At 66.7% G+C, this 113,586-nt stretch carries 101 protein-coding genes and 1 pseudogene; 59 read left to right on the forward strand and 43 right to left on the reverse strand.

The features are described 5' to 3' along the window. Both V3B46_RS16570 and V3B46_RS16575 read left to right on the forward strand, forming a co-directional pair. Positions 1–260 (forward strand): permuted SH3 domain-containing protein (locus V3B46_RS16570; protein ID WP_329892375.1); only part of this gene is annotated, 260 nt, incomplete at its 5' end. Between the two features lie 12 nt (positions 261–272). Continuing rightward, complete coding sequence (locus V3B46_RS16575) at positions 273–3,386, forward strand: efflux RND transporter permease subunit (protein ID WP_329892376.1); 3,114 nt, start codon at positions 273–275, stop codon at positions 3,384–3,386. A 39-nt stretch (positions 3,387–3,425) separates the two neighbouring features. Here V3B46_RS16575 and V3B46_RS16580 read toward each other — a convergent pair whose 3' ends face one another. The 4 genes from V3B46_RS16580 to V3B46_RS16595 all read right to left on the reverse strand — a co-directional run bounded on the left by V3B46_RS16580 (position 3,426) and on the right by V3B46_RS16595 (position 5,224). After that, entirely contained in the window at positions 3,426–3,848 is a 423-nt protein-coding gene (locus tag V3B46_RS16580) for a low affinity iron permease family protein (protein ID WP_154264455.1), read from the reverse strand. A gap of 62 nt (positions 3,849–3,910) precedes the next feature. Then, the gene (locus tag V3B46_RS16585) at positions 3,911–4,237 is read right to left on the reverse strand and encodes a hypothetical protein (protein ID WP_014038526.1); all 327 of its coding nucleotides are present in this window, start codon (positions 4,235–4,237) and stop codon (positions 3,911–3,913) included. A gap of 75 nt (positions 4,238–4,312) precedes the next feature. Further along, the gene (locus V3B46_RS16590; RefSeq protein ID WP_154264454.1) at positions 4,313–4,573 is read right to left on the reverse strand and encodes a hypothetical protein; all 261 of its coding nucleotides are present in this window, start codon (positions 4,571–4,573) and stop codon (positions 4,313–4,315) included. Between the two features lie 198 nt (positions 4,574–4,771). Next, positions 4,772–5,224, reverse strand: a complete 453-nt coding sequence (locus V3B46_RS16595; RefSeq protein ID WP_094002387.1) for a nucleoside deaminase — start codon at positions 5,222–5,224, stop codon at positions 4,772–4,774. Positions 5,225–5,303: 79 nt separating this feature from the next. Here V3B46_RS16595 and ubiE point away from each other — a divergent pair, with 79 nt between their 5' ends. The 4 genes from ubiE (at position 5,304) to V3B46_RS16615 (ending at position 9,793) form a co-directional block, all read left to right on the forward strand. Then, complete coding sequence (gene ubiE / locus V3B46_RS16600) at positions 5,304–6,065, forward strand: bifunctional demethylmenaquinone methyltransferase/2-methoxy-6-polyprenyl-1,4-benzoquinol methylase UbiE (RefSeq protein WP_005411082.1); 762 nt, start codon at positions 5,304–5,306, stop codon at positions 6,063–6,065. 322 nt (positions 6,066–6,387) lie between these two features. Then, positions 6,388–8,316, forward strand: coding sequence for a M1 family metallopeptidase (locus tag V3B46_RS16605; RefSeq protein ID WP_329892377.1), 1,929 nt, complete (start codon positions 6,388–6,390; stop codon positions 8,314–8,316). A gap of 122 nt (positions 8,317–8,438) precedes the next feature. Further along, the gene (locus V3B46_RS16610) at positions 8,439–9,170 is read left to right on the forward strand and encodes a hypothetical protein (RefSeq protein WP_329892378.1); all 732 of its coding nucleotides are present in this window, start codon (positions 8,439–8,441) and stop codon (positions 9,168–9,170) included. Then, positions 9,170–9,793, forward strand: coding sequence for an HAD family hydrolase (locus V3B46_RS16615; RefSeq protein WP_329892379.1), 624 nt, complete (start codon positions 9,170–9,172; stop codon positions 9,791–9,793). The genes V3B46_RS16610 and V3B46_RS16615 overlap by 1 nt, the downstream gene beginning before the upstream one ends. A gap of 103 nt (positions 9,794–9,896) precedes the next feature. On the opposite strand, the gene V3B46_RS16620 is transcribed toward V3B46_RS16615, so the two are convergent. Beyond that, positions 9,897–10,835 (reverse strand): carbohydrate kinase family protein, encoded by a 939-nt coding sequence (locus tag V3B46_RS16620; RefSeq protein ID WP_329892380.1) that lies wholly within the window; start codon positions 10,833–10,835, stop codon positions 9,897–9,899. Between the two features lie 283 nt (positions 10,836–11,118). Between V3B46_RS16620 and V3B46_RS16625 the strand changes: the two genes are divergently transcribed. The 9 genes from V3B46_RS16625 to V3B46_RS16665 all read left to right on the forward strand — a co-directional run bounded on the left by V3B46_RS16625 (position 11,119) and on the right by V3B46_RS16665 (position 23,291). Continuing rightward, positions 11,119–12,165 (forward strand): rod shape-determining protein, encoded by a 1,047-nt coding sequence (locus V3B46_RS16625; protein WP_005419402.1) that lies wholly within the window; start codon positions 11,119–11,121, stop codon positions 12,163–12,165. Positions 12,166–12,286: 121 nt separating this feature from the next. After that, positions 12,287–13,450, forward strand: a complete 1,164-nt coding sequence (mreC, locus tag V3B46_RS16630) for a rod shape-determining protein MreC (protein WP_329892381.1) — start codon at positions 12,287–12,289, stop codon at positions 13,448–13,450. After that, positions 13,447–13,932 carry a rod shape-determining protein MreD gene (mreD, locus tag V3B46_RS16635; protein ID WP_005419400.1) on the forward strand — a complete coding sequence of 162 codons (486 nt, stop codon included), beginning with the start codon at positions 13,447–13,449 and terminating at the stop codon, positions 13,930–13,932. Before mreC ends, mreD begins: the two co-directional genes overlap by 4 nt. Before the next feature lie 3 nt (positions 13,933–13,935). Continuing rightward, complete coding sequence (mrdA, locus tag V3B46_RS16640) at positions 13,936–16,011, forward strand: penicillin-binding protein 2 (protein ID WP_329892382.1); 2,076 nt, start codon at positions 13,936–13,938, stop codon at positions 16,009–16,011. Continuing rightward, positions 16,008–17,120 (forward strand): rod shape-determining protein RodA, encoded by a 1,113-nt coding sequence (gene rodA, locus V3B46_RS16645; protein ID WP_106469147.1) that lies wholly within the window; start codon positions 16,008–16,010, stop codon positions 17,118–17,120. Before mrdA ends, rodA (V3B46_RS16645) begins: the two co-directional genes overlap by 4 nt. Positions 17,121–17,359: 239 nt before the next feature. Further along, positions 17,360–18,454, forward strand: coding sequence for a rod shape-determining protein RodA (gene rodA / locus V3B46_RS16650; protein ID WP_154264447.1), 1,095 nt, complete (start codon positions 17,360–17,362; stop codon positions 18,452–18,454). Positions 18,455–19,553: 1,099 nt separating this feature from the next. After that, on the forward strand, positions 19,554–20,699 hold the full coding sequence (gene mltB, locus V3B46_RS16655) for a lytic murein transglycosylase B (RefSeq protein ID WP_329892383.1): 1,146 nt from the start codon (positions 19,554–19,556) through the stop codon (positions 20,697–20,699). Further along, positions 20,696–21,970 (forward strand): septal ring lytic transglycosylase RlpA family protein, encoded by a 1,275-nt coding sequence (locus V3B46_RS16660; RefSeq protein WP_329892384.1) that lies wholly within the window; start codon positions 20,696–20,698, stop codon positions 21,968–21,970. The genes mltB and V3B46_RS16660 overlap by 4 nt, the downstream gene beginning before the upstream one ends. 100 nt (positions 21,971–22,070) lie before the next feature. Beyond that, the gene (locus tag V3B46_RS16665; RefSeq protein WP_154264444.1) at positions 22,071–23,291 is read left to right on the forward strand and encodes a D-alanyl-D-alanine carboxypeptidase family protein; all 1,221 of its coding nucleotides are present in this window, start codon (positions 22,071–22,073) and stop codon (positions 23,289–23,291) included. A 180-nt stretch (positions 23,292–23,471) separates the two neighbouring features. Here V3B46_RS16665 and V3B46_RS16670 read toward each other — a convergent pair whose 3' ends face one another. Beyond that, positions 23,472–24,545: a lipid A deacylase LpxR family protein gene (locus tag V3B46_RS16670; RefSeq protein ID WP_032130312.1), complete on the reverse strand. Its 1,074-nt coding sequence runs from the start codon at positions 24,543–24,545 to the stop codon at positions 23,472–23,474. A 261-nt stretch (positions 24,546–24,806) separates the two neighbouring features. Here V3B46_RS16670 and V3B46_RS16675 point away from each other — a divergent pair, with 261 nt between their 5' ends. The 7 genes from V3B46_RS16675 to gnd all read left to right on the forward strand — a co-directional run bounded on the left by V3B46_RS16675 (position 24,807) and on the right by gnd (position 32,277). Then, a complete protein-coding gene (locus V3B46_RS16675; protein WP_005411067.1) occupies positions 24,807–25,085 on the forward strand; it encodes a YbeD family protein in 279 nt (92 codons plus the stop codon). Then, complete coding sequence (gene lipB / locus V3B46_RS16680; protein WP_154264443.1) at positions 25,073–25,783, forward strand: lipoyl(octanoyl) transferase LipB; 711 nt, start codon at positions 25,073–25,075, stop codon at positions 25,781–25,783. The genes V3B46_RS16675 and lipB overlap by 13 nt, the downstream gene beginning before the upstream one ends. A gap of 18 nt (positions 25,784–25,801) precedes the next feature. After that, positions 25,802–26,812 (forward strand): lipoyl synthase, encoded by a 1,011-nt coding sequence (gene lipA / locus V3B46_RS16685; RefSeq protein WP_154264442.1) that lies wholly within the window; start codon positions 25,802–25,804, stop codon positions 26,810–26,812. A gap of 282 nt (positions 26,813–27,094) precedes the next feature. Next, the gene (locus V3B46_RS16690; protein ID WP_154264441.1) at positions 27,095–29,272 is read left to right on the forward strand and encodes a carboxy terminal-processing peptidase; all 2,178 of its coding nucleotides are present in this window, start codon (positions 27,095–27,097) and stop codon (positions 29,270–29,272) included. Positions 29,273–29,496: 224 nt separating this feature from the next. Next, positions 29,497–30,105, forward strand: a complete 609-nt coding sequence (locus V3B46_RS16695) for a DUF2242 domain-containing protein (RefSeq protein WP_154264440.1) — start codon at positions 29,497–29,499, stop codon at positions 30,103–30,105. A 17-nt stretch (positions 30,106–30,122) separates the two neighbouring features. Next, complete coding sequence (locus V3B46_RS16700; protein WP_329892385.1) at positions 30,123–31,361, forward strand: hypothetical protein; 1,239 nt, start codon at positions 30,123–30,125, stop codon at positions 31,359–31,361. 10 nt (positions 31,362–31,371) lie between these two features. Next, on the forward strand, positions 31,372–32,277 hold the full coding sequence (gnd, locus tag V3B46_RS16705; protein WP_329892386.1) for a phosphogluconate dehydrogenase (NAD(+)-dependent, decarboxylating): 906 nt from the start codon (positions 31,372–31,374) through the stop codon (positions 32,275–32,277). Positions 32,278–32,608: 331 nt separating this feature from the next. Here gnd and V3B46_RS16710 read toward each other — a convergent pair whose 3' ends face one another. Further along, entirely contained in the window at positions 32,609–33,652 is a 1,044-nt protein-coding gene (locus V3B46_RS16710; protein ID WP_329892387.1) for an oxidoreductase, read from the reverse strand. A 170-nt stretch (positions 33,653–33,822) separates the two neighbouring features. Here V3B46_RS16710 and V3B46_RS16715 point away from each other — a divergent pair, with 170 nt between their 5' ends. From V3B46_RS16715 to V3B46_RS16730, 4 genes are all read left to right on the forward strand, one after another. Next, a complete protein-coding gene (locus tag V3B46_RS16715) occupies positions 33,823–34,206 on the forward strand; it encodes a BON domain-containing protein (protein WP_107433314.1) in 384 nt (127 codons plus the stop codon). A 230-nt stretch (positions 34,207–34,436) separates the two neighbouring features. After that, entirely contained in the window at positions 34,437–36,254 is a 1,818-nt protein-coding gene (locus V3B46_RS16720; protein WP_329892388.1) for a sensor histidine kinase, read from the forward strand. Continuing rightward, the gene (locus V3B46_RS16725) at positions 36,251–36,691 is read left to right on the forward strand and encodes a response regulator (protein WP_005411057.1); all 441 of its coding nucleotides are present in this window, start codon (positions 36,251–36,253) and stop codon (positions 36,689–36,691) included. Before V3B46_RS16720 ends, V3B46_RS16725 begins: the two co-directional genes overlap by 4 nt. A 4-nt stretch (positions 36,692–36,695) precedes the next feature. Beyond that, on the forward strand, positions 36,696–38,207 hold the full coding sequence (locus tag V3B46_RS16730) for a hybrid sensor histidine kinase/response regulator (protein WP_154264436.1): 1,512 nt from the start codon (positions 36,696–36,698) through the stop codon (positions 38,205–38,207). Between the two features lie 5 nt (positions 38,208–38,212). Here the strand turns inward: V3B46_RS16730 and V3B46_RS16735 are convergent. Beyond that, positions 38,213–38,926 (reverse strand): annotated as a pseudogene (locus V3B46_RS16735) (proteasome-type protease); the annotation flags it as partial. 91 nt (positions 38,927–39,017) lie between these two features. On the opposite strand from V3B46_RS16735, the gene folK reads away from it, so the two are divergent. Then, a complete protein-coding gene (gene folK, locus V3B46_RS16740; protein ID WP_329892426.1) occupies positions 39,018–39,503 on the forward strand; it encodes a 2-amino-4-hydroxy-6-hydroxymethyldihydropteridine diphosphokinase in 486 nt (161 codons plus the stop codon). Between the two features lie 31 nt (positions 39,504–39,534). On the opposite strand, the gene V3B46_RS16745 is transcribed toward folK, so the two are convergent. After that, a complete protein-coding gene (locus V3B46_RS16745) occupies positions 39,535–40,272 on the reverse strand; it encodes a pteridine reductase (protein ID WP_024957037.1) in 738 nt (245 codons plus the stop codon). A 59-nt stretch (positions 40,273–40,331) separates the two neighbouring features. Between V3B46_RS16745 and V3B46_RS16750 the strand changes: the two genes are divergently transcribed. Further along, positions 40,332–41,516 (forward strand): class I SAM-dependent methyltransferase, encoded by a 1,185-nt coding sequence (locus V3B46_RS16750; protein ID WP_154264433.1) that lies wholly within the window; start codon positions 40,332–40,334, stop codon positions 41,514–41,516. Beyond that, positions 41,513–41,905, forward strand: a complete 393-nt coding sequence (locus V3B46_RS16755) for a VanZ family protein (protein ID WP_329892389.1) — start codon at positions 41,513–41,515, stop codon at positions 41,903–41,905. Before V3B46_RS16750 ends, V3B46_RS16755 begins: the two co-directional genes overlap by 4 nt. A gap of 124 nt (positions 41,906–42,029) precedes the next feature. On the opposite strand, the gene V3B46_RS16760 is transcribed toward V3B46_RS16755, so the two are convergent. The 3 genes from V3B46_RS16760 to V3B46_RS16770 all read right to left on the reverse strand — a co-directional run bounded on the left by V3B46_RS16760 (position 42,030) and on the right by V3B46_RS16770 (position 48,319). Continuing rightward, positions 42,030–44,384, reverse strand: coding sequence for a beta-N-acetylhexosaminidase (locus V3B46_RS16760; RefSeq protein ID WP_329892390.1), 2,355 nt, complete (start codon positions 44,382–44,384; stop codon positions 42,030–42,032). Between the two features lie 111 nt (positions 44,385–44,495). Beyond that, complete coding sequence (locus tag V3B46_RS16765; protein WP_154264430.1) at positions 44,496–47,156, reverse strand: TonB-dependent receptor; 2,661 nt, start codon at positions 47,154–47,156, stop codon at positions 44,496–44,498. A 143-nt stretch (positions 47,157–47,299) separates the two neighbouring features. Next, positions 47,300–48,319 (reverse strand): glucokinase family protein, encoded by a 1,020-nt coding sequence (locus tag V3B46_RS16770; protein WP_049400483.1) that lies wholly within the window; start codon positions 48,317–48,319, stop codon positions 47,300–47,302. A 376-nt stretch (positions 48,320–48,695) separates the two neighbouring features. On the opposite strand from V3B46_RS16770, the gene V3B46_RS16775 reads away from it, so the two are divergent. From V3B46_RS16775 to V3B46_RS16820, 10 genes are all read left to right on the forward strand, one after another. Beyond that, the gene (locus V3B46_RS16775; RefSeq protein WP_106469126.1) at positions 48,696–49,985 is read left to right on the forward strand and encodes a sugar MFS transporter; all 1,290 of its coding nucleotides are present in this window, start codon (positions 48,696–48,698) and stop codon (positions 49,983–49,985) included. A 39-nt stretch (positions 49,986–50,024) separates the two neighbouring features. Next, on the forward strand, positions 50,025–51,092 hold the full coding sequence (locus V3B46_RS16780; RefSeq protein ID WP_006391719.1) for a LacI family DNA-binding transcriptional regulator: 1,068 nt from the start codon (positions 50,025–50,027) through the stop codon (positions 51,090–51,092). Positions 51,093–51,099: 7 nt separating this feature from the next. Further along, positions 51,100–52,128, forward strand: coding sequence for an SIS domain-containing protein (locus V3B46_RS16785; RefSeq protein WP_012512110.1), 1,029 nt, complete (start codon positions 51,100–51,102; stop codon positions 52,126–52,128). Next, a complete protein-coding gene (gene nagA, locus V3B46_RS16790; protein ID WP_329892391.1) occupies positions 52,128–53,276 on the forward strand; it encodes an N-acetylglucosamine-6-phosphate deacetylase in 1,149 nt (382 codons plus the stop codon). Before V3B46_RS16785 ends, nagA begins: the two co-directional genes overlap by 1 nt. Next, positions 53,276–54,343, forward strand: a complete 1,068-nt coding sequence (locus V3B46_RS16795) for an acyltransferase family protein (protein ID WP_329892392.1) — start codon at positions 53,276–53,278, stop codon at positions 54,341–54,343. Before nagA ends, V3B46_RS16795 begins: the two co-directional genes overlap by 1 nt. A gap of 299 nt (positions 54,344–54,642) precedes the next feature. Next, on the forward strand, positions 54,643–57,669 hold the full coding sequence (locus tag V3B46_RS16800; RefSeq protein WP_329892393.1) for an autotransporter family protein: 3,027 nt from the start codon (positions 54,643–54,645) through the stop codon (positions 57,667–57,669). A 318-nt stretch (positions 57,670–57,987) separates the two neighbouring features. Then, positions 57,988–59,025, forward strand: a complete 1,038-nt coding sequence (locus V3B46_RS16805) for a S41 family peptidase (protein ID WP_329892394.1) — start codon at positions 57,988–57,990, stop codon at positions 59,023–59,025. A 3-nt stretch (positions 59,026–59,028) separates the two neighbouring features. Then, positions 59,029–59,364 carry a hypothetical protein gene (locus tag V3B46_RS16810; RefSeq protein WP_154264423.1) on the forward strand — a complete coding sequence of 112 codons (336 nt, stop codon included), beginning with the start codon at positions 59,029–59,031 and terminating at the stop codon, positions 59,362–59,364. Between the two features lie 49 nt (positions 59,365–59,413). Continuing rightward, positions 59,414–59,848 (forward strand): SseB family protein, encoded by a 435-nt coding sequence (locus V3B46_RS16815; protein WP_329892395.1) that lies wholly within the window; start codon positions 59,414–59,416, stop codon positions 59,846–59,848. Between the two features lie 115 nt (positions 59,849–59,963). Then, the gene (locus V3B46_RS16820; RefSeq protein ID WP_329892396.1) at positions 59,964–60,968 is read left to right on the forward strand and encodes an RHS repeat-associated core domain-containing protein; all 1,005 of its coding nucleotides are present in this window, start codon (positions 59,964–59,966) and stop codon (positions 60,966–60,968) included. A gap of 241 nt (positions 60,969–61,209) precedes the next feature. Here the strand turns inward: V3B46_RS16820 and V3B46_RS16825 are convergent, their stop codons facing one another. The 3 genes from V3B46_RS16825 to V3B46_RS16835 form a co-directional block, all read right to left on the reverse strand. Further along, the gene (locus tag V3B46_RS16825; RefSeq protein ID WP_154264421.1) at positions 61,210–62,430 is read right to left on the reverse strand and encodes a multifunctional CCA addition/repair protein; all 1,221 of its coding nucleotides are present in this window, start codon (positions 62,428–62,430) and stop codon (positions 61,210–61,212) included. A gap of 177 nt (positions 62,431–62,607) precedes the next feature. Then, positions 62,608–62,844, reverse strand: a complete 237-nt coding sequence (locus tag V3B46_RS16830; protein ID WP_154264420.1) for a hypothetical protein — start codon at positions 62,842–62,844, stop codon at positions 62,608–62,610. A gap of 68 nt (positions 62,845–62,912) precedes the next feature. Next, positions 62,913–64,898, reverse strand: a complete 1,986-nt coding sequence (locus V3B46_RS16835; RefSeq protein WP_329892427.1) for a transglycosylase SLT domain-containing protein — start codon at positions 64,896–64,898, stop codon at positions 62,913–62,915. Between the two features lie 151 nt (positions 64,899–65,049). On the opposite strand from V3B46_RS16835, the gene V3B46_RS16840 reads away from it, so the two are divergent. After that, positions 65,050–65,457 (forward strand): ExbD/TolR family protein, encoded by a 408-nt coding sequence (locus V3B46_RS16840; protein WP_329892397.1) that lies wholly within the window; start codon positions 65,050–65,052, stop codon positions 65,455–65,457. A gap of 9 nt (positions 65,458–65,466) precedes the next feature. On the opposite strand, the gene V3B46_RS16845 is transcribed toward V3B46_RS16840, so the two are convergent. After that, positions 65,467–66,072 carry a hypothetical protein gene (locus tag V3B46_RS16845; RefSeq protein WP_329892398.1) on the reverse strand — a complete coding sequence of 202 codons (606 nt, stop codon included), beginning with the start codon at positions 66,070–66,072 and terminating at the stop codon, positions 65,467–65,469. Between the two features lie 99 nt (positions 66,073–66,171). Here V3B46_RS16845 and V3B46_RS16850 point away from each other — a divergent pair, with 99 nt between their 5' ends. Then, positions 66,172–69,033 carry a TonB-dependent receptor gene (locus V3B46_RS16850; protein WP_049421358.1) on the forward strand — a complete coding sequence of 954 codons (2,862 nt, stop codon included), beginning with the start codon at positions 66,172–66,174 and terminating at the stop codon, positions 69,031–69,033. A 78-nt stretch (positions 69,034–69,111) separates the two neighbouring features. On the opposite strand, the gene V3B46_RS16855 is transcribed toward V3B46_RS16850, so the two are convergent. The 4 genes from V3B46_RS16855 to V3B46_RS16870 all read right to left on the reverse strand — a co-directional run bounded on the left by V3B46_RS16855 (position 69,112) and on the right by V3B46_RS16870 (position 73,059). Further along, positions 69,112–69,471 carry a hypothetical protein gene (locus V3B46_RS16855; RefSeq protein WP_329892399.1) on the reverse strand — a complete coding sequence of 120 codons (360 nt, stop codon included), beginning with the start codon at positions 69,469–69,471 and terminating at the stop codon, positions 69,112–69,114. A gap of 159 nt (positions 69,472–69,630) precedes the next feature. Beyond that, entirely contained in the window at positions 69,631–71,763 is a 2,133-nt protein-coding gene (gene fhuE, locus V3B46_RS16860; protein WP_329892400.1) for a ferric-rhodotorulic acid/ferric-coprogen receptor FhuE, read from the reverse strand. 171 nt (positions 71,764–71,934) lie between these two features. Then, a complete protein-coding gene (locus V3B46_RS16865; RefSeq protein ID WP_329892401.1) occupies positions 71,935–72,486 on the reverse strand; it encodes a M23 family metallopeptidase in 552 nt (183 codons plus the stop codon). Between the two features lie 90 nt (positions 72,487–72,576). Further along, on the reverse strand, positions 72,577–73,059 hold the full coding sequence (locus V3B46_RS16870; RefSeq protein WP_154264413.1) for an Lrp/AsnC family transcriptional regulator: 483 nt from the start codon (positions 73,057–73,059) through the stop codon (positions 72,577–72,579). Between the two features lie 72 nt (positions 73,060–73,131). On the opposite strand from V3B46_RS16870, the gene V3B46_RS16875 reads away from it, so the two are divergent. Continuing rightward, entirely contained in the window at positions 73,132–74,007 is an 876-nt protein-coding gene (locus V3B46_RS16875) for an EamA family transporter (RefSeq protein ID WP_329892402.1), read from the forward strand. A 58-nt stretch (positions 74,008–74,065) separates the two neighbouring features. On the opposite strand, the gene V3B46_RS16880 is transcribed toward V3B46_RS16875, so the two are convergent. The 4 genes from V3B46_RS16880 to V3B46_RS16895 form a co-directional block, all read right to left on the reverse strand. Next, on the reverse strand, positions 74,066–74,803 hold the full coding sequence (locus V3B46_RS16880) for an endonuclease/exonuclease/phosphatase family protein (RefSeq protein WP_005419292.1): 738 nt from the start codon (positions 74,801–74,803) through the stop codon (positions 74,066–74,068). Between the two features lie 53 nt (positions 74,804–74,856). Further along, entirely contained in the window at positions 74,857–75,687 is an 831-nt protein-coding gene (locus V3B46_RS16885; RefSeq protein WP_164171416.1) for a thiol:disulfide interchange protein DsbA/DsbL, read from the reverse strand. A 106-nt stretch (positions 75,688–75,793) separates the two neighbouring features. Then, positions 75,794–76,444: a thiol:disulfide interchange protein DsbA/DsbL gene (locus V3B46_RS16890; protein WP_154264410.1), complete on the reverse strand. Its 651-nt coding sequence runs from the start codon at positions 76,442–76,444 to the stop codon at positions 75,794–75,796. Positions 76,445–76,550: 106 nt separating this feature from the next. Continuing rightward, positions 76,551–77,351: a c-type cytochrome gene (locus tag V3B46_RS16895; protein ID WP_329892403.1), complete on the reverse strand. Its 801-nt coding sequence runs from the start codon at positions 77,349–77,351 to the stop codon at positions 76,551–76,553. Between the two features lie 156 nt (positions 77,352–77,507). On the opposite strand from V3B46_RS16895, the gene yihA reads away from it, so the two are divergent. Continuing rightward, a complete protein-coding gene (gene yihA / locus V3B46_RS16900; RefSeq protein ID WP_014038472.1) occupies positions 77,508–78,110 on the forward strand; it encodes a ribosome biogenesis GTP-binding protein YihA/YsxC in 603 nt (200 codons plus the stop codon). 48 nt (positions 78,111–78,158) lie between these two features. Here yihA and V3B46_RS16905 read toward each other — a convergent pair whose 3' ends face one another. Then, positions 78,159–78,863 (reverse strand): VIT1/CCC1 transporter family protein, encoded by a 705-nt coding sequence (locus V3B46_RS16905; RefSeq protein ID WP_154264408.1) that lies wholly within the window; start codon positions 78,861–78,863, stop codon positions 78,159–78,161. Between the two features lie 152 nt (positions 78,864–79,015). Here V3B46_RS16905 and V3B46_RS16910 point away from each other — a divergent pair, with 152 nt between their 5' ends. Beyond that, positions 79,016–80,380 (forward strand): glutamate--cysteine ligase, encoded by a 1,365-nt coding sequence (locus tag V3B46_RS16910; protein WP_014038468.1) that lies wholly within the window; start codon positions 79,016–79,018, stop codon positions 80,378–80,380. A gap of 33 nt (positions 80,381–80,413) precedes the next feature. Here the strand turns inward: V3B46_RS16910 and V3B46_RS16915 are convergent, their stop codons facing one another. From V3B46_RS16915 to V3B46_RS16925, 3 genes are all read right to left on the reverse strand, one after another. Beyond that, complete coding sequence (locus V3B46_RS16915; protein WP_329892404.1) at positions 80,414–81,010, reverse strand: GrpB family protein; 597 nt, start codon at positions 81,008–81,010, stop codon at positions 80,414–80,416. A 31-nt stretch (positions 81,011–81,041) separates the two neighbouring features. After that, a complete protein-coding gene (locus V3B46_RS16920) occupies positions 81,042–82,298 on the reverse strand; it encodes an NnrS family protein (protein WP_329892405.1) in 1,257 nt (418 codons plus the stop codon). 123 nt (positions 82,299–82,421) lie between these two features. Continuing rightward, positions 82,422–83,480 carry an NAD(P)-dependent alcohol dehydrogenase gene (locus V3B46_RS16925; protein ID WP_329892406.1) on the reverse strand — a complete coding sequence of 353 codons (1,059 nt, stop codon included), beginning with the start codon at positions 83,478–83,480 and terminating at the stop codon, positions 82,422–82,424. Positions 83,481–83,587: 107 nt separating this feature from the next. On the opposite strand from V3B46_RS16925, the gene V3B46_RS16930 reads away from it, so the two are divergent. Next, complete coding sequence (locus tag V3B46_RS16930; RefSeq protein WP_154264405.1) at positions 83,588–84,472, forward strand: LysR family transcriptional regulator; 885 nt, start codon at positions 83,588–83,590, stop codon at positions 84,470–84,472. A 51-nt stretch (positions 84,473–84,523) separates the two neighbouring features. Here the strand turns inward: V3B46_RS16930 and V3B46_RS16935 are convergent, their stop codons facing one another. Beyond that, complete coding sequence (locus V3B46_RS16935; RefSeq protein WP_154264404.1) at positions 84,524–84,940, reverse strand: VOC family protein; 417 nt, start codon at positions 84,938–84,940, stop codon at positions 84,524–84,526. Positions 84,941–85,054: 114 nt separating this feature from the next. Between V3B46_RS16935 and V3B46_RS16940 the strand changes: the two genes are divergently transcribed. Next, the gene (locus V3B46_RS16940) at positions 85,055–85,732 is read left to right on the forward strand and encodes an SMI1/KNR4 family protein (RefSeq protein ID WP_329892407.1); all 678 of its coding nucleotides are present in this window, start codon (positions 85,055–85,057) and stop codon (positions 85,730–85,732) included. A gap of 49 nt (positions 85,733–85,781) precedes the next feature. Here V3B46_RS16940 and V3B46_RS16945 read toward each other — a convergent pair whose 3' ends face one another. Next, positions 85,782–86,885, reverse strand: a complete 1,104-nt coding sequence (locus tag V3B46_RS16945) for an alkene reductase (protein WP_154264992.1) — start codon at positions 86,883–86,885, stop codon at positions 85,782–85,784. A 128-nt stretch (positions 86,886–87,013) separates the two neighbouring features. Between V3B46_RS16945 and V3B46_RS16950 the strand changes: the two genes are divergently transcribed. After that, positions 87,014–87,919: a LysR family transcriptional regulator gene (locus tag V3B46_RS16950; RefSeq protein WP_154264402.1), complete on the forward strand. Its 906-nt coding sequence runs from the start codon at positions 87,014–87,016 to the stop codon at positions 87,917–87,919. Between the two features lie 47 nt (positions 87,920–87,966). On the opposite strand, the gene V3B46_RS16955 is transcribed toward V3B46_RS16950, so the two are convergent. Next, positions 87,967–91,056 carry a TonB-dependent receptor domain-containing protein gene (locus tag V3B46_RS16955; protein WP_329892408.1) on the reverse strand — a complete coding sequence of 1,030 codons (3,090 nt, stop codon included), beginning with the start codon at positions 91,054–91,056 and terminating at the stop codon, positions 87,967–87,969. Between the two features lie 211 nt (positions 91,057–91,267). On the opposite strand from V3B46_RS16955, the gene frmR reads away from it, so the two are divergent. The 5 genes from frmR to V3B46_RS16980 all read left to right on the forward strand — a co-directional run bounded on the left by frmR (position 91,268) and on the right by V3B46_RS16980 (position 95,613). Next, a complete protein-coding gene (gene frmR, locus V3B46_RS16960; protein ID WP_005411009.1) occupies positions 91,268–91,543 on the forward strand; it encodes a formaldehyde-responsive transcriptional repressor FrmR in 276 nt (91 codons plus the stop codon). A gap of 66 nt (positions 91,544–91,609) precedes the next feature. After that, positions 91,610–92,719: an S-(hydroxymethyl)glutathione dehydrogenase/class III alcohol dehydrogenase gene (locus V3B46_RS16965; protein WP_154264400.1), complete on the forward strand. Its 1,110-nt coding sequence runs from the start codon at positions 91,610–91,612 to the stop codon at positions 92,717–92,719. 8 nt (positions 92,720–92,727) lie between these two features. Next, on the forward strand, positions 92,728–93,087 hold the full coding sequence (locus V3B46_RS16970; RefSeq protein WP_329892409.1) for a YqcC family protein: 360 nt from the start codon (positions 92,728–92,730) through the stop codon (positions 93,085–93,087). A 63-nt stretch (positions 93,088–93,150) separates the two neighbouring features. Beyond that, positions 93,151–93,981 carry an S-formylglutathione hydrolase gene (gene fghA / locus V3B46_RS16975; RefSeq protein WP_154264398.1) on the forward strand — a complete coding sequence of 277 codons (831 nt, stop codon included), beginning with the start codon at positions 93,151–93,153 and terminating at the stop codon, positions 93,979–93,981. Between the two features lie 186 nt (positions 93,982–94,167). Beyond that, positions 94,168–95,613 carry a GGDEF domain-containing protein gene (locus V3B46_RS16980; RefSeq protein ID WP_154264397.1) on the forward strand — a complete coding sequence of 482 codons (1,446 nt, stop codon included), beginning with the start codon at positions 94,168–94,170 and terminating at the stop codon, positions 95,611–95,613. A gap of 54 nt (positions 95,614–95,667) precedes the next feature. On the opposite strand, the gene V3B46_RS16985 is transcribed toward V3B46_RS16980, so the two are convergent. Then, positions 95,668–96,138, reverse strand: a complete 471-nt coding sequence (locus V3B46_RS16985; protein ID WP_329892410.1) for a hypothetical protein — start codon at positions 96,136–96,138, stop codon at positions 95,668–95,670. A gap of 5 nt (positions 96,139–96,143) precedes the next feature. Beyond that, positions 96,144–96,590 carry a universal stress protein gene (locus V3B46_RS16990; RefSeq protein ID WP_329892411.1) on the reverse strand — a complete coding sequence of 149 codons (447 nt, stop codon included), beginning with the start codon at positions 96,588–96,590 and terminating at the stop codon, positions 96,144–96,146. 141 nt (positions 96,591–96,731) lie between these two features. Between V3B46_RS16990 and V3B46_RS16995 the strand changes: the two genes are divergently transcribed. The 4 genes from V3B46_RS16995 to V3B46_RS17010 all read left to right on the forward strand — a co-directional run bounded on the left by V3B46_RS16995 (position 96,732) and on the right by V3B46_RS17010 (position 101,845). Continuing rightward, complete coding sequence (locus V3B46_RS16995) at positions 96,732–97,649, forward strand: LysR family transcriptional regulator (RefSeq protein WP_032129879.1); 918 nt, start codon at positions 96,732–96,734, stop codon at positions 97,647–97,649. 153 nt (positions 97,650–97,802) lie between these two features. Further along, positions 97,803–99,332, forward strand: coding sequence for an MFS transporter (locus tag V3B46_RS17000; protein WP_329892412.1), 1,530 nt, complete (start codon positions 97,803–97,805; stop codon positions 99,330–99,332). A 21-nt stretch (positions 99,333–99,353) separates the two neighbouring features. After that, positions 99,354–100,436 (forward strand): HlyD family secretion protein, encoded by a 1,083-nt coding sequence (locus V3B46_RS17005; protein ID WP_329892413.1) that lies wholly within the window; start codon positions 99,354–99,356, stop codon positions 100,434–100,436. Beyond that, positions 100,433–101,845 carry an efflux transporter outer membrane subunit gene (locus tag V3B46_RS17010; protein ID WP_329892414.1) on the forward strand — a complete coding sequence of 471 codons (1,413 nt, stop codon included), beginning with the start codon at positions 100,433–100,435 and terminating at the stop codon, positions 101,843–101,845. Before V3B46_RS17005 ends, V3B46_RS17010 begins: the two co-directional genes overlap by 4 nt. A gap of 157 nt (positions 101,846–102,002) precedes the next feature. Here V3B46_RS17010 and V3B46_RS17015 read toward each other — a convergent pair whose 3' ends face one another. The 6 genes from V3B46_RS17015 to V3B46_RS17040 all read right to left on the reverse strand — a co-directional run bounded on the left by V3B46_RS17015 (position 102,003) and on the right by V3B46_RS17040 (position 107,476). Then, positions 102,003–102,566, reverse strand: a complete 564-nt coding sequence (locus tag V3B46_RS17015; protein ID WP_329892415.1) for a DUF3916 domain-containing protein — start codon at positions 102,564–102,566, stop codon at positions 102,003–102,005. Positions 102,567–102,677: 111 nt separating this feature from the next. Next, on the reverse strand, positions 102,678–103,016 hold the full coding sequence (locus V3B46_RS17020) for a hypothetical protein (RefSeq protein ID WP_006469105.1): 339 nt from the start codon (positions 103,014–103,016) through the stop codon (positions 102,678–102,680). Between the two features lie 77 nt (positions 103,017–103,093). After that, the gene (locus tag V3B46_RS17025) at positions 103,094–104,035 is read right to left on the reverse strand and encodes a DegV family protein (protein WP_154264391.1); all 942 of its coding nucleotides are present in this window, start codon (positions 104,033–104,035) and stop codon (positions 103,094–103,096) included. A 95-nt stretch (positions 104,036–104,130) separates the two neighbouring features. Continuing rightward, positions 104,131–104,763, reverse strand: a complete 633-nt coding sequence (locus V3B46_RS17030; protein ID WP_329892416.1) for a 2-hydroxychromene-2-carboxylate isomerase — start codon at positions 104,761–104,763, stop codon at positions 104,131–104,133. 20 nt (positions 104,764–104,783) lie between these two features. Continuing rightward, on the reverse strand, positions 104,784–106,067 hold the full coding sequence (locus V3B46_RS17035; RefSeq protein WP_329892417.1) for an amidohydrolase family protein: 1,284 nt from the start codon (positions 106,065–106,067) through the stop codon (positions 104,784–104,786). Then, the gene (locus V3B46_RS17040; RefSeq protein ID WP_329892418.1) at positions 106,067–107,476 is read right to left on the reverse strand and encodes an amidohydrolase; all 1,410 of its coding nucleotides are present in this window, start codon (positions 107,474–107,476) and stop codon (positions 106,067–106,069) included. The genes V3B46_RS17035 and V3B46_RS17040 overlap by 1 nt, the downstream gene beginning before the upstream one ends. Before the next feature lie 151 nt (positions 107,477–107,627). Between V3B46_RS17040 and V3B46_RS17045 the strand changes: the two genes are divergently transcribed. After that, positions 107,628–108,404, forward strand: coding sequence for an AMP nucleosidase (locus V3B46_RS17045; protein WP_005414446.1), 777 nt, complete (start codon positions 107,628–107,630; stop codon positions 108,402–108,404). 43 nt (positions 108,405–108,447) lie between these two features. Beyond that, on the forward strand, positions 108,448–108,987 hold the full coding sequence (locus V3B46_RS17050; protein ID WP_049421811.1) for a DUF924 family protein: 540 nt from the start codon (positions 108,448–108,450) through the stop codon (positions 108,985–108,987). A gap of 77 nt (positions 108,988–109,064) precedes the next feature. Here the strand turns inward: V3B46_RS17050 and grxD are convergent, their stop codons facing one another. Continuing rightward, on the reverse strand, positions 109,065–109,991 hold the full coding sequence (gene grxD / locus V3B46_RS17055; RefSeq protein WP_126929566.1) for a Grx4 family monothiol glutaredoxin: 927 nt from the start codon (positions 109,989–109,991) through the stop codon (positions 109,065–109,067). Positions 109,992–110,050: 59 nt separating this feature from the next. On the opposite strand from grxD, the gene V3B46_RS17060 reads away from it, so the two are divergent. Then, positions 110,051–110,830, forward strand: a complete 780-nt coding sequence (locus V3B46_RS17060) for a polysaccharide deacetylase family protein (protein ID WP_329892419.1) — start codon at positions 110,051–110,053, stop codon at positions 110,828–110,830. Positions 110,831–110,898: 68 nt separating this feature from the next. Here V3B46_RS17060 and V3B46_RS17065 read toward each other — a convergent pair whose 3' ends face one another. Genes V3B46_RS17065 through V3B46_RS17075 form a run of 3 tightly spaced genes read right to left on the reverse strand, consistent with a single transcriptional unit; the run spans position 110,899 to position 113,515 of the window. Beyond that, a complete protein-coding gene (locus tag V3B46_RS17065; RefSeq protein ID WP_329892420.1) occupies positions 110,899–111,615 on the reverse strand; it encodes a class I SAM-dependent methyltransferase in 717 nt (238 codons plus the stop codon). A gap of 4 nt (positions 111,616–111,619) precedes the next feature. Continuing rightward, on the reverse strand, positions 111,620–112,237 hold the full coding sequence (locus V3B46_RS17070) for an SGNH/GDSL hydrolase family protein (RefSeq protein WP_071229632.1): 618 nt from the start codon (positions 112,235–112,237) through the stop codon (positions 111,620–111,622). A 3-nt stretch (positions 112,238–112,240) separates the two neighbouring features. After that, positions 112,241–113,515: a pyridoxal phosphate-dependent aminotransferase gene (locus V3B46_RS17075; protein WP_005414441.1), complete on the reverse strand. Its 1,275-nt coding sequence runs from the start codon at positions 113,513–113,515 to the stop codon at positions 112,241–112,243. Between the last annotated feature and the right edge of the window lie 71 nt (positions 113,516–113,586).

A 113,586-nucleotide genomic window follows, 5' to 3' on the forward strand; every position in this document is an offset into this window, starting at 1 on the left:
CCCGCGATCCGAAGGGCGACACCACCGCGATGGTGGTCGGCAAGGACAACAAGGTTGAGGTGCGCCCGGTCAAGGTCAGCCGCACGGTCGGTGACAAGTGGCTGGTCGAGGACGGTCTGAAGGCCGGCGACAAGGTCATTGTCGAAGGCCTGCAGAAGATCGGCCCCGGCATGCCGGTCAAGGCCACCGAGAAGGGCGCTGCTCCGGCCAAGCCGGCAGCGGCCGCCCAGCCTGCCGCTCCGGCCGGCGACGCGAAGTAAGCGGAGAACCCCATGGCACGCTTTTTCATCGATCGACCCATCTTTGCATGGGTGATCGCCATCATCATCATGCTCGCCGGCGGCTTGGCCCTGTTCAAGCTGCCGGTGGAGATGTACCCCGACGTTGCGCCTCCCACGATTACGCTGACCGCCATCCATCCCGGGGCTTCCGCGCGCACCATCGAGGAAACGGTGACCCAGATCATCGAGACGCAGCTGGTTGGCATTGATGGCCTGCAGTACTTCACCTCGCAGAGCTACTCCTATGCGGGCTACTCCAACGTCACTCTCGTGTTCCACACAGGCACGGACTTGGATGCGGCCCTGGTGCAGGTCCAGAACCGCGTACAGCAGGCCATGCCGGCATTGCCCGAACAGGTCCGCATGCGCGGGGTGAGCGCCGCCAAGGCCAGCAGTGGCTTCCTGCAGATCGTGGCATTCGTATCAACCGATGGTGCCCTGGATGCCGCCGATGTCGCCGATTTCGTCGGATCATCGGTGGTGGACACGCTGAGCCGCGTACCTGGGGTGGGACATGTGCGCGAATTCGCCGGCAAGTACGCTCTGCGCATCTGGTTGGATCCAGCGAAACTGCAGGCGTATGCCGTCAGTGCCGAAGATATCGCCCAGGCCGTGCGTGGCCGGACCCTCCAGCCTGCGTTTGGCGAGCTTGGAGGGGGGCCGGCTGTGAATGGACAACCGATCTCGGCCTATATCGAAGGTGAGCCTTCGGCACGCACGGCAGAGGACGTGGGCGGCATTGTCATCCGTGCGAGCACCGATGGCAGCGAACTGCGTCTGCGCGATGTGGCACGGGTGGAACTGGGAGCTGAAAGCTATGAGTTCAGCAATCGCCTGAATGGTCGGCCTGCCGCTGGCGTCGGCATCACGCTCGCGCCGGGCGCCAATGCGCTGCAGACCCGTGCAGCGGTGGATCAAGTGCTGGAAGGCCTGTCTGCGTCCTTGCCTGCAGGCGTGGAGGTGGTAGTACCGTATGACGCCACACCGTTCGTACGCATGTCGATCAAGGGCGTGGTGCAGACCCTGATCGAAGCGATCGTGCTGGTGTTCGTGGTGATGTACCTGTTCCTGCAGAACTTCCGCGCCACCCTGATCCCGACCATCGCCGTGCCGGTGGTGCTGCTGGGTACCTTCGGCGTGCTGGCCATGCTGGGCTTCTCGGTGAACATGCTGACCATGTTCGCGACGGTGCTGGCGATCGGCCTGCTGGTGGACGATGCCATCGTGGTGGTGGAGAACGTCGAACGCATCATGTCAGAAGAGGGCCTGTCGCCGCTGGAAGCCACCCGCAAGTCGATGGGCCAGATCACCGGTGCTCTGGTGGGTATCGGCCTGGTGCTGTCGGCGGTGTTCGTGCCGATGGCCTTCATGAGCGGCTCAACTGGCGTGATCTACCGCCAGTTCTCGGCCACGATCGTCTCGGCGATGGCTTTGTCGGTGCTGGTCGCGATCGTGCTGACCCCGGCGCTGTGCGCGACCATGCTCAAGCCGCTGAAGAAGGGCGAGCACCATGTTGCCCATCGCGGCCTGGCCGGTCGCTTCTTCAACGGCTTCAACCGAGGTTTCGACCGCACCAGCGAAAGCTACCAGCGTGGCGTGCGCGGCATCATCCACCGTCCGTGGCGCTTCATGGGCATGGTTGCGGCGCTGTTCGTGCTGATGGGCGTGCTGTTCGTGCGCCTGCCCAGTGCATTCCTGCCCAATGAAGATCAAGGAACGCTGGTAGTGCTGGTGAACGGAGTGGCGGGATCGACACTGCAACAGACCACGCATGCATTGCAGGCGGTCGAGCACTACTTCCTGGAGAGCGATCCCATGGCCGAGGCGATGTTCACGGTCGCCGGCTACAGCTACTCGGGGATGGGCCAGAATGCGGGCCTTGCCTTCATCCGGCTGAAGGACTGGGCGCGACGCGGCTCAGCCGACAATGCTGAAGCCATCGCACTGCGCGCAACCCGGGCCCTGGCAACGCAGGGAATGGCCGATTTCCACGTGCTGGCGCCGCCCCCGATTCCCGCGCTGGGCAATGCATCCGGGTTCGGCTTCTTCCTCAAGGATGATGCCGGGCAGGGACATTCGCACCTGGCCCAGGCGCGCGATACGCTTCTTGCCGCTGCGTCACAGAGCCCATTGCTTCAGCAGATGCGCGCCAACGGCATGGAGGATGTGGCTGCTCTGCAGGTGCGCATCGATGATGCGAAGGCCAGGGCGCATGGACTCACCGCCGAGCGGATCGGGAACGAACTGGGGGCTGGTTGGGGCGGCCGCTATGTCGCCGACTTCCTGGACAGGGGGCGGGTCAAGCGGATCATCATGCAGGCCGATGCGTCCAGCCGCGGGCTTCCGCAGGATTTCAGCCAGTGGGCGGTCCGCAATGACCAGGCCCGCATGGTGCCCTTCGATACGCTGGGCAGTACCCACTGGATCCAGTCGTCACCGCGCTTGGAGCGCTTCAACGGCACGGCGGCCATGGAAATCCATGGCCAGCCTGCGCCCGGTACGTCGTCAGGCGAAGCGATGAGGGAAATCGAGCGTCTCGTCGCACTGCTTCCCCCGGGTTTCAGCATTGAATGGACGGGTGCGGCCAGCCAAGAGCGGGATTCCCGCTCCCAGTTGCCGCTGCTCTACGTTCTTTCATTGTTGATGGTGTTTCTCTGCCTGGCGGCCATGTATGAGAGCTGGATCGTACCGGTTGCAGTGCTGCTGGCGGCTCCGTTGGGCATCCTTGGTGCGGTGCTGGCCAATACCATCAATGGCCTGGAACGCGACATCTACTTCCAGGTGGCGATGCTGACCACGGTGGGCCTGACCAGCAAGAACGCGATCCTGATCATCGAGTTTGCCAAGGAGCACATGGAGCACGGGGCAGGCCTGATCAACGCGATCATGCACGCCGTGCGCGACCGCTTGCGCCCGATCGTCATGACCTCGCTGGCTTTTGGCATGGGAGTGATTCCGCTGGCCGTGTCCTCGGGGGCGGGTTCAGGCGCCAAGCAGGCCATTGGTATCGGGGTGCTCGGCGGAATGGTCGCGGGCACCAGCCTGGGCCTGCTCTTCGTACCGCTGTTCTTCGTGGTAGTGCAGCGCGCGTTCAAGCGTGGATAGATGGCCTGATCGGGAATTACCATGCCATGCAGCGTCGCGCTACACCGCTTCATCATCGCGCGGAGCCGCGCGGCAGGCACGCACGCGCAGCAGCGCGTCACCGGCCTCGCGGGCCATGCGCTCGTATTCGGCGCGGATCTCCTCCAGCCGCTCCTCGTCCAGTTCTTCCAGATCCAACAGTTCGTTGTTGGCTTCGGCCGTCGCCCGGATCAGCTCGTCCAGCTTGATCTGCATCGCGGCCGTGTCTGCGTTCTGCGTGTGCTGGATCAGGAACACCATCAGGAAGGTGATGATGGTGGTACCGGTGTTGATCACCAGCTGCCAGGTGTCGTTGAAACCGAATACCGGGCCACTGATGCCCCAGAGCACCACGATCGCTACCGCGGCCAGGAAGGTCCACGGCGAGCCGGTGGCGGCCGCGGCCTTCTTGGCGATCGTATTGAACAGGTTGCGTGCTTTCATCGTCGTCGTCCCACTCAGGTGACGAGGATGATCGGCAGCGGCTCGTGCAGGGGCTGTGCAGCTCAGGCGCGCAGGCGCGGGGCGTCCTGCAGGCGCACCGGGCTGGTCTGGTAGACGTGCTGCCAGCAACGGTCGACGAATTCGCGGGCCTGGGCTTCGCTCAGGCGCGGCATGATCTGCAGGGCGTACTGGGTCTGGAACATCTCGTCGCGCTGTGCATTGCTGGCGCGCGGCTGGGTGATCAGCGAATCACAGGCGAACTTGATCCAGGGCACGTACGAGCCGAACGAGTTATGCGGCAGTGCGCCGTCGGCATGCTGGCGGCGCCAGTGGTCAAGTTCGGCGTCAACGTTGATGACCGGGGGAATGGTGGGGACTTCGGCGTGCATGACAATCCAGTTCGGTTGAGTGGAAAGGGAGTGGGGGTTCATCCGAGTGTGGCCGATGAGGCAGTGGATGCCGCGTCAGCGCGATGTGGAGCCGGCGTTGCGATTGCCTATCAATTGCGCATGCTCGACCGCGCCGAGGTCCTCGGCGATGTCGGCCATTGCATTGCACAGGCGCTCATGGTCGAGCGGACGGCCACGCACCAGTTCCAGCTGCAGGCCCTGGTAGGCAGTCCAGAACAGGGCGCCACGCTGGTGCAGCGTGTATTGCTGCTGCAGGCGGTCGCGGATGGCGTCAAGGATCGGGTCGGGCGTGGGGCGTACGGCGTGCGCGCACATGGCTGGCTCCGCCGGGGAAGGAAGTCCCGGTAACCCCACCCTAGGCGCGGCAGCCGGGTGGGGTGTTACCGCAGCGTGTGCACGCAGCGCAGCTGACTGTGCACAGGTTCACGGCATTGGCCGCAAACGCTGCCGGCACTAGGGCGTGCCGGCACTGAAGCGTTCATTAAGCGGGTTCAACAGCACACTGCGTGGTGATCATTCACCGATGTCTTCGTTCCAGATCTCCGGGTACTGCGCAATGAAGCCGCCCAGCAGGTCCACGCATTCCTGGCTGTCCAGGTCGATCACGTTGACGCCGTTTTCCCGCAGCCAGTCGATGCCGCCCTGGAAGGTGCGCGATTCGCCCACCACTACGGTGCCGATGTTGAACTGGCGCACCAGGCCCGAGCAGTACCAGCACGGCGCCAGGGTGGTGACCATGATGGTGTCCTGGTAGCGGCGCTGGCGGCCGGCCTTGCGGAACGCATCGGTCTCGCCGTGCACCGACGGGTCGCCTTCCTGCACGCGGCGGTTGTGGCCGCAGCCGAGCAGGCGGCCGTCGTTGTGGTACAGCGCCGCGCCGATCGGCACGCCGCCCTCGGCCAGGCCCTGGCGGGCTTCGGCAATGGCGGTCTGCAGCAGGGCCTGGTAGTCGGGCGTGGTGATCATGCGGGGCTCCGGTAAGTCGTGGCCCGCCATGATACGGGAGGGGGTGCCGCTGGCCCCCGGCGGTGCGATAATCGGGGCCATGAGCGAATCCCCCTACAAAGCCGGTACCACCCATTTCGGGTTCCGCGACGTCGCCGCCAAGGACAAGCAGAAGCTGGTCGGCCAGGTGTTCACCTCGGTCGCGCGCAACTACGACCTGATGAACGACCTGATGAGCCTGGGCGTGCACCGGGCGTGGAAGCGCTACTACGTGGCGACCGCGCAGGTGAAGCCGGGCGACCGTGTGCTCGACCTGGCCGGCGGCACCGGCGATATCGCCGCCCTGCTGAAGGAACGCGTTGGCGCCGAGGGCTCGGTGGTGCTGGGCGACATCAACGCCGGCATGCTGTCCGTCGGCCGTGACCGCCTGACCAACCGCGGCCTGGTGCTCGGCCTGGACTACGTGCAGTGCAACGCCGAGGCCCTGCCGTTCCCGGACAACAGCTTCGACCTGGTGACCATCGCCTTCGGCCTGCGCAACGTGACCGACAAGGACGCTGGCCTGCGCGAGATGTACCGCGTGCTGAAGGTGGGCGGCCAGGCCCGCGTGCTGGAATTCTCCGAAGTCACCGCCGACTGGTTCAAGCCGATCTACGACTTCCACTCGTTCAAGATCCTGCCGAAGCTGGGCAAGCTGTTCGCCAACGATTCGGACAGCTACCAGTACCTGGCCGAAAGCATCCGCAAGCACCCGCCGCAGGATGAGCTGAAGGCGATGATGGGGCAGGCCGGCTTCGAGCGCTGCCACTACAAGAACCTGACCGGCGGCATCGTCTCGATCCACTCCGGCTACAAGCTGTAGTTCCTGCTCTGGTAGGTGCCAACCTTGGTTGGCACACGCTTGCACCGGGCGCTGACACATCCGTGCCAACCAAGGTTGGCACCTACCTGTAGAAGCCAACCTTGGTTGGCATGCGCCCGAGGCGCGGCGCAGCCCCGGCCGCCCGTACCGCATCCGCCGCCATTCCGGTAGAGGCCAACCTTGGTTGGCCTGCGCCCGAGGCGCAGCGCCGGCCCCGGCCGCCCGTACCGCGCTCCCGCCGCCATTACCCCGCACCGCGCAACGCCTGCGGGGCCGGAGGGAGGTACCATTGGCGGTCTGATCCCCGTAACGGTCCCGATTCATGCGTAATCCGCTGATGCTCCTTCCGCTGGCCGTGGCCCTGGCCGCCGGCTGCTCCCAGGAGGCGGCCGCGCCCGCCGCCGCCCCGACTGCCGCCAAAACCCCCGCCGCCCCCGTGAACGCCGAGAACCGCAGCCACGACGAAAGCTCGTACGCCGAGCCGGACAAGGTCGTCATCAAGGACATCGCGCTGGACCTGAAGCTGGACTTCGACCAGAAGCAGATCGGCGGCACCGCCACCTACACCCTGGAATGGAAGCAGAAGGATGCCAGGCAGCTGGTGCTCGACACCCGCGAGCTGACCGTGTCCAAGGTCGAGGCCGTCGCTGCCGATGGCGCGCGCAGCCCATTGAAGTTCGAGCTGGCCGCCGCTGACAAGGTGTTCGGCAGCAAGCTGACCATCGAAGCCCCGGAACAGCCGGCCAAGGTGGAAGTGACCTACCACACCGCGCCGACCGCCTCGGGCCTGCAGTGGCTGGCACCGTCGATGACCGAGGGCAAGAAGCTGCCCTTCATGTTCAGCCAGTCGCAGGCCATCCACGCCCGTTCCTGGGTGCCGCTGCAGGACACCCCGAGCGTGCGCTTCACCTACAGCGCGCACGTGGTCTCGCGCCCGGACGTGATGGTGCTGATGAGCGCCGACAACGACCCGAAGGCCGCGCGTGACGGTGACTACACCTTCAAGATGCCGCAGCCGATTCCGTCGTACCTGCTGGCCATCGCCGCCGGTGACCTGGTGTTCGAGCCGATCTCCGGCCGCTCCGGCGTCTGGGCCGAACCGACCATGGTCAACAAGGCCGCCAAGGAATTCGAAGACACCGAGAAGATGATCGGTGCCGCCGAGAAGCTGTACGGCGAATACCGCTGGGGCCGCTACGACATGCTGGTGCTGCCGCCGTCGTTCCCGTTCGGCGGCATGGAGAACCCGCGCCTGACCTTCGCCACCCCGACCGTGATCGTCGGTGACAAGTCGCTGGTCTCGCTGGTCGCCCACGAACTGGCGCACAGCTGGTCGGGCAACCTGGTGACCAACGCCAGCTGGAAGGACATCTGGCTCAATGAAGGCTTCACCACCTACGTCCAGGGCCGCATCACCGAAGCTCTGTACGGCAAGGAAATGGCCGAGATGGAGAAGCAGATCGACCAGACCGACCTGCTGGCCGAAGTGAAGGACATGAGCCCGGCCGACCAGGCGCTGGCGCTGCCGCCGCTGAACGAGCGTGACCCCGACGAAGCCCTGAGCCAGGTCGCCTACGTCAAGGGTTCGTGGTTCCTGGAATTCCTGGAGCAGCGCTTCGGTCGCGAAACCTTCGATCCGTTCCTGCGAGGCTGGTTCGATGACCACGCCTTCCAGAGCGCGAACACCGACCAGTTCGTCGAGTACCTGAAGAAGAACCTGCTGCCGAAGAATCCCTCGGCAGTGACCGAGGCCGAGCTGAAGGCATGGCTGGATGAGCCGGGCATCCCGGCGTTCGCGGCCAAGGCGCAGTCGCGCAACTTCAGCAGCGTCGATACCGCGCGCATCGCGTTTGCCAGCGCCGGCACCGTGCCGAGCAGCCAGGTCATCGCCGACTGGAGCACGCAGGAATGGGTGCGCTTCATCGACGGCCTGGGCGCGACCCAGCCGCTGGACAAGCTGGCCACGCTGGACAAGGCCTTCCACTTCACCGGCACCCCGAATGGCGAGATCGCCATGCGCTGGTACCCGCTGGCGATCCGCAGCGGCTACGAGCAGGCCAATGAAGGCGCTGCCGCGTTCATCGAGCGCGTCGGCCGTCGCAAGCTGATCATGCCGATCTACGCCGAACTGGTGAAGACCCCGAAGGGTCTGGAGCTGGCCAAGCAGGCCTTCGAAAAGGCCAAGCCGGGCTACCACCCGATCACCACCGCCTCGGTCCAGGACATGCTGGCCAAGGCTGAAGCCAAGTAAGAAAACGCGCCGGGCACCCCCCGGCGCTTTTTTGTAGAGTCGAGCTTGCTCGACTGCTGCTGAAGAGCGAGTCGAGCATGGCTCGACTCTACAGAAATGCGAAAACACGAAGGACCTCCGCCATGAAACGACTGATCCTGCTCACCGCCTGCACCCTGGCCCTGGCTGCCTGCAGCAACCCCGAGGAAGAGCGCAAGGCGCAGGAAGCCGCCGCGGCCGCCGTGCAGGCACAGAGGGAAGCCAAGGCCGAAGACGTGGCCAAGCAGTACGACATGGCCGTGGCCGCACAGGACTGGGAGCGTGCGCGCCTGCATGGCGCCTCGCTGCTGGACCAGTACAAGGACACCGCCGCCGCCGAGCGCATCGCCGCCGGCTTCGACGAGGTCAAGGCCAAGGGCGATGCTGCGCGCGACCTGCGCCGCATGCAGGCACTGTGGCAGTACAACCAGATCCCGGTGGGCAACAAGGGCAACCAGGTTTCGGCGCAGATCTACAGCAAGGAACGGGTGGACGTGGATGGCAGCGGCGCCAAGCCGGTGCAGCTGGTGTTCCGCGATCATCCGGAGTGGAAGCGGCATGCCTACCTGGTGCTGCAGGCCGGCGATTTCCGTTGCCCGCAGTGCACGGTGAAAGTAACCGTGGACGACGGCAAGCCGATTTCCATGGCGGCCTGGCGTCCGAAGACCGATGAAGCCATCGCCCTGTTCATCACCGACCAGAAGGCGCTGTGGAAGCTGGCGCGCAAGGGCAAGTCGATCAGCATCGAGTTCCCGGTCAAGGCCGGTGGCACACGTACCGCGGTGTTCGAGACCGGTGGCGTCGACGCCAGCAGCATGCCGCAGTGGTGGCAGTGATGATCGCGACGGGCAGCGCAGTGCACGCGCTGTCCGCGATCCGGCACTGGGTGTTCGACATGGACGGCACGCTGACGGTGGCCGTGCATGATTTCGCCGCGATCCGCCGCGCGCTGGAGATCGCCGCGGAGGAGGACATCCTCGACCATATCTCGGCGCTGCCGGATGCACCGGCGCAGGCCAAGCGTGAGTGGTTGCTGGATCACGAACGTGCGCTGGCCGAGGACGCGCTCCCGGCGCCGGGCGCGGTGACGCTGCTGCGCGCGCTGGCGGAGGCTGGTTGCCGGCTCGGCATCCTGACCCGCAACGATCATGCATTGGCGAAGCTGACGCTGGACGCGATCGGGGTCGGGGAGTTGTTCGACGATGCCGACATCATCGGCCGCGACGAAGCGGTGCCCAAGCCGTCGCCGGATGGCCTACAGCAGCACCTGCGGCGTTGGGGCATCGCGGCGGCAGAGGCGGTGATGGTGGGAGACCACGCTTACGACCTGGAGTGTGGCCGCGCCGCGGGCACCCACACCGTGCTGGTCAACCTGCCGGAGAACCCGTGGCCGGGCAGTGCCGACTGGCATTTCGCCGATTGCCGTGCACTGTTGGCGGCCTGGCAGCAGAAGGGGTAGTGCCGGCCGCTGGCCGGCAGTGTCGACCAAGGTCGACACCTACCAGAGCACAGCGTGTCGACCAAGGTCGACACCCACCGAACAGATGCGCGGGCAGTTCGGTTTACGCGCCCAGCGCGTAACCGAACTGCTGCTTGAACTGCTCGTTGAACTCGTCAAAGGTGAAGCGCTGGTTCTGCGTGCCCGGGTGCTCGACCTTCAGCGCGCCCATCAGGTTGCCCATGCGGCCGATGGTCAGCCAGTCGTAGCCCTTCTGGATGCCGTAGATCAGGCCGGCGCGGAAGGCGTCGCCACAGCCGGTCGGGTCGACCACGCGGCGCTCGTGCGCCGGCGGGATGTCGTAGCTCTTTTCCGGAGTGTGGATGACCGCGCCCTTCGGGCCACGGGTGGTGATGTAGGCCTTGACCCGGCTGACGATCTCTTTCTCGTCCCAGCCGGTGCGTTCCTGCAGCAGGTTCGACTCGTAGTCGTTGACCACCACGTAGTCGGCCTGCTCGATGAACGCGCGCAGTTCCGGGCCGTTGAACAGCGGCATGGCCTGGCCGGGGTCGAAGATGAACGGGATGCCGTCTTCGTGGAATTCCTGTGCGTTCTGGATCATGCCTTCGCGGCCGTCCGGGCCGACCAGGCCCAGGGTCACGCCCGGCACGCCGCGCACGTGGTTTTCGTACGAACGCATCATCGCGCCCGGGTGGAAGGCGGTGATCTGGTTGTTGTCGTGGTCGGTGGTGATGAACGCCTGCGGGGTGAACAGCTCATCGATCACGCGCACGCGCGACAGGTCGATGCCCAGGCCTTCGAAGTATTCGCGGTAGGGGCCGAAATCCGAACCCACGGTGCCCATCGGGATCGGCTCGCCGCCCAGCAGGTGCAGGTTGTAGGCGATGTTGCCGGCGCAGCCACCGAACTCGCGGCGCATGCGCGGCACCAGGAAGGACACGTTCAGGATGTGCACCTTGTCCGGCAGGATGTGATTCTTGAACTGGTCCGGGAACACCATGATGGTGTCGAAGGCAAGAGAACCACAGATCAGAGCGGACATCGATGTAAGCCTATGCGGTGAATTTTGGGGTGGGCCGGCCCGGTTCGGCGGGCAAGCAAACGGCGCCCTTGGGCGCCCGACGGCGCAAAGGTTACCCGCTGGTGCCGCTCAGGGCCAGAACCGGCTCAGACCCGATCAGGCCGAAAGCCTGTGAAGACGCGGGTTCAGCTAGTTTTTTCCTTGCTCGGCGGCAGGCGGGTTGCTAGGCTTGTCGGCCTCGATTTCTGCCCATTTTTTCGCCATCCCGCGGCGGGCACGACACCCCTCAGGACTCCTTCCTCAGATGTTCAAGAAACTCCGTGGCATGTTCTCCAACGACCTGTCCATCGACCTGGGCACGGCCAATACCCTCATCTACGTGCGCGGGCAGGGGATCGTGCTGAACGAGCCATCGGTCGTGGCCGTGCGTCAGGACCGTGCCATTGGTGGCACCCGCTCGGTGGCAGCCGTAGGCGCCGAGGCCAAGCAGATGCTGGGCCGTACCCCGGGCCATATCACCACCATCCGCCCGATGAAGGACGGCGTCATCGCCGACTTCACCTATACCGAGGCGATGCTCAAGCACTTCATCAAGAAGGTGCACAAGTCGCGCGTGCTGCGCCCGAGCCCGCGCGTGCTGGTCTGCGTGCCGGCCGGCTCGACCCAGGTCGAGCGCCGCGCGATCAAGGAATCGGCCGAGGAAGCCGGTGCCCGTGACGTGTTCCTGATCGAAGAGCCGATGGCTGCCGCGATCGGCGCCGGCATGCCGGTTACCGAAGCCCGTGGCTCGATGGTCATCGATATCGGCGGCGGCACCACCGAGGTGGCGGTGATCTCGCTCAACGGCATCGTCTATTCGGCCTCGGTCCGCATCGGCGGCGACCGCTTCGACGAGTCCATCACCAATTACGTGCGCCGCAACCACGGCATGCTGATCGGTGAAGCCACTGCCGAGCGCATCAAGGTCGAGCTGGGCTGCGCCTACCCGCAGGCGGAAGTGATCGAGATGGAAATCTCCGGCCGCAACCTCGCCGAGGGCGTCCCGAAGATGATCAAGATCAGCTCCAACGAAGTGCTTGAAGCCCTGCACGAGCCGCTGTCGGGCATCGTCAGCGCGGTCAAGCTGGCGCTGGAGCAGACCCCGCCGGAACTGTGCGCCGACGTCGCCGAGCGCGGCATCGTGCTGACCGGTGGTGGCGCCCTGCTGCGTGACCTGGACCGCCTGATTTCCGAGGAAACCGGCCTGCACGTGCAGGTGGCGGACGATCCGCTGACCTGCGTGGCCCGCGGCGGTGGCCGTGCGCTGGAGCTGGTCGACATGCACGGCAACGAGTTCTTTGCGCCGGAATAAGCCGTCCCGGCTGCCCGCGCCCGCAGCGCCCCTCCGGGGTGCGGCCCACCATGAGGGTAGGCCGGCACCGGCGGGGCGCCCGCGTGTTTCCCTTCCGCCTTCTGCCAGTTGAATCGTTGCCGTGCCGCCCTACGCCGGACCTCCCGTTGCTTCCCGATCCGGTGATGCCGCCAGCCCGCTGCGTCTGCTGGCTTATCTCGCACTGGCCATCACCCTGATCGTGCTTGACGACCAGGCCGGCTGGCTTGCGCAGCTGCGCGGGCAGGCCAACAGCCTGGTGCAGCCGGTATGGGCACTGGCGGGACTGCCCGGCAAGCTCGGCAACCAGGTCAAGGACTCGGCGGCCAGTCACGGCCAGCTGGTCAACGAGAACCGTGAACTGCGCAACCAGCTGCTGCTGGCCAACGCCCGCCTGACCCGCCTGCAGACCGCCGCGTTGGACAACGCCCAGCTGCGCGAACTGCTGAACGTGGCCGAGCGCAGTGGCCTGGACGTGCAGCTGGCGCCGATCCTGGACATCGACCTGGATCCGGTGAAGCAGCGCCTGGTGCTCGACGCCGGCAGCCGCGAAGGCGTGCACGTCGGCCAGGCGGTGATCGATGCCGGCGGTCTGATGGGCCAGGTGATCAGCGTCACTGGCGGTACCTCCACCGTGCTGCTGCTGACCGACCCCGACCATGCCGTGCCGGTGACGGTGGCCCGCAACGGCGTTCGCCTGATCGTCTACGGCCGCGGCGACAAGCTGGAACTGCGCGACATCCCGCTCAGCGCCGGCGTGGAAGTGGGCGATGAGATCGTCACCTCCGGCCTCGGTGGCCGCTTCCCGGCCGGGTTCCCGGTCGGCACCATCACCGGCCTGCGCCCGGACGACACGCACGCCTTCCTGGTCGGCGAACTGAAGCCGGCGGCGCAGCTGGACCGCGGCCGCGACGTGCTGCTGCTGCGCCCGGGGGCGGCAATTCGCTTGCCTGCGGCCAGCGAATTGCCTCAGCCAAGTTTGCCTTCGGCAAACCAGGCTGCCGGGGGGGCATCCCACCTTACCCCCGCGCCGTCGGCGCGCCCCCCTCAACAAGAGGGGGGCTCTCCCCCAGCCGGGTCCACGGTAGTGCCGGCCGCTGGCCGGCAACCGGCTCTGTCTTCGACGAAGCCGGTTGCCCCCGCATCCTCCCTTAGCCCCGCGCCTTCGGCGCGTCCCCCTCAACAAGAGGGGGGCTCTCCCCCAGCCGACGCTCCGGTAGTGCCGGCCGCTGGCCGGCAACCGACCACGCCGGAGGCCCAGCGATGAGCCGCCTGCGCGACAACCCGTGGGTGCTGCCGGCCAGCCTGGTGGTGGCGCTGCTGCTGGGCCTGCTGCCGTTGCCGGCGCTGCTGCAGCCGTTGCGCCCGTACTGGCTGGCGCTGGTGCTGGCGTACTGGGTGATCGAAGCCCCCGAGCGCGTCGGCCTGGGCATCGCCTTCGCCAGCGGCGTGGTTGCCGACCTGCTGTACGGCGGCGTGCTCGGCGAACAGGCGCTGCGGCTGGTGATGCTGGCCTTCATCCTGCAGCGCTTCCGCGCCCGCATCCGCTTCTTCCCGATGTCCCAGCAGATGCTGGCCATCGGCGGCCTGCTGTTCAACGACCGCATCGTCAGCGCGCTGGTCCACATCGTGGTGGATGAGCCGACCCTGCCGTGGTCGTACTGGTGGGCACCGCTGCTGGGCATGGGCCTGTGGCCGCTGGTATTCGTGCTGCTTGACGCGGTGCGTTTCGGCAAGCGCGGGCGCTGAGCCATGATCCCGCGCCGCCAGGTCAAGAATCCGCACGCCGAAGCCGAACAGTTCCGCCGACGCGCGGCGCTGGGCTTCCTGGGCGTGCTGGTCTGCCTGCTGGGCCTGGGCGGCTGGTACTTCAAGCTGCAGGTGCTGGACCACGACGTCTACGCCACGCGCTCGGAAGCCAACCGCATCAAGCCGCGGCCGGTGGTGCCGGGGCGCGGCATGATCTACGACCGCAATGGCCGCCTGCTGGCCGAGAACGTGCCGGCCTTCCGCCTGGACGTGACCCCGGACAAGGTCAAGGACATGGACGCCACCCTGGAAGGGCTGGCCAAGATCATCAGCATCAGCCCGGAGGAGCTGGAAGCGTTCAACAAGTCGCGCAAGGCGCGCCGCAAATTCCTGCCGGTCACGCTGAAGCTGCGCATGAGCGACGAGGAGATGGCGCGCTTCGCCGTCGACCGCTGGCGTTTCCCCGGCGTCGAGCTGGAACCCTACCTGACCCGTCGCTACCCCTATGGCGATCTGTTCGCGCACATCATCGGCTACGTCGGCCGCGTCGATGACAAGGACCTGGAAATCCTCGGCGAGGGCAATGCCGCGCTGACCCACATCGGCAAGTCCGGCCTGGAGCGTTATTACGAGCAGCAGCTGCGTGGCAAGGTCGGCTACGAGCAGGTCGAGACCAACGTGCAGGGCCGTGCGATCCGTACCATCGGCCGCGTTGCCGCGCAGTCCGGCGCCGATCTGCGGCTGTCGATCGACGCCGACCTGCAGCGCGCCATGGTGGCCGCCTTCGGCGACCAGGAAGGCTCGGCGGTGGCGATGGACCCGCGTACCGGCGAGGTGCTGGCGATGGTCAGCCTGCCCTCCTACGACCCCAACCTGTTCGTCAACGGCATTTCCCATGCCGACTTCAAGGCGCTGAACGACAACCCGTCGCGGCCGCAGTTCAACCGCCTGGTGCTGGGTGGCGTCGCGCCCGGTTCCACGCTGAAGCCGCTGATCGGCCTGGCCGGCCTTGATTCCGGCGTGCGCCGCCCGGAAGACAAGGTGCTGTCCACCGGCATGTTCTACCTGCCCGGCACCTCGCGTGGCTGGGGTGACTCGCACCGCGGCGGCCACGGCTGGACCGACCTGCGCAAGTCCATCGCGCAATCGGTCAACACGTATTACTACAAGCTGGCGCTGGACCTGGGCATCGAGCGCTTCGACCATTACATGGAGTACTACGGCTTCGGCCAGCCGACCGGCATCGACCTGACCGGCGAGATCGGGGGCATCCTGCCGTCGCCGGCCTACAAGCGGAAGAGCCGCAAGGAAGCCTGGTATCCGGGCGATACAGTCAACATCAGCATCGGCCAGGGTGACTGGAAGGTCACCCCGCTGCAGCTGGCGCGGGGTGTCAGTGGGCTGGCCAACGGGCAGCTGCGAACGCCCCATCTGGTGATCCAGCAGCGTGCGGGGTTCGACCATGACTGGATGGCGACCGACCCGGGCGAGAGCAAGCAGATCAGCCCGAACCCGAACAACCTGCAGGCGGTGCGCGAAGGCATGATGGCCACCATGCTGCCTGGCGGCAGTGCGGCACGCATGGCGGCCGGCGCGCCGTACACGATGGCCGGCAAGACCGGTACCGCGCAGGTCATCAGCCGCAAGGGTACCGCCGCGGTGAATCCGAAGAGCCTGCCGATGCACCTGCGCCACCGCGCGTTGTTCGTCGGCTTTGCGCCGGTCGAACAGCCGGTGATCGCGCTGGCGATCGCAGTGGAGGGCGGTGGTTACGGCGGCGCGGCGGCCGCGCCGATCGCACGCAAGGTGTTCGACGCCTACCTGCTGGGCAAGATGCCCGAAGGCATGCAGCCGCTGGACAGCGAGCGCGGCACCACCGCCATCGGTGCAACCGCATTCGACAACGAAGATGTGGGCGCGCGCCAGGCCGGTGACCTTGCTGCGGCACAACTGGGGGAACACCCCGTGCTGGTTGGCGTGCCTGCGCCGGAACCGGCACCCGCACCGCAGCCGGGGGCGCCGGCCGCCGCCCCGCTGCCGGCCACGCCACGCCCGACCACCGCGGAGCCCGCACGATGAGAGTGTTCCTGCGTTGGGCCGGCGACATGCTGCGCCGCTTCTTCAGCACGCTGGACTGGGTACTGTGCCTGGCCCTGGGCGCGCTGATGGTGATCGGTCTGGCGACGCTCAAAAGCGCGGGCGGCGACAGCCTGGTGATGGCCCAGGGCGTGCGTTTCGCAGTGGGCATGGCCGCGCTGTGGGGCATCTCACGGGTACCGATCCTGCGCATCCGATCGGCTACGCCGATGATCTATGCGATCTCGATGATCCCGTTGCTGGCGGTGTTCGTGCTGGGCACCGGCAAATACGGCCGGCAGTGGCTGGACCTGAAATTCTTCTACCTGCAGCCGGCCGAGCTGCTCAAGGTCAGCCTGCCGATGATGGTGGCCTGGTACCTGCACAAGATGCCGTTGCCACCGCGCTTCAATACCGTGCTCGTGTCCCTGGTCATCATCGGCGTACCGACCGGCCTGGTGATGCTGCAACCGGACTTCGGTACCGGCGTGCTGATCGCCGCCAGCGGCGTGTTCGTGCTGCTGCTGGCCGGCTTGCCGTGGTGGTGGGTCGGGCTGGGCGTAGGTGGCGTGGCTGCGGTCGCGCCGGTGGCCTGGTTCTGGCTGCTGCGGCCGTACCAGAAGGACCGCATCATGATGTTCCTGGACCCGGAGATGGATGCGCTGGGTGCTGGCTGGAACATCATCCAGTCGAAGATCGCGATCGGTTCCGGCGGCTTCGATGGCAAGGGCTGGGGCGAGGGCTCGCAGTCACATCTGAACTTCATTCCCGAGCAGACCACCGACTTCGCGTTCTCGGTGCTGAGCGAGGAGTTCGGCTGGATCGGCGTGGCCACCGTGCTGGCGCTGTACCTGGTGGTGATCGGGCGTTGCCTGTGGATCGCCAGCCAGTCGCGCGATTCCTATTCGCGCCTGCTGGCCGGCGCCACCGGCCTGGCGTTCTTCGTCTACGTGCTGGTGAACGGCGGGATGATCTCCGGCCTGCTGCCGGTGGTGGGCGTGCCGATGCCGCTGATCAGCTACGGCGGTACGTCGGCGGTATCGCTGCTGGCCGGCTTCGGGTTGGTGATGGCGGTGCGCAGCCACAACCCGGTGCACGGCGGCTACGGCTGACCACGGCTCCGCCGCCTTCGTAGAGTCGAGGGGGGGGGGGGGGGGGGGGGCGGCAGCGCGCCCCCCCCCCGGCCCGCGACAGAAAACGCCCGGCCCCCCCCCCCTCGTTCTCAGTCCCGTTCGCCGCGCCCCCCCCCCCCCCACCCCCCCCCCCCCCCCCTCGACTCTACAGAAAGCGCCGCGCCATCCCCTGCGGCATCGGAAAGCTTCACGCAAGCGCCGCTCGCTACTCTGCCTGGGTGGAATGGAAACGTGTATTCGGCATCTGCCGCGAGGCGGTACGTACGATCGATCTGCCGCTGCTGCTTGCGTTGCTGCTGCTGATGGCAGCCGGCCTGGCGGTGCTGCACAGCGTGTCCGGCCCGGTGGCCGGGCAGGCGGCGCGCTTCGCCGGTGGCCTGCTGGCGATGTGGCTGCTGTCACGTGTTTCGCTGCTGCGCCTGCGCGCGTGGACACCGGCGCTGTATGCGCTGTCACTGCTGCCGCTGATGGCGGTGTATGTGATCGGCACCGGCAAGTACGGGCAGCGCTGGCTCAACCTCGGCGTCTTCTACCTGCAGCCCTCCGAGCTGCTCAAGCTCAGCCTGCCGTTGATGATGGCCTGGTACCTGCATCGGCAGCCGTTGCCGCCCTCGCCACGCACGGTGCTGACGGCCGCAGTGCTGATCGGCGTTCCCGCCGTGCTGATTCTGATGCAGCCCAACCTAGGCACTGCCACCTTGGTCACTGCCAGTGGCGTGTTCGCGTTGTTGCTGGCAGGCCTGCACTGGGGCTGGGTGGCCACCGGCGCAACAGGATTGGCAGTGGCTGCGCCACTGGCGTGGTTCGGCCTGTTGCGGCAGTACCAGAAGGATCGTGTGCTGACCTTTCTCGACCCGGCGGCAGACCCGCTCGGCACAGGCTGGAACATCCTGCAGTCGCGCATCGCGATCGGTTCCGGTGGCTGGCAGGGACGTGGCTGGGGGCAGGGCACCCAGGCCACGCTGGATTTCCTGCCCGAGTACACCACCGACTTCGCGTTTTCGGTGCTGGCCGAGGAGTTCGGCTGGATCGGTGTGGCGACGCTGTTCGCGCTGTACCTGTTCGTGGTCGGGCGTTGCCTGTGGATCGCAGTGCACGCGCGCGACACGCATGCGCGCCTGCTGGCCGGCAGCCTGGGGCTGGCGTTCTTCGTCTACGTGCTGGTGAACGGCGGAATGATTTCCGGCCTGCTGCCGGTGGTGGGCATTCCGATGCCATTGATCAGTTATGGCGGGACATCAGCGGTCTCGCTGCTGGCCGGCATCGGACTGGTGATGGCCGTACGTGGGCACCGGCCCGTACACGGGGGATAGGGTTTCCTGCGAACGGCGCAGCCCCTCGTGGGTGCTGTCTGGGTGGTCGCGGAAAGCAGAAGCCGCGGGTTGGCCGGTCGGGTTGGGTACGCGGGGGACGCCGTGAATCCGTCCCTGGAGGCTTGGCAGCCGCTTGCTCTTGCGCGCAGTCCTGCACGCGCGGCAAGGCCAGGGTTGGGCGTCCTGCCCAACCCGCCCGAGGTATGCCTCGGGCCCATGCGGCTGACACCCCCGCGTACCCAACCCGACCGGCCTCTGACAGATTTTGGCGGTCTGCCACCCACGGAGAAGAAAGAGAAGATCAAAAGCGGGTCGCGGCGCTGCGCTTGCTCGTGAACCGAGCATGGCTATGCCGGTCGTCCTGACCTGCACCCTTCGGCTCTACACAAGGCAATGAAGCGACCCGCCAGGCCGCTTTTGCTTTTGATCTTCTTTTTCTTCTCCGTGGGGGGACGCGCACGGAAACTGTCAGGGGGCGGGCGCGGTGGGTTCGCGGGACCGTTGGCGCCATGGATGGCGCCATCGAGCCCCCAGGGACGGGTTTACGGCGTGTCCCGCGAACCCACCGCGCCCGCCCCAATTACATGAGCCGCTTTTCGCGACCAACCACGAGGGGCTGCGCCGTTGGCTGGAAACTTCCTGACTCTGCGCAACGCCCGTTGTGGAAGCGTTCTCACAACGATGCACGGCAGCACACGCACTGACCAAAGTCCGGAAAAAACGTTAGCTGGTTCACACTTTTACAGCGCGTTGATCTTGATCAATGGACTTGTCGTAATCGGCCTGCACAATGGCGGCCCGTTCGGCACGGCGCGCCGTCAATCGTTGCAGCGCGAGGGGGGCGTCGGGCGGGAAGCAGTACTGATCCAACGGGTACAGGGAGCGCGGAGCACTGCCACTGGGGAGCGGCAGCCGCGCGGGTACCGACCGGATCCGGTCGCCGGTTGCGTCTGCGGGGATGGGGACGCAACCGGCAACCTCTATCTGAATGGGGAAGTGTGATCACGACGTCTTCACATTTCCCGCTGCTCGCAGGCAAATCGTTGTGATTCATGGTGTTAGGGGTTTTAATTCATCCATGACCTGCTAACCTGCGACGATGATTCGACGCACTCTGGCCTGCATGCTCACCCTCGGCCTGGTCGCCTGCGCGACCCAGCCGAAGTCCCCACCGTCTTCGCCCCAGGCCAGCAGTACGCCGCGCCAACCCGCCGCCAAGGCCCATGGCCCGGCCGAGGCTGCGCCCGAAGCCGCTGCTGCCACCGCGCCGCCGGTCGATCTCACCCCGGTGCCGTTCGAGGTCGCACGGGCCCGCTTCATTGCCGATACCGCCAAGCGCTATGGCCTGAAGCCGGAGCAGATCAGCAGCGTGCTCGACCAGGCGCAGGTGCGCCAGCCGATCATCGCCGCGATGTCGCGCCCGGCCGAACGGGTCAAGCCGTGGAACGAGTACCGGCCGATGTTCATCAGCAAGGCACGCATCGATGGCGGCCGCGCGTTCCTGGCCCAGCATCGCGCCGAACTGGATCGCGTCCAGCAGCGCACCGGTGTGCCGGCCGAAGTGATCGTGGCGATCATCGGCGTGGAAACCAGCTACGGGAAGAATGCCGGCAGCCATCGCGTGCTCGATGCGCTGTACACGCTGGCGTTCTACTACCCGCGCAGCGGCGACCCGGCCAAGCTGGAACGCGAAGTGCGCCGCGAGCTGTTCTTCCGCGATGAACTGGCCAAGCTGTTCGACCTGGGCCGCGAAGAGAACCTCGACATCACCACGCTCAAGGGCAGCTATGCCGGCGCGATGGGCATGGGCCAGTTCATGCCGTCCAGCTACCTCGATTACGCGGTGGACGGTAATGGCGACGGCCGTCGCGACCTGTTCACCAGCTACGACGACGTGTTCTCGTCCATCGCCAACTACTTCGTGAAGAAGGGTGGCTGGGTGCGTGGCGGGCAGGTTGCCGTGCCGGCCACGTTGGCGCCGGGCCGCGAGGAATTCAATCCGACCGAATGGATGCCGACCTGGTCGCTGGCCGACCTGGCGAAGCGTGGCTACCAGCCCAGCGCAGCGGTGCAGCCGGGCGCCACCGCCACGCCGATCACGCTTGAAGGCAGCACCGGCAAGCAGTACTGGCTGGGCTTCCAGAACTACTACGCGATCACCCGCTACAACCTCTCGAAGATGTACGCGATGGCCGTGTTCCAGTTGTCCCAGGCCATCGCCGGACAGGAGCTGCCCCCGGCATGAGCATCAGATGGCTGGTCCCAGGCTTGATTGTCCTCGCGCTGGCTGCCTGCAGCAGCGCGCCGAAGAAGCCGGCCACGGCCGGCCATGGTGGCAAGTCCAGTGGCACGCTGGTGCAGGGCCGTGGTTCGCGCCCGGCACACTGCCCGGAAGGTTCGCCGTATGCGGCGGCCAAGGAAGACCTGAGCACCCGCGGCAACTACACCGCCGGTGGCCTGTACAAGCCGGGCGTGCGTGACAGCACGCCGGACTACATTCCCAACGTGGCCTGCATCCCCGAGCCGGAAGTGACCGCGGAAGAACGCTCGGCGATCGGCAATAAGACGCCGTACGTGGTGCTGGGCAAGTCGTACAAAGTGCTCGACGACACCCGCAACTATGTCGAGCGTGGCACTGCGTCGTACTACGGTGCCAAGTTCCATGGCCGCCTGACCTCCAACCGCGAGGTCTACGACATGTACCAGTTCACCGCTGCGCACAAGACGCTACCGCTGCCCAGTTTCGCCCGCGTGACCAACCTCGACAACGGTGAGTCGGTGATCGTGCGCGTCAACGACCGCGGCCCGTTCCACGATGGTCGTGTGGTCGATCTCAGTTATGCCGCCGCCGTGCGCCTGGGCATCACCCAGCGCGGCACCGGCAATGTCGAAGTGCGCGCGCTGCAGCCGGGTGAGGGCAACCTGCTGGCGCAGAAGCCGTCGCGCCGTGAACGTCGTGCTGCGGAAGCGGCCGCCGCCAGCGCTGTAGCCAGTGCGCGCCCGGCACCGACCGAGCGTGCTGCCGCCGACAGCGACATCGATCGCCTGGTCAAGGGGCTGCCGGCCGATGGCATGCCGGCGCGTGGCCAGCCGGCCACCACCCAGGGCGTGGCCAGCACCGTGCCGGATGTGGCGGTCAGCAGCCTGCCGCCGAGTGCTCCGCCGGTGCGCAGCACCGCACACGCGCCGGCTCCGGCGGTCGTTGCCAGCACCACGCCGCGCGCCGCTGCGCATGCACCGGTCCGCACCGCAGCCGCTACCCCCAGCCTGTCGCAGCAGGTGGTGGGCGCAGTCATGGTGCAGGTCGCCAGCTTCTCCAACCGTGACAACGCCAACCGCGCGATGGGCCAGCTCAACGCCGCCGGCATCGTCGGTGCCACCATCAGTGACATCGCCGCCGGTGGCCGTACGCTGTTCCGCCTGCGCGTTCCCGCCAGCGACCATGCCAGTGCCGCGGAACTTGTCGGCCGCATCGCCGGTCTGGGGCTGGGTTCGCCGCAGATCGTCAAGGATTGATCCACCCGGGCCGGTGCTGCCGGCCCACGCTGCCCCGGCCTTACAATGGCCGCTACGTTCCACCCTCCATTCCCGGCCGTCCCCTGGAGCCTGCTGTCCAATGAATTTCCGTTCCGCCGCCACCGCCCTGGCCGCCACCCTGGTGGTGGGCCTGGCTTCCGCCCAGACGCCGCTGCCGACTCCGGCCACGCCGGCGCCTGCCGCCGCCGCTGCCGCCCCGGCCACCGTCGCCACTCCGCCGGCGCCGGCACCGAGCGTGTCCAAGGCCTGGGTGCTGATGGATTACGCCACCGGCCAGGTGCTGGCCGGTGAGAACATCAACGAACAGCTGGCTCCGGCCAGCATCACCAAGGTGATGACGTCCTACGTGATCGCCGCCGAGGTCAAGAACGGCAAGGTCCGCGCGGATGACCAGGTGATGATGAGCGAACGCGCCTGGCGCGAAGGTGGCGCCGGTACCGATGGCAGCTACAGCGGCTTCCCGGTCAACCAGACCGCGCGCCTGGAAGACATGGAAAAGGGCATGGCGATCCAGTCCGGCAACGACGCCGCGATCGCCCTGGCCGAACATGTGGCTGGCAGTGAAGAAGCCTTTGCGTCGCTGATGAACAGCTACGCCGCCAAGATCGGCATGAAGAATTCGCACTTCGTGAATGCCCATGGCCTGACCGCGCAGGGCCATCACAGTACCGCCTACGACCTGGCGCTGCTGGGCCGCGCGATGGTGCGCGATTACCCGGAAACCTACGCGTACAACAAGATCAAGGAATTCCAGGTCGGCAACATCAAGCAGCCCAACCGCAACCTGCTGCTGTGGCGCGATGGCAGCGTGGACGGCATCAAGACCGGCCACACTTCCGAGGCCGGTTACTGCCTGATGAGCTCGGCCCAGCGCGGCGACCAGCGCCTGATCGCCGTGGTGCTGGGCGGTGCGTCGGAGAAGCAGCGTGCCGATGACAGCCTGGCCCTGCTGAACTGGGGCTTCCGCTTCTTCGAGACCCACCGCCTGTACGAACCGGGCAAGGCCGTGGCCGAGCACAAGGTCTGGAAGGGCACCACCGACAAGGTGCAGCTGGGCGTGGCCCAGCCGATGCTGGTGAGCGTGCCGCGCGGCCGCTACAACGACCTGAAGCCGAGCATCGACGTGCCCAAGACCCTGGAAGCACCGTTCACCGCCGGCCAGCAGATCGGCACCGTGAAGGTGATGCTGGATGGCAAGCTGGTGGCCGAAGCGCCGCTGGTGGCGGTGGCTGCCGTCGAACAGGCCGGCTTCTTCAAGCGCCTGTGGGACAGCTTCTGGATGTGGTGGGAATCGGAATGATCCACGCCTCGGCGTGGTGAAGGAAAAGGCCGGCGAATGCCGGCCTTTTCCGTTTCGGGATGCCGCTTGCGCATGAATCCTGCCGGATGTGGGTAGTGCCGGCCGCTGGCCGGCTCCTCATGAACCCATCCGGATATGCCGGCAGACGGCCAGCGGCCGGCACTACCAGCAGCGCCTCGCTTACAGCGAGCGGCTGATGGTGAAGCTGCCGAATACCGGCGCTTCGCGCTGGCCGTTGAACTCGCGCGTGCTGTGGTAACGCGCCGCGGCGAACTTCCAGCGTCCGTACATCACCGCCACGCCATAGCCGCCGTAGGCCACCACATGGCGCTTGTCCACGCTGTGACTGTTGCGGAACGTGTTGCCATCCAGCGTGATGTCACGGATCACCCAGGCGGCGTCCGAGGTCGCGAACAGGTGCCAGGACCAGCCATTGGGACGGCCGCCGCGGGTCGGCGCAGTGTTCTCACCGGCCGGGCGCAACGGCGTGCTGCCGAAGTCGTCCGGCAGCTTCCAGCCGAAGCGCACTTCACCGCCGAGATTGGCCTTGGTTTCCAGGTTGCCGATCGATCCGCCGTAGTGGCTGATCGCGTCCCAACCCCAGCCGTCGGCATTGACGCTGGCATCGCCCGGCCAGCGGCGCATGCGCTCATGGGTCAGCATGAACAGGGGCTCGTTGTGCAGCTGGTTGTCCCAGCCCTTGAATTTCTCGTCGCCCAGCACTTCGTGCACGGCATTCTGCACCTGCTTGCCCTGTGCCCACGGGCCAACCACGCCCAGCGTCAGCTGGGTGGTCTGCAGGCGGTCGCCGCTGCGCGCATTGAAACCGAAGTTTGCGATCAGTACGCCGGCGTAAGGGCGGTCGTCCTCGATCAGGTCCCTGCGGCTGAAATCGGTCGGGGTGAAGATGCCCTGGCCGATGCTGAAGATCATGTTCTGCTGTTCGAACTTGCCCGGATGCAGCCCTTCCAGGTACTGGTTCACCCAGCGGGCCATGCGTGGCAGGCAGGGGTCGTCGGTGTAATCGACCAGATTGGGCGAGACCAGGGTCAACAATGCACCGTTGGTATAGCCCTGGTCCTGGTGGCGGCCGCCGAACAGGTCGTTGTCAACGCGGAAATTGACCTGCGGCGGGTGGTCGCGCATCGCGTCCGGGCCACATTGTTCGGCCGCCTGGGCGGCGAGGGGGAGGGCAGCAGCCAGCAGGCCGGACAGCCCGAGGGCTGCAAGGCGACGTTGGGAAGGGGGGCTCATGGGGAGGTTTTTTCTGTCTGTCGTTATATGCCGCGACACGGTACTCGTGCGGGCGTGATGGAACGAGCGCGTTCGAATCACTTGTCTGTTCCGAAAACGACATTGTCTCGTGAAGACAATCCTGCACTGTCCTGCGGCGCCCCGAGGAGCAACGGCCAATGCTGAACGGCCGTTCAGCTGCAACGCAGCGACTCACCGGTGCACTGTTTGACGTTGATGAATACTCTTGGGTTTGTTGGCCTGCGGCCCGATAATGGGGGCATGGAAATCAAGTCCGACAACCCCGACCACGGCTTCCAGTTCCCCGGCCAGTTCGAGCTCAGCGCCATGGGCCCGGCCAACCGCGGCCTGGAGCATGAGCTTCCCCGCCTGCTGCTGGCTGCCGGCATTGATGTCGTCAATGAACGCATCAGCTGGAAGCACTCGTCCAACGGCAAGTACGTGTCCGTCCGCATCGTGTTCAAGGCCGAGAGCCGCGAACAGTACGACCTGGCGCACCAGGCGCTGCGTGACCACCCGGAAGTGAAGTGGACGCTGTAGCCGACAGCTGCCCGGCCGAAGCCGCCCCGGAAGACCGCGTGCCGCGTCCGGCGCTGGTCCGTGACCTTGGCCGTCAGGCTTACGAGCCGGTGTGGCGCGCCATGCAGCGCTTCACCGACCAGCGCAGCGACGCCGATGCCGACGAGCTGTGGGTGGTGGAGCACGATCCGGTGTTCACCCTGGGCCAGGCCGGCAAGGACGAGCACGTGCTGGCGCCGGGCGAGATCCCGGTGCTGCACGTGGACCGCGGCGGCCAGGTGACCTATCACGGCCCCGGCCAGATCGTGGTCTATCCATTGCTGCGCCTGCCGCGGCTGGGCATCGGTGTGCGCGACTACGTGTGCCGCATCGAGCAGGCCATCATCGATACCCTGGCCGAGTGGAACATCGGCGCCGAACGCCGCGAGGGCGCCCCGGGCGTCTACGTCGGTGGCGCCAAGATCGCCGCGCTCGGCATCCGCGTGCGCCGCGGCTGTACCTTCCATGGCCTGGCCTTCAACGTGGCCATGGACCTGGAACCTTTCCACCGCATCAACCCCTGTGGCTATCAGGGGTTGCAGGTGACCTCGGTAGTAGACTTGGGCGGGCCCTCCGGGATGGAGGCCGTCAAGCCGGTGCTGCTGGACCACCTGGCCCGCCAGTTCGGCCTGCTGCTGCAGCCCACGCCAGAACTGCCTGATCTTTCTGCGGCCGCCTGACGGCCCCCCGGAACTGCCATGACTGAAACCACCGCCCGTTCCATTCCCCTGCAGATCGTGCAGGGCGACTCTCCGTCCGCCGCGCCGTTGCAGGCCGGGGTCAAGCAGCTGGGCGGTGACAAGATCAACCGCTCGCCGGTGCAGTTCGCCGATGCGCCGGTGCTGCGCAAGCCGTCCTGGATCCGCGTGCGCATCCCTTCGGGCAATGCCGTGCAGAACCTGAAGGCCAAGCTGCGCGAGAACCGCCTGGTGACGGTGTGCGAGGAAGCCAGCTGCCCGAACATCCACGAGTGCTTCGGCCACGGCACGGCAACGTTCATGATCCTCGGCGAGGTCTGCACCCGCCGCTGCTCGTTCTGCGACGTCGCCCACGGCCGCCCGAAGCCGCCGGATGCCAACGAACCGGCCAGCCTCGGCCAGACCGTGGCCGACATGGGCCTGAAATACGTGGTGGTGACCAGTGTCGACCGCGATGATCTGCGCGACGGCGGTGCCCAGCACTTCGTCGACTGCATCAGCGCCATCCGCGCGAAGTCGCCGGGTACCCGCATCGAAGTGCTGACCCCGGACTTCCGCGGCAAGGGCCGCATGGAGCGCGCGCTGGAGATCCTGGCGCAGAACCCGCCGGACGTGTTCAACCACAACATCGAAACCGTGCCGGACCTGTACCGCAACGTGCGCCCGGGTGCGGACTACCAGTGGTCGCTGAACCTGCTGAAGAATTTCAAGGCGCAGCATCCGCAGGTGCCGACCAAGAGCGGCATCATGCTGGGCCTGGGCGAAGAGTTCGAACAGATCAAGGCCACCATGCGTGACCTGCGCGCGCACGACGTGGACATGATCACCATCGGCCAGTACCTGCAGCCGACCGCGCATCACCACCCGGTGCTGAAGTACTGGACCCCCGAGGACTACAAGGCGCTGGAAGACTACGGCTACGAGCTGGGCTTCAGCCACGTGGCCTCCGGCCCGATGGTGCGCTCGTCGTACCACGCCGACGTGCAGGCCAAGGGCGCAGGGGTCTCCTGACGCCCCGGGCGGGCGCGGCCCGCCACCTTCGGTGGGTGCGAACCTTGGTTCGCACGCCTTTGCCTGCTGTAGAGCCGGACCCATGCCCGGCTGCTTGCTGGCGGCCTGCCGAGCAAGGGCTCGGCCGTGCCTTCGCCTGCATTCACAATTTGCTACACCGGCCCGGCTAGGCTGGTTTTCCACCGAGCGCGGCCGGGTGACAAACCCGGCAACTTTCGGCACTGTCGTGGTGTCTGAACACCCCGCAGTCTCCCCCTTGGCAAGGCGCCTTCGAGCACGTCAATGAAATTCAAAGCCCCCGCATTCCTGATGGCCCTGGCGCTGGTCGCGCCGCTGGCGCTGGCGGCCAAGGCCGATTCGCCGGCATTGCCCGCTGCGGCAACCGCCGATCAGGTGACCACCTCCAAGCTGGTGTATGGCCTGCTGTCCGACAGCCGTTACGCCTATCGCCCGCGTGCGCTGGACGAGGCTACCTCCAAGGACGTGTTCAAGCGCTACCTGGAGACGCTGGACGGCGGCAAGCAGTACTTCACCCAGGCCGACGTGGCGCGCTTCGCGCCGTTCGAAGCCAACATTTCCTCGGCCATCCGTGGCGGCGAGCTGGAGCCGGCGTTCCAGGTGTTCGCGGTCTACAAGCAGCGCGTCGGCGAACGTGTGGCCTACGCGCGCAAGCTGCTCAAGCAGGAGCCTGACTTCACCACCGACGAGCGTTTCGAGTACGACCGCAAGAAGGTGCCGTGGGCGGCCAGCAGCGCTGAACTGGATGAGCTGTGGCGCAAGTCGGTCAAGAACGACTGGCTGCGCCTGAAGCTGGCCGGCAAGAAGCCGGACGACATCCGCAAGACGCTGGACAAGCGCTACGCGACGCTGGAGAAGTCGGTCAATGAACTGAAGGGCGAAGACGTCTTCCAGTTCTTCATGAACTCGTACACCAGCGCCGTTGACCCGCACACCGATTACTTCACCCCGCGCACCGCCGAGAACTTCAACCAGGCGATGTCGCTGTCGCTGGAAGGCATCGGCGCGCAGCTGCAGCGCCAGGACGACGTGGTGGTGATCCGCGAGATCATCGCCGGTGGCCCGGCCGCAGTGGATGGCACGCTGAAGCCGGGTGACCGTATCGTCGGCGTCGGCCAGGGCAAGTCCGGCCTGGTCGAGGACGTGATCGGCTGGCGCATCGACGATGTCGTGGCCAAGATCCGCGGCGCCAAGGACACCCAGGTCAAGCTGGAGTTCATCCCGGCTGCTGAGGGCGCCGACGGCAAGCACCACACTCTGGTGCTGACCCGCCAGAAGGTGCGCCTGGCCGAACAGGCCGCCAAGGGCGAGACCATGACCATTCCGGCCGCCAACGGTGAGCCGGCGCGCAAGATCGGCGTGATCAAGCTGCCGACCTTCTACCAGGACTTCGAAGGCCGTCGCCGCAATGCGGCCGACTACGCCTCGGCCACCCGCGACGTCGCCAAGCTGCTGGCCGGTTTCAAGAACGACAAGCTGGATGGCGTGGTGCTGGACCTGCGCAACAACGGCGGTGGTTCGCTGGATGAAGCCATCGAACTGACCGGCCTGTTCATCGAGCAGGGTCCGGTGGTCCAGGTGCGTGAGTCTGGTGGCCGCGTCACCGTCAACAGCGACCGCAACCAGGGCGTGGCGTGGGATGGTCCGCTGGCAGTGCTGATCAACCGCGGTTCGGCCTCGGCCTCGGAGATCTTCGCCGGTGCCATCCAGGACTATGGTCGTGGCCTGGTGATCGGTGAGACCAGCTTCGGCAAGGGCACCGTGCAGAACATCGTCGACCTCGACCGTTGGCCGAGTGGCGAGACCCAGCGCTTCGGCCAGGTCAAGCTGACCATTGCCCAGTTCTTCCGCATCAGCGGCAGCAGCACCCAGCACAAGGGTGTGGTGCCGGACCTGGCCTTCCCGGCCAGCGTCGATGCCACCGAATTCGGCGAGAGCACCTACGACAACGCGCTGCCGTGGACCCGCATCGCTGCCGTGCCTCACACCCAGTACGGCAACTTCGCGCCGCTGCTGCCGAAGCTGGAAACCCGCCACGACACCCGTATCGCCACCGACAAGGAGTTCCAGTGGTGGAACGAGGACGTGCAGCAGTTCCGCACCGAGGCCGCGAAGAAGTACATCTCTCTCAACGAGGCCACCCGGCGCGCTGAGCGTGAGCGCCAGGACACCCAGCGCAAGGATCGCCAGGTGCAGCGCAAGGAACTGGGCCTGGCCCTGGACCCGCTGGCCGATGACAGCAGCGATGACGGCCTGACCGGCAACGAGCGTGACATCGTCAAGGATGCCGCGCGCGAGAAGGCTGCCGAGAAGCGTCCGGACCCGCTGCTGCGCGAGTCGGCCTCGATCCTGGCCGATGCGGTGAACCTGCTGGCCAATGACCGCCCGCTGTCGGCGCAGGTGCTGCCGCAGTCGACCGGCGCCGGTCGCTGGGCGGACTGAGCCGGCGACGGCATGTGATACCCGAGGGGCCGGCATTGCCGGCCCCTCTGCATAAAAGGGGACGGAGGGGATTAAGTCGTTTGTGGCACAAATGACTTAATCCCCTCGGTCCCCTTTTCTGTGCATGAACCGGCAGCAACGGGGTGGCTCGGTCACGCCGGTTTCGACCTGCCGCACACGGCCGCAGGGCTACCCTTGGCGGCACCGTCCTCGCAGGAGTACCCATGCGGGCCTCCCGTCTTTCCAGTGCTGCCGTGGCGCTCGCCAGCGCCCTGATCCTGTCGGCCTGTGGTGGCCGCGCCGCCGACAGCACGTTGCTGCGCGAATCCTTTGATTCCGGCGATACCTTCTCGCGCACCGTCGATGGCCGTCCCGGTGACGCCTGCGAGGCCGCGCGGCGCACGCTGCTCAGCCAGGGCTACGCCATCGCCCGTTCCGACGAAGCGCAGGTGGAAGGCAACAAGAACTTCCAGCCACGCGAGGACGACCACGAGCAGCTGGTGCTGCGCATCTCCTGCGCGCCGCGTGGCAGCCAGACGCTGGTATTCGTCAGCGCGGTGCAGGACCGCTACGCGCTGAAGAAGAGCCCGACGTCGGCCAGCGTGGGCGTGGGTGCATTGGGCTCGGTGTCGCTGCCGTTCGGCAGTAATGACGATTCGCTGGTGAAAGTGGCCAGCAGCACCGTCACCGATGCCGGGTTCTATCAGCGCTTCTTCCAACGCCTGCAACAGTATCTACCGGCGGAGGCTGGCAAACCCGCACCGCCTGCGCTCGCACCGCCCGAGCCTGCATCGTCCGAGCCCGCACCGGCCCGCAGCACGGATCAAGGGTGATCGTGCGCGGCAGGTTGATGGGCGTGGCACTCCTGCTGATGCCCGCGCTGGGCATTGCGTCCGCAACGCCGGACTGCACGCAGGGCCTGCTGCAGCGGCTGGGATGGCGCTTTGACGAGGTCACGGCGGGTGCACCACAGGTGCACGGCGGCCCAGTGTGTACACGTGCCTCGCTGGCTGAAGCACAGGCGGCAGGCGATCTGCGCGTGGGGTGGCCGGCCGGAATGTCCGCTGCAGCACGCAAGGCGTTGCTGCAACAATTGCTGGACGATCCAGCCACGGTCTGCGCCTATGCCTTCGAACTGGGCGCGGCCACGCAACGTGCGGCTTCGGCACTGCAGGACAACCCCGCCTTCCGCTTCTCCGGCCCGCAGCTGGGCTGGATCGGCTTCGGCCTGCAGGGGCCGCGCGCGCAAGGCTGGCAGCGCACGCGCAGTTTCGGTCGTGGCTTCGTGCCCAGCGCGGGGAACAGTCATGCGCTGGAGGCGTTCTACAGCGGTGCCGTGCGTGCCGAATGCGGGGTCGGCCGCCAGGTCGCGCAGTTGGCCACGCAACGAGAGCTGTATGGCGATGTCGCGTTCGATACGGAGTTCGCTGCGGATGAACTGTCGATCGGCACCTTCCTCGCCCTGCACGATACCGACAGCATCCTGCTCGGCGCGCATGCCGGTGATTTCTTCGCCGATGGCAAGGCGGTGCGCACCTCGGCGATGGGACGGCAGGCCTTCGTCGGCGTGCCAGGTTTCATCGAGCATGTGTATGACAAGAGCACGCTGGATGATCTGAGCAACCAGGCCGAGAACTTCGTCGTGGTCGAGGTGGGCGAGGGCGCCGCGCAGGCACTGGCGATGCACGGCGGACTGGCCTGGTACGACCAGCGCAATGTCGAACTCTGGAAACTCGCGCAGGGCATCCCGCGCATCGGCCAGCGCTACTTCGAGCGCCTGTTGTTCGAGCGTGATCCGAACCTTCGTGCACGGCTGGAACCGCGCTACCACGACACGCTGGCACGCATGGACCAGCTGCTGGACGATCCGTTCTACCAGCAGTTCGTGATCTATGTGCATCCACGCGGTATACGTCCCATCGGCTACCACATCGCCCGCCTGCTCGATCGCAACCCGCGAACGCCGTTTTCGATCGACCTGGCGGTGCACAATCTGCATACCACGCTCTACCGGCGTTGGCGCGAGGCGCAGCTGCGCCACTGCGCGGCTACCGGCAGGCCAGGCAGCCTGACCCTAGACCCCAACTGAAGGTGAAACAATGGACATTGCAATGATCGGCCTCGGCCGCATGGGCGCCAACATGGCCCAGCGCCTGCATCGCGGCGGCCACCGCGTGGTCGGCTACGACCCGGGCGAAGGCGCCCGCCAGCGCGCCACCGAGGCCGGCCTGGAGGTGGTCGATTCGCTGGCCGCCGCGGTTGCCGCGCTGCCGGTGCCGCGCGTGGTGTGGCTGATGGTGCCGGCCGGCGAAACCGTCGACCAGACCCTGGGCCAGTTGACCCCGCACCTGGCCGAGGGTGACATCGTCATCGATGGCGGCAACTCCAACTACCAGGACTCGATCCGCCGCGCCAAGACGCTGGCCGAGGACGACCTGGGCTACGTCGACTGCGGCACCAGCGGTGGCGTGTGGGGCCTGCAGGAAGGCTACAGCCTGATGGTCGGTGGCGAAGCGTCGGTGGTGGAGCAGATCGCACCGCTGCTGCGCACGCTGGCACCGGCCGAAGACCGTGGCTGGGGTCGTGTGGGTCCGTCCGGTGCCGGCCACTTCACCAAGATGGTCCACAACGGCATCGAGTACGGAATGATGCAGGCCTACGCCGAAGGCTTCGCGCTGATGGAGCGCAAGCAGGAAATGGAACTGGACCTGGCCCAGGTCGCCGAAGTCTGGCGCCACGGCAGCGTGGTGCGTTCGTGGCTGCTGGACCTGAGCACCGAAGCACTCAAGCGCAATCCCTCGCTGGATGGCATCGCCCCGTACGTGGAGGATTCCGGCGAAGGCCGCTGGACCGTGGCCGAAGCGATCGCGCTCGATGTGCCGGCACCGGTGATCACCCTGTCGCTGCTGGAACGCCTGCGTTCGCGTGAATCGAATTCGTTCACCGATCGCCTGCTGTCGGCGATGCGCAACGAATTCGGTGGGCACGCCATCAAGAAGTCGTAAGCCTTGCTGGGGTCGGATCCCTTTCCGCAGGAAAGAGCTCTGACCCCATGCAGCCAGTCGAGCATGGCTCGACTCTACAGAAGGCCGTCTCCGATCGTTTCCACGTCGATGTGTCGACCAAGGTCGACACCTACCGTCGGGTGCGGATAACTGTCGAAGGCGGGGTGGGTCCGGTTGCGGGGGCGTGAGCGCCATGGATGGCGCGACCGAGGCTACATGGATGTACTTGCGCCGGCCCCCGCAACCGGACCCACCCCGCCATCCACGGAATGCCTGCTTTTGACGTTGCCGTTACCGTTGCTTCGGCAGTTGCAGGGCGCAGCCCTGCCGATCACCCCAACACGATTCGCCGCCCTTCGCGCGCGCTGTCCATGCCGGCCTGCAGCAACCGCATCAGCTGCAGTGCCTGCACCGGGCTGACCGTCGGCTCGCCATCGCCGTGCATCGCCGCCGCGAACTGCGCATACAGCCGCCGGTAGTCGCCCGGCAGGTTGTCCACGGTACTGCGCTGCACATTGTCCTCGGCATCGCAGCGCAACAACTCGCCGTGCCGTGGGTCGATGCCCCAGCCTGGCGCTCCTGGCGCAACACCGCGCCGCAGCTGTGCCTCCTGCACGTCCAGCCCATGCTTGATCCAGCTGCCACGACTGCCATGCACACTGAAGTGCGGCGTGGGGGCCGCCACCAGCGAGCCGGCATGCACGATCGCGCGATGGCGCGGGTAGTGCAGCACTGCGTGGAAGTAATCGACGCCGCTGCCGCCTTCGCGCTGCACGGCCAGATCGGCATCGATCGCCTGCGGCCAGCCGAACAGCACCAGCATCTGGTCCAGCAGGTGAGGGCCAAGGTCGTACCACAAGCCGCTTCCCGGGCCGTCCTGCTCACGCCAGCGCTCACGCACCTGCGGCCGGTAGCGGTCGAAGTGCGCGTGGCACTCGGCCACGTCACCGAGCGTGCCTTCGGCCAGCAGTGCCTGCAGGGTGAGGAAATCCGCGTCGAAGCGCCGGTTCTGGAACACCGTGACGATGCGTCCGGCATCGCGCGCCGCAGCAAGCGCCGTTTCCGCTTCAGCCACATCCAGCGCGAACGGCTTGTCGACCAGCACGTGCTTGCCTGCTGCCAGCGCGGCGATCGCCAGCGGCGCGTGCTGTTCGTTCGGTGTGGCGATCACCACCGCATCCACTGCCGGATCGTCGAACACTTCCTGCGGCGTGGCACGCACGTGCACGTCGCTGAACGCGCGCAGCAGGGTGTCGCGTTGCGAACTGACGATGCTGTGCAGCACCACGCCGGGCGTGTGCTGGATCAGGGGCGCATGGAAGACGCGGCCGGCGAGGCCGTAGCCGATCAAGGCCAGTTGCAGGTCAGGGCGCATGGCAGGGCTCCGGCAATGAGGAAGGGCAGGGTAAACGACGGGTGCTGTCAGTCCAAAACTGAACCGTTGCCGTTGGAAACGTTTCGATTCACGGCGGCATGACCGCAACGCCACGCCTGCTCTACGGCCGCTTGTCCAGACTGGCAGCACATCCCGAAGGAGTACGACACATGAGCAATACCACCCGCACGCTGATTGCTTCCGCCCTGACGCTGGGCCTGGCGCTGTCCTCCTCGGCCGCATTCGCCAAGGACCCGGCCGCGAAGAGCCCGCCGACCAGCACCCATCCGACGACCCATGCCGATCGCCATGACTCCAACGAGCCGGTGACCGACAGCTGGATCACCACCAAGGTGAAGGCCGACCTGCTGGCCAGCAGCAACGTTCCGGGCACTGAAATCAAGGTGGAAACCGTGAACGGCGTGGTCAGCCTGAGTGGCGCCGTGGCCACCCAGGCCGAGAAGGACAAAGCGGTCACCACCGCCAAGGGCATCAAGGGCGTGACCCGCGTCGATGCCGCTGCATTGAAGGTCAGCGCTGCTGCCAAGCGCTGACCCCGAAGGGCGCCCCGCATGGGGCGCCCGCTGCCTGGGTAGAGTCGAGCTTGCTCGACTGCCCTTTGGGTTGCAGCCGAGCATGGCTCGGCTCTGCCTTGGATTTCCGCAACCCGTTCAGCCAACCAGGCGGGAAACTCCAGAGTTGTGACCGCCTGCGCTATATTGCCCGTTCCGCCGCAGCCGGGCCGGTATCGGCCTACGCTCCGCGGCTGTGCTGACGAGGAACTATGGCGCTGGTTTTCAGTGATGACATCTGGGACCGTTGGCGGTTGCCGGCCTTGGCGCTGGCCGCTGCCGCGATCATCGTAGTGCCGTGGTTGACCCTGCGCCAACTGCAGCAGGACAGCGAAGATGCGATGGCCTGGGTCAACCATACCCAGGCCGTGGGTGTGGCCCTGCAGCAGTTGCAGGCCGATGTGCGCGATGTCGAATCGGCTGCGCTGACCCTGTCCAAGGGTGTGGATGCGCCTGGCCTGCGCGAGCGCATGGCCAAAGCCAATGACCTTCCCGGTCGCCTGGCTGAACTGGGCCGGATGACCCGCGACAATCCTGAGCAGCTGATCCGCATCGGCCGCATCGAGTCGATGCTGGAAGGGCGCATGGCGCTTGCCCGCGAACTGGCAAAGTCCGAGCCCAACAGTGACCAGCGCGAGCTGGTGCAGGACCTGAGCACGCGCTATCCGATCCGTGGCCTGGTGGAGGAACTGCAGGCCAGCGAGCAGAAGCTGCTGACACAACGCGCCGAGCAGGCCGCACGCCAGCGCAAGCAGACCGAGCTGGTGTCGTGGAGTTCGCTGGTGATCCAGCTGGCGCTGCTTGGCCTGGTGCTGTGGCTGCTGCAGCGGCAGATCGGTCGCCGCCTGCATGCCGAACGGCAGTCGCTGCGTTCGGCCGCACGTGCAGCCTCGGTGCTGCAGACCGTGCGTGAGCCGATCGTGCTGCTCGACCGCGACCTGCGCGTGCAGCTGCACAACCCTGCCTTCGCCGAGCTGTACGGGCTGCAGGATGAACGCGCCGATGGCCTGTTGCTGGACACTGTCGGCGACGGTGCATGGAAAGACCCCGTGATGCGCCAGCGACTGTCCGATGTGCTGTTGCGCGGCCGCGAACTGTGGGACTTCGAGCATGAACAGCGCGCCGCCGATGGCATGGTGCGCTACATGCTGCTCAACGCGCGGCGCATGCCGCTGCCGGACACCGACGACGAAGTGGTGTTGCTCACGGTCAGCGACGTCACCGTGCAGCGTGCCGTGCAGCTGCGGGTGGAGGAACTGAACCGCCAGCTGGAAGGCAAGGTTGCGCAGGTGTCCGAGGTCAACAGGGAACTGGAAGCCTTCAGCTACTCGGTGTCGCACGACCTGCGCGCACCGCTGCGCCACGTGGCCGGTTTCTCCGACAAGCTGTCGCGCCATCTGGGCGACGCTGCCGATGACAAGAGCCGGCATTACCTGGAGGTGATCTCCAGTTCGGCGCGGCGCATGGCAGCCCTGATCGACGACCTGCTGGTCTACTCGCGGCTGGGGCGCGTGGCGATGCGCCAGCAGGCGGTGGACATGCAGTCGCTGGTGGCCGATACCCGTGCCATGCTCGATTCCAATCTGCAGGCCGAAGCCGAGAACAGCGGCCATGCGCACCAGGTGGAGTGGAGCATCGCGCCGCTGCCGATCGTGGTGGGCGATGAAAACATGATCCGCCAGGTCTGGCTGAACCTGCTCGGCAACGCGGTGAAGTACTCGGGCAACCGCGAACCGGCGAAGATCCGCGTGGATTACCAGCCGCAGCCTGACGGCGGTCATCAGTTCACGGTCAGCGACAATGGTGCAGGCTTCGACATGGCCTACGCCGGCAAGCTGTTTGGTGTCTTCCAGCGCCTGCACAAGGCCAGCGACTACCCGGGTACCGGCATCGGCCTGGCCAGCGTGCGCCGCGTGCTCACCCGTCATGGCGGCCGTATCTGGGCCGAGGCCGAACCGGACGTCGGCGCCACCTTCCACTTCTACCTGCCTCCCGCGATCGATGCGGACAAACAAGGGCCTTCTGCATGACCACTCTGCGCACCATTCTTCTCGCCGAAGACAGCCCGGCTGATGCCGAAATGGCGATCGACGCCCTGGAAGAGGCGCGTCTGGCCAACCCCATCGTGCACGTCGAGGATGGCGTGGAAGTGATGGACTACCTGTTGCGCCGTGGTGCCTTCGCCAACCGCGAGGAAGGCCTGCCGGCGGTGCTGCTGCTGGACATCAAGATGCCGCGCATGGATGGCCTGGAAGTGCTGCGGCAGATCCGCGAGCACGAAGAGCTCAAGCGCCTGCCTGTGGTGATCCTGTCGTCCTCGCGCGAGGAAAGCGACCTGGCCCGCAGCTGGGACATGGGCGTGAACGCCTATGTGGTCAAGCCGGTGGACGTGGACCAGTTCTTCGGCGCGGTGCAGACCCTGGGCAAGTTCTGGGCGTTGATCAACCAGGCACCGGAACTCGAGTGAGCCCATGCCCCTGACCGGTCCCGCCCTGGGGGCGCTGCGCATCCTGCTGGTGGAGGACTCACCGGAAGATGCCGAGCTGATGTCCGAACAGATGCTCGACGCGGGCCTGGAGGCCCGTTTCGAGCGCGTCGAAAGCGAGGCCGAACTGCGCCAGGCACTGGTCGCGTTCCAGCCGGACATCGTGCTGTCCGACCTGAGCATGCCGGGGTTCTCCGGTGATGACGCGCTGCGCATCGTGCGCGAGACTTCACCGGAAGTGCCCTTCATCTTCGTCTCCGGCACCATGGGTGAGGAGAATGCGGTGGCGGCGCTGCAGAAGGGCGCCAACGATTACATCATCAAGCACCTGCCGGCGCGCCTGCCGTCGGCGGTGGCGCGTGCGATCCGCGATGCACGCAGCGCCATAGAGCGCGCACGGGTGGAAACCGAACTGATGCGCGCGCAGCGCCTGGAAAGCCTGTCGCTGCTTGCCGCCGGCCTCAGCCACGACCTGCGCAACATCCTGCAGCCGCTGCTGATCATGCCGGACCTGCTGAAGGCGCGCACCGAGGATCCGCAGCTGCACCATCTGGCCGATGTCATCGCCGAATGCGGCCGCCGTGGCCACGAGATGGCCGAATCGATGCTGTCGTTCGTGCGCGGCTCGCGCAAGCCGAGCGAGCGCATCGAGATCGATGGCCTGTTCGATGCGGTGGCGCTGCTGTTGCGCAGCAACGTGCCCGATGCGGTGCGCCTGGAGTTGCAGGTGCAGGACGAAGGCCTGGTGGTCGACGCCAACTACACCGAACTGCAGCAGGTGATGCTGAACCTGGCGCTCAACGCGATCCAGGCGATGCCCAACGGCGGCCGCCTGAGCCTGACTGCCAGCCATGCCGGCGAGCGCGATGGCGTGGACTGGATGCGGATCTGCGTGGCCGATGAAGGCATCGGCATGGATGCGGACACGCTGTCGCACCTGTTCAATCCGTTCTTCACCACCAAGGCCGATGGCACTGGCCTGGGCCTGATTTCCTGCAAGCGCATCGTCGAAGGTGCCGGCGGCAGCATCCAAGTCAGCAGCCAGCCGGGGCAGGGCACCTGTTTCGAGCTGCGCTTGCCGATGCACGAAGCCAGCGACGGCAGCGAGCCGATCGAGCAGCTGGTGGCGCTGGGCAGCGGCCAGTCGATCCTGGTGGTCGACGGCGAGGCCACGCGCCTGTCGCTGCTGGGCAATGCGCTGTCCAGCCAGGGTTACCAGCTGCAGCTGGCGTCCGACGGCCCGGCCGCGCTGCGCTGGATGCAGCAGGAGGCGTTGCCGGCACTGGTGATCGCCGACGCCGGCTCCAAGCTGCTGCCGGCCAGCCAGCTGCTGGGCGAGATGGCAGCGCTGGGCTATCGCGGCCCGGCGCTGGTACTGGAGGACCCGGCGGTGCCAGTCGCGGCGGACGCGTTCCCGGCCTGTGTGGAGGTGCATGTGCTGCACAAGCCGCTGCAGATGCAGCAGGTGTTCCGCGCGGTGGCTGAAGCGCTGGGCTGACAAAAGGGTAGTGCGTCCACCGCCTGTTCCAGCCGCCGCGACCAGTTCTGGTGAATATCGGCATACAACGCCGAATCCGCGCCCAGCCGCAGCTGCTGGCCGATGCGCAGCTCGCCGTCGCGCAGCAGCGCCAGGTCGATCGGCAGGCCCACCGACAGGTTGGAACGGATGGTGGAGTCCAGCGAGACGATCGCGGTGCGCGCGGCATCCTCCAGGTGTGTGGCCGGGCTGAGGATGCGATCGAGGATAGGTTTGCCGTACTTGGACTCACCGATCTGCAGGTAGGGCGTTTCCGGCGAAGCAGCGATGGCGTTGCCGAGCGGGTAGATCATGTACAGCCCGGGCCGCTCGCCGGCGATCTGGCCGCCGAAGATCAGCGTGGCCTGGGTGTTGACCCCGTCATGGCCGTGCTCGCTGTGCTCGGTCTTGACCTGGCTGTCGACCAGCAACTGGCCAACGTAGGCCGCGGCCTCGAACAGGTGGGCCATGTCACGCAGGTTGGGCGTGCGCCGTTCGCCGGCATCGCGCCCCAGGCGCGACACCAGCAGCTGGGTGGTGGCCAGGTTGCCAGCCGCCATCAGCACGTAGGCTGCCTGGCCGGGGTACTCGAACACGTGCAGCTTGCGGTGCACGCGCACATCGTCCAGCGAGGCATTGGTCCGGGTGTCGGCGGCGAAGACCAGGCCCTCGTCCACCTCGATTCCAACGCAATAGGTCATGTCGGTGCCCTATCATGTGCGTCCCGGATTGTAGGCAGGCCGCCGTGACGACGGCATGTCCACGCCCCCCAAGTGCCGTCACCTGAACCGCATGACCACCGTGCTCCTGAGCCTGGGCAGCAACGTCCAGCCCCGTCGCTACCTCCACGCCGCGGTGGCGGCCCTGCGCGAGCGCTTCGGCGCGCTGCAGGTGTCGCCCGCCTACCGTACCGCCGCGGTCGGCTTCGATGGCCCGGCCTTCCTCAACAATGCGGTGGCGATCGAGACCGACCTGCCGCTGCAGGAACTGGACGACTGGCTGCATGCGCTGGAAGACGCGCACGGCCGCGACCGCAGCGGGCCGCGCTTCTCCGATCGGACCCTGGACATCGACGTGGTGTTCTACGGGGATCTGGTGGTGGAAGGCCCTGGCCACCTGCGCATTCCGCGCCCGGAGCTGAAGCACGCCTTCGTGCTGAAGCCGCTGGCCGACATCGCGCCGGGCTTCATCGACCCGGTCAGCGGGCACGACCTGGCCACGTTGTGGCGTGCGCACAGACAGTTTGGCGAGGCGTTCGAGGTGGTGGACCTCGGATGACGGAGGTTGCCGGCCAGCGGCCGGCAACATTTCAACTGACCGTACGCCCACCATCCACGCGCAGGGTGTGGCCGGTGACGAAGCTGGCTTCGGCCACCAGCCAGTAGACCGCCTCGGCGATCTCTTCGACCGTGCCGATCCGTGCCAGCGGCGTGCGTGCCAGCAGCGCCTCGCGGGCGAAATCGTCCTTGCCCTGTTCCGGCCACAGGATCGCGCCGGGCGCCACTGCATTGACCCGCACCTTCGGCGCCAGCTCCAGCGCCAGCGAGCGGGTGGCCATCTCCAGCGCGGCCTTGGCCATGGTATAGGCGATGTGGTCGCGCATCGGGTCGGTGCCGTGCAGGTCGGTCAGGTTGACGATGCAGCCCTGCTGGCGGCGCAGGTAGGGCGCCGCCGCCTGTGACAGCAGCAGCGGCGCGCGCGCATTGACCGCATACAGCTCGTCCATCGCCTCGGCGGTGACCTGGCCGAGTGGGGTGGGGAAGAAGTTGGAGGCGTTGTTGACCAGTGCATCCAGTCGCCCGAAGTGGGTGACGGCCTGCTCCACCAGGTCGGCCAGGGCGTCGGCGTCACGCAGGTCGGCCTGCAGGGCCAGCACGCTGCCCGGGCGCACGTTGTCGAAATCGAACGCGGCCTGCTGCAGCTCGGCGCTGGAGGTATTGGCGTGCAGCACCACCGACCAGCCGCAGGCATGGAACTGGCGGGCGATGGCCGCACCGATCCGGCGCGCGCTGCCGGTGATCAGGACCACGGGGTGGGTGTCGCTCATCGAGGGTCCTCCAAGGCTCGGCTATCCTGTGCACCATTGTCACCGCATTCGAAGACGCCATGCAGCCCACCTTCCCCCTGCCCGAAGCCGATGCCCTGGCCCACAGCGACCAGCTGTCCGCCGCCCTGCGCGCCGAAATCCTTGCGCAGGGCGGGGCGATGCCGTTCTCGCGCTTCATGGAACTGTGCCTGTACACCCCCGGCTGGGGCTATTACAGCGCCGGCGCCAGCAAGTTCGGTGGCAGCGGTGACTTCACCACCGCGCCCGAGCTTGGCAGCCTGTTCGCCGGCAGCGTGGCCAATGCGCTGGCGCCTGTGTTCGCACAGCTGGGCGCGCAGGCGCGGATGCTGGAGCTCGGCGGTGGTACCGGCGCCTTCGCCGAGGCGGTGCTGCTGCGCCTGGCCGAGCTCGACGCACTGCCGTCGCGCTACGCGATCCTTGAACCCAGCGCCGACCTGCGCGAGCGCCAGCAGCAGCGGCTGCAGCAGAACCTGCCGGCCGAGCTGGCGGCGCGCGTGGACTGGGTCGACCGCCCGTTCGAGGAGGACTGGGAGGGCGTGGTGTTTGCCAACGAGGTGATCGACGCGCTGCCGACCCCGCGCTTCCTGATCCGGGATGGCGAGGTCTACGAGGAAACCGTCGAGCTGGATGCCGAAGGCAACTTCATCCGCGGTGCGCAGCCGGCCGACATCCTGCTCAACGGCGCGGTGCGCCACATCGAGCGTTACCTGGAAAAGCCCTTCGCCGAAGGCTACCGCTCCGAAGTGCTGCCGCAGCTGCCGTACTGGCTGCAGGCGGTGGCCGGTGGCCTGCAGCGTGGTGCGATGCTGTTTGTCGACTACGGCTACAATCGTGGCGAGTTCTACCAGCACGACCGTGACGATGGCACCGTGCGTGCGTTCTACCGCCACCACGTGCACAACGACGTGCACCGCTGGCCGGGCCTGCAGGACATCACCGCGTCGGTGGATTTCACCGCGATGGCCGAGGCCGGCATGCACGGTGGCTTCGAGCTGGCCGGTTACTGCAGCCAGGCCAGTTTCCTGCTTGGCAACGGCCTGGACCAGGTGCTGCTGCTGGCCGAGGAACGCACCGATGAGGTCGGCCGCATCCAGCTGCGCGACCAGGTGAAGAAGTTGACCCTGCCGACGGAGATGGGCGAACGCTTCCAGGCCATCGGCCTGCAGCGTGGCGTCGACTTCGAACCGGCCTTCGAGCTGGGTGACCTGAGCTGGCGCCTGTGAGCCACGCGTTGCCGGTGATCAAGCCGCTGCGGCGGCCCCGGTTGTGGGCCGCGCTGTGGGCGACGGCGGTGCTGCTGGTGATCGTGGTCTGCCTGATCCCACCACCGCCGATTCCGTTGCCGGAAAACAGCGACAAGGGCGAACACTTCCTCGCCTATTTCATCCTGGCCGGCAGCGCGGTGCAGCTGTTCCGTCGGGGCCGCCCGCTGCTGTGGGTGGGCGTGGGCCTGGTGCTGATGGGCATCGGCATCGAGTTCGCGCAGGGCGCGCTGACCAGCAACCGCATGGCCGACCCAATGGATGCGCTGGCCAACACCATTGGCGTGCTGGCCGGCATGGCCACCGCACTGACTCCGATGCGCGACCTGCTGCTGCGCTGGCGCGGGTGACGTTCCTGTAGAGCCGAGCCCATGCTCGGCTCCCCGATTGAACAGCAGCCGAGCATGGGCTCGGCTCTACAGTAGATCCACGCCGTACGTGGATGACGCCCCAAGCGCCAACCAAGGTTGGCCTCTACCGGAGCGTGACCTCATCCAGCACCCACATCGCCGGGCGTGTGTCGCCGGTGAAGTTGATGCACAGGTCACCCGTGCCCTGCGTGTCCTTTGGCAGCGTGGCCTTCAGCGTCACGAAGCCATCGGCATCGGGCTTGGCCGGCAGCGGTACCTCGGCCAGCACCTTCCCGCTGCAGTCGCCGCGACGCACCTGCATCTCGCCGTGCGCGCGCTTGGCCTTCTCGAATCGGCGCTTGGGTTCGTCATGGGCCAGCTGGAAGTAGTACGGAATGCGGCCCGCACGGACTTCCACACTGCCGATGCCGTCCAGCTGTGCCTGTGGCCAGCGCCAGCACGGCTGGAAGATGTCGACGTTGAACACCGCACGCGTTCCCTCGCGCGGGCCATCGTCTTCCAGGCGCAGCACCAGCCCCTTTTTGCCTACGCAGCTGAGCAGTTCATCACTGCGGCGGCTGAGCAGCGATTGCGCGCTGAACTCTGCGACCGTCGGCTTCGCGGCCAGCATCTGGCCCTGGTAGAACGCGGCGGCCTGCACGGCGGCGGGCAGCTGCGCCGTCAGCGGCTGCTGGTACAGCGGCGACTGCGCGGTCACCGGCTGTCCGTCGGTGCTGTAGCGCACCTCATAGCCCAGCGGATTGGCCAGCGACACGGTCACCGTGTTCTTCGCGCGATCATCGGTGTAGTCCACGCCTACTTCGAACGGGGTCTGCGCATAGGCCAGGCCCCAGGCACGGTAGCGCTGCAGCTGTGCCGGCAGGCGTGCGAGGAAATCGCGGAAGTCGCGATGTTCCGGCGTGCTCCAGCCGGTCTCGGCCACCGCGGCCAGGCGCGGGAACAGGTTGTGCTGCAGGCGTGCGTAGCTGCGCGTGTGCTCGGTGAACATATTGGCCTGCAGGCCGAGGATGTGCCCGCGCTTGTCGGCGGCCAGTTCGGCCGGTACCGGCTCGAAGTTGTAGAGCTTGCCGAGATTGACCTGGGTTGGGCGGCCGGGCGGCTCGTTCGGCGAAGCCGTCTGCAGGTAGTCCAGGTACAGGTAGCCGACAGGCGACATGATCACGTCATGCCCGGCACTGGCCGCAGCGAGGCCGCCTTCGGTGCCCTGCCACGACATCACCGTGGCCTGCGGCGGCAGACCGCCTTCTAGGATCTCGTCCCAACCGATCAGGCGCCGGTCGTGCTCCTCCAGGAAGGTCTCCAGGCGCTTGATGATGTGGCTCTGCATGGCCATCTCATCCTTGATGCCCAGTGCACGCATGCGCTGCTGCACCTGCTTCGAGGCTTCCCACTGGTCCTTCACCGCCTCGTCGCCACCCACATGCACGTACTTGGCCGGGAACAGCGCGATCACTTCTTCCAGCACGTTCTCGAGGAAGCTGACGGTGCTGTCTTCCACGTTGAACAGGTTCGGGAACACGCCCCATTCGCTGATCGGCTTGAGCGGGGTGTTGATCGAACCCAGTTCCGGATACGCGGCGATCGCTGCGGTCGCGTGCCCCGGCACATCAATTTCCGGAATCACCTGGATATGCAGCTTCGCGGCATAGGCGATCACTTCGCGGATCTGGTCCTGCGTGTAGAAGCCGCAGTACGGATGCTCCTGGCCGCTGGCCGGATCGATGCCACCGTCGCCGGCCGGCAGGCGGCAGCTGCCCACTTCGGTCAGCTTCGGGTAGCGCTTGATCTCCATGCGCCAGCCCTGGTCATCGGTGAGGTGCCAGTGGAAGGTGTTGAGCTTGTGCGCAGCCATTGCGTCGAGCACGCGCTTGATCTCGTCCAGGCTCTGGAAATGCCGTGCCGAGTCGAGCATGAAACCGCGCCAGCTGAAGCGTGGCGCATCCTGGATCTGCACCGCTGGCAGCACCCCGTTGCTGCCGCCGGTGGCGAGCTGGGCGAGGGTGGTCGCGCCATAGAACAGGCCGGTTTCGTTGCCGGCCTGGACCACCACGCCCCGCGCGGTGCTCTCCAGCGTGTAGCTTTCGCCGCTGTCGCGGAAGGTGGGCACGATCTGGAAGCGGATGCTGCCGGTCTTGGCTGCACCCTTGCCCTTGGCCAGGACCAGGCGTGGGCCACCACTGCGGGCCAGCAGGTCGGCGAACTGGGCGGCGACGCGCTGCGCGACTTCGCCTTCGGCCAGCAGCGTGGTGTCGGCGCGGACGGTGATGCCGCTGCCCTGGCCGGCCTGCACATTGCTGGGGGCGGGAATCAGCATCAGGCTGCCGGCGCGCAGCTGCGGGCCGGGTGCTTCAGCGGCAGGTGTGGTATCGGCGGCGAGCGCCGGCATCGCCGGCAGCAGGGCGAGCAGGCTGCCCAGCAGCACTGCGCTGCGCATCCGGGCGCGGGAAGGCTTGACCATCGGAACGACTCCTTGGAACGGTGCGATGAACGCTATACATGAAAAACGCCGGGCCCGGAATGACCCAGGCCCGGCGTGCGTGCACGACTCGGCGATGTTGCCGCCGCTGGATCAGTACTTGAAGCGGAAGTTGAGGTAGTACTGGCGGCCGTTGCTGTAGAACGAGGTCGGGATGGCCGCGGTCTGGTAGTACTTGTAAGTCGGGTTGTTGAGGTTGAGCGCATCGAAGCTGATGCTCAGCCAGTCGGTGGCCTTGTAGCTCAGCGACGCCGACAGCGTGCCGAAGTCATCCTGGTAGTACGGGTTGGCACCGGACAGGCCGATCAGGAACGACGAACGGCGCGTGTAGCTGACGCGGGCACCGAAGGTGTCGTTCTCGAAGTAGGCACCCACGTTGTAGGTGTTCTTCGAAGTGCCGAGCAGGTTGTCGGTTCCATCGGCCCAGGTGTGCTCGGTGCTGCCATCGGCGTAGGTGTAGTTGGCATTGACACCGAAGTACTCGCCGATCGGCTGCTCGTAGGCTACTTCGATACCGCGCACCTTGCCGTCGGCGTTCTTCGGGCGCGAGATGTCGTACTCCTCGAGCTGGTTGGTCAGCTCGCTGAACAGCATCTGCTTCTCGGTGCTGAAGGCCACGTAGTCCTTCAGGCGCATCGAGTACGCACCAACCGACAGCATGCCGCGCGGCATGAAGTACCACTCCAGGTTGGCGTCGAAGTTGGTCGAGATCACCGGCTTCAGCTTCGGATTGCCGCCGCCGCCCTTCCGGTTCAGATCCGAGCCGTACGAAGACGCACCCAGTGCGGAGTAGTCGGGCAGGGTCTGGGTCTGGGAGGCGGCGAGGCGCAGCACCAGATCGTCGCGCAGGTCGTACTTGAAGTTCGCGCTCGGCAGCACGCGGTTGTGCTTGTTCTCGAAGGCTTCGCGGGTCCACGCACCGAACAGGCTCTTCACGTCCGGCACGGTCGAGCCCATGGCGGTGGCGTAGGTATCGATGTCCTGCTTGATGTTGACGTAGCGCAGGCCGACGTTGCCGCTCCAGCGGTCGCCGCTGAAGTTGCCCTGCACGTAGGCGGCGAAGTTCTTTTCGGTCACCTTCCATTCGGCGCCATAGTTGTGGCGGCCATCCGGACCGTCATTTCCCGACAGCCATTCGGAGTTGTTGGTCACCGCATTACGCAGTGCTGCCGGGGTGTAGTACCAGATGTTGCGCGGGAAGTTGCCGCCGATGTCGCCGGCGAAGCCACCCGGGTAGTTGGCGGTGGGGCTGCCGCGCAGGGCGTCCCAGATGTTGCCTGGGGTGGCGCCTTCCGGCGACTTTGCTTCACGCGTGTGGTCGGCGTAGCGCGCGCCGAAATCGATCGAGCTCAGCACGCCTGCGTTGAAGTACTGGCTGAAATCGACGTTTGCCCACTTTTCCTTGTCGATCGCAGTGACCTGCTGGTTGCCCCAGGTGCCGCCCCAGCTGGCGCCGGCAGGGCTGATATCGCCCCCCACATTCCAGTCCACCGGCGACCCGTTGCCATGGGTGGTCCAGCTGGCGCCGCCACCGTTTGCAGTCAACAGCTCGGCGATGTACTGGCGCGGCGTTTCGCCAGTGCCCTTGGTGGTACCGGCCTGGAACTTCGCAGTCAGGTTTTCGCTGACCTGCCAGTCGGCGTCCAGGGTGATGTAGTTGGTCTTGGCCGTCGACTCGCGGTAGATCATGTCGTACACCGCGTAGTTCGTGCCTGGCTTGCCAACATAGCTGGCCTGCGTCAGCACGCCATCCTTCACCACATAGCCCGGATCAGGCGCCTGCGACTTGCCGAAGCTGTTGCCGAACATCATGAAGTTGCGATTGTAGTTGTTGGCTTCCAGCTTGGAGCTGAAGCCGCTGAGTACGAAGCTCAGATCATCGGTCGGCTTGAACTGCAGCGAGACCAGGCCACCCGTACGCTTGCGGGTCTGCTCGAACAGGGTTGAGCCCAGCAGGCCCGGAACCTGTACGCCGATCAGATCCGGGTTGGTCTTGGCCACCGGATCGTTGGCTTCGATAGTGAAGAAGCCACCCGGAATCTCCTGCGCTTCGCGGCGCAGCTCGCGCTTCTGGCTGAAGGCCTGCAGCATCACGCCGAAGGTGCCTTCATCGTTCTTGTAGTTGAACAGCGCCGACAGCTGCGGGTCGTTCGACTTGGCCTGGTCCGAACGCACCATGCCGATCGAGCCTTCCGCGGTGAACGGCTTGGAGAATTCCAGCGGCTTGCGGGTGATGATGTTGACGGTACCGGTGGTGCCGCCGTCCTGCAGCTTGGCCTGCGAGGACTTGTTCACTTCCACCGAGCTGACCAGTTCCGACGGCAGCAGCGAGTAGCTGACGCTGCGGCCGACGTTGTTGCCCTGGCTGAGCACGAACCAGTCGGCCGAGCCGACGGTATGGCCGTTGATCAGGGTCTGGGTCAGGCTCGGGCTGGTGCCGCGCAGGCTGACACGGTCGGCTTCGTCGAAGCCGCCTTCGTCGGCGCTGGACGAGCTGATGTTCACACCCGGCAGGCGCTGCAGGGTGTCGGCGACGTTGTGCGCGGGCAGCTTGCCCACGTCTTCGGCGGTGACCACTTCCACGCGCGCATTGGCTTCGCGCTTGGTATCCAGCGACTTTTCCATCGAACCACGGATGCCGGTGACCTGCACGGTATCCAGGTCGGTGGCGGTCTGGGTGGCCTGCTGCGCGTGCGCGCTGAAGGCGAGGCAGCTGACGATGGCGGCCGAAAGCAGGGTCTTGCGGGTGTTCATGATGTCTCTCCTCATCACTCGATTGGATGCCGGCGGCGGTGTTCGATTACGGTTGCGATGACATGCGCGGGGCGGCGGCGAAGTCCCGTGCGTTGGCGTGCCACGTACTGCGTGCTGCGATTGCGTTGAAGCCTGTTGCGGTGTCAGGCGGCCGACTGCTGCTGCAGGTACCAGCTGGCAGCGCCGACCACGCCCAGCTGGCCGTGCTCGACGACCTTCACCGGGATGCGTGCCAGCGCTTCGCCCATCGGCCCCTTCTGCAGGTAGCGTTCGACGAAGGTGCTGGCATGCAGGTATTCGCGGATCTGCGGCAGGATGCCGCCGGCCAGGTAGACGCCACCGTGGGCGCCGTAGAACAGCGCCATGTCGCCGATGGTGCTGCCGAGCAGGCCGCAGAACACATCCAGCGCCTGGCGCGCATGTGCATCGCTGTCGGCCATGGCCGCAGCGGTGACCGCGTCGGGGCTGGCCAGGGTCGGTGCCTGGCCCTGCAGTGCGCACACCGCGCGGTACAGGTTCATCAGGCCCGGGCCGGAGATCGCGTGTTCGATCGACACGTGCGCGCGGTCGCGCTGCATGTGGCGGACGATGGCCATTTCCAGTTCGGTGCTGGCGGCCAGGGTCGGCTGGCCGGCTTCGGTCGGGAGCACCACCGGGCCGTGCGCGGTGGGGATCCACAGCGCGGCGCCGAGGCCGGTACCGGGGCCGACCACCAGGGTCGGGCCGCGGGCGGCGGTTTCCGGTCCGCACAGGTGCAGCACGCCACTCGCGTCAACCTGCGCGGCGGCATAGGCCACGGCTTCGAAGTCGTTGACGATGTAGACCCGCTGCAGTCCGACGTCGGCTTCCACCTGGCGCGCCGACAGCGGCCACGGCAGGTTGGCGGTGATCACCGTGCCGTCCTCGCGAGCGTAGCCGGCACTGGCGACCACGCAATGCGTGGGCCGCGGGCCTTCGCCGAGGAAGTCGGACAGGATCGCGCTGAGGCCGGCATGGTCGGCGTTGCGGTATTTGCGGTACTCCAGCACCTGCACCGGATGGGCGGCATCACCGCTGGCCTGGACCCGGGCCACGCGCACATGGGTGCCACCGACGTCGGCGGCCAGGAACGTCGGCGCGACTCGGGACAGGACATGGGCCGGGGCGGGGTGGCTGGCGGTCACGCGGGCTCCTGCTGCAGGTAGGGCCGGCCCCGGGATCGGGGGCGGCGATTGGGGCGGAGTCTGTAACCCCGCTGACAACGATGTCAACGAGTTCGTGACACTTTCGTTGCTGCATCGCAACGAATGCGACAGGCGGTAAACGTTTACATGGCGTGAGCGCGGGTTTCACGTGGGAACCGTTGCCGCGCATGGGCCAAGGCCTTCGGCGCATTCAGCACGATGCGTTGCGATCGGATTGCGCAGTGCAGCACGAGGTTCACAGGGCTGCGCGTGGAAGTTGACAAACCGCGGCTGTCCATCGAAAGAATGTGACAACGTTGTTCCCAGCCACTCTCCGACGCCGCGTTCTGCGGCCGTCGCCGCAGGAGCCCTCCTGATGTCCGCCGTCCCCGCTGCAAGCGCGCGCCCGAACGTGGCCACCTCCATCGCCATCGTTGGCGTGTTGTTCTTCCTGATCGGCTTCTTCACCTGGCTCAACGGCCCGCTGATCACCTTCGTCAAGCTCGCCTTTGAACTCAGCGAGGTCGGCGCCTTCCTGGTGCTGATGGTGTTCTACCTGTCCTACTTCTTCCTGGCCCTGCCGGCCTCGTGGATCCTGCGCCGCACCGGCATGAAGAAGGGCCTGAGCCTGAGCCTGCTGGTGATGGCCGGTGGTGCCGCGTTGTTCGGTGAGTTCGCCACCCAGCGCTGGTATCCGGGGGCGCTCGGCGGCCTGTTCGTGATCGGCAGCGGCCTGGCCCTGCTGCAGACTGCGATCAACCCCTACATCTCCATCCTCGGCCCGATCGAGACGGCGGCACGCCGCATCGCGCTGATGGGCATCTGCAACAAGATCGCCGGCATGCTGGCGCCGGTGCTGATCGGCACGCTGGTGCTGCACGGCATCGGCGACCTCGATGCGCAGGTGCAGGCGGCAGATGCGGTCACCAAGGCCGCGCTGCTGAACGAGTTTGCCGCCAAGATCCACACCCCTTACCTGGCGATGGCTGCGCTGCTGGTGGTGCTGGCGGTGGCGGTGCTGTTCTCGCCGCTGCCGGAAATCAAGTCGTCCGAAGCCAACGCCACGCCGGCGGCTGCCGGTGCCGCCGAGCGCCGCAGCATCTTCCAGTTCCCGCACCTGTGGCTGGGCGTGCTGTGCCTGTTCGTCTACGTGGGCGTGGAGGTGATGGCCGGTGATGCGATCGGTACCTACGGCCATGGTTTCGACCTGCCGCTGGACCAGACCAAGATGTTCACCTCGCTTACCCTTGGCGCGATGCTGGTCGGCTATGTGGTCGGCCTGCTGTTGATCCCCAAGGTCGTTTCGCAGTCGCGCTACCTGACCATTTCAGCGGTGCTGGGCGTGGTGTTCTGCCTGGGCGCCTGGGCCACCCACGGCTACGTATCGGTGGCCTTCGTGGCCCTGTTGGGCTTCGCCAACGCGATGATGTGGCCGGCGATCTTCCCGCTGGCGATCCGCGGCCTGGGCCGCTTCACCGAGACCGGTTCGGCGCTGCTGGTGATGGGCATCGCCGGCGGCGCGATCATCCCGCAGCTGTTCGCCGTGCTCAAGCAGCACATCGACTTCCAGCTGGTGTTCGTGCTGCTGATGGTGCCGTGCTACCTGTACATCCTGTTCTACTCGGTGATCGGCCATCGCGCCGGCCTGCCGCAGGACAAGGCCTGATCGGCGATGATGGACGGCAGCCAACCCCAGGGAAAACCCATGCGCAGAGCGACCATCAAGGACGTTGCGGAGAAGGCCAAGGTCTCGCTGAAGACGGTCTCGCGGGTGATCAACAACGAGCCCTCGGTGATGCAGGCCACCCGCGCGCGGGTACTGCGTGCCATCGCCGAGCTGGACTACGAGCCCGATCCGTCCGCGCGCAACCTGCGCAGCGGCACCACCTTCGTGATCGGGCTGGTCTACGACAACCCGAATCCGTACCACATCATCGGTGTGCAGAACGGCGTGCTTGCCGCCTGCCGCGAGACCGGTTTCGGCCTGCAGATCCATCCCTGCGATTCCAGCTCGCCGCTGCTGGCCGATGAGCTGGCCGACTGGGTGCAGCGTTCGCGCCTTGCCGGGTTGGTGCTGACCGCACCGATGTCCGAGCGCCGCGACCTGATCCAGGCGCTGACCGCACGCGGCATCAAGCTGGTACGCATCATCGCCGCCACCGAAGATCCGGCCGACGGCGCCTGCGTGTTCGTTGACGACCGCGAGGCGGCCTACGAGATCACCGAGCATCTGATCCAGCTGGGTCACCAGCGCATCGGCTTCCTCTGGGGCGGCATCTCGCACCGCTCATCGGGCGAACGCTACGCCGGTTACGAAGCCGCGCTGAAGGACTACGGCATGACCGTGGACAAGCACCTGGTGGTGCAGGGCGACTACACCTTCGACGATGGTTTCCGCGGTGCGCGCCGCCTGCTGGCGCTGCGCGAACCGCCCACGGCCATCTTTGGTTCCAACGACGAAATCGCCGCCGGAGTGCTGGCCGCCGCGAAGTCGGCGGGCATGAACGTGCCGTACGACCTGTCAATCGCCGGTTTCGAGGACAGCCCGTTCTCGCGCCAGTCGTGGCCGCCGCTGACCACCGCCAAGCAGGCCACCGAGGACATTGCCCGCCATGCCGCGCGCCTGCTGATCGCACAGCTGCGCAGCGACGCCTACGACGATGCACCGGCACCGCTGCACAACCAGGGCTTCGTGCCGCAGCTGGTGGTGCGCGGCTCGACCGCGCCGATGCGCCCGGCCGGCGCACGTCCCCTTCCTTCCGATCCTGCCTGAGCCTGCCATGTCGCTGTCAGACCCCACGTCCACCCTGATGTTCGCCGAGGCCGCTGAAGCGGCCGACGTGGTCGCGCGCCAGTTCTCGCGCAACCACGCCACCATGGAAACCCTGGCCGCCAGTCTGCGCGCTGCGCCGCCGCCGTTCGTGGTCACCTGCGCACGCGGCAGTTCCGACCATGCCGCCACCTATGGCAAGTACCTGCTGGAAACCCAGCTGGGCCTGGTGGTGGCCTCGGCCTCGCCGTCGGTGGGGTCGGTCTATGCCGCACCGCTGCAGCTTCGCGGTGCACTGTTCATCGTCATTTCGCAGTCGGGCAAGAGCCCGGACCTGCTGCGCAACGCGGAAGCTGCCAAAGCAGCCGGTGCGCGCGTGATCGCGCTGGTCAACGTCGAGGATTCGCCCTTGGCGCAGCTGGCCGACACGGTCATTCCGCTGCATGCCGGTGCCGAAAAGAGCGTGGCGGCGACCAAAAGCTATCTGGCGTCGCTGGCCGCATTGCTGCAACTGGCCGCGTACTGGAAGCAGGACAGCAGCCTGCGCAATGCGCTGGATCTGCTGCCGGATGCGATGCGTGAGGCCTGGCAGTGCGACTGGACGCCGGTGACCGAGGGTCTGGTTGAGGCGACCAACCTGTTCGTGCTCGGCCGCGGTCTGGGCCTGGGTGCCGCACAGGAAGCGGCGCTGAAATTCAAGGAAACCTGCAGCCTGCATGCCGAAGCCTACAGCTCGGCCGAAGTGAAGCATGGCCCGATGGCGCTGGTCGACCGCGGTTTCCCGGTGCTGGCCTTTGCCCAGCCGGATGAAACCGGCGCCGGCACCCGTGCCGTCGTCGAGGAATTCACCGCGCGCGGTGCACAGGTGTGGATGGCCGGTGCCGGTGGCAACCTGCCGGTAGCGGCCGCGCCGCATCCGCTGTGCGCACCGCTGCTGACCGTGCAGAGCTTCTACCGCGCGATCAACGCGCTGGCGCTGCGTCGTGGCTTCAACCCGGATCTGCCGCCGCACCTGAACAAGGTCACGGAGACGGTGTGATGGCCACGGTCCTGCGCAATACCCGCATCCTGGCAGGCGACGAGTTCCGCGACGATCTGGCGGTGGTGATCGAGCACGGCCGCATCAGCGCGCTGCTGCCCGATGCAGCGCCGCAGCTGGGCCTGGCCGCCGAGCAGGTTGATCTGGGCGGTGGCTGGCTGCTGCCCGGTTTCATCGATGTGCAGGTCAATGGTGGCGGCGGCGCGCTGTTCAACAACACGCCGGACGTGGCGTCGCTGCGGACCATCGCGCAGGCGCACCGCCGCTTCGGTACCACCGCGATGCTGCCGACGTTGATCAGCGACGACGTGGGCGTGATGCGTGAAGCCATCGATGCGATGCGCGAGGCGATCGCGCAGGGTGTGCCAGGCGTGATCGGCATCCATCTGGAAGGACCGTACATCGCGCCGGCCCGCAAGGGCACGCACGATGCCAGCAAGTTCCGCGTCCCCGACGAAGAGGAGATCGCACTGGCCGCATCCCTCGACAACGGCGTGACCCTGCTGACGCTGGCGCCTGAGCGCGTGCCGCTGGAGACCATCCGTGCGCTGGTCGAGCGCGGCGTGATCGTTGCCGCCGGCCACACCGCAGGCACCTACGAAGAGATCCGTGCCGGCCTGGATGCCGGCGTGCGCGGCTTCACCCACCTGTACAACGCGATGTCGCCGCTGCAGGGCCGTGAGCCCGGCGCGGTGGGCGCTGCGCTGGAAGACCGCGACAGCTGGATCGGCATCATCGTCGATGGCGTGCATGTGCATCCGGCCAGCCTGCGCGTGGCGTTGGCGGCCAAGCCGCGCGGCCGCCTGCTGCTGGTGACCGATGCGATGCCACCGGTTGGGGCCGACGATCCCAGCTATGTTCTGTATGGCGAAACCATCACCGCCATCGATGGCGTGGTGCGCAATGCCTCCGGTTCGCTGGCGGGTTCGGCGCTGGACATGGCCACTGCGGTGCGCAACACCGTGCAGCTGCTCGGCCAGCCACTGGCCGAAGCCGCGCGCATGGCCTCGACCTATCCGGCGCAGTTCCTCAACGTTGACGATCGTCTGGGTCACATCGCCGAGGGCTACCAGGCCGACCTGGTGCTGCTGGACGATGCCCTGCAGGTGCGTGGCACCTGGATTGCCGGCCAGTACGAGGCCGCCTGATGAACAGTTCGCCGCCACGCCGGCTGGGCTCGATCGATGCCCTGCGCGGCATTACCGTGGCGGCAATGCTGCTGGTCAACAACCCGGGTGACTGGAGCGCGGTGTTCGCGCCGCTGCGTCATTCGGAATGGCATGGCTGCACGCCCACCGATCTGGTGTTCCCGTTCTTCCTGTTCCTGGTGGGCGTGTCGATGGCCTTCAGTGTGGCGCCACGCGCGCTGGACGCGTCGGCGCGACCGGCATTGGCACGCGGCGTGCTGGAACGCGCGCTGCGCATCCTGCTGGCCGGAGCGCTGCTGCACCTGCTGATATGGTGGGCGCTGCATACCCATCACTTCCGCATCTGGGGCGTACTGCAACGGATCGCGGTGTGCGCAGCTTTGGTAGGTGTACTGGCGGTGTATGCGCGGCCGCGCGTGCAGGCCGGCGTGCTGGTCGCGCTGCTGGTGGGCTATACCGTGCTGCTGCTGGGCATCGGTGATCTGGCGCCATGGACCAACCCGGCCAGCCGCTTGGATACCACGCTGTTCGCGCCATGGATCTACCAATGGCACGCCGATACCGGGCTGGGCCATGACCCGGAAGGATTGCTGAGCACGCTGGGTGCGCTGGCCAGTACCGTGCTCGGTCTATTGGCCGGAGGCCTGCTGCGCAGCGGACGTACTGCGGCGCTGGCGGGACTGGGTACGGTGACCGCCGTGCTGGGTCTGTTGCTGGCCGTGGTGCTGCCGTTGAACAAGCAGCTGTGGACGCCCAGCTACGTGCTGTGGACCGGCGGCCTGGCGGCGCTGGCGCTGTGGCTGGGCCACGTGTTGATCGACCAGAACGGCTGGCCGGCGCTGGGCCGTCGCTTCGGCGTCAATGCGATCACTGCGTATCTGGGGGCATCGGTGATGTCGGTGGCCTTGATGGCGACCGGTGCCTGGGGCTGGATCTGGCAGCAGCTGGCCACCGCGGTGCCGCAGGCGCTCGAGCTGGCATCGATGCTGCAGGCGCTGGCGTTCGTCGCGCTTTGGTGGGGCGTGGCATGGTGGCTGGACCGGCGGAAGATCTATCTGAAGATCTGACCCCCGGCGGCACGCCACGTCCACGCATGGCGTGGATCTACCGGGTGAGGGGCGAACGCCGTGGAGGCGCAATGGTCAGTAGATCCGCGCCATGCGTGGATGCTCTCCGCCTGGCGCGCTATCGCCGCCATGATGAACCGTTTCAGCCACGTAGAGGCGAGGTGATGCCCGATCAAGTTCGCATCTGAACTGTGATAACGGGCACGCAATTTCATCTATCGAAACCATTCACCACGCGGCAGACTGCCTTCGCAGTACCGCATATCCGCAGTTCCTGATCCCCTGTCCAGGAGTGCTGTATGTCCCGTGCCGTCCCGCGCGCTCTCCATCCGCGCCGCCTCACCGTTTCCGTGCTGCAGGCCCTGACTGTCCCGTCCGTCATGCTGCTGGGTGCCAGCGCCGCCTGGGCGGGCTGTGACAATGCCACCCCGACCGTCGGCCAGACGGTCACCTGCGATGCCAATGCCCCGAACCCGCAGACCGTTCCCATCACCGCCAATGGCGTGGCCGGCATCATCGTCAACGTCGCCAACGCCGCACAGCTGCAACAGAGCGGCGGCGGAAGTGCGATTTCGCTCGTCGGTGCAGGTGGTCACCTGCTGTCCAATCTGGGGGCGATCAGTTCGACGGGTGGTGTGGCCGTCCAGCTTGGTGGCGGTAGCCGCGTCGAGAACAGCGGCAGCATCAGCACGGGCAACAACGTGGCCCTGCAGTTCGTCGGCACTGGTGACAGCGTTCTGGTCAACCGCGGAACGATCAGTGGCCGCACCGGCGTGCAGTTCGGTGCCGGCAACGATCGCCTGGAAATGCAGGCCGGCAGCATCACCGGCGGCGTCTTGCAGGGGGATGGCAACGACGTGTTGCTGCTCAACGACGGAACGATCGACAGTGTCGACCAGGGCACCGGTGATGATCAGATGACGGTCAACGGTGGCAGCGTCACTGGCCTGGTGACGCAGGGCAGCGGCCGCGACGATTTCGTCATGACCGGCGGCACCGTTGGGGCCCTCCAGCAGGGTGACAACATCGATACCTTCCGCATGAGCGGCGGTCGCATCGTCGGCGCGTTCGAGGATGGCGACCAGGCCTGGATGACCGGTGGCCGCATCGGCCGCGTCAACATGAAGCTGGACAAGAACCTGTGGGACCAGTCCGGCGGCACGGTGGACGGCAACGTGGTGACCGGCTTCGACACCGACACCATCATCATCTCCGGTACGGCCTACATCGGCGGCAACATCAGCGTCAGCGGCGGCAATGACAGCGTGACCATCACCGACGGCACCGTACGTGGCCAGGTGCTGCTCAGTACCGGCAACGACACCTTCAACTGGAACGGCGGCGGCATCGTCTACGGCGCGATCGACATGGGGCCGGACAATGACGTGGCCAACCTCAGCAACCTCAACCAGGGCAACCTCGGTGCGGTACCGTTGTTCGATGGTGGCAGTGGCATCGACCAGCTCAACCTCAGCAACGTCAAGACCGCAGGCGTGGGGCGCTTCCAGAACTGGGAAGCGATCAGCCTGGCCAACAGCACCGAGCTGAGCTTCGACGGCGATCTGGTGCTGGGCGACAGTGCCAGCGGCACCGGTTCACTCACCGTGGATGACACCAGTACGGTCTATGCAGGCAGTGGCGGCCATGCCATCCGTCCATTCAACAGTGGTGCACTGGTGGAGATGGTCAATGCAGGGCGCATCGACCTGACCGGTAGCGGCGCCGGGGATGTGTTCACTGTTCGCGGCAACTATCGCGGTGACGGCGGTGGTCTGTACCTGCGTACCGTGCTGGGCGCGGACAATTCCACCAGCGACCGACTGGTGATCGATGGCGGCACCGCAACCGGCACCACCGGCATCGGCGTGCTCAATGCCGGCGGCAGCGGCGCCGCCACGCTGGCCGATGGCATCCTGGTGGTGCAGGCCTTGAATGGTGGCCGCACCGCGCCGGGGGCGTTCTCGCTGTTCGCGCCGGTCGCGGCCGGTGCCTACGAATACTTCCTGTTCAAGGGCGGTGTCAGTGCCGGTACCGGCGAGAACTGGTACCTGCGCTCGACCCTGGTGACCGGGCCGACGCCGGCACCCAACGGCGGCGGCACCGCCACACCACCACCCTTGACGCCACCGGTGGCACCACCGCCGCCGATCACCCCGGCGCCGCCGCCGCCGCCGGAAGGCGCCACCGATCCGGACCTGACCGCAGGCGAGACCGCACCACCGCCGCCGCCGCCGGAACCGGCGCCGGTGGCGCCACCCAGCGACCCGGCGGTGCCGGACGTTCCGGTAGCCGGCGGTGCACTGCCCGGTACCGGTGCGCCGCCGACGCCTGGCGCACGGCCCGCCGAGGGCGCAGTGGTACCGCTGTACCGCGTGGAGACTGCGACCTATGCCGTGGTGCCGCCGCTGCTGCGTGACACTTCGCTGGCCAGCCTGGGCACCTTCCACGAGCGCCAGGGCGAGCAGCGCCTGCTGTACAGCCAGGGCGCATTCCGTACCGCCTGGGGCCGTCTGGTGGGGCAGAGCAGCGAGATCCACTGGAAGGGCGATGCGCAGCCGGGCTTCGATGGCGATGTGATGGGCCTGCAGGCCGGTCTGGATGTTTGGGCCGCTGCTTCCGACAACCATCGCAGCCAGATTGGCGTGTTCGTCGGCCGCACCCGCGTGCAGGGCAAGACCACTGGTCTGGCTCTGGGCTGGGAAAGCGTGCAGGTCGGCCAGAACCGTCTGGATGACAAGCACGTGGGCCTGTACTGGACGTTCACCGACAGCAGCGGCGGCTATATCGATGCGGTGGCGATGCAGAGCCGTTACGACGGCCGCGTGCGTTCCTCGCGTGGGCTCGGCTTCGGCCTGAGTGGTGACGGTACGAGCGCGTCGGTGGAAGCCGGAAAGCCGCTGCTGCACTTCGGGCAATCCGCATGGTGGCTGGAGCCACAGGTACAGGTGATCTGGCAACGCACCTCGCTGAATGACCGCCGCGATGAGGTGTCGAGCGTGCGTTTCGACAACGACAACGCCTGGACCGGCCGCATCGGCCTGCGTCTTGCCGGCGACTACCAGTTGGCCGACAACGGCTGGCAGCCGTACTTCAAGCTCAATTACTGGCATGGCCGTTCCGGCGAGGATCGCATCCGCTTCGATGATGACGTGATCGTCAATTCGCAGCGTTCGCGTGCACTGGAAGCCGGCGTGGGTGTGGTCGGGCGCTTCAATCGCACCATCAGCGCCTATGCCGTGGCCGACTACACGCGCGAACTGGGCGGCGACCGCAACGAGAAGCGCCGCATCATCGAAGGCAACATCGGCCTGCGCGCGGATTGGTGAGTCTCGTACTCTGGCGTGTGCCGACGAAGGTCGGCACACATCCCCAACTTACGGCATTGACCCGCTCCGGTAGGTATCGACCAAGGTCGGCACACACCCCCAGCCGACGCCATTGACCCGCTCTGGTAGGTGTCGACCTTGGTCGACACAGATTCCACCGGCGCCATGACCCTGTAGAGCCGAGCCATGCTCGGCTGCTTTGATCGTGTCCCATGCAGCCGAGCATGGGCTCGGCTCTACAACGGCTATCCGCGCAATGGCGGGCATGATTCGCCACGGTTATGCTGTGGACCTGACCCAACGACAAGGAAACGTCGCATGCAGATGTGCAAGGGAGTGCTTGGGAATGGCGCGCTGATGCTGACCCTTCTGGCAGCCAACGCAACGGCCGCCACCGCGTCCACCTCCGAAGTACCTTCGCCGGAAGCGCAGGTACAGATCCTGGATCTGCTCGAGCATGAAGCAATGTACCGGGACAAAGTGGACTGGCCTGCCGCTCGTAAGCGACTGGCGTCGTTGCAGGCGTACCCGGGTGCGTTGCATACCGCCCTGCGTGAGATCATCGTGGAGAGCACCGGGGGGCATGGTGTCTGGATGACGCTTGCACGCAAGCGTGAAGCCACGGAGCGCTCGAAGCAGGTCGGCGCTGAGGCCGTTGCCAAGGCGAAAGTGACTGGTGCCGTCGATGCACGCATTGGCTGGGTGGTCATCGAAGGCTATGCCGCCACGCCGGGGGCTGCGCGGCAGGACGAGTTCAATCAGGACATCCAGCGCGCGCTGCAATGGCAGGATGTCATCCGTGGCAAGGACAGCGGCGATCGCTGTGGCTGGATTGTCGATCTGCGCAGCAACCATGGGGGCAACATGTGGCCGATGCTGCTGGGTGTTGCGCCGTTGCTGCGCACGTCGTCGACAGGCGTGGAAGAGGTCGGGTCGTTTGCTACTGCCCACGGGTCGCGGCGCTGGAGTCTGACGCCGACCATGGTGCAGGTCGATGGTCGTCCCAGGCTGGGATTCGGTCGACCGGGGTATTCCCTCAAGCAGCCCGGGGCGCCCGTCGCCGTTCTGGTCGGGTCGAATACCGCCAGCTCTGGCGAAGCGACGATGCTGTCATTCAGGGGGCGCCCACAGACGCGGAGTTTCGGGCAGTCGACAGCGGGCTTCTCGACAAGCAACGATACGCGGCCCCTGGTGGATGGCAGTGTGTTGGCGGTGACGACCGCGGTGATGAAAGACCGCACTGGCGCTGGCGCCGGCGCCAGGATTACTCCGGATGAATTGACGACAGGCGATGCGGCCACCCTTGCCGCCGCCCAAGCCTGGCTGCTGGCCCAACCCGCCTGCCAGGGCCGCTGATCCATGATCCTGATCGGCCAGCAGGAGCGGGTGGTGGTGGTCGGCCCAACCGAAGCCCACCACTGCCTGCGCTGCCAGACGGAAACCGAGTTCGCGCCCCAGCTGCGCTACAGGATGGCGCGCATCGACCTGCTGTTTGGCCTCACCTACCATCGCCGCTACGAGCTGGCCTGCAGCCGGTGCGGGCACGGCTGGGTGCTGGATACCGAGAACATGGACCAGCAGCTGGGCGGGGTACCGATCCCGTGGCGGCACCGCTTCGGCCTGCCGCTGATGCTGGTGGTGGTGGCCGGTCTGGCGGCGTTGGGCTGGCTGTGGCGGCATGGATTCCTCGGTTGAGGAGCGGGCCTGTTAAAGTCTGCCCTGCAATCACGTACCGGAACCGACCATGGACCACGCCACCCCGTTCGAACCCCTCAACGACCTCGAGGTGCGCCTACTGCAGGCCCAGGACGGCACGCTGACCGCAGCGCAGTTCCTTGACGGCTTGTTGACCTCGACGGCGTTCGTGCTGCTGGACAAGGCCATTGGCGAAGACGGCGCCTGGGACGAAAGCATCTCGCCGCTGGTGTTGACCAGCGAGAGCGGCGAGCCGATGTTCGCAGTGTTCACCGCGCCCGAGCGCGCGGGCCTGTGGCACGAGCAGCTGCCGCAGTTTGCCCATGCCATGCCGATCGCGGTGCACGCGCTGTTGGCCGGTATCGGCGACGGCGTCGGCCTGGTGCTGAACCCGGGCCTGGACGTGGGCATGGAGATGATTCCCGATGCCGTGGCCCAGTTGAAGCAGCGTGCGGCGGCAATCACCCGCAGCATGGCGCATTGAGATTGATGGCATAGAAATCGAACCGTCCTCTTCGTTTCTTGCTGCTAGGCATTGATATGCCATTCGATTTGGGAATGTAAGAGCAAGAGCATTGGTGAAGAGCTTAAGAGCGAATATGCTGTTCAAGGAGAGAGTAGCTATGCGGTCGATAGGTGTTGGTCTAGTTTTCGCTGTTTTCTCTGTAATCTATGCTTTTGAATCCAAAGCGGAAACAGTTACATATATTCATACTGATGCTCTGGGGTCAGTAGTTGCCGAGTCAGATGAGACTGGCCAGGTGACAAAGCGCTATAGCTATGAGCCGTACGGAGCGCAGATTGGGACTGGTATTGAAGATGGAGTGGGTTACGCCGGGCACGTGAGTGATTCGGTGACTGGGCTGAGCTACATGCAGCAGCGCTATTACGATCCAGGCTTGGGGCGTTTCTTGTCAGTGGATCCAGTCACAATGTACGGGAATGGTGATGGGAGACATTTCAATGCCTATGCATATGGATTCAACTCACCCTATACATTCAAAGATCCTGATGGCCGTTGTCCAATCTGCCCAGCCCTGTTTGGAGGCGCCGGTGGCATGGCGGTTGACTATGGGATTCAGAAGTACATGAATCCCGGAAAGCCAATCAACAAGACAGAGCTGGCAATTGCCGGCGTTGCTGGAGTTGTAACTGGTGGTACCGGCGGCCTGGTGGTTGGAGCCCTGGCGAGAGGGACGATTTCGATCGGTCAGGTCGTAGCAATTCAAGCGACGGTGGGTGCCGCGACTGGTGTTGCGGGTACGGCTGCACAGGGCGCAATCGAAGGAACACCAGTGACAAGCGCTCAACTGGGCTTATCGGCTGTCGGCGGGAGTGTTGGCAGTTTGGCGGGCAGCGGAATTGGAAAACTTGCTGGAGACTTTTCGCAGGCGTCTACTCAAGGGGCAGTGAGTAATATGATGAAGGCGCCAGTGAGTTCACCTGCTGGCATCGGTGCACATATTGCAGAGGCGACTGCGAGCGCCGGCGCAATTGGAGCAAAGCAAGGGGCGGTACAGGGTGCATTGTCTAATGCGGGCCAACGCGGTGCTGATGCCGCAGTTGGAACTGGACAGAAAATCGCTGAGGACAGGTTGAAGTGATGAGATTTTTTAATCGATCTCTCCTTGTGTACGAGCTTGGGCTTCTAGTCGTATTCATACTGGTCGCATTCTTCATCACCCGGTTCAATCCGGTGGAGACGCTCCGGTTGGGTGGATGGCTGTTCCTCTTGATGCAACCCATCTTGTTGGGTGCTCATGCTGTCGACCATTTTTCGCGCAAGCGCCGTCGATAGACGGGAGATGTGAAGGTGCCGGCCAGCGACCGGCACTACCCGGTGCTTCAGCGGGCGGCGGCGATGGCTTTCACCCGCGCCTTGGCCAGTGCCTCACCGATGGCCGGACCCTTCAGATGCGTCGTATCCAGATCCCGAGCCTGCACTGACAGCGCCGCCTGGTGCAGGCGCTTGAGCGTTTCGCCCTGTGGGTATTCGGCATCCTCGAAGCCGAGCCGGCCGCGCTTGTCGGCCTCGCAGCACAGCGCGATGCGGGCCACGCGTTCCGGCCTGCGCAGCGCATCACAGCGGCCCAGCAGTTCCAGTACGGTGGCATCGCGAAGTTCGTCGATGCGGTGCACGTTCAAGTGCTCGCGGCAGACCGCTTCGGCCAGCTGTTGGTGCTCGGTGGGAATCTTCAACCGCGCGCACAATGCCTTCAGCGGCTTGATGCCGCGCTGCTCGTGCATGATGTGGCGTGGCCATTCCTCCGGCGGGGTCAGGCCCTTGCCGAGGTCGTGGGTGAGGGCAGCGAAGCCGACCAGGTCATCACCCGGTGCCAGTTTCGCGGCCATGTCGCTGACCATTTCCTGGTGGATGCCGGTGTCGACTTCCGGGTGGAATTCGGCACGCTGCGGTACGCCATACAGCGCTTCCAGCTCGGGCAGGATCGGGCCCAGCGCCTGCGCATCGTGAAGCGTGCGCAGGAAGGCGGAGGGCCGTTCACTGACCAGCGCCTTGCGCAGTTCCTGCCAGACGCGCTCGGGCACCAGTGCGTCCAGCTCGCCACTGGCGGCGACCTCGCGCATCAACGCCATGGTCTCTTCGGCGACGGTAAAGCCCAGTGGCGCGAAGCGCGCCATGAAGCGCGCCGCACGCAGCACGCGCAGCGGATCTTCCACGAACGCAGGACCGACGTGGCGCAACACGCGCTGCTCAAGATCGCGAACGCCACCGTAAGGATCGACCAGCGTGCCGGTCTCCTCATCGCAGGCGATCGCGTTGATGGTGAAGTCGCGGCGCTGCAGGTCTTCTTCCAGCGTCACCGCCGGATCGGCATCGACCACGAAGCCGCGATAGCCACGGCCGGATTTGCGCTCGGTGCGCGCCAGCGCGTATTCCTCGCCTGTCTTCGGGTGCAGGAACACCGGGAAATCACGGCCGACGGCGGTGTAGCCCTGCGCCTCCATCTGCGCGGGCGTGGCACCGACCACCACCCAGTCACGGTCGCCGGCAGGGCGCTGCAGCAGGCGGTCGCGTACGGCGCCGCCGACAAGATAGATCTTCATGGGGAGATGATCGCACGGTAGGCGCATGAGCATCGGTAGTGGCGGGGGGGGGGGGGGGGCGCCCCCCGGGCGGGGGGGGGGGGGGGGCGCGGCCCGCGGGCCCCCACCCCGCCCCCCCCCCCCCCCCCCCCGGGGCGGGCGCCCCCCCCCCCCCCCGGCACTACCGACGCAGCGGCATCACGGCAGGCCGCGCCAGTCCGGCACGAACAGGCCGGCCAGGAACCACAGCCCGTAGACGATCCACAGGCAGAGGAAGTACAGCTTGATCTGCGCTTCGTCCCACAGGCTGCCCCAGCTGTCGACGAAGGCCAGCGACTTCCAGCCTTCCATCCAGGCCGCGCCACCCCAGCGTAATACCCAGGTGGCGAACAGGCTCCAGGCGGCGAACATCCCGATCCAGGCCAGCAGGCTCATTGCTTTCCACTCCCCGGGAAATGGAGATCGGATCGTGCCGGCCAGCGGCCGGAACGACCGTGTTGCAATCAGTCGCCGCCCTGGTCAGCGTTGGCGGCGCAGCTGAAGCTCTTGCGCTTGTCCACCAGGCGGCCCATCAGGCGGTCGCTCAGCGGCAGTGCATCGCCATTGAGGCGCCAGTCGTAGATCACGCTGAAGGCCAGCACGCGCGCCACGTACTCGCGGGTTTCCTTGTAGCTGATGGTCTCGATCCACAGGTCCGGATCAAAGCCCGGGCGCTGGCCCTGCCAGCGTGCGGTCGGGGTCGGGCCGGCGTTGTAGGCAGCGATGGTCACGTACGGCAGGCCGTCGTACTTGTTCATCAGCTGGCGCAGGTAGGCGGTACCGATGGCGATGTTGGTGTCCGGGTCGTACAGGCTGTCGGCGCCGCCGTAACCGGTCAGGCCGATCGACTTGGCCACACCGGCACCGGTGGCCGGCAATACCTGCATCAGACCCATCGCATTGGCAGGCGAGCGCGCACGCGGAGTAAAGGTGCTTTCGGCGCGGATTTCCGCCGCCACCCAGGCTGGATCGATCGCGTTGCGTGCCGATTCGCGGCGGATGGTGGCGTCGTGGTGCAGCGGGAAACGCAGGTCGTACAGGCGCTGTTCCTGCGGCTGCTTGCCGAGCGCGAATACGGCACGGTCGAACCAGCCGTTGTCCTGCGCCACGCGTACGGCGAGGCGGCGCTGGGTGTCATCGAAGCGCGAAAGCGCACTGTTCCATTCGGCCACGGCCCAACCGGCGCGATCGATCTGGTACAGCGCCATCGCGCGCTGGATGGCCGGATCGCGCGCGATCACCGCCTGCGCCTGCGCGCTGTCGTTCGGCTTCCACGGGCACAGCGTGTAGCCCTGCTGCAGCTTGTCGGCGGCCAGGAAACCGTGGAAGGTGGGTGCACGCGCGGCCTCGCGGAACAGCGGCTGCGCCTGCTGGGCCTGGCCGGTCTTCTCCAGCATGCGGCCTTCGAAGTAGCGCCAGCGCGGGTCGCTGCGCTGCTTGCTGCCCATCTTGCGGATCGCGGTCAGCGCCGCCGGCCAGTCGCCGCGCGACATCGCTTCGCGCACGCGCCATTCGTGCAGGCGTTCGTCGTACGCCGATTCCGGCACCGCGTTGAGGCGGCGCGCCGAATCCGGAAGATAGGAAGCGACCGTCCACAGTGCGATCTGGTACAGCACCTGGCCCTGCTGGTCGGCACTCAGGCCCAGTGCCTGCGCGTACTGCGGCAGCTGCTGTTCGGTGGCGCCGGGATCGGCCTTGGCCAGCTTGGCCAGGCCATCAGTGGCGATGCGCCGGCTGCGCTCGTTGCGCGGCCAGTTCAATGCGCTGGCATTGGGCTTGTCGACAAAGGCCGCGTAATTGTTGGCCAGCGCCAGGTCGGTGGCAGGCAGGCCACGTGCGGCGCTGCGCATCACAGCGGGTTGCTGGGCGTCGGCGGCAGCGTCGATGCGTTCCCAGCGCAATGCGTCGCTCAGCCCACCCTGCGCCTGCAGCACGGCGAAAACGGCATCACAGCCGTCCGGCAGCGACTTGCCGTTCTTGCGCCACAGATCCTGCGCTTCACTGATCCACTGCGGATCGACCTTGCCGGTCACCTGGCGCGCGGTCAGCTGCGCACAGCGAAGGCCGGCATTGTCGGTGGGAACCCAGTTGGCGAGCAGGGTGGGCCAGTCCTGGCGGCGTGCGACCGAGGGCAGCCACACGCTGCGGAACGTGTTGGCCACGGCCTGGCCGTCATAGCGCTTGAGGAAGGCCTGCGCCTGCGCGGTATCGACGGTGTCGATGTTGCGGCGCAGATTGGCGTACTCCAGCCAGCCGTATGCCGGATGGCGGCTGAGTGCGGCGGCTTGGCCGGGATCGAACTGGCCGCGTTCGGCGGCAGCGATCGCGGCCTTCAGCTGCGCGTTCTGGGCGTCGAGGGACTGGGCATTGGCGCAGCCGATCAGCAGCGTGGTGGCCAAGGGCAGCAGGGACAGGGCGGTCGAAGAGCGTCGGGTCATGGCGGGCAGCATAGCGGGCAATGGCTGAATTCAGTTTCGCATTGCGTGCACGCGATGGGTCGGCAACGGCAGCTGAATGCTCGTGCTGCAGGCACTGCCTCGCGAGCCTGCGGGCGACGTAGTGTCGAGCTTGGGCGAACGGCCCGGCTGCAGGGAGCGGCACATGGCGTTCAGTAGCGCAGGAAGAAGCGGCCCGCTGGCGGACATCAATGTCACGCCACTGGTGGATGTGATGCTGGTGCTGTTGATCATCTTCATCGTGACCGCGCCGATCGTGGCCCGGCCGATTGCCGTGCAGTTGCCGCAGGCCACCGATCGCGTGGTCGACCGTCCCGAACCGCCACCGCCGATCGAGCTGCGCCTGGACGCTGCCAACCAGCTCAGCTGGAATGGCCAGCCGATGGCGATCAGTGAGCTGCAGGCGCGCCTGCAGGCACAGGTGGGCGAACATGCCGGCAACCTGCCGGAGCTGCGCATCGCCACCGATCCGGCGGCCGAGTACGAAGGCATGGCGAGGATTCTCGCCGCAGCCGAGGCGACCGGCATGGAGCGCATTGCGTTCGTGCGGTAGTGCGATGTCTCACTGCCGCTCATGCGGTGATTGCTGCATGGGCGGCGCTTCCCCTGCTGACAGCGTCGCATCCAGAATCCGCAGAAAGGCCATTTCAATCTGCGCTGGAACCGGAGTCGGATGTGCTCGCCACCTTCCGGTCCCCGGGTCATGTTCAACGTCGAAAGCAGTCAACTCGGCTCTCTCGAAATCCACCACAACCGTCAATCCCTCTCCCGAGGCCAAGGTCGCATCGCTGGGAGAGGGGCAGTTGTTGCACTCGATCACGCCGCCTGCTCTCGATTCGCCTGCCAGGGAAAGAAGCAGCGTCATCACCGTCGTGACACCCAGCACCGTACTCACCGCTTTCATGATCGGCCCTCCCGCGAATGGCTGGAGGTGCGAGTCTGCGCTGGGTCGATTAGCGGCGCCTTCTGAATGAAGGAATTTCAAACTATTCCTGAAACGATCCGGCAGAGACCTTTTCCATGAATGCGGCGGCCTCCGGCGTGCGCTGTCGCAGCCGACATCAAGGCTGCCTGTCGTGAACAATATCGTCCGGTCATAAACTGCAGCTATCTGACGCAATCGGCCTGCAATTGCGTCAATTTCGCGTGAAAGAGTGTCGATCATCACGCCGCGATTTTTACCACTTGTTTACAAAGGAGACGGCGCTGCCATGCAGGGAGGGAGTGCGGCAGCCCATGTCCCGACATTCCTTTGGAGAGAGAGCGAATGAATCACCTGCACCACCGCCCGTTGGCGGTTGCCGTCGCGCTGTGCGTGATGACCCTGGCACCGTTGGGTGCCGCTGCACAATCCACCACCAACCTCGATGCGGTGGAAGTCACCGGTACCCGCATCAAGCGCGCTGAAGTCGAAGGCCAGGTACCGATCCAGACGCTGACGCGCGGTGACATTGAACGCACCGGCCTGACCTCGATCGGCGAGGTGCTGCAGCAACTGACCGGATCCGGTTCGGCGCTCAATGCCAAGTTCAATTCGTCCGGCAACTTCGGCTTCCCGCCTGATGGCAGCGGTGTAGGCGCCGGCTCGGCGCAGGTCGATCTGCGCCATCTGGGTGCCAAGCGCGTGCTGGTGCTGGTCGATGGCATCCGCTGGGTCAATGAGTCGTCCGCCTCCGGTGTGGGCTCGGCCACCGACCTCAACACCATTCCGCTGGCCATCGTCGAACGCATCGAAGTGCTGGAAGATGGTGCATCGTCGCTGTACGGCTCCGATGCCATTGCCGGTGTGGTCAACATCATCACCCGCCGCGATTTCGATGGCGGGCAGGTGACCCTGAACTACGGCGAGTACAGCAAGGGCGACGGTACGCAGAAGGGCGTGGACCTGGCCTGGGGCAAGAGCGGTGATCGCTTCAGCCTGTTCCTGGGCGCCAGCTGGACCAAGCAGGACCCGGTGTTCGCCAAGGACCGCGAGCAGTCGCGCTTCCCGATTCCCGGCACCGGCCTGGCCTTCGGCAGCGGTGGCATTCCGCAGGGCCGTTTCATGTTCACCGACCCGAACACCGGTGCGGTGCAGAACATCGTGCCCAATACCGGCGTGAGCAACCCGCGCTACGACGGCAGTGCCGGCTGCGCGCGCACCGATGACTATCACTGCTTCACCAGTGCTGATCGCTTCAACTTCGCTGAGTACAACATGGTGCTGACACCGTCGGAGCGTAAGGGCCTGTTCGGTCAGTTCCGCTTCGACATCACCGACAACGTGCAGTGGTACGTCAAGGCACTGGGCAACCGCCGTGAGTCGACCAACCAGGCCGGCCCGGAGCCGCTGTTCTTCGGCCCTGATGGCGCCACCGGCAATCCGCTGGCCGACAACATCACCGTGTCTGCGCTCAACCCGTACAACCCGTTCGGCTTCGACCTGGTCTCGGGTGACAACCTGAGCCTGATCGGTCGCCGTCCAGTAGAAGGCGGCGCGCGCGTGTTCAAGCAGGAAGTGGACACCACGTATTTCGCCACCGGCTTCGTCGGCAACTTCCAGGCGGCTGACCGCAGCTGGTACTGGGACGTCAACGGCATGTACAGCAAGAACAAGGCCGAACAGACCAACTACGGCAGCTACAACATCTACAACGTCAACATGGCGCTGGGCGATCCGTCCGTCTGTGCGGCGACGCCGGGGTGCGTGCCGCTGAACATCTTCGGCGGTGCCGGTTCTATCACTCCTGACATGCTGAAGTGGATCCAGCCGGTGGTGCGTGACCGCAGCCAGAACGAACTGAGCCTGTTCACCGCCAACCTGTCCAGCGACCTGTTCACGCTGCCGGCCGGCCCGGTGTCGTTCGCTACAGGCTTCGAGTATCGCAAGTACGAGGGTTCGTACCAGCCCGATCCGCTGACGGTGGCGGGCCACTACAACGGTGTGCCTTCACAGCCGACGTCAGGCTCGTATGACGTCAACGAGGCCTACCTGGAGTTGAGCGTGCCGATCTTCGCCGACTCTTCATTCGGCAAGAAGCTGGACCTCAGCCTGGCCGGCCGCTATTCGGACTACTCCACCTTCGGTGGCGAGTTCACGCCCAAGTACGGCCTGCGTTGGCAGGTGACCGACGATTTCGTGCTGCGCACGACCTATGCCGAGGGCTTCCGTGCACCATCGATCGGTGAGTTGTACGGTTCGGCCGCGCGTGCCGATCTGCAGTTGTTCGATCCATGCTCGGTGGGCCTGGGCGGTACGCCGCCGCGCGGCAGCGCCGCCAACTGTGCCGCGCTGGGGGTCCCGGCCGGCTTCCAGCAGGCCAACTCGCAGATCTCGGTGACCACCGGCGGCAACCGCGAGCTGGATCCGGAGCGCTCGCGCAGTTTCAGTGCCGGTTTCGTGTGGAGCCCGTGGTTCGGCAACAACACCTCGTGGTCCGAGCGCTTCGACGTGGAGGTGACCTTCTATCGCCATGCCATCGATGGCGCGATCCAGGCAATCAACGCGCAGACCCAGCTGGACCTGTGCGTGGAAACGCTGGATCCGATCTACTGCGATGGCATCACCCGCGCCAGTACCGGTGCAGTGAGCAGCTTCAACAACCGCCTGACCAATCTCGGCTCGATCAAGACCGATGGCTGGGACGTGGATCTGTTCTGGACGTTGCCGCAGAGCTCGATCGGCCAGTTCAAGCTGGGCTGGAAGAACACGTTCGTCGGCCGCTACGAGGCCACCGGTGCGGCGGGCCAGAAGCAGCCGCAGAAGCCGGGCGTGGAAGTGGCCGACAGCTCGATTCCGGAATGGACCAGCAATGCCAGCATCGGCTGGACGCTGGACCGCTGGAGCGCCAACTGGACCGTGCGGCATATTTCCGAGTTGACCGAGAACTGCGGTGACGCCTCTGTATTCCCGGTCTGCAGCAACCAGGCGGCGGGCACCAATACGCTGTCGGCCACCACCTTCCATGACATGCAGGTGGGCTACAAGATCGACTGGATGAAGGGGCTGCAGCTGACGGCCGGCCTGAACAACGTGTTCGACAAGGATCCGCCGATCTGCCTGTCGTGCTCGTTGAACGGCTACGACGCTTCGACCTATGACATCCCGCGTGGCCGTTACTGGTACCTGCGCGCGGATCTGCGTTTCTGATGTGATGTGATGTGATCACCGGTGCCGGATGGTTCCGGCACCGGTGGTAGCGCCGGGCCATGCCCGGCGGATATGCGCCTACACCACCGGCGGTGCTGGACCGTCTTCCTCGCCGAACGGATCGCGCACCCGCGGGTACCGGTGCCACAGGCACAGGTAGACAGCGAACACGATGCCCGGCAGAACAAACACGGCGAAGATCAGGAACTTCGGCAAGGGCAGCATCCATGCCACGGCCAGAAACGTGCCGATCCAGACCCAGGCGCGGTGCACAGGCACATTGCGGATCCAGCCGATCGTCATCCATGCCAGGATCGGCCATGCCAGTACGCTGGCGGCAAACAGACAGGAAAGAAGCCCCGCGCCCCAGTCGCGCAGCGAGGCATGGGGCAGTTCGTGCAGGGCATCGGGCAGGTTCTGCAACAGGCCCAGCAGCATTGTCACGTGCATCACCAACGCTGGCGCACACAGCGCCCCTATCAGCAGGGAGACCAAGCTTCGCGCGAGTGGTGACATGCAGCCTTCCTGGCAGGCGAGGCCCTGCAGCATACCGGACCGGGTTCCGCAGGCGCCGGGCCATGCCCGGCGCCATCTGCATCAGAACGACCAGGTGAAGGTCAGCGAGCCATTGCGGCCGTCGCCGTAGGCACCGTAGCCGGTGATCTGCGAGTAGTACTTCTTGTCCAGCAGGTTGTTGAGGTTGGCCTGCACGCTGAACTCCGGCGAGATGCGGTAGCGCACGAAGGCACTGACCAGCGCGTAGCCTTCCTGTTCGAAACGGCCCACCACCGGCGCAGCGTAGTAGATGCGGTTCTGCCAGTTGGCGCCGCCGCCGACGGTCAGTGCCTGCAGCGACTGCGGGGTGTAGCTGGTGAACAGTTTCAGCGCGGTCTGCGGCAGGTTGGTGTTGATGTCGGCATCGTTGATGTCCTTGGCCACATAGCGCGAAGCACCGAAGGTGGCATTCCAGCCCGGCGCCAGTTCGCCGTTCACTTCGAACTCGAAGCCGCGGCTGACGGTGCCACGTGCGGCGATCGATGCGAACTCGCCTGGACGGCCGATGATCGGTTCGCTGGTGGCCTGGGCCACGTTGTCCTGTTCGATACGGAACACCGCCAGCGAAGCGTTCAGGCGGTTGTCGAACCAGGCACCCTTGACGCCCACCTCGTAGCTCTTGCCATCAACCGGATCGAGGTAGCGGTCGTTGCGGTCGCGTGCGGTCTGCGGCTGGAAGATCTCGGTGTAGCTGGCGTACGCGGAGTAGGTGTCGTTGATGTCATACACCAGGCCGGCGTACGGGGTGGTCACCTTGTGTTCGCGGTCGGCGTTCTCGCCTTCGCTCTTCCAGTTGGTGTAGCGCGCACCGAGGATCAGCTTCAGCGGATCGGCCAGGGACAGGCGTGCGGCCGCGTAGCCGGCCTTCTGGGTGATGGTGCCCTGGCTGGCGAGCGCCAGCGGATTCCAGTTCGGCTGGGCGATGTTGCCGGTCCAGTTGAGATAGCTGTCGAACGGTTTCCAATTGGGACCGCCCATCTGGAAGTCACCGTAGTTGGCGAACTCGCGCTTGTTGTAGCTCAGGCCGGCCATGAACTGGTGCTCGCGGCCGAACAGTTGGAACGGCCCATCGATGTAGCCATCGATACCATCAACCTTGCGTTCGGTGTTGTAGAAACCGGCCATCGGCGTGACGCCAGCACCGGTATTCTTGTCGAACGCGGTGTAGGACGGATAGAACAGCTTGTCGTCGGCCTTGGTGCGATCGTGGGTGGCACCGATCTTGAACTTCCAGCCATTGCTGAAGGCATGCTGCAGGGTAGCGAACGCACGCTTGCTGGTGGTGTCCCAGTAGGTCCAGTCCGGCGACGGATTGAACGAGGTCGGGTAGTTGGTCGGGCTACCGTCGGCGTACCACATCGGGAAGCCGCCCCAGGTTGCGCCGTTGGCACGCTTCTGCTGATAGTCGTAGCCCACGCTGAGCTGCGTGTCCGGGGTCAGGTCGGCGTCGATCACCGCATAGCCCAGTGTCTTGCGCTGGTTGTAGCGGTCCATCTGGCCATCGGTGTCCAGGTAGCTGCCGATCACCCGGCCACGCACCGTGCCACTGGCGTTCAGCGCACTGCCGACGTCCACGGTGGTGCGGGTGCGGCCCCAGCTGCCCACGTTCACCGAGACGCTGCCGGTCAGCTCGGCGCTGTCGGCATGCTTGCGGATCAGGTTCACCGAGGCGGACGGATTGCCGGCACCGCTGAGCAGGCCGGTGGCACCTCGCACGACTTCCACACGGTCGTACAGGGCCAGGTCCAGGCCGGAATCGCCGTAGCTCCAGTTCTGCACCATCTGCGTCGGCAGGCCATCGAACTGGTAGGCATCGATGTAGAAGCCGCGCGCGTAGAACTCGGTGCGCTCGCTGTCGGACTGGGTGCTGGTCACGCCGGTGGTGTTGGCCAGCACGTCGATGATGTCGTCCAGCTTCTGATCTTCGATTCGCTGGTGGCTGATGATGCTGACCGACTGCGGGATCTCGCGCGGTGCCAGATCGAAGCGGGTACCGGCCGAGGTGCGGCGCACCGAATAGCCTTCGGCACGTTCGCCCTTGACCACCACCTTGTCCAGCGTGGTCGGATCGGCGGCGGTGTCGGCGAAGGCGGACGGGGCCACGGCGCAAAGAACGGCAAGCACGGCAACGGACAGCCGCTGTGGCTGCAGGGTATGGACGGCGGGACGGGTCATGGGGGGTCCTGGACGAGCACGCGCGTTCGGCCGGCATCCAGGAGGCGAGGCGCTACGGGTAGGGGAAGGACGGGCAGGCCGTCCTGGCACCACCGAAAACGAAAGAAATGGTAATACGAACTATTCCTATTTACAAATCATGAGCAGTTCGGCGCGGGTGCGCCATGACGATCAGCGAAGCAACGGCAACGGGTCGCGGGGGCCGTTCGTGCCGTAGATGCCCCAGTGCAGATGTGGCGGCGTGCCCCTGGCATTGCCGCTGTCGCCCACGTGGCCGAGCAGGTCACCGGCCTGCACCACCTGACCGCGCGCCAGGCCCTCGGCCCAGCCTTCCAGATGCGCGTAGTAGTAGCGTTCCCGCCCGGGCCCGATCACCCAGACCTGGCGGTCACCGAGGCCGCGTTCGCTGACATCCGCGATGACCCCGGCCGTGGCACTGCGCACCGGCGTGCCGCGCTGGGCGAAGATGTCGATGCCGGCGTGTGAGCGATCACGACCGCGTGGTGCGCCGAAGGTGTTGGCGATCTCGCTTGGGCGTATGCCGTCCACCGGTACCGGCAGGTGCGTAGCGGCCGGCATCTGCGAAAGTGACCAGAGCATTCGCGGTGCGGCCGCCCACGGGCTGTTCCACAGCGTCATCGCGGCAACGATGGCAATGGCCAGGAACAGGCCACGCAGCAGCCAGCGGCGCAGGCGGTGGGCGGGGGAGGTGGTTGTGCTCATGGCTTCGGACTGTAGCGTCGCGCCATGCTCGACGGCGGTTGCTTCACTGTCAAAGGGCAGTCGTCAAAGGGCAGTCGAGCAAGCTCGACTCTACAGGGGCGGTAGCAGCGGTACCTCGAAACTCCGCTTCAGCGTGCCCAGTGCCACCGAGGTGCGGAAGCGCTCGATGTTGTCATCGCCACCGAACAGGCGCTCGGTGATCGCCTCGTACTCCTCCATCGACGCCGCCGAAAGCAGCAGCAGGAAATCGCCATCGCCGGTGATCGAGTAGCACTGCTGCACGGCCGGGTCGTCCTGTACGCGGCGCTTGAACGGCGCCACCCGCTCGCGTTGCTCGCTGACCACGCGTACCTCGACGATGATGGTCAGCGGCCGCCCGACCTTGGCCGCGGCGACCACCGCTACATTGGCCGCGATCACGCCACTGTCCTGCAGGCGCTTGATGCGGCGCTGCACCGCTGGAGTGGACAGGTGCACGGCCTCGGCGATTTCGCGCTGCGGCAGGGTGTTGTTCCGCTGCAGCAGGTCGAGGATGGCGCGGTCGAAACTGTCGAGCACGGGGGCGGTGGCCATGGCGAGCAGAAGTTGCACGAACGGGCTGTCAATTGAGCCAAGTGCTCGGCGCCGGCGCAATAGACTTTGCGCATGCAGACCTCACGACTCGCGCCGATGTTGCCGGCGCTGGCGGTGCTCGGCTCGGTCACCTCGCTGGCCATCGGCACCTCCTACGCAAAGCACCTGTTCCCGCTGATCGGTGCCCAGGGCACCAGCGCGCTGCGCGTGGGCTTTTCGGCGTTGTTGCTGCTGCTGTTCTGGCGGCCATGGCGCTGGAAGACCAGCCGCGTGGATGCGATCACCATCCTGCGCTACGGGCTCACCCTGGGCCTGATGAACCTGCTGTTCTACATGGCCCTGCGCACGATTCCCTTCGGCATCGCGGTCGCCATCGAGTTCACCGGGCCGCTGACGGTGGCGATGCTGTCATCACGACGACCGATCGACTATCTGTGGGTGGGCTGCGCGGCGGTGGGGCTGCTGTTGCTGTTGCCGATCGGTGGCGGCCCGGCGCTGGATCCGGCCGGCGTGCTGTATGCCATGGGCGCGGCGGCGTGCTGGGGCCTGTACATCGTGTTCGGCAAGCGTGCCGGCCATCTGCACGCCGGGCATTCGGTCTCGCTGGGCTTGCTGGCAGCGTCGCTGGTGGTGGTGCCGGTGGGTGTGGTGCATGCCGGCGCCGCGCTGCTGGACCCGAAGATCCTGGCGGCCGGCCTGCTGGTGGCGCTGGTCTCCAGCGCGATCCCGATGTCGCTGGAAATGATGGCGCTCAAGCGCCTGCCGAAGGAGACGTTCGGCATCCTGATCAGCATGGAACCGGCGGTGGCCGCGTTGTGGGCGATGCTGCTGCTGCACGAGCACCTGCATGGATTGCAGTGGCTGGCGATCGGCTGCACGGTGCTGGCCTCGGTGGGCAGCACGATGACCGCGCGTCGGCTGAAGGTACCGGTGGTGCAGGCCGGGTAGCGCCGGGCCATGCCCGGCGCAGAGCGTGCCAACCAAGGTTGGCACCTACCAGGAGCGGTCAGCGCAGGGCGTCGGCCGGGACGTCGATCTGCATCGCCAGGGCGAGGTGATCGGAGAACGCGGCCGGTACGGCTTCCACGGTACGGGTCTGCAGGCCGCTGCTGACCAGGATGTGGTCGATGGCGCGGTCGGGGCGCCAGCTGGGGAAGGTCGGCACGATGCAGCCTGGGGGCTGCAGCCGGGTCTTCTGGTACAGCACCTGCATTTCCGGGCGTTCGGCCAGGCAGTTGAAGTCGCCCATCAGGACGGCGTTGGGATGGTCGGACAGCAGCTCGGCAATGAAGCCCAGCTGTGACATCCGCGAGCCCGCACCGAGTGACAGATGCGCCACCGCCACCGCCAGGCCATCGGCGCCGTCGCCGAACTTGGCCAGCAGCACGCCGCGCCCGCCGATACGGCCGGGCAGGGCGTGATCCTGCACTTCCACCGGTTCCAGCTTGCTCAGCAGGCCGTTGGCGCTGGACGCGACCCCGCCCATGCGCCGGTTCGGCTGGTGGCTCCAGTAGTTGAAGCCGGCACGCTGGGCCAGGTAGTGGGTCTGGTTGGTGAAGCCCGAGCGCAGGCTGCCCGGGTCGGCCTCCTGCAGGCCGACGATGTCATGTTCGCGCGCCAGGGTGGCGATCGCGTCCAGGCTGCTGCGCTTGCGGCCCGCCGGCAGCGCATGTGACCAGCTGCGGGTCACATAGTCGCTGTAGCGGCGGGTACTTGAGCCGGCCTGGATGTTGGCCGTCAGCAAGCGCAGGGTCCGTGTACGGGGGGAATTCACGGCCGGGAAACGCTTCTCTTGGATCAGTGAGCCTGGGCCGCACCGCGTTCGCGGGCGATCAGGTGGTCGGCAATGCGCAGCATGTCCGGGAAGCTCTTGCCCTTCACCAGGTACTTGCCGTTGACGATGATCGACGGGGTGCCGCTGATCTGGCTGCGCTGGGCGAACTGCTTGGCCGAGTTGGTCTTGGCATTCACCGCGAAGCTGCCCATGGTGGCGGCGAACTGCTTCGGATCCACGCCGTAGGCACCGTAGAACTTGGCGATGTCGTCAACCGAATCGGTGCCGCGCTCGCCCTTCAGGGTCTTCTGCGAATGGATGGCAGCGTACAGGGCTTCGTGGGTCTTCTCCTGCACGCCCAGGGTCTGCGCGGCGTAGAAGGCACGGGCGTAGTTGTCCCAGGTACCGCCGAACATGGCCGGCACGTAGACGAAGTTCACGTCGCTCGGCAGGCCGGCCTTCCACGGGCCGACCAGCGGCTGGAACGCGGCGCAGGCCGGGCAGACATAGCCGAAGATCTCGGTCACTTCGATCTTGCCGGCGGCCGGCTGGAACGGCTGGCCGTTCGGGATCACCTGGTAGTCGGCGCCTTCCACCGGGGCCGGGCCGGTCAGTGCGGTGGTGGTCGGGGCCGGTGCAGCGGCCGGGGCGGCTTCAGCCGCGGCCTTCTCGCCTTCGGCAGCGGCCGGGGCGGCGCCTTCGGTACCCGCGGCCGGAGTGGCCGGTTCGGTGGTCGCCGGAGCTGCAGCCGGTTCGGCCGGGGCCGCGGTGGTGTTGGTGCTGCCGTCGTCGGCCTTGCAGGCCGCCAGGATCGGCAGCAGCGCTGCGAGGGCGAGGGCGTAACGGATCTTCATGGAAACGTCTCCAGCATCTGGAAAGGTGGGGCCGGCGGCATGCGCCGGCCAGGGGGAAATGATGACACGCGGCGGCGACGGCGCCGTGTCGGTGGTGGGTGTTGGTTCAGCGGCCGCGGGCGGCGCGGGCCTGGGCGATCAGCGCCGAGGCGATGCGCAGCTGGTCGTCGAAGCTGTCGCCACGGACCAGGTACTGGCCGTTGATGATCAGCGCCGGGGTCCCGGGGATCTTGGTGCGCTGGGCGAACGCGCGGGCGGTGTCGACCTTCTTCTGTACGGCATCGCCGCGCAGGGCCTGCAGGTAACGGTCCGGGGTCACGCCGTAGGCCTTGTAGAAGGTGGCGAGCTCATCAGCCGAGACGTTCTGCATCGGCAGCGAGCCGTCCTGGTGCAGGGCCTTGAACACGGCGGCATGGCTGCGCTTGGCCACGCCGACTTCGTCGGCGGCGTAGTAGGCCAGTGCCCAGGCATCCCAGGCGCCGCCGAAGGCTGCCGGAACCGGAGTGAAGCGCACATCGGACGGCAGCTTGGCTGCCCAGGCTTCCAGCTGCGGTTCGAAACGGGCGCAGTGCGGGCAGGTGTAGCCGAAGACCTCGACCACCTCGATCTTGCCGGCCAGCGGCTGGAAGGGGCCCGGCTGGGCGATGCGCTCGTAGTCCTTGCCTTCGACCAGCGGGGCATTGGCGGGGGTGGCGGCGCAGGCTACCAGCGGCAGCAGCACCAGCACAGACAACAGCAGGCGGGAAATCAACCTCATCGACACGCATCTCCATTGAAAAAAGCAACGCCGGCGCGGTCGCCGGCGTGAAGGAAACATACCGCAGCCGCGGGCAGGCGTGGCGACCCGGGCCGACCAGTGGTGGTCAGGGGGCGGCAGCCGGTTGTGCCGGCGCGGTGGCAACGGCCACGTCGTCGGCCTTGTTGTGCAGGCCCTGCAGGTAGCTCGACAGCGCCTGCACCTCCTGCTCGCTCAGCTTCTGCGCAACCGCAGCCATGATCTGGAAGTGCGCCTTGTCGGTCTCGTTGGTCTGGCCGGCCTGGTATTCCTGCAGGCGGCGCGCGACATAGCTGGCGTGCTGGCCACCGATGTGCGGATAGGCCGGCCCCGGATTACCGGCGCCGCTGGGGCCGTGGCAGGCCATGCAGGCCGGCAGGCCACGCTTGGCATCGCCGCCACGGTACAGCTGCTGGCCGATCTCGTAGAACTTCATGCCCTTGTAGGGGCCGTCGGTGACCGCCGTGTCATCGGCGATGCCGGCGGTGGCCTTCTGCGTGGCGAAGAACGCGCCGATGTCGCGCATGTCCTGCGGGGTGAGGTTCTGCACGAACGGCACCATCGCCACCGCCGCGCCGGAACTGCGCTGCCCATTGGCGATCAGGGCCATCTGCTGGGCCACATAGCGTTCGCTCTGGCCGGCGATGGACGGGTACATCTCCACCGTGGAATTGCCGTCGGCGCCATGGCAGGCCGCGCAGGCCGAGGCCTTGGTCTGGCCGGCCTTGGCATCGCCCCAGCGGGTCTTGCTGAAATCGACCTCCAGCGAGGCAGTGTTGATCGGCCCGTTGTCGGGCAGCGGGGTCAACGTGGTCTGCGCGAACGCAGCAGCGGCAACGACTACGGCAGTGGCAAGGGCGGATACGGCAAGAACGCGAGCGTGGCGCATGCTGAAGCTCCGTATGGACCGGGCCGGGCGGTGGCCGCCGGCATCGCCCGGATTATCAACGCCGTTTCCGCGCACGGTCAACGCAGCAGTGCAGCAAAATGCCCGCAAAGGCCGCCGGCACGGGCGCGCGGCGCCGCAACATGCGATCCTAGGCACATGTCATTGCTCATCGAACGCGCCCGTTACCACCTTTCGGCCCACAACGTGCGGCAGCTGCCGCCCGACGAAGGGGCCGAAGTGGCCTTCGCCGGCCGCTCCAACGCCGGCAAGTCCAGTGCGCTCAACGCGCTGACCCGCCAGAACGCCCTGGCCCGTGTCTCCAAGACCCCCGGCCGCACCCAGCAGCTGGTGTTCTTCCAGGTCACCCCGGAAGCGCACTTGGTCGACCTGCCCGGTTACGGCTACGCCAAGGTGCCGCTGGACCTGCAGGCGCACTGGCAGGCCTTCATCGACAGGTATTTCCGCACCCGCGAAGCCCTGAAGGGACTGGTGGTGGTGATGGACATCCGTCATCCGCTGAAGGACTACGACCGGCAGATGCTGTCCTATGCCGTGCAGCGTGGTCTGCCGGCGCACGCGCTGCTGACCAAGGCCGACAAGCTCAGCCGCAGCCAGCAGATGCAGTCCCTGCAGAAGGTGCGCAAGGAACTGCAATCGGCCTACGGCGACAGCGTCAGCGTGCAGGTGTTCTCCGGCGAAGACCGCACCGGCGTGGACGAAGCCCGCGGCGTGATCGGCGGCTGGCTGGGGCTGGAGTAAGGACTCGGCAACAGCGGCGCATTCCAGCGGAAAATATTCCGCCGGTACTCATGCCACATGGGCGCCGAGCAGGCGACCGACGCCGGCGGCGGCGGCCATCGCCAACGCGCCCCAGAACACGACGCGGAGTGCACCGCGCAATGGCGGTGCGCCGCCGGCCTGGGCCGCCATCGCGCCGGTCAGGCACAGGCCGAGGAGGGTACTGGTCGTGGTCATCACCGCGACCTTGTCCGCCGGCGCAAGCAGTGCAGTGAGTACCGGCAGCGCGGCGCCGCAAGTGAACGCTCCGGCCGAGGCCAGCGCTGCCTGCAGCGGGCGGGCGCGCAGGGTATCGGTGATGCCCAGCTCGTCGCGGGCGTGGGCGCCCAGTGCGTCATGGGCAGTCAGCTGTTCGGCCACCTGCCGCGCCAGTGCCGGCTCCAGGCCGCGGTGGCGATAGATCGCGGCCAGCTCTTCCAGCTCGCTGTGCGGATCTTCGTGCAGTTCGCGCTTTTCCATCGCCAGGTCGGCATCTTCGGTGTCGGCCTGGGTCTGTACCGAGACGTACTCGCCGGCGGCCATCGACATCGCGCCGGCCACGGTGCCAGCCACGCCGGTGGCCAGAATGGTCGCCGCGGAGGCGCCGCTGGCGGCCACGCCGACCACCAGGCCGGCCACCGAGACGATGCCATCGTTGGCGCCCAGCACGGCGGCACGCAACCAGCCGACACGCTCGGAGCGGTGCAGTTCGGGGTGTCGTGAATGGCGGCTCATGACCCTGAGTGTACGAGGGTCAAGAGGGCGTCGGTAGGATGCTGAAACCCGTCACCGTCGCATGACGTGACGGAGTGCCACGCTATAGTGCGCCCTTGCGATGGAAGGCCCCGGGCCCCACATCCCCCGCCACCGTCCAGCGAGCCTTCCCCTTGTCGAGCCCCAGCCACGTCGCCGATACACCCATTACCGACCGCTCGCAGCTGGTGGAGGTGATCGCCTCCGGCGAGAAGCCCCGCGCGCAGTGGCGCATCGGCACCGAGCACGAGAAGTTCGGGTTCCGCCTGGATGACCTGCGCCCGCCGACCTTTGAAGGCGAGCGCGGCATCGAAGCGCTGCTCAACGGCCTGGTCCGCTTCGGCTGGGAGCCGGTGCAGGAGAACGGCAACACGATCGCCCTGCTGCGCGATGGTGCCTCGGTGACGCTGGAACCGGCCGGTCAGTTGGAACTGTCCGGAGCGGCGCTGGAGACCATCCACCAGACCTGCGTGGAGACTGGCACCCACCTCAATGAAGTGGCCCAGGTGGCCGGCGAACTGCAGCTCGGCTTCCTCGGCATGGGCTTCCAGCCGAAGTGGAAGCGCGATGAGATGCCGTGGATGCCGAAGGGCCGCTACAAGATCATGCGCGCGTACATGCCCAAGGTCGGCTCGCTCGGCCTAGACATGATGACCCGCACCTGCACGGTGCAGGTGAACCTGGACTACGCCACCGAAGCGGACATGGTGAAGAAGTTCCGCGTGTCGCTGGCGCTGCAGCCGATCGCCACCGCGCTGTTCGCCGATTCGCCGTTCACCGAAGGCAAGCCGAACGGCTACCTGAGCTACCGCTCGCATATCTGGACCGACACCGACGCCGACCGCACCGGCATGCTCGACTTCGTGTTCGAGGATGGCTTCGGTTACGAACGCTATGTCGATTACCTGCTCGACGTGCCGATGTATTTCTCCTACCGCGATGGCATCTACCACGACGCCAGTGGGCAGAGCTTCCGCGATTTCATGCAGGCCAGGCTGCCGGTGCTGCCGGGCGCGCTGCCGACGCTGCGCGACTGGTCGGACCACATGACCACCGCGTTCCCGGAAGTGCGCCTGAAGAAGTACCTGGAAATGCGAGGCGCCGACGGTGGCCCGTGGAGCCGCCTGTGTGCGCTGCCGGCGTTCTGGGTCGGCCTGCTGTACGACGACACCGCACTGGATGCCGCCTGGGACCTGGTGCGTGACTTCACCCTGGCCGAGCGCCATGCACTGCGCGATGGCGTGCCGAAGCATGCGATGAACCTGCCGTTCCGCAATGGCAGCGTGCGTGACCTCGCCCGTGAAGCGGTGAAGATTTCCGTCGAGGGACTCAAGCGCCGCGCGGCGCGCAATGCCGACGGCCAGGACGAGAGCAAGTTCCTGGACGTGCTGCAGGAGATCGTCGAGTCCGGCCTGACTCCGGCCGAACGCAAGCTGGCGCTGTTCCATGGCCGCTGGCACGGCGACGTTGATCCGGTGTTCCGCGAATTCGCGTACTGACACTGTTCCGGCAGGTGCCAACCTGCCGTTGCGTTACCACCCGCGCGCTGCGAACAGGCGCGCGTAGATGCCGCGAACCACTTCCTGCTTGCTGCGGTTGTAGGCCTGCACGTCTGCATTGCCCTGCAGTGCTGCCTGCTTGGCCTGTGCATAGCGCCTGCGGTCATCTTCATGGCTGCGCAGCCAATCGCGGAACAAGCAGTGGCGGAGGTGCTCGGCGCAACCAGGTGCGAACACGTGCAGGTTCACGCGCGGCACGTCCAGTCGCAGCATGCGATGCTGGTACCACGAGGGTTCGCGGATGGTAAGCACGTAGCCCAGTGCCTGCAGCGGTGGCAGCCAGGTCGCTTCGTCGGCGGGATCGGCAACCAGCAGGTCGATGTCCAGTACCGGTTTGGCCGGCAGGCCCGGCACCGCGGTGGAGCCGACGTGTTCAATGCCCAGCGCGGTGTTGCCGAGTGCCGCCTGCAGCTGCGTGCGCAGCTGCTCGAACTGGTCGGCCCACAGCGTGGACCAGGGCACCACCTGCAGCGCTTCCGGCTGCGGCGCGCCGAGAACCCAGGGATTCTCGTCAGGGTCGCCATCGGCGAAGGTAGTGATTGCGGTGGGATCGAGCGGGATATCGGACATGCCCACCATGGTGCCATGCCCGGCGGTGATGTCAGCCCGGCTTGCCGTCGCGCCGCGGGCTCAGGTAGATCCAGCCCAGCCGCACCACCCATGGCGCAAGTGCCAGCAGCCAACCAATGGCGGCGGCGAAATGCCACGCGTAGGCGTCCGGCATCAGCTCGGCGACGATGCGCATGATGGCCACCGCCTGCAGCGCGACGAACGCGAACCAGGCCACTGCCGGCATCACCAGCGGTCGCCCGGAATGGCCCTGGGTGACCCGGGTCACCATCGCCACCAGCAGGCTGCCGAACAGGCCCACGGCGAGGGCATGCAGCGGCGCGCGGCCGAGCAGTTGCGGATGGCCGAGCACTTGGCCGATGTCCTGCAGGAGATACAACGCGAAGCTGATCGGCAGCCACGCCAGCGCCAGGAACAGGGCGGCAAGCAGGCCCGGCATCGGTCCGCGCGGCCACCAGTGCCACAACGCCTGCAGCGACAACATCAGCAGCGGCGCATCGGCCAGCCACAGCAGGTGGTCGACCTGCAATGCGCTCAACAGCAGGCGCAGCATCAGCAGCACCCACATCGCAGCCAACCAGCGCAGCGGGCGCCACGCCACATAGCCATCCACCACGTTGTTGGCGAAGAACGGGATCATCCGGTGCGCGACGGTGAGGTAGACCGGCAGCAGCAGGCCGAATGTGCCGAGTGCCACCGTGGCCGGCATCAGCGTGGCGTGGCCGCGCCCCGCCGCCATGAACAGCAGCAGCCCCAGCCAGCCCAGCAGCAGTGCGGCATAGCAGGCGCGCGCATGCCAGTTGCGGTTGGGACCGGCGGCCTTGAGCACGCGTCCCAGCACGATCAGTCCGGCGCTCCAGCCGGCCAGTGCCAGCAGCAGGCCGGGCCAGAGCCCGGGTGTCCACCCGCAGGCGGCGGCAATCAGCAGCGCCTGCCCGCCGAACAGGCCGATGCCGACCGGCGCATAACGGCTGCGTGGCAGCTCCGGCTGTGCCATCCAGCGCGGGAACACGGTGAGCAGGAAGCCGAAGATGAAACTGGGCAGTACCAGGTACTGCATCAGCAGCGCGTGCAGCCAGGCCGGAGGCAGCGGAGGTGGTTGCGGCGTCCACAACCCGCGCAATGCGCCCAGCCACAACGCCCACCACAGCATTGCCAGCAGCAGGTTGCTGGCGCCGATGAAGAACAGCAGCCGGTGCGGCGCGCGCATCAGCATCGCAGGGGAGGGCAGGCGGGCCATGCAGCGAGTCTGCGCCCGGCTGGTGGCCGGGTGCTTGATCTTCGTCATGCCAGGCGTGCGGGGCGTGTCGACCGCAGGCCGGCCGATGTACGGCGTTGCCGGCCAGCAGCCGGCACTCCCAAAAAGAAACCCCGGCAGTGCCGGGGTTCTTCGTTCACAGTCGCTGATCAATCAGGCGGCGTTCTTCATCGTCGCCATGTCGATCACGAAGCGGTAGCGCACATCGTTCTTCGCCATGCGTTCCCAGGCTTCGTTGACGTCCTTCATGTCGATCACTTCGACGTCGCTGACGATGCCGTGCTCGGCACAGAAGTTCATCATTTCCTGGGTTTCGGCCATGCCGCCGATCGCCGAGCCGGTCAGGTGCTTGCGGCCGAATATCACGCTGCCGCCGGTCAGCGGCGGATCCAGTTCGGTCAGCACGCCGACCAGGCACATGGTGGCCTCGCGCTTGAGCAGGCCCATGTACGGGTTGGTGTCATGGCCAACCGGAATGGTGTTGAGCAGGAAGTCGAAGCTGCCGGCGTGCGCCTTCATCTGCGCGGCATCGCGCGAGACCAGCACTTCATCGGCGCCCAGGCGCTTGGCATCGGCACCCTTTTCCGGCGTAGTGGTGATCATCACCACGTGCGCGCCGAGGGCCTTGGCGAACTTCACGCCCATGTGGCCGAGGCCACCGAGGCCGATCACGCCGACCTTCTGGCCCGGGCCGACCTTCCAGTGGCGCAGCGGCGACCAGGTGGTGATGCCGGCACACAGCAGCGGCGCGGCTGCCTTCAGGTCGAGGGTGTCGGACACCTTCACCACGAAGCGCTGCTCGACCACCACGTGGTCGGAATAGCCGCCATACGTCGGCGCGCCGCTTTCGCGCTCACGGCCATTGTAGGTCCAGGTCGCGCCTTCGGCGCAGTACTGCTCCAGGTCGTGCTCGCAGGCGTCGCAGTGGCGGCACGAGTCGACCATGCAGCCCACGCCGGCGTGGTCGCCCACCTTGAAGCGGGTGACGTTGCTGCCGACCTCGGTGACGCGGCCGATGATCTCGTGGCCCGGCACCATCGGGTAGATCGAGCCACCCCAGTCGTCGCGCGCCTGGTGCAGGTCGGAATGGCAGATGCCGCTGTAGAGGATCTCGATACGTACATCGTCCGGGCCGACCGCGCGGCGTTCGAACTCGTAGGGGATCAGCGGGGCGGTATGTGAATGGGCGGCGTAACCACGGGCGAGGGACATGGGGAATCCTTGGCAGGGTTTGTCGAAAGGCGCTTTACAATACGCCCCGTACCCAGCGGCAAAAAGCCCGTATATCGGCATGATTCATCAAGTGAAACTGCACAATCATGGCCACTGACAATCTCTCCCACCTGGCCGCGTTCGCGGCGGTCGCCCGCCACCGCAGCTTCCGCCGTGCCGGCGCCGAGCTGGCGCTGTCGACCTCGGCGGTGAGCTATGCGATCCGCGCGCTAGAAGAACGGTTGGGCGTGGGCCTGTTCCATCGCACCACCCGCAGCGTGGCCCTGACCGAAGCCGGACAGCGCCTGCTGGAGCGTCTGCAGCCGGCCTTGGGGCAGGTGCACGACGCGCTGGAGGAGATGAACCAGTTCCGTGCTGTCCCGGCTGGCCTGCTGCGCATCAACGCCACCCGTGCGGCGGTGGCGACACAGCTGGGACCACGGCTGGCGCGCTTCCTGCACGCCCACCCGGACGTGCGGGTGGAGCTGACCGAGAACGACGGCCTGGTCGACATCGTCGCCGAGGGCTACGACGCCGGCGTGCGCCTGCACGAGTTCGTGCCCGAGGACATGGTGGCAGTGCCGATGGGGCCACCACTGCGCGGGCTGATTGTCGGCTCGCCGGACTATCTGCGGCGGCATCCCGCGCCACAGCATCCGCGCGATCTCGCTGCACACGAATGCATCCGCTTCCGCTTCGCCAGCGGGCATCTGTACAAGTGGCAATTCGAGCGCGGTGGGCAGGCGCTGGAGATCGACGTGCCCGGACGGCTGACGCTGGGCGAGCAGGGTACCGTGGTCGGCGCGGTACTCGATGGCATCGGCCTGGCCTACGTGCTGGAAGACACCGCGCAGCCGTACATCGAATCCGGCCAGATGGTGGCGGTGCTGGAAGACTGGAGCGAACCGTTCGCCGGCTTCGCGTTGTACTACCCGAAGCAGCGGCAGATGCCAGGTGCGCTGCGCGCGTTCGTGGATATGCTGCGGGAGTAGCTGCGATGGGAGATGCAGGCCCGGCCAAGGGCCGGCACCGACCACGATCGGTCATTCGACCAGCGCATCGTAGCCTTCGCGGCTGAACTGGATCAGGCAGAAGCCGTGGCCGAACGGATCGGCCAGTACGGCGATCCACCCCCAGCGTCGCGCGCGCACCGGCTGTTCGAGTGTTGCCCCAGCCGTTACCGCGCGTACCAGCGCGGCGTCGATGTCATCCACCACCCAGTCCAGGTGCAGCGGCGTCCAGTGGCGCTCGTAGTCGCGTACGTCGCCGTCTTCGGTGGCGGCGCTGCCAGCCTCGTTCTGCAACAGGTACAGCGGTGTCGGTCCACCGAGCAGTTCCACCGCGCCGGCACCGAGCCGACGTCCGATACGCAATCCAAACGCGGCCACGTAGAAGACTTCGGCGGCGGCGAGGTCGGGTACGTCGATGTTGACGATGAAGCTGCGGGCAGTGGCGTTCATGGCGGCGATTTCCAGCATCCGGTGCTTGCAGTCTAGTCCTGCCGCCGGCTGCTGCCGGTACATCTCCTGCGCGGATTCGGGCAAGCTGGGCGGCCTCCATCGGCAAGGACATCCATGAGCGCGCTATCTGACATCGAACAGGCCACCGGCCAGTCCTTCCCGCCCTTGTTCAAGCAGTTGCATGCAGCGGGTCGGTTGAGTTGGGGCACTCCCCATCCGGAATGGTCCGAGGTGGTGTTCCCGACGCTGCAGGCGGACCCGCCGGTGCTGCTGTACGCCCAGGATTACGAGCCGTTGGAACACGATGAGCTGCTCGAGGCGTGGCAGGAGCTGACCGCCGAAGATCACTACAACCCCCTGCGCACCGACCTGCAGCTGCTGCCCTTTGCGCGCACCGGCGCGGGTGACAGCTACTGCTTCTGGAGCAACGCGCCCGGTTTCAGCGAGCCGCCGGTGGTGATGGTGTGGCATGACGACGACTGCGCGGATGTGCTGGCCGCCAGCTACCAGGATTTCCTGTTCCGCAAGATGGTCGAAGCCGTTGCCGACTACCAGCCGCCGTACACGCTGCTGTCGCACGGCGAACTGGCCGGGAATCTGCAGCGCTGGCTGCAGACCCACCAGTCCTTCCTGCGCGGCGACCAGTACGCGGCGTTGCAGCGGCTGTTCGCCCGCGTTGACGATATTGAAGCGGGCAACATCAGTGAAGACGACGCGCAGGCGATCGTCGCTGACGTGATCGGCTTTGCGCGGTTGGATGAGTCGTTCGCCTACGTGCGCGAGGACGCCTGAACCAAAGGTCGGAGCCCCGCCTGTGGTGGGGATCCGACCTCGTGCGGGATCAGCCTGCAGCCGGATAGTCCAGGTAGCCTTCCCTGCCGCCCCCGTAGTAGGTGCTGCGGTCGGGCGTGGCCAGCGCGATGTCCCGCTGCAGGCGTTCGACCAGATCCGGGTTGGCGATGAACGGTTGGCCGAAGGCGGCCAGGTCGATGGTGCCGGCCTCGACCAACTGCAGGGCACGCTCGCGGGTCATGCCACCGGCCAGGATCAACGTGCCACCGTAGGCCTGCTTGAACTGCTGCAGGAAGGCCTCGCCCAGCACTGACTGCCCCGCCTGCAGGTTGTCATTGAGGTGCACATAGGCCAGGCCGCGCTTGCCCAGTTCCTCGGCCAGGTACAGATAGGTGGCTTCGTTGTCGGGGTAGAACGGCATGTCGAAGGTGAGGTTGTTCGGTGCCAGGCGCACGCCGATGCGGTGGGCGCCGATGCGCTGGGCCATCGCATCCACCGTCTCCAGGATCAATCGCGCGCGGTTCGGCAGCGAGCCGCCGTAGCGGTCCTCGCGCTGGTTGATGAGCGGGTTGAGGAACTGCTCGAACAGGTAGCCGTTGGCGGCATGCAGCTCGATGCCGTCGAAGCCGGCAGCGATGGCGTTGTCGGCGCCGCGTGCGAAGTCGGCAATGATGCCGGGGATCTCTTCGGTGACCAGCGCACGCGCCGGGGTGGGATCGGCATGGCCGCGGCTGCCGTCTTCCAGATAGACGAACGAGGTGTTCTTCGGTGCGCTGGCGACCGGGCGGGTGCCGGCGCTGACCGGTTGCCCACCCCCGGGCTGCAACGAGGCATGCGACATGCGGCCGACGTGCCAGAGCTGGGCGAAGATCGTGCCCTGTGCGGCATGCACCGCCTCGGTGACGAGCTTCCAGCCGGCCACCTGTTCGTCCGACCAGATGCCCGGCACATCGATGTAACCCTGGCCCTGCGCCGAGACCGGCGTGCCCTCGCTGATGATCAGGCCGGCGCTGGCGCGCTGCCGGTAGTACTGCGCGGTGAGCGCGTTGGCGATCGAGCCGGGATTGCGGGCGCGGGTCATCGGCGCCATCGCGATGCGGTTGCGCAGGGCGGTGCCTGCCAGGTCGAAGGGATGGAACAGGGCGGCGGTCATGTCGGTCATCTCGGTGCGGGGGAGGCGCCAGCGGCGCGATGCATACAGGATGGAGTTGACATGCAGGCGCATAAAGCGCTTCGATATCCCTTGGTGTGGGAATTTTTGTCCCCAATGGAGTGAGGGCGATGCTGCCTCTGGAATCCTTGAATGGCCTGGTCACGTTCGTCACGACCGCACGCTCGGGCAGCTTCACCGAGGCGGCAGACGCGCTGGGCATCTCGCGCTCGGCGGTGGGCAAGGCCATCGCCCGGCTGGAAGCGCGGCTGGGGGTGCGACTGTTCCATCGCACTACGCGGCGCATCGCACTGACCACCGATGGCGAGGCGTACTACGCCTCCTGTGCGGCCGCGCTGGAAGAAATATCCGCGGCCGAGGCCTGCCTGGGTTCGGCCGGCCTGCCCAGCGGGCGGCTGCGCATCGACATGCCGTCCTCGTTCGGGCGGCTGGTGGTGCTGCCGGTGCTGCTGCGGTTGTGCCGGCAGTATCCGGACCTGCAGTTGACGATGACGTTCACCGATCACTTCGTCGATCCAGTCGAAGAGGGCATTGACCTGCTGATCCGCTTCGGTGGGCTGCACCAGGCCGAGCACCTGGTCGCACGCCGGTTGGGGCGCCAGCGCCTGGTCACCTGCGCATCGCCGGAGTACCTGCAGGCGCATGGCGTGCCGCGCACGGTGGAGGAACTGGCGCAGCACCGCAGCATCGTCGGGTTCCGCCACGGGCAACCGATCTGGTGGCGGATCGGCAGCGAGGAGGGCGAGGGAACGTTCATTCCCAGTGCGCCCTATCAACTCAATGATGGCGACGCGGTGATCGAAGCGGCCATCGCCGGCCTCGGCATCTGCCAGATGCCCATTTCACTGGTGCGCCGCCATCTGGATTCCGGCGCGCTGCAATCGGTGCTGGACGAACACATGCAGCGGCACATCGACATCCATGCGCTGTGGCCACCGACGCGCCACCTGCGGCCGAAGGTGCGCTATGTGGTGGATGAGCTGACCCGGTTGGCGGAACAAGGTCTGTTTGATTGAGCGGGGCCCGTACACCGGGCCCCGCCTGCGGAGCCGCTGCGCCTGGCCTACTTGAAGTTGTAGCGCAGGCTGGCCATGTAGCGACGGCCCAGTGCATCCAGCACATACGGGAACGGCCCGATGTCATCGCCCACGTTGATCACCGACAACGTCACGCGTGCGGCGTCGGTGATGCGGTAGGTGACGTTGGCGTCCCAGGTGGTCCAGCTGTCGCGGTAGAAGTACTGACGGCTTTCCGGGGTATCGGTCATCGTGTACTGGGCGCGGCTGGTGTAGTTGGAGGCCACACCGTAGTTCCAGTTGCCGATGCGATGCTGGGCGGTCCAACGGAACTGGCGCTTGGGCTCGTTGAAGCTGCCCGCCTGTTCGACGAACGGCACGTCCCGGTTCGCGGCCTGGCCACGGTTCTTCGGCATGTAGCCGTAGAAGTCCAGGTCCAGTACGCCGAAGCGCGACAGGTCCCAACGGTAGCCGACTTCGGCGGTCCAGCCACGGAACATCAGCACCGGGCCGTTGCCATATTCGGTCTTGATGCTGGTAGCCACGCCGGTGTTCGGATCACGCGTCACCAGGCTGCAGAAGCGGTTGGCGTTGGGCACGTTGGCGGCGTTGAAGTCGGCAGTGTCGAAGCAACCGGTGATGATGTCGTTGGCGCTCAGCGACGTGATCACGTTGTTGATCTTGATGTCATACCAGTCGGCGGCGACGCGCAGGCCCGGGATCCATTCCGGCGCGAACACGATGCCGGCCGTCCACGACTTCGCTGTTTCGTTCTGCAGGCGGGTGCTGCCGTTGGTCGAACCCAGCGTATTGGTCGGCTGCTGGCGGAAAGTGTTCGGATCGGCGCCCGGGTAGGCGGCGAAGAACGCCTCGCAGTTGCGGCGACGCACCGCCGGATTTGTGCCGCCGCTGATGTTGTCCAGCGAGCACACTTCCGGGATGTTGTAGTAGGCCGGCTGCTGGGTGGTGTAGAGCTCGGCGATGGACGGCGCGCGCAGTGACTGGGTCTTGTTGCCGCGCAGCTGCAGGCCGGCGATCGGTTCGTACTGGATGCCGTAGGTAAACGCATTGAACGCGCCGGCCACGGAGTTGTCGACGCGGCGGAACTTGGCGGTCAGGTCCAGGCGATGCAGGCCCGGGATATCCCAGTCGGGATTGAACAGCGGCGCCAGCACTTCGGCGAACACTTCGTTGGTGTGGTACTTGCCCTCGGCTGCCTGGGTCGGCACCGAACGGCCCTGGCCCAGGCGCTGGTACTCGCTGGGGGTGAAGGAGCCTTCTTCGCGGCGGTGTTCGAAGCCGGCCGCTGCGGACAGCTCGCCACCGGGAAGATCGAACAGGCCGCCGGATACCGACGCGTTGATGACGGTCTGGCGGGTCTGCGCCTTGGCCACGGTCCGGGTGGAGACATAGTCCAGGGCTTCGCGCGACGCCTGGTTCTCGCCGAACAGATTCAGCGGGCGGCAGTTCGCATCAGCCGTGGTGCCCGGGCGAGTGGCATCACAGGTGATGCGCCCGCTGGCGTCGGTGGTGACGTTGATTGCATTGATGAAGTTCTGCTGGATCAGGCCGGTGCCGAGGTAGTCGAAGTCACCGCGGCCGTGGGTGACGCTGGCTTCCCAGTTGAAGCTGCGCTTTCCGACCTCGAAGAAGCCGTTCAGGCCGAGCACCGCACGGGTCAGGCGGGTTTCGGTGCTGGCGTTGTTCATCGACAGGTCGCGCGAAGATCGCGACAGGCGGAACGAGGTGATGCCGTTGTCGGCGAGGATCTTGCGGGTTTCCGCACTGAGGAACGGATTGCTGGCGCTGAAGGTCAGCGCACCGCTGGCGGTACCGCCGCCGTCCAGGCGCGCATTGCCGAAGGACACCGCGTTGTAGACGTTCTGGTCCAGGGTTTCGCGGGCGGTCGCTTCGTATCGCGAAAGTTCGAAGAAGCCGCGCACGTTGTCGGTGAAGTCGAAGCTGCCGGTGGAGAACACCGAGCGTCGTTCGAGGTCGGCGATCAGCGGCACCGTCTCGAACAGGTTCAGGCCGTCACCGCCGGAGGCGCTACCGCCCGCGTAGCTGGTGCCGGGATTGAACTCGACCAGCTTGCCCTCGTTGTTGAACTGCCACAGTTTGTCTTTGTTCGGGCCGAAGCCAAGGATGTCGCCCAGGCCGTTGCGCGTGTAGCTGCCGGTGGCCGGCATCACCAGACCACCGAAAGTCATGCTGGCAATGCGCCGGTTGCGTATCCAGACCTGGTCGGGGATACCATCGCGGGGCCCGGTGTTGAACGGAATGCTGCCGTCGATGCGGCCATCATTGGTTGGCCGGCGCAGGGGCTGGGCAGTGGCATTGGCCGCCGTGGGATTGGCCTGCAGGCTGTAGCCCTGGCGGTAGAAATCGCGTTGCAGCGCGTTCACCCCATCGGCATTGTCCAGCTCGGCGGCAACCACGATGTGGCCACGCCCATCAGCGAAGTCGGTACCGAAGATGGCCGACCACGAGTAGCGCTCGTTGTCGTTCTTGCTGGTCCTGCCGTAGCCCAGTTCGACTTCGGCACCCTCGAACCGGTCGCGCAGGATGATGTTGTTGACGCCGGAGATCGCATCCGAGCCATAGGTGGGTGCACCGCCAACGCTCAGGCTTTCAATGCGTTGCACCATGACGCTGGGAATGGCGTTCATGTCGACCTGGATGCCCGAGCCGCCGCCGGCTCCGAAGATGGTGGGCGGTGTAGAGGTGACGAAGCGGCGTCCATTGACCAGGGTCAGCAGGCGATTGCTGCCCAGGCCGAACTTGCTGGCGAAGTTGACGCCTGCACCGAAGCCGGCCTGGTCGCCGCGCGAACTGACGCCTGCACTGACCCCGGGAATCCGGGTCACCGCGTCGATGAGGTTGGTGTCGCCATAGTTCTCGATCGATTCACGGCTGACCACCGCGGCGGGCTCGAGCGTGTCGAAACCGGCGCGGTAGATGCGCGAGCCGGTGACGGTCATCCGGTCCAGCTGCACGGGGGTCTTGCTGCTGGCGGGCTCGGCCTTCTGTTCCTGCGTGGCGGCCTGCTGCGCCATGGCCGGTGCGGCGGCCACCAGCACCAATGCCGAACCCAGCGCGACAGACAAGCGACTGCGGGCGAACAACGGTAGGTACATGATTTCTCCCTGGTCACGCCAATGTGACTCGGGGGTAAACGCGGGCGGAAGGCAGGCACCCCAGGTCATGAAAAAGTAACAAATGAATCTATTTATTATTCATTCATATTCTGGGCGGATCTGTGCCTGGAGCATGCCTCGGCAGCACCAGATGGCTTCATTCGCCCTGCATGTATACTATCCCCCAGTATAGTTCCGAGGTGGCCCAGCCATGCCGCACTCCCCCGAAGAGAAGAAGAAGGTCCTGGCCCGCGTGCGCCGCATCCGCGGCCAGTGCGATGCGCTGGATCGCGCGCTGGAAGCCGGTGCCGACTGCGGGCCGGTGCTGCAGCAGATCGCCGCCATCCGTGGCGCGGTCAACGGCCTGATGTCCGAGGTGATGGAGGCCCATCTGCGCGAGGAGTTCGGGCAACCCGCTGCCTCAGACGAACAACGCGCCGAACGCGTGCGCGACATGAGCGCGTTGATCCGCTCGTACCTGAAATAAGCATCGGCGCCATATCGCGCCGATCGTCCTGCCATTCCCTTTCCGCCTGATCCTGGAGAAGCCACCATGAAGTCCCGTGCCGCCGTCGCCTTTGGTCCCGGCCAGCCGCTGCAGATCGTCGAGATCGACGTCGCCCCGCCGAAGAAGGGCGAGGTGCTGGTCAAGATCACCCACACCGGTGTCTGCCACACCGATGCCTTCACCCTGTCCGGCGATGATCCGGAAGGCCTGTTCCCGGTGGTGCTGGGCCATGAAGGCGCCGGCATCGTGGTGGAGGTGGGCGAGGGCGTGACCAGTGTCAAGCCGGGCGACCACGTGATTCCGCTGTACACCGCTGAGTGCGGCGAGTGCCTGTTCTGCAAGAGCGGCAAGACCAACCTGTGCGTGTCGGTGCGTGCCACCCAGGGCAAGGGCGTGATGCCCGACGGCACCAGCCGCTTCAGCTACAACGGTGAGCCGCTGTACCACTACATGGGCTGCTCGACCTTCAGCGAGTACACCGTGGTGGCTGAAGTCTCGCTGGCGAAGATCAATCCGGACGCGAACCCGGAGCACGTCTGCCTGCTTGGCTGCGGTGTCACCACCGGCATCGGCGCGGTGCACAACACCGCCAAGGTGCAGGAAGGCGACAGCGTGGCCGTGTTCGGCCTGGGCGGCATCGGCCTGGCGGTCATCCAGGGTGCGCGCCAGGCCAGGGCCGGGCGCATCATCGCGGTGGACACCAACCCGTCCAAGTTCGAACTGGCGCGCGAATTCGGCGCCACCGACTGCATCAACCCGAAGGACTACGACAAGCCGATCCAGCAGGTCATCGTCGAGATGACCACCTGGGGCGTGGACCACAGCTTCGAGTGCATCGGCAACGTCAACGTGATGCGCGCGGCGCTGGAATGCGCGCACCGTGGCTGGGGCCAGAGCGTGGTGATCGGCGTGGCCGGTTCGGGCCAGGAGATCTCCACCCGTCCGTTCCAGCTGGTGACCGGGCGCAAGTGGATGGGCACTGCCTTCGGCGGCGTGAAGGGCCGTAGCCAGCTGCCGGGCATGGTGGAGGACGCGATGAAGGGCGATATCGAACTGGCACCGTTCGTCACCCACACCATGGATCTGGACAAGATCAACGAAGCCTTCGACCTGATGCACGAGGGCAAGTCGATCCGGTCGGTGGTCCACTATTGAGCCGCGTCATGGGCTGGCTGGATGCCCTGCGCCGGCCGCGTGCGGAAGACCCGCGCGCGGCCCTGGTGGCTCCGATCGAGCAGGCGTTGCGTGCGCTGGGCTGGATAGTGGGGGAGGTGGGGCCACCGCGTGCGGTGACCTCGGCCTTCGGCAGCGACGATGGCATGTCGTTCGAGCAGTGGCTGGCGCAGGTATTCCTGCCGCGCCTTCATGAGGCGCGCGCAGCCGGGCAGTGGCCGCCGCGCAGCGATGTGGCCGTGACGGCCTGGCGCAATCTTGATGGCCAGCCTGGCGTCGAATCGTTGCTGCGCCTGCTGGCGCAGCTGGATGAACGGATCAACAAAGGCATCCACGCCTCGCGTGGATAAGCCGACCAAGGTCGGCATCTACCAGAAGCACGCGTGCGCTGACGCGCCGCGCAGGAGAGCACCATGGAACGTATTGAACACCGCGCCTGTTTCGGCGGCTGGCAGGACGTCTACCGCCATCATTCCACCACGCTGGGCTGCGACATGCAGTTCGCCGTGTACCTGCCGCCGCAGGCGGAAACGCAGAAACTGCCGGTGCTGTACTGGCTGAGCGGGCTGACCTGCACCGAGCAGAACGTCATCACCAAGGCGGGCGCGCAGCGCTACGCGGCCGAGCATGGCGTGATCCTCGTCGCGCCCGATACCAGCCCACGCGGCGATGACGTGGCCGATGCCGAGGGCTATGACCTGGGCAAGGGGGCGGGGTTCTACCTCAATGCCACGCGTGCACCGTGGGCGAAGCACTACCGCATGCACGACTACGTGGCGCAGGAACTGCCGGCACTGATCGAGGCGAATTTCCCGGTCACCGATGCGCGCGGCATCAGCGGCCACTCGATGGGCGGTCACGGTGCGCTGGTGATCGCGCTGCGCAACGCGGGGCGCTACCGCAGCGTGTCGGCGTTCTCGCCGATCGTTGCGCCCAGCCACGTGCCGTGGGGGCAGAAGGCCTTCCACGCCTACCTGGGCGACAATCCGGCGGACTGGGCGCAGTGGGATGCCAGCGAACTGGTCGCCGTGGCCACTGAGCGCCTGCCGTTGCTGGTCGACCAGGGCGAGGCGGACGAATTCCTGCAGACCCAGCTGCAACCGCAGCGCCTGCAGCAGGCCTGTGATGCCGCCGGCCATCCGCTGACCCTGCGCCTGCAGCCGGGCTACGACCACAGCTACTACTTCATCGCCAGTTTCATCGGCGAGCACATCGCCCACCACGCCCGCGCCCTGCACGGCTGACGGCTTTCCGGTAGTCCCGGCCGCTGGCCGGCAACCTGCAGCCCCGTGATTCCCTGGGATTGCCGGCCAGCGGCCGGCACTACCATGGCGGGGCACGCGAAGTGTCGTATTGCCGTATTGGATCACGTGGCCGTGGCGCGGGCGGGACTATCGTGCGCCCATACGGCCTTGCGGATCGGGGGATGCATGCCGGTAGTGCTGGCGCTGCTGTATGTGCTGTGCCACGGCTTGGTCGTGGCCCTGTGGCCGGGTCCCGCCGGTGCGGGTTCCTTCGGGTTCCTCACGGGTGCCCCGTTGCTGGCGGCGGCGGCCTGCCTGTGGCGGGCGCGCCGCGACCGTGCCGCGCTCGGCTGGCGCGCCACCGCCCTGGCGCTGCTGCTCTGGGCGGGTGGCATGGCCGTCAACATGATCGATGCGCTCGGTGCCGGCCGTGCCGATGTCACGCCGCAGGCCAGCCTGTTCCTGTATGTGCTGTACGGCGTGCCGCTGGTGTTCATCCTGGCCCGTGCACGCCGCGAGCGGCTGAGCATCAGCCTGATCGACGCGGCGATGGCCGCATTGCTGGGCGTGCTGTTCTTCGTGCATGCGCAGTCGTTCGCCGCGCGCGTCGACATCGACGACCACGCGTTGTCCAACATGCAGCGCATGTTCGATATCCAGAATCTGTGCATTGCCGGCTTTGCGGTGGTGCGCTGGCTGGTGGGCGACGTTCCGGAGCGGCGCAACTTCTTCCGCGCGCTGGCGATCTACGCGGTGGGCTACCTGATTGTGGCGTACTACATCAACCACTACACCTCGGAACAGTCTTTCGGTGCCTACAACGATCTGCTGATCGACCTGCCGTTCCTGCTGCTGGCGTTGCTGGCGATGAGCCAGGCGCCCGCGCCGACGTTCGTGATGCACCCGAGACTGGGCAGAACGGTGCAGGCGGCGGGGCCGATGATCCTGCCATTGCTGCTGCTGGTGGTCGGTACCCTGGTGGTCGACCATGCGCGGCCGCTGGCGGTCACCGGCTTCGTGGTGGCAACGCTGGGCTTCGGCGTGCGCAGCATCCTGCTGCAGGTGGACCTGATGGAACGGCAGGCATCGCTGGACCAGCTCGCTCGGCAGGATGGCCTGACCGGTGTGGCCAACCGGCGCGAGTTCGATGCACTGCTGCTTGCGGAATGGAACCGTGCGCGGCGCAGCGGCAGCGAGCTGGGGCTGCTGTTGCTGGACATCGACCATTTCAAGGTCTTCAACGACCGCCACGGACATCCGGCCGGTGACCGCTGCCTGCAGGCCGTGGCCAGGGTCCTGAAGATCAGTGCCGGCCGTGCCGGTGACAGTGTTGCCCGTTACGGCGGCGAGGAATTTGCGGTGATCGTGCCCGGAAGCCCGCTGTCGGGCGTGCTGGCGCTGGCCGAGCGCCTGCGTGAGGCGGTGGCGGCGCTGCCACTGCCCGAAGGGTCGGTCAGTATCAGCATCGGCGTGGGCTACCTGCACCCGCCGGCCCTGGCCAGCGCCGATCAGTTGCTGGCGGATGCCGATGCCGGCCTGTACGCCGCCAAGCGTGCCGGTCGCAACCAGGTGATCCTGCATACGCACGTGCTCGACGACGAAGGCAGTGCGCACGGCAGGATGGATTGCTGAGCGCGCCAGGTGCACGGTCCCCGTGCGCGATTGCGCACGGGCGGCGCGGCCGGGTTAGCGCTGCCGAAACCAGCCAGTGGGATCGAGCAGCCTCAGCCCGACCGGTGACAACGAGCGCTGGCGCAACGGCAGGTTTGCCGCCTGCACGGCCATCGCACAGCGCGCCAGCTGCTGGCGCAACGGTGCCAGCGTGTCATCTTCACGCGGGCGTGCATGCCGCCACTGGGCGATGCGCAGCAGGCAGACCAGCAGGTCCAGTTCGCTGGCCGCGATGAACGGTGAGCCTGCGGGCAACAGGTCGATCGGGGCGGTGGGCGTGGCCAGCAGCGGCAGCAGGCCGACGAACGCGTCGCAGCCTTCGGGATCAATACCGAGGCTGCTCAGCTGGGCGAGTCCATCGGCCTGTTGATCAGGATCGTGCAGCTGGCGTATCGCCGCCAGCAGTGCCTGTTCGCCGCGGCCGAACTGGCGGCCGAAGGCGCGGTAGTTGACGCGGGTGGGAAACACCGGGGAACGGGAGGCCATGGTTGCTAGGGTTGTGGGTCGCGGGTTTCCACCAGCACGGGACAGGGCGCGTGGTCGATGGTCCATTGCCCGATCGAGGGTTCGAACAGGCGTTCCAGGCGGGACAGGTGGCGGTGGCCGATGACGATCAGGTCGCAATTCAGGCGCCGGGCCTGCTCGCTGATCACTTCGCCCGGGTCACCCGAGGGAATCTGCGCGATGGCGTCGACGCCGCGCTCGCGCAGCTCGGCCAGGGCTTCGGCCAGCACCGCTTCGGCCCGTGAGCGCTGGCGGGCGGCTTCCGGGTACTCGATGCGGTCGGCTTCGCTGGCATCGGCCGCCAGCGCGAATTCGGGGTCGAGCACGCACAGCAGGTGCAGGCGGCTGTGGGGGCCGGCGATGGCTGCGGCCAGGTCCAGCACGCGTGCGTGCTGGGGGCCACCGTCCAGGGCGACCAGCAGGGTATTGAACATGGATGTCTCCTTGGCAGGCCGGGGATGGTCGCCGATGTCACTGCGCGCACCCATGCCGTGCGCGGCAGTCAATGGATGCGTAAAACGCAATCCACGGTGGTTAAAAGTGTCGTAGAGTCATCTGATTTGCTGGAGACTGTCATGCCCCTGCCGGACCTGAACCTGTTGCTGGCACTGGACGTGCTGATTGACGAGTGCAGCGTGGCCGCCGCCGCGCGGCGGATGAACCTGAGCGCGCCGGCGATGAGCCGTACCCTGGGCCGGATCCGCACCGCGCTGGGCGACCCGGTGCTGGTGCGTGCCGGCCGCGGTCTGGCCCCCACGCCGCGCGCGCTGCAGCTGCGTGAGCAGGTCCGCGATGTGATCGAGCAGGCCCACCGTGTGTTCAACGCCGGTCGCGAGATCGACCTGCGCACCCTGGAGCGCACCTTCAATGTCCGCGCCAATGATGTCTTCATCGGTGGATTCGGCGGACGCCTGCGTGAACTGTTCCGCCAGCAGGCGCCGCGCGCGGTGCTGCGCTTCGTGCCCGAGGGCGATACCGACGACGACGCGATGGCGCAGGGCCGGATCGACCTGTACATCAGCACCGCCGGCAAGCATGCGCCCGATACCAAGGTGCAGAACCTGTTCAGTACCTCGTTCATGGGCGCCGCGCGCGAGGACCATCCGTTGTTCGATGAGGAGATCAGCGCCGAGCGTTTTGCTGCCTGCGACCACATCGCTGTGTCGCGGCGGGGGCTGCCGCGTGGCCCGATCGATGACGACCTGGCCACGCTGGGCCTGCAACGGCGGGTGGCGCTGATCAGCCCGACCTTCCACGGCGCGATCTTCGCTGCCGCCGAGTCGGACCTGATCCTGCCGCAGATGCCGAGCGTGATGCTGGAGCGGATCGTCAGCATGCGCCTGCCGCTGCGCCTGTTCCCGCTGCCGATCCCGGTGCGCACCGCCGCCATCGTCCAGGCCTGGCACCCGCGGCTGGACAACGATGCTGCGCACCAGTGGCTGCGCCGCTCGATCAAGACCATGTGCGAAAGCGCAGGGGAGGCTCCGCGCTGACACTTTCATGCGTGCGCGTGACGCACGCCTGGGATGCGGGCTGCGCCATTTTTTGCAGGGTACCGGCTCCCTAGACTGCGCTCCCCGGAGTTTCACTGAGCGCATTCCAATGACCCCCAACATGCCGTGCACTGCACGGATTGGTGCCCGGCGATGAGTACGCCGGCCGCCGCTGTCCCGGCCGCCGCAGCGCCCCGTCCTGCCGCCGCCCCCGGGCTCGACCGCCGCATCCTGGTCGGCCTGTGCGGCGTGCTGCTGGCGGTGCTGGTGTCAGGCTTCAACGAGAACATCACCAAGGTCGCCCTGGCCGATATCCGCGGTGCGATGGGTTTCAGCGTCGATGACGGCAGCTGGATCGTCGCCCTCTACAGCGCGATGTCGGTCAGCGCGATGGCCTTCGCCCCGTGGTGTGCCGCCACCTTCTCGCTGCGCCGCTTCGCGCTGGCGATGATCGGTGGCTTCATGGTGCTGGGCGTGCTCTGCCCGCTTGCCCCGAACCTGCAGGTGTTCCTGCTGCTGCGCGCGCTGCAGGGGCTGTGTGGTGGTGCGCTGCCGCCGCTGCTGATGAGCGTGGCACTGCGCTTCCTGCCGCCGGGCATCAAGCTGTATGGCCTGGCGGGTTACGCGTTGACCGCTACCTTCGGCCCGAGCATGGGCACGCCGCTGGCCGCGTTCTGGGTCGAGCAGGTGGGCTGGCATTGGGCGTTCTGGCAGATCGTGCCGTACTGCATGGCCGCCATGGCGATGGTCAGCTGGGGCCTGCCACAGGACCCGCTGCGGCTGGAGCGTTTTGCCCAGTTCGATGGCGTGGGCCTGGCGCTGGGCCTGCCGGCGCTGGTGCTGCTGGTGCTGGGCCTGGTGCAGGGTCCGCGCCTGAACTGGTTCGACTCACCGATGATCACCCTGATGATCGGTGGCGGCGCCGGCCTGATGGTGCTGTTCATGATCAATGAATGGTTCCACCCGCTGCCGTTCTTCAAGCTGCAGCTGCTGGCCAACCGCAACCTCAGCTACTCGCTGGTGACGCTGGGCGGCGTGCTGTTCGTGCTGCTGGCGGTGATCTCGATTCCCTCCGGTTTCCTGGCCAGCGTGCAGGGCTACCGGCCATTGCAGACCGCACCGATGCTGCTGTGGGTGGCGCTGCCACAGGTGATCGCATTGCCGTTGGTGGCGGCGTTGTTGAACATCCGCGCAGTGGATTGCCGCTGGGTGCAGGCCACCGGCCTGGCGATGCTGGCGCTGGCCTGCTGGCTGGGCTCGCACCTGGATGTGGCCTGGATCCGCGACAACTTCCTGTGGGTACAGCTGCTGCAGGTATTCGCCCAGCCGATGGCGGTGTTACCGCTGCTGATGCTGGCCACTGGCGGGCTGGCACCGCAGGACGGTCCGTTCGCCTCGGCGTGGTTCAACACGGTCAAGGGCTTTGCTGCCGTGCTCGCCAGCGGCGTGCTGGATGCCGTCGCCCAGGGCCGCCGTCATTTCCATTCCACCGTGCTGGTCGACCGCCTTGGCGAGCAGCCGTGGCTGGCCGAGGGCCCGCAGCTGGGCGCGCGCCTGCATGCACAGGTGCAGGCGCTGACCTCGGCCGACCTGTACTGGGTGGTCGCGCTGGTGGCGCTCGCCTTCATTCCCCTCATTGCCTGGATGCCCACCCGCATCCATCCGCCACGTGCCGTGGCCTGAACCTTTCGCAGGAACCCCCTCATGACGATCAATCGAACCACTCTCAATACCGGCCTGGGCCTGGGCGTGCTGGCGCTGGCCATCGGTGCCTGGCTGCTGCTGCGCGACGGCGGCCACCAGACCACCAACAATGCCTACGTCGTGGCCGACTACACGCTGGTTGCGCCGAAGATTCCCGGCTTTGTCAGTGCCGTGGAAGTAGAGGACAACCAGTCGGTGAAGGCTGGCGACGTGCTTGCCCGCATCGACGACCGCGACTACCAGGTGGCCCTGCAGGCGGCCCGTGCCGACTTCGCCAACGCCCGTGCACAGCTGGCCAACGCGCAGGCCGCACTGGCCCAGCAGGACTCGCTGATCGAACAGGCCAGGGCCAGCGTCGATGTCAGCCGCTCCGAACTGACCTTGGCCATTGCCGACCAGCAGCGTTACCGCGAGCTGGCCCGTGACGGCGCCGGCACCGTGCAGAACGCACAGCAGGCGCAGTCGAAGCAGGCCGTGGCCAGTGCGCATCTGCAGCAGGGCCAGGCCGCGCTGTCGACCGCACGCCAGCGCACCGACATCCTCAGCGCTGGCGTGCAGGCCGCGCAGGCGGCGGTACAGCGTGCAGAAGCGGCGCAGGCGCGTGCCGAACTGGACCTGTCGCACACCGTGCTGCGCGCGCCGATCGACGGCATGGTCGGCCGCCGCGCTGTGCGCGTGGGCGCCTACCTGACCCCGGGTACGCCGGTGGCTGCGGTGGTGCCGCTGAAGCGCGCCTTCGTGGTCGCCAACTTCCAGGAAACGCAGATGACCCGCATGCAGGCCGGCCAACAGGTCGAGCTGAAGGTGGACGTGTTCCCGGGCAAGCCGCTGCGCGGGCACATCGACAGCATCGCGCCGGCCACCGGCGTCACCTTCGCCGCCGTCGCACCGGAAAACGCCACCGGCAACTTCACCAAGGTGGTGCAGCGCATTCCGGTGAAGATCGTGCTGGAACCGGGCCAGCCACTGCTGGACCAGCTGCGTGCCGGCATGTCGGTGGAAGCCAGTGTTGACCTGGGCAGCCGCGCCCGCGCGCAGAGCGTGCAGCACAGTCCTGGCCACAAGAGCGGGGAGGGTGCATGAGCGCAGTCACCCTGTTCCGCACCTTCGTTGCGGCCAGCCTGTGCACGGCCCTGGCTGCCTGCACGATGGGTCCGGACTTCGTACGCCCGCAGGCGGAACTGCCCAGCCACTGGCAGGGTGAGGTTGTCGCCGGCAACGCCATCGACCAGGACGCGGCCTGGTGGGCCGGCTTCGACGATCCACTGCTGGAGCAGCTTGCCGGCCAGGTGCTCGCGGCCAACCTGGACCTGCAGCTGGCCGCCAACCGCGTGCAGCAGAGCCGCGCCGCGCGTGGCATCACCGCCGCCGATCGCCTGCCCAGCGTCAGCGCGAGCACCAGTAGCGTGCGTGCACGCAACAGCGAGGTGGGCCTGAATGATCCATCCGGCAACGGCGGCCGTGATGACTACGGGCTGTTCCAGGCCGGCATCGGCCTGAGCTGGGAACTGGACCTGTGGGGGCGTGTGCGCCGCCAGGTGGAAGCGGCCGACGCACGCGTGCAGATCGCCGAGGAGGATGCACACGCGGTGCGCATCGCGCTGCTGGCGGAAACCGCGCGTGATTACCTGCAGCTGCGCGCGACGCGGCAGCTGCTGGCGATCACCGAGGACAACCTCAGCATCGCCCTCGACATGAAGCGCCTGACCGAGGCACGCCAGCAACAGGGCGTGGCCAGCACGCTGCAGGTGTCCAGCGCGTCCGCGCAGGTGGCATCGCTGCAGGCCGGCATCGCGCCGCTGCGGCATCGTGAATCGCAGCTGCGCAATGCGCTGGCGTTCCTGCTGGCGCAGCCACCGCAGGCGCTGGACGCGCAGCTGCAGGATGCACGCCGTGACTGGCCGGCGCTGCCGGCCGTAGCGGTGGGGTTGCCCAGCGAACTGGCCGAGCGTCGCCCGGACATCCGTCGTGCCGAAGCGGCACTGCACGCGGCAACGGCCGGCATCGGCGTAGCCAAGGCCAGTTTCCTGCCGCGCATCACCTTGAATGGCGACGCTGGGTTCCAGGCCAAGCAGCTGGATGATCTGGATGGCTGGAACGCGCACCGTTTCAGCATCGGCCCGTCGATCAGCGTGCCGATCTTCCAGGGCGGGCGGCTGAAGGCCAATCTCGCGCTGAGCAGGCTGCAGCAGCAACAGTCGGCGCTGCAGTTCCGCCGTACCGTTTTGCAGGCCTGGCATGAAGTGGACGACGCCATTGATGGCTATGCCGCGGAGCAGCAGCGCACGGTGCAGCTGCATGTGGCGGTGGACGAGAGCGAGAGCGCACTGGGCGCGGCGCGCCGGCAGTACCAGGCTGGCGTGGTCGACATGCTGGATGTGCTGACCACCCAGCGCATCGCGCTGGACAACCAGGCCGCGCTGGCCAACAGCCAGGCCACGGCTGCGATCGCGCGGGTGGAGCTGTACCGCGCGCTGGGCGGTGGCTGGTAACGACATGGAATCGCCGGGCATGGCCCGGTGCTAGCCATCGTGGCGGTAGTGCCGGCCGCTGGCCGGCATTTCGGTCGTTGCCAACCTTGGTTGGCAGCCTTCTCCAAAGCGCCAACCAAGGTTGGCTCCTACCAGGGGGCACCCGCGTGGGTACTCATCAACGCCGGTCGGCTAGCTCACCGAAGTACCAGCACTCACCCTCGAATTCGTCATCATCATCGTCGGCGGGGATGCTGATTCGCAGGCCTCGCTCCTCAATACCCATCGGAAGTTCGAGCCCCCATTCGGCGGCAAGGCTGCGCGAGGTGATCGCGGTGACCTGCCCATCCGGGGTGTCGGCGACATGTCCCTGGAAATAGGCCTCGTCCAGGTAAAGGCAGATCTCGCTGGAGAACATCCCCGGCAAGGTGACGCAGCAGGTCACTCGAATGTCGGCCTGGGGCGCAGGTCGCGACTGGATCAGGTTGGCGCACGCGTCTATCAGGATCCTTGCGCAAGTGCGCTGGATTTCCTGCGTCGTGGCAGGGGGTTCGACCAGACGGGCATGGGTGGGAATCTTGTAGTTCCAGTAGCGGCCTGCGGCCTGCAATGCGTGCGGCGAGGGAAACGCGCCTTTGAAGCAGTCTGCCCAATGTTGCAGGGCGCGGAGTCGGCGAGGGGCATCGCGCAGCTTCTTCTCGCCGCGCGTACCCGGTCGGGTGATGGGAGTGTTGTTTCTCATCCCGGCAGTGTGCCAGCCGCTTGAGCGGTGTGCCGGAAAGCGCCAACCAAGGTTGGCGCCTACCAGAGCTTGGCCGCCGGCGTGGGGTCGATAACGACGGCGGCGGTGGCCTCAACGCACGTCGCGCAGTTCCCAGTGGTGGCCGGCCAGCAGGCGCAGGCGCTGCTTGAACACGTCACTGTCGATGCGGGTGGTGGCCACCAGGTTGATGCGCAGGTCTTTCTGCTCGCCGGTCACGGTGGCATCCGGGTCGGTCACGCCCCACTGCGGTTCCACCGCATCCGGGTCAGGCTGCTTGGCCTTCCAGCGCTCGAACAGCGTGCCGCTGCGCAGGGCGTCCTGCAGCTCTTCGGCGAAACCGGCGGCGCCCTGCGAATGGAAGGACAGGTCAGGATCGTTGCCGCGGGCCTTGGACGGGTCGGGCAGGCTGATGTGGTACTGCGCAGGCATGGAGTTCTCCTTGAAGTGCGGGAAGACTGGCACAACCGCGGTGGAATCGATGTGCAGATCCGCGCCGCGTCGGGGCCTCACTCGAACCGATGTGGCCCATCGGCGAAGCCCACGGTGACCGCGCCCTTGCCGACGTTGACCATGCCGGTCAGGCTCATCACCGATTCGTACACGGTCACGCCATGGGTGGCGCAGACCTCTCTCAGCTGTGCATAGCCGGGCAGGGTGCGCAACTCTTCCAGCTCACCGCCGTAGCTGACGCACACCGTCGGTGTCATCAGCCCGGCGCGTACGCGCTGGCCAACTACCGCGAACAACTTCTGCACGGCGTTGTCGAAGCCCTTGATCTTGGCCACCGGCCCGGTCTCGCCGCGGTAACCGTGCAGCACCGGCTTGATGTCCAGCGCACTGCCCAGTGCGGCGCTGAGCAGGCCGACACTGCGGTCGCCCTTGTGCCGCGCACGCGCGCGCATGTAGTACAGGTCACGGGTGACCATGTAGCCGTGCACGTTGCTGGCCAGCTCCTCCAGCCGCTCGCGGATCTGCTGCACGCTGGCGTTGCTGTCGCGCAGGCGCACGGCTTCCACCGCGGTCACCGCCTGCGCGGCGAACAGGTTCTGGGTGTCGAGCACGCGCAGCGCGAATGGTGAGTTGTAGCCTGCCGCCTGCCGTACCGGCTTGTAGTCGTTGAGGATGGCGAAGCTGGCCTGCAGCGCGTTGTCATGGATCGGGCTGCGGGTCTTGGTGATGGTCATGCAGAACACGTGGTCGTAATCGATCACCAGCTGCTGCAGGAACAGGTCGCGGATCTGGTTGACGCTGAAAGGGATGGTTTCCGCTTCAGCACCATGTTCGGCCACGTGCGCGTGCAGGAAGCTCAGTGTGGCCTGTTCATCGCGATGATCGGCCAGCACCGCTTCGCCGATGCGTACGGTGATCGGCAGCAGCACGATGTTGTGGGTGGCGATGAAGTCCGGCGGCAGGTCGCAGGCCGAGTCGACGACGATTCCGATGCGCATCCGCGGCTCCCCCTCCAGGGCGGTTGTAGGTTCGGAAACGTGAAATCTATCTCAAATCCCATCCAGGCGCGCGAGGGAAACGCGCCATGCCCTGTTCAGCGACTGCGCTGCACCGCCACCGGCAGGGTGGCCAGGCGTAGCCATTCGGGCTGCCGCAGCAGGCCCGGATCGGCCAGCACCGCCGCCATCAGCGGGTGCGCGTCGTTGCCCCAGAACAGCTCCTCATCTATTGCCAGGGTCGGCACACCGAACACCCCAGCACCAATTGCGGCCTCGGTGTTGCGGCGCAGCTGCTCCTTCACCGCCGGGTCGGCGATGGCGCTGGCGACATCGTCAATACCCAGCTGTGCGGCCGGTTCGCGCAGGGCGTCAGGGCTGTCGGCCGCGTTGCCGTCGCGCCAGATCCAGTCGAACAGCACGTCCACCGCCTGTACGCTGGCACCGGCGGCCAGGCACAGGCGCAGGGCGGGCAGCGGGTTGAACGGATGGCCGGGCGGGAATCGCAGCGGTGTGCCCTCGGCCTGCGCGGTCCACAACAGCTGGCGGTAGATGAAGCGGCGCTTGGCCGGAATCTCGGCCGGCCCGAGGTTGCCCAGGTGATGCAGCACCGCACCGAAGGCAATCGGCACGGTCTGGATCTGCGCGAACTGTGGCAACTGCTTCAGCTTCTGCCAGTGCAGGTAGGCGTAGGGCGAGATGAGGTCGAAGTACCAGCGCAGTGTCGCCATCGGTGTGTCCTCGTGTGCGGTCAGGGCTGCGCGTTGCGCTGCAGGTAGCGGTCACGCAGCTCGGTCTGGCGCGAGCGCATCGGCATCGCACGGCCGCCCAGCCAGACCTGCTCGGCATAGTGCGCCACGTCCAGCGGATCGCCCTCCCACAGCACCAGGTCGGCGCGCTTGCCGGGCTCGATGCTGCCGATCTGGTCGGCCACCCCGAACGCCTGCGCCGGTACCCGGGTCAGGCCGACCAGGCCGTCGGCCCAGGGCAGGCCATGGGCGACCGCATTGCCGGCCAGCTGGCGCATCTTGCGGGCGTTGTGGGTGGCGTCGCCGCGCTGCACGAAGGAGACCGCCACGCCCGCGCGCTGCAGGCGTGCCGCATTCTCCAGCGTGGCCCCGATCTGGTCGAAGCTGGCCGGCAGGTTGGCCAGCACATCAACGAACACCGGCACGTGGGCAGCGGCCAGTTCCGGCGCCACCTGCCACGCTTCGCTGGCCCCGGCGATGGCGATCTTCACCTTCTCGCGGGCGGCCCAGCGCAGCAGCTGGCGGATGTCGGCGGCACGGTCCACTTCCACCACGATGCGGCCCTGGCCGGCCAGGTAGCGGCTCAACGTGCGGCGGCCGGCCGGGGTCAGCAGCGCATGCGGCGAGTCTGCGGCCACCTGGCCACGCGCCTCGTCGATCATCTGCTGCAGCAGCATCCACTGCGCGGCGCGCGACTGGCCGGTCAATTCCGAGGCGGCCGCGCCGATGCGCAGGAACAGGGCGCGCGGGCCGATCGGGTCGATGCTGCCATCAAGCCGCATCACGCCGCCCTGGCCGGCCACGAAGCCACCGCCGGGGGTTGCGCCCAATGCGGTGAAGCCGATCCCTTCCAGCCGGGTCACCGGAATCAGCACCGAGGCCGGGTTGTAGGCCAGGGTCACGTCGAACTCGGGCCGCAGTGGCTGCTCGCCGATCTTCAGTGCGCTGTCGACGGTACTCCTCTCGACCAGCACCTCTTCGATGCCGGTCTCGGTGATGCCGCCGAACAGCGCAGGGGTCAACGGGCGGCCACTGGCCTCGACCACGGTTGCGCCAGCGGGTGCGGACAGGCCGCTGCCCACCGCACGGATGATGCCGCCCTGCACCAGCACGTCTGCGTTCTGCAGGCTGCCACGTGCGCTGGCGGTGTGCACCGTTGCGTTGCGCACCAGCAGGTCCTGTGCCTGTGCGGATGCGGAGAGGCAGGCCAACACCATGACAGTTGCACCGAGCCATGCTCGACTGCCCTTCGCGGCAGACTGCGCCAATTGCTTGAGCACCACCATCAGCGCACCTCCTGGCCAAGCTGGAAATCGGAACGCGGCGTCGCTGCCGGTGCACTGCGGTCGTACAACCTGCGGCCATCAATGAAGACCTGCTCGGCCAGCGCGTACGAGCTGAAGGGATTGCCGTTCCAGACCACCACATCGGCCATCTTGCCGGCCTCCAGGGTGCCGGTCTGGCCTTCAATGCCCAGCGCCTTGGCGGCGTTGGCGGTCATCCAGGTGATGGCGTGCTCGGGTGTGATCTCCGGCATGCGCGCGCGGCGCGCGGACGCCATCACCTTGGCCGCTTCCTGGTTCAGGCGCTGGATGCCTTCGGGTGAATCGGAGTGGACGATGGCGCAGCTGTTCTTCGGCCGGTCGACCAGCGCGATGTTCTCCTGGATGCCGTCGAAGGCTTCCATCTTGAAGCCCCACCAATCGGCCCACAGCGCACCGCAGACACCGTCGGCGGCCAGCCGGTCGGCCAGCTTGTAGGCTTCCACGCCGTGGTGGAAGGCGGCCACCTTGAAGCCGAATTCCTTGGCCAGATCGAGCATGGTGGCCATCTCGTCGGCGCGGTAGCAGTGGATGTGCACACGGATGTCGCCTTCGATCGCACCGGCCAGCGTGTCCAGCTTGAGATCGCGCTTGCCGCCGGCATCCCCGGCGCTGTCGCCCTTGTCGCTGCCGAACCAGCCCTTGCGCTTGGCCGGCTTCGGTTTGTTCTTGGCGATGTAGTCGGCGGCATCGATGAAGGCGGCGCGGTAGCCGGCCACGTTGCCCATGCGCGTGGCTGGGGTCACGCCCTTGCCTTCGCCATAGACCCGCTTGGGGTTCTCGCCGCAGGCCATTTTCAGGCCCCAGGGCGCACCGGGGAACTTCATCGCCTGGTAGGTCACTGCGGGTACGTTCTTGAGGGTCACGCCGCGGCCACCCACCAGGTTGGCCGAGCCCGGCAGCACCTGCATGCTGGTCACGCCGCCGGCCAGCGCGGTGGCGAAGCCCGGGTCCTGCGGCCACACCGAGTGTTCGGCCCAGACGTTGGCGGTGACCGGCGCGGTCATCTCGTTGCCGTCGCTGTGCGCGCCGACGCCGGGGCTGGGGTACACGCCCAGGTGCGAGTGCACGTCGATCAGGCCGGGGGTGACCCACTTGCCCTGCGCATCGATGCGGGTGACACCGGCATCGGCCTGCAGCTGGCGGCCAACGGCGACGACGCGGCCCTCGCGCAGCAGCACGTCGGCATTGTCCAGGCGCTGGCCGGTGCCGGTCAGCACGGTGGCGTTCTGGATCAGCACCGGCGCATCGGGATGCGCCTGGTAGGTGCTGGGGTAGGGATCGGCGACGAAGCGCGAGGCGCCCACCGCCGGAGCTGTGCTCAATGAAAGCAGTGCCAGGGCTACCCCGGCGCGCAACAACGTCGATGCCATGCAGTTCCCCTTGCAACTGGTCCAACCGCCGACGCTAGCCCGGAGGCGGCGGGCTTGCCAAGTGACCTTCTTCACAGGCCTGCCGACGGTGGCTCGACGGCACCGGCCGGGTGGCTGAAAATACCCGGTCCCCCGCCGTACCGGACTGCCCATGAAGAGCAAGCAGGAAATCGTCGACAACTGGCTGCCGCGCTATACCGGCGTACCGCTGGACCAGTTCGGCCAGCACATTCTGCTGACCAACTTCGGCGGCTACCTGCATACGTTCTCCGAGCTGACCGGCGCGCCGGTCATCGGCCTGGACCGGCCGATGGCCAGTGCCACCATCGATGGCATCACCATGATCAACTTCGGCATGGGCAGTCCCAATGCCGCGATCATCATGGACCTGCTGTCGGCGGTGATGCCCAAGGCGGTGCTGTTCCTGGGCAAGTGCGGTGGTCTCAAGCGGAAGAACCAGCTGGGCGACCTGGTGCTGCCGATCGCTGCGATCCGTGGCGAGGGCACCTCGGGCGATTACCTGCCACCGGAAGTACCGGCGCTGCCGGCCTTTGCGCTGCAGCGTGCGGTTTCGACCATGATCCGCGACCTCGGCCACGATTACTGGACCGGCACCGTCTACACCACCAACCGCCGGGTCTGGGAGCACGACGAGGCCTTCAAGGAACGGCTGCGGGCGATGCGCTGCATGGCCATCGACATGGAAACGGCTACGGTGTTCGCCGCCGGCTTCGCCAACCACATCCCCAGCGGCGCGCTGCTGCTGGTCTCGGACCAGCCGATGATCCCCGATGGGGTCAAGACCGAGGCCTCCGATGCCAAGGTCAGCTCCCAGTTCGTGGAAAACCATATCCAGATCGGCATCGAGGCGCTTAAGCTTATCCGGCGCAACGGCAAGTCGGTCCGCCACCTGCGCTTCGACGAATGATGATGAAGGCCGGGCGCGGGGCGTCCGGGCCTGGGAGTAGGTAATGGACGTTGCCGCGCAAGTGGTGGAATTCTGGAAGGAGGCGGGCCCTGCGAAGTGGTTCGCCCGCGACGACGCGTTCGACGCGCAGTTCCGCCAGTTGTTTCTGGATGAGCATTTCGCAGCGGCGTCGCGCGCGCGCGAGCATTGGCTGGGCAGTGCCGAAGGCGCGCTGGCGCTGATGCTGCTGCTGGACCAGTTCCCGCGCAACTGCTTCCGCGGTACCGCCCATTCCTACGCCACCGATGGCCTGGCCCGGCATTACGCCATGCGCGCCATCGAGGAAGGCCTGGACCTGCAGCTGGTGCCCAAGCTGCGCGCCTTCATCTACCTGCCGTTCGAGCACTCCGAGGATCCGCTGGACCAGGACCGCTCGGTGGCGATGTTCGACGTGCTGGGTGACAAGGAATACCTGCAGTACGCCGAACTGCACCGCGACATCATCCGCCGCTTCGGTCGCTTCCCGCATCGCAACGCCGTGCTGGGCCGCATCCCCACGCCGGAAGAACTGGATTACCTGGCCGAAGGCGGGTTCGCCGGCTAGGAAAAAGGGGACGGAGGGGATTAAGTCGTTTTTGCCATAAACGACTTAATCCCCTCCGTCCCCTTTTTCAATGCCGATCAGTACTTCGGCACGCCGTTGTCCACCTCTTCCGACCAGGCGTTGATGCCGCCGGTGACGTTGAACACCTTGGTGAAGCCCAGGGCGCGGAACTGCTCGGCGGCCTGCGCGCTGCGGCCACCGTGGTGGCACATGAAGGCCAGCGCGGTGTCCTTCGGCAGGGCTTCCAGCGCGGCGCGGCCGTTGCCGTCGAAGCTCTTGAACGGCACGCCGACGGCAGCGATTTCACGCTCGTCGGCCGGGCGCACGTCCACCAGGGTGATGTTGCCGGCACGCACCAGGTCATCGGCATCACGCACGCTGATTTCCTGTACCGGCTTGGGCGCGTTCGGGTTGTCGATGGCCAGGCCCTTGCCGCGGATGTCGTCCACCCAGTCGATGGTGATGCCGTTGGCGCGACGCGCGCTGGCCAGGTCGAACTGCACGCGCAGGCCGTTGGACTCGGCGGCAATCGCGCCTTCGTCGTGCGGGGCCAGCTGGAAGTTCGGCTGGAAACCGGCGTCGATGGACAGCTGCAGGGCAGCGCCCGGAGCATCGGCCAGCGCACCCTTGAGCATTTCCACGGCGGCCGGGGTGACGGTGATGCTCGGCGGGGTACGGTCCGGCGCAGCCAGGCCCAGCACGCTGCTCAGCTCGCCGCTGGCGGCCATCTGCAGCACGATGTCGCTGCCGCCGACCAGCTCGCCGTCGATGTACAGCTGCGGAATGGTCGGCCAGTCGCCATAGGCCTTGATGCCTTCACGGATTTCCTGGTCGGCCAGCACGTTGACGTGGGCGAACTCGACGCCGAGGTCCTGCAGGGCGCCCACGGCCTTGGCCGAGAAACCGCACTGCGGCATCGACGGCTGGCCCTTCATGAACAGCACGACGCGGTTGGCGTTGAGGATGGATTCGATGCGCGAACGCAGGGCGGGATCGAGGGACATGGACGTCGGGGTTCCGGGAATTCGAATCATCAATTCTAACCCCCATGGCATCATGGGGGATGAGCAACGCAGGAACATTGCATCGCATCCCGGCCCGCCCCTGGCGCTGGCTGCCCTGGCTGGTGGCGTCGCAGCTGGCCGTGATCCTGGTCTGGGCCCTGGCCGGCTGGCAGTGGGGTCTGCCGCTGATGGTGGCCAGCCACGCATTGTTCATGGTGCCGGTGTTCCTGCCCAACAGCCGCTTCTATGCGCCGGTGCTGAACCGACTGCCGGAGGCCGGCAACACGGTATGGCTGACCATCGATGATGGTCCCGGTCCGGAAACCCGCGCCGTGCTCGACCTGCTGGACCGCCACCAGGCACGCGCCACCTTCTTCCTGGTGGGGGAACGTGCGCTGGCACGGCCGGAACTGGTGACCGAGATCCTGCGCCGTGGCAATGACCTGGGCAATCACAGTCACAGCCACCCGCAGGCGCGCTTCTGGCGGCTGGGCCCGGCCGCGATGCGCGCCGAGATCGAAGGCTGCCAGCACGCGTTGCAGGCCCTGAGCGGCCATCCAGTGCGCTGGTACCGCTCGGTGGTGGGCATGACCAATCCGTTCGTGGCGCCGGTGCTGCAGCGGTTGGGGCTGGTCCGGGTAGGCTGGAGTGCCCGTGGCTACGACGGCGTCGGCTGCACGCCGGACGGCGTGCTGGCACGGCTGCTGCCGGAGCTGCGCCCGGGCGCGATCGTGCTGCTGCACGAAGGTGCCGCCCATGGGCACAACCTGGTGATCATCGAGCGCGTGCTGCAGGCGCTGGACGAGCGCGGGCTGAAGGCGCAGCTGCCGGCCGGATAACCGGTAGCGCCGGGCCACGCCCGCCGAGCGCAGCGGCATGGATGGAATCCGCCGGGCATGGCCCGGCGCTACCGGATGCGGTGCGCCACCAGCAGCCAGCTGTTGAAGGGGGTACGCCCGTGCAGCGGCCGGGGCGACGTCACCTGCAATCCGGCCTCGATCAATGTCGCCTGCAGCACCTGCGGATCGGGATAGTGGCGCGGCCGCGTGCCCATCCAGCCGATCAGCCAGGCCAGCCGGTCCGCCACCCGCGTGGTGCGGTCGCGGCCATCGCCGGTGGCCAGCGGTGTACGCAGCAGCAGGCAACCGCCGTGGGCCACCTGCGCGCTGGCCGCGCGCAGCAGGGCCTGCTGTGGGCCCGCGTCCAGATACTGAAGCACGTCCAGCAGCAGGACGTGCCCGGCCTGCGCCGGCAGCGGCGCCTGCACATCCACGCAGTCGAAGCGCACGTCCTGCAGGTCGGCGGCAGCACGTTGCGCGCGGGTGATCTTGCCGGCATCCACGTCCACGCCCAGGTAATGCTGGGTACCTCCGCGCTGGCGCAGCACATGCGCGAACAGGCCCAGCCCGCAGCCCAGGTCCAGCACCGGCTGCCCATCGTCAGGCAGATGCTGCAGCACGCCGTCGTACAGCGGATCGCTGCCGAGCTTGCCGCGGGTGTAGTAGTAGTCGCGGCGGCTGCCCCAGGCCTGCGCTGGCCGGAATGCTTCGGCGATCAAGCGGGCCTGCGGGGCGGTCAGGGGCGTGCAGGGCAGGGGCGGGCCGTTCCGTGGCGTGCCGACCATCGCCTCAGTCCGTGCCGCCGAGCAGGTGTGCGGCGACCGGCAGGGCGCGCGCGCTCCACAGCGCGTACATCCGCGCTGAAGGATGCAGGCCGTCCTCGGCAATCATCGTCGGGTCTTCGCCCTGCGCGCGGCTGATATCGGTGATGTCGACGAAGGCCACGCCCTGCTGGGTGCTGATCACCTCGGCAGCCGCATTGAACTCGTCGGTCTCGATCTCGATCGCGGCCAGGTCGCGGCCACTGCCGGCGCCGAACGGGGTCGCACCCCAATCGGGGAAGGACAGCACCAGCACGCGGCCGGCATCACCGCCAGCGAAACCGATGGCCCGCTGCAACAGCGCCTGGAACTGGCTGCGGTATTCGTCCAGCGGACGCCCGCGGTACTGGTTGTTGACGCCGATCAGCAGGCTGACGAAATCGAACGGCCCCTGCGGCGCGGCCGCATCGATGCCTGCATCAAGTTCGTCGGTGGTCCAGCCGGTAGTCGCAATGGTCTGCGGATCGGACAGCTCAGTGCCCTGTGCACGCAGCGCGGCAGCCAGCTGGTGCGGCCAGCGGCCTTCGACTGCAACCGCTTCACCGATGGTGTACGAATCGCCCAGCGCCAGGTAGGACAGGGTCACAGGTCAGGCCACCGAACGGCGCGGCTTCAGCGGCACGACCTTGGTCGCGTCCTCGGCACGCCGTGCCAGCACGCGGTCGATGCGCGCGAACACATCGCGCATCACCGAGGCCTCCGGCATCAGGGTCACGCGGAAATGGTGGCGGTAGGGCACGTTGAAGCTCGAGCCCGGCACCACCAGCACGCCCTCGTTGTTCATCAGGTCCAGCGCGAAGTTGTGGTCGTCGAAGCCCTTCGCCGCAGCGCCGACCACGGCCGGGAACGCGTACAGCGCGCCGGCCGGCGCGACCAGCGACAGGTGCTCGCTGGCTTCGCAGGCTTCGATCACCGCGCGGCGGGTTTCATACAGGCGGCCGCCCGGCGTGCACAGCTCGGAAATGGTGTCCGGGCCATTCACCGCCGCCTCGATGGCGTACTGGCCCGGCACGTTGGCGCACAGGCGCAGCGCGCCCAACAGGTCCAGTGCCGCGCGGAAGTCACCCAGGCGGGCATCGTCGCCGCTGAGGTGGGCCCAGCCCACGCGCCAGCCGCAGGCGCGGTGCACCTTGCTCAGGCCGCTGAAGGTCAGGCACGGATGATCACCGGCCAGCGGCGCGACCGGCTGGAACACCGCGTCGTCGTAGAGGATCTGGTCGTAGATCTCATCAACCAGCAACAGCAGGTTGTGGCGGCGAGCGATCTCGACCACGCGCTCCAGCAGTTCGCGCGGGTAGCTGGCGCCGCTGGGGTTGTTCGGGTTGATCAGCACGATGGCGCGGGTGCGCGAGGAGACCAGCGTCTCGATCTCGCTCGGGTCCGGCTGGAAGCCGTTCTCCGGTGCGCAGCGGTAGTACACCGGGCGGCCATCGTTGAGGATGGTCGAGGCCGACCACAGCGGGTAGTCGGGCGAGGGCACCAGCACTTCGTCGCCGGGATTGAGCAGCGCACGCAGCGACAGGTCGATCAGTTCGCTGACGCCATTGCCGAGGAAGACGCGGTCCGGGTGCGCATCGGGCGCGCCACGGCGGGCGTAGTAGCTGGCGATGGCTTCGCGCGCGACCGGCAGGCCCTGCTGGTGCGTGTATGGGTCGGTGCGGCCCATGTCGTCGGCGATCGCACGCTGAAGGTGCTCCGGCGCGCGGAAACCGAAGGCGCCGGGATTGCCGATGTTGAGCTTGATCAGTTTGCGGCCCTGCGCCTCCAGCTCCCGGGCTCGCCGCGCCAGTTCTCCGCGGATTTCGTAGCGCACTTCGGAAAGGCGCTCGCGGATGGCCAGGGGCTTGGGCGAGTTGGTGGACATGGGAGCTGGGCCGTCAAAAGGCATGGGGCTTCCATCCTACCGGAATTGCTGCAATGCATGGCAAGGGCTCC

Origin of the sequence: Stenotrophomonas sp. SMYL11, from assembly GCF_036320005.1 — a bacterium.
GTDB classification, from domain to species: domain Bacteria; phylum Pseudomonadota; class Gammaproteobacteria; order Xanthomonadales; family Xanthomonadaceae; genus Stenotrophomonas; species Stenotrophomonas maltophilia_A.

Coding starts and splice junctions, on each gene's coding strand:
- V3B46_RS16575 (WP_329892376.1), top strand. CDS start 273: ATGGCACGCTTTTTCATCGATCGACCCATCTTTGCATGGGTGATCGCC.
- V3B46_RS16580 (WP_154264455.1), bottom strand. CDS start 3,848: ATGAAAGCACGCAACCTGTTCAATACGATCGCCAAGAAGGCCGCGGCC.
- V3B46_RS16585 (WP_014038526.1), bottom strand. CDS start 4,237: ATGCACGCCGAAGTCCCCACCATTCCCCCGGTCATCAACGTTGACGCC.
- V3B46_RS16590 (WP_154264454.1), bottom strand. CDS start 4,573: ATGTGCGCGCACGCCGTACGCCCCACGCCCGACCCGATCCTTGACGCC.
- V3B46_RS16595 (WP_094002387.1), bottom strand. CDS start 5,224: ATGATCACCACGCCCGACTACCAGGCCCTGCTGCAGACCGCCATTGCC.
- ubiE (WP_005411082.1), top strand. CDS start 5,304: ATGAGCGAATCCCCCTACAAAGCCGGTACCACCCATTTCGGGTTCCGC.
- V3B46_RS16605 (WP_329892377.1), top strand. CDS start 6,388: ATGCGTAATCCGCTGATGCTCCTTCCGCTGGCCGTGGCCCTGGCCGCC.
- V3B46_RS16610 (WP_329892378.1), top strand. CDS start 8,439: ATGAAACGACTGATCCTGCTCACCGCCTGCACCCTGGCCCTGGCTGCC.
- V3B46_RS16615 (WP_329892379.1), top strand. CDS start 9,170: ATGATCGCGACGGGCAGCGCAGTGCACGCGCTGTCCGCGATCCGGCAC.
- V3B46_RS16620 (WP_329892380.1), bottom strand. CDS start 10,835: ATGTCCGCTCTGATCTGTGGTTCTCTTGCCTTCGACACCATCATGGTG.
- V3B46_RS16625 (WP_005419402.1), top strand. CDS start 11,119: ATGTTCAAGAAACTCCGTGGCATGTTCTCCAACGACCTGTCCATCGAC.
- mreD (WP_005419400.1), top strand. CDS start 13,447: ATGAGCCGCCTGCGCGACAACCCGTGGGTGCTGCCGGCCAGCCTGGTG.
- mrdA (WP_329892382.1), top strand. CDS start 13,936: ATGATCCCGCGCCGCCAGGTCAAGAATCCGCACGCCGAAGCCGAACAG.
- rodA (WP_106469147.1), top strand. CDS start 16,008: ATGAGAGTGTTCCTGCGTTGGGCCGGCGACATGCTGCGCCGCTTCTTC.
- mltB (WP_329892383.1), top strand. CDS start 19,554: ATGATTCGACGCACTCTGGCCTGCATGCTCACCCTCGGCCTGGTCGCC.
- V3B46_RS16660 (WP_329892384.1), top strand. CDS start 20,696: ATGAGCATCAGATGGCTGGTCCCAGGCTTGATTGTCCTCGCGCTGGCT.
- V3B46_RS16665 (WP_154264444.1), top strand. CDS start 22,071: ATGAATTTCCGTTCCGCCGCCACCGCCCTGGCCGCCACCCTGGTGGTG.
- V3B46_RS16670 (WP_032130312.1), bottom strand. CDS start 24,545: ATGAGCCCCCCTTCCCAACGTCGCCTTGCAGCCCTCGGGCTGTCCGGC.
- V3B46_RS16675 (WP_005411067.1), top strand. CDS start 24,807: ATGGAAATCAAGTCCGACAACCCCGACCACGGCTTCCAGTTCCCCGGC.
- lipA (WP_154264442.1), top strand. CDS start 25,802: ATGACTGAAACCACCGCCCGTTCCATTCCCCTGCAGATCGTGCAGGGC.
- V3B46_RS16690 (WP_154264441.1), top strand. CDS start 27,095: ATGAAATTCAAAGCCCCCGCATTCCTGATGGCCCTGGCGCTGGTCGCG.
- V3B46_RS16695 (WP_154264440.1), top strand. CDS start 29,497: ATGCGGGCCTCCCGTCTTTCCAGTGCTGCCGTGGCGCTCGCCAGCGCC.
- V3B46_RS16700 (WP_329892385.1), top strand. CDS start 30,123: ATGGGCGTGGCACTCCTGCTGATGCCCGCGCTGGGCATTGCGTCCGCA.
- gnd (WP_329892386.1), top strand. CDS start 31,372: ATGGACATTGCAATGATCGGCCTCGGCCGCATGGGCGCCAACATGGCC.
- V3B46_RS16710 (WP_329892387.1), bottom strand. CDS start 33,652: ATGCGCCCTGACCTGCAACTGGCCTTGATCGGCTACGGCCTCGCCGGC.
- V3B46_RS16715 (WP_107433314.1), top strand. CDS start 33,823: ATGAGCAATACCACCCGCACGCTGATTGCTTCCGCCCTGACGCTGGGC.
- V3B46_RS16720 (WP_329892388.1), top strand. CDS start 34,437: ATGGCGCTGGTTTTCAGTGATGACATCTGGGACCGTTGGCGGTTGCCG.
- V3B46_RS16725 (WP_005411057.1), top strand. CDS start 36,251: ATGACCACTCTGCGCACCATTCTTCTCGCCGAAGACAGCCCGGCTGAT.
- V3B46_RS16730 (WP_154264436.1), top strand. CDS start 36,696: ATGCCCCTGACCGGTCCCGCCCTGGGGGCGCTGCGCATCCTGCTGGTG.
- folK (WP_329892426.1), top strand. CDS start 39,018: ATGACCACCGTGCTCCTGAGCCTGGGCAGCAACGTCCAGCCCCGTCGC.
- V3B46_RS16745 (WP_024957037.1), bottom strand. CDS start 40,272: ATGAGCGACACCCACCCCGTGGTCCTGATCACCGGCAGCGCGCGCCGG.
- V3B46_RS16750 (WP_154264433.1), top strand. CDS start 40,332: ATGCAGCCCACCTTCCCCCTGCCCGAAGCCGATGCCCTGGCCCACAGC.
- V3B46_RS16760 (WP_329892390.1), bottom strand. CDS start 44,384: ATGGTCAAGCCTTCCCGCGCCCGGATGCGCAGCGCAGTGCTGCTGGGC.
- V3B46_RS16765 (WP_154264430.1), bottom strand. CDS start 47,156: ATGAACACCCGCAAGACCCTGCTTTCGGCCGCCATCGTCAGCTGCCTC.
- V3B46_RS16775 (WP_106469126.1), top strand. CDS start 48,696: ATGTCCGCCGTCCCCGCTGCAAGCGCGCGCCCGAACGTGGCCACCTCC.
- V3B46_RS16780 (WP_006391719.1), top strand. CDS start 50,025: ATGCGCAGAGCGACCATCAAGGACGTTGCGGAGAAGGCCAAGGTCTCG.
- V3B46_RS16785 (WP_012512110.1), top strand. CDS start 51,100: ATGTCGCTGTCAGACCCCACGTCCACCCTGATGTTCGCCGAGGCCGCT.
- nagA (WP_329892391.1), top strand. CDS start 52,128: ATGGCCACGGTCCTGCGCAATACCCGCATCCTGGCAGGCGACGAGTTC.
- V3B46_RS16795 (WP_329892392.1), top strand. CDS start 53,276: ATGAACAGTTCGCCGCCACGCCGGCTGGGCTCGATCGATGCCCTGCGC.
- V3B46_RS16800 (WP_329892393.1), top strand. CDS start 54,643: ATGTCCCGTGCCGTCCCGCGCGCTCTCCATCCGCGCCGCCTCACCGTT.
- V3B46_RS16805 (WP_329892394.1), top strand. CDS start 57,988: ATGCAGATGTGCAAGGGAGTGCTTGGGAATGGCGCGCTGATGCTGACC.
- V3B46_RS16810 (WP_154264423.1), top strand. CDS start 59,029: ATGATCCTGATCGGCCAGCAGGAGCGGGTGGTGGTGGTCGGCCCAACC.
- V3B46_RS16815 (WP_329892395.1), top strand. CDS start 59,414: ATGGACCACGCCACCCCGTTCGAACCCCTCAACGACCTCGAGGTGCGC.
- V3B46_RS16820 (WP_329892396.1), top strand. CDS start 59,964: ATGCTGTTCAAGGAGAGAGTAGCTATGCGGTCGATAGGTGTTGGTCTA.
- V3B46_RS16825 (WP_154264421.1), bottom strand. CDS start 62,430: ATGAAGATCTATCTTGTCGGCGGCGCCGTACGCGACCGCCTGCTGCAG.
- V3B46_RS16830 (WP_154264420.1), bottom strand. CDS start 62,844: ATGAGCCTGCTGGCCTGGATCGGGATGTTCGCCGCCTGGAGCCTGTTC.
- V3B46_RS16835 (WP_329892427.1), bottom strand. CDS start 64,898: ATGCTGCCCGCCATGACCCGACGCTCTTCGACCGCCCTGTCCCTGCTG.
- V3B46_RS16840 (WP_329892397.1), top strand. CDS start 65,050: ATGGCGTTCAGTAGCGCAGGAAGAAGCGGCCCGCTGGCGGACATCAAT.
- V3B46_RS16850 (WP_049421358.1), top strand. CDS start 66,172: ATGAATCACCTGCACCACCGCCCGTTGGCGGTTGCCGTCGCGCTGTGC.
- V3B46_RS16855 (WP_329892399.1), bottom strand. CDS start 69,471: ATGCTGCTGGGCCTGTTGCAGAACCTGCCCGATGCCCTGCACGAACTG.
- fhuE (WP_329892400.1), bottom strand. CDS start 71,763: ATGACCCGTCCCGCCGTCCATACCCTGCAGCCACAGCGGCTGTCCGTT.
- V3B46_RS16865 (WP_329892401.1), bottom strand. CDS start 72,486: ATGAGCACAACCACCTCCCCCGCCCACCGCCTGCGCCGCTGGCTGCTG.
- V3B46_RS16870 (WP_154264413.1), bottom strand. CDS start 73,059: ATGGCCACCGCCCCCGTGCTCGACAGTTTCGACCGCGCCATCCTCGAC.
- V3B46_RS16875 (WP_329892402.1), top strand. CDS start 73,132: ATGCAGACCTCACGACTCGCGCCGATGTTGCCGGCGCTGGCGGTGCTC.
- V3B46_RS16885 (WP_164171416.1), bottom strand. CDS start 75,687: ATGAAGATCCGTTACGCCCTCGCCCTCGCAGCGCTGCTGCCGATCCTG.
- V3B46_RS16890 (WP_154264410.1), bottom strand. CDS start 76,444: ATGAGGTTGATTTCCCGCCTGCTGTTGTCTGTGCTGGTGCTGCTGCCG.
- V3B46_RS16895 (WP_329892403.1), bottom strand. CDS start 77,351: ATGCGCCACGCTCGCGTTCTTGCCGTATCCGCCCTTGCCACTGCCGTA.
- yihA (WP_014038472.1), top strand. CDS start 77,508: ATGTCATTGCTCATCGAACGCGCCCGTTACCACCTTTCGGCCCACAAC.
- V3B46_RS16905 (WP_154264408.1), bottom strand. CDS start 78,863: ATGAGCCGCCATTCACGACACCCCGAACTGCACCGCTCCGAGCGTGTC.
- V3B46_RS16915 (WP_329892404.1), bottom strand. CDS start 81,010: ATGTCCGATATCCCGCTCGATCCCACCGCAATCACTACCTTCGCCGAT.
- V3B46_RS16920 (WP_329892405.1), bottom strand. CDS start 82,298: ATGACGAAGATCAAGCACCCGGCCACCAGCCGGGCGCAGACTCGCTGC.
- V3B46_RS16925 (WP_329892406.1), bottom strand. CDS start 83,480: ATGTCCCTCGCCCGTGGTTACGCCGCCCATTCACATACCGCCCCGCTG.
- V3B46_RS16930 (WP_154264405.1), top strand. CDS start 83,588: ATGGCCACTGACAATCTCTCCCACCTGGCCGCGTTCGCGGCGGTCGCC.
- V3B46_RS16935 (WP_154264404.1), bottom strand. CDS start 84,940: ATGAACGCCACTGCCCGCAGCTTCATCGTCAACATCGACGTACCCGAC.
- V3B46_RS16940 (WP_329892407.1), top strand. CDS start 85,055: ATGAGCGCGCTATCTGACATCGAACAGGCCACCGGCCAGTCCTTCCCG.
- V3B46_RS16945 (WP_154264992.1), bottom strand. CDS start 86,885: ATGACCGCCGCCCTGTTCCATCCCTTCGACCTGGCAGGCACCGCCCTG.
- V3B46_RS16950 (WP_154264402.1), top strand. CDS start 87,014: ATGCTGCCTCTGGAATCCTTGAATGGCCTGGTCACGTTCGTCACGACC.
- V3B46_RS16955 (WP_329892408.1), bottom strand. CDS start 91,056: ATGTACCTACCGTTGTTCGCCCGCAGTCGCTTGTCTGTCGCGCTGGGT.
- frmR (WP_005411009.1), top strand. CDS start 91,268: ATGCCGCACTCCCCCGAAGAGAAGAAGAAGGTCCTGGCCCGCGTGCGC.
- V3B46_RS16965 (WP_154264400.1), top strand. CDS start 91,610: ATGAAGTCCCGTGCCGCCGTCGCCTTTGGTCCCGGCCAGCCGCTGCAG.
- V3B46_RS16970 (WP_329892409.1), top strand. CDS start 92,728: ATGGGCTGGCTGGATGCCCTGCGCCGGCCGCGTGCGGAAGACCCGCGC.
- fghA (WP_154264398.1), top strand. CDS start 93,151: ATGGAACGTATTGAACACCGCGCCTGTTTCGGCGGCTGGCAGGACGTC.
- V3B46_RS16980 (WP_154264397.1), top strand. CDS start 94,168: ATGCCGGTAGTGCTGGCGCTGCTGTATGTGCTGTGCCACGGCTTGGTC.
- V3B46_RS16985 (WP_329892410.1), bottom strand. CDS start 96,138: ATGGCCTCCCGTTCCCCGGTGTTTCCCACCCGCGTCAACTACCGCGCC.
- V3B46_RS16990 (WP_329892411.1), bottom strand. CDS start 96,590: ATGTTCAATACCCTGCTGGTCGCCCTGGACGGTGGCCCCCAGCACGCA.
- V3B46_RS16995 (WP_032129879.1), top strand. CDS start 96,732: ATGCCCCTGCCGGACCTGAACCTGTTGCTGGCACTGGACGTGCTGATT.
- V3B46_RS17000 (WP_329892412.1), top strand. CDS start 97,803: ATGAGTACGCCGGCCGCCGCTGTCCCGGCCGCCGCAGCGCCCCGTCCT.
- V3B46_RS17005 (WP_329892413.1), top strand. CDS start 99,354: ATGACGATCAATCGAACCACTCTCAATACCGGCCTGGGCCTGGGCGTG.
- V3B46_RS17010 (WP_329892414.1), top strand. CDS start 100,433: ATGAGCGCAGTCACCCTGTTCCGCACCTTCGTTGCGGCCAGCCTGTGC.
- V3B46_RS17015 (WP_329892415.1), bottom strand. CDS start 102,566: ATGAGAAACAACACTCCCATCACCCGACCGGGTACGCGCGGCGAGAAG.
- V3B46_RS17020 (WP_006469105.1), bottom strand. CDS start 103,016: ATGCCTGCGCAGTACCACATCAGCCTGCCCGACCCGTCCAAGGCCCGC.
- V3B46_RS17025 (WP_154264391.1), bottom strand. CDS start 104,035: ATGCGCATCGGAATCGTCGTCGACTCGGCCTGCGACCTGCCGCCGGAC.
- V3B46_RS17030 (WP_329892416.1), bottom strand. CDS start 104,763: ATGGCGACACTGCGCTGGTACTTCGACCTCATCTCGCCCTACGCCTAC.
- V3B46_RS17035 (WP_329892417.1), bottom strand. CDS start 106,067: ATGGTGGTGCTCAAGCAATTGGCGCAGTCTGCCGCGAAGGGCAGTCGA.
- V3B46_RS17040 (WP_329892418.1), bottom strand. CDS start 107,476: ATGGCATCGACGTTGTTGCGCGCCGGGGTAGCCCTGGCACTGCTTTCA.
- V3B46_RS17045 (WP_005414446.1), top strand. CDS start 107,628: ATGAAGAGCAAGCAGGAAATCGTCGACAACTGGCTGCCGCGCTATACC.
- V3B46_RS17050 (WP_049421811.1), top strand. CDS start 108,448: ATGGACGTTGCCGCGCAAGTGGTGGAATTCTGGAAGGAGGCGGGCCCT.
- grxD (WP_126929566.1), bottom strand. CDS start 109,991: ATGTCCCTCGATCCCGCCCTGCGTTCGCGCATCGAATCCATCCTCAAC.
- V3B46_RS17060 (WP_329892419.1), top strand. CDS start 110,051: ATGAGCAACGCAGGAACATTGCATCGCATCCCGGCCCGCCCCTGGCGC.
- V3B46_RS17065 (WP_329892420.1), bottom strand. CDS start 111,615: ATGGTCGGCACGCCACGGAACGGCCCGCCCCTGCCCTGCACGCCCCTG.
- V3B46_RS17075 (WP_005414441.1), bottom strand. CDS start 113,515: ATGTCCACCAACTCGCCCAAGCCCCTGGCCATCCGCGAGCGCCTTTCC.